Origin of the sequence: Herbihabitans rhizosphaerae (genome assembly GCF_004216555.1) — a bacterium.
In the GTDB taxonomy this organism is placed as follows: domain Bacteria; phylum Actinomycetota; class Actinomycetes; order Mycobacteriales; family Pseudonocardiaceae; genus Herbihabitans; species Herbihabitans rhizosphaerae.
Window position 1 is genome coordinate 1 of record NZ_SGWQ01000018.1, and the last position, 93,762, is coordinate 93,762.

Sequence of the window (93,762 nt, forward strand, 5' to 3'; positions counted from 1 at the left end):
TAGTCAATCCTCAAAGGAACCCACAAAGGGGTTCATAATAAGCTCTACTGGCTTACATCGGCACACTGTTGAGTTCTCAAACAACACACGCACACCCATCAACGCGTCACCGACGCAGCCTTTGGGGGCTAGTACTACTTCGTTGATTTGCGGTCCGGATGCCTCCGGGCCAAGGTCACCCACTCTACCACCTGCCGGTGGGAGCTTGGTTCGTGACCCCCGCCTTCGCGTCGTTCCCGTCTGGCCTTCCGGCTTTCCGAGCCCGTTCCGCGCTGGCAGAGAGAAAGTTACACGACCCGATCTGGGCGATCAAATCGGGGGGTCCCTTTAGATGAACCGCAGGAAAACCCCTGGTCAGAAGGCGTGCGTGACCGCCACAGCCACAGTATCGGACCCAAATCCGCGCTGGGCTGTGACGGTCGACACACGAATAAAATGATCTCGGGTCACCGAAGGACCTCAACGCCCGCCGTGTTGCGCTTGCCGCGCCGCAGCACGAGCCACTTGTCGTGCAGCAGATCGCCGGCGCCCGGCACCCAGTCTTCCGAGGTCACCTTGGTGTTGTTGACGTACGCGCCGCCCTCGTTGACCGTCCGCCGGGCCGCGCCCTTGCTCTGCGCCAGACCGCTGGCGACCAGCAAATCCACGATCGTCGGCTCGTCGGTCAGTCGCGTCGTCCCGGTCGGCGCCTCGGCCATCGCGGCATCGAGCGTGCCGGCGTCCAGCTCGCGCAGCTCTCCCCTGCCGAACAACGCCTGGCTCGCCGTGATCACCTGCGAGGTCTCCCGTTCACCGTGCACCAGCTTGGTGAACTCCTCGGCGAGCCTGCGTTGCGCCGCACGCAGGTGCGGGCGCTCCGCGGTGTCGGCCTCCAGCGCGTCGATCTCCTCGCGCGTCAGGAAGGTGAACAGCCGCAGGTACCTGATCACGTCGGCGTCGCCCACGTTCACGAAGTACTGGTACCAGGCGTACGGCGAGGTCATCTCCGGATCGAGCCACACATTGCCGCCACCGGTGGACTTGCCGAACTTGCGCCCCTCCGCGTCGGTCACCAGCGGCGCGGTCAGGGCGTGCGCCGCCCCGCCGTCCACCTTCCGCACCAGGTCCACGCCGCCGATGATGTTGCCCCACTGGTCGGACCCGCCACACTGCAGCGTGCAGCCGTACTCGCGGAAAAGCCGCAGGTAGTCGTGTGACTGCAGGAGCAGGTAGCTGAACTCGGTGTAGGACATGCCGTCACCGTCGAGCCGCCGCTTCACCGTGTCCCGGGCCAACATCACGTTGATCGAGAAGTGCTTGCCGACATCGCGCAGGAAATCCAGCACCGGCATGTTCGCCGTCCAGTCGGCGTTGTTCACGATGATCGCGCCGTTCTCGCCACCGAAATCGACGAACCGTTCGAGCTGGCCCCGGATGCGGTCGGACCACTCCCGCACCACGTCCAGCGTGTTCAGGCTGCGCTCCGCGGTGTCCCGAGGGTCGCCGATCATGCCGGTCGCACCGCCGGCCAGCACGATCGGACGATGCCCGGCCCGCTGGAACCGGGTCAGCATCAGCAGCGGAACGAGGTTGCCGGCGTGCAGGCTCGGCGCGGTCGGGTCGAAACCGACGTACAAGGTGAGCGGCCCGGCGTCGAGATCCTTGCGCAACGCGTCGAGATCGGTGGACTGCGCGATCAGGCCGCGCCAGGTCAGCTCATCGAGAATGTGCTCACTCACGGTTGCCCATCATTCCTCAGCGGCCAACCGATTACCCGGTCGCGTCGGAGGACTTCTCCTCGCGCATGGCGATCGCGCCGTACACCGCCGAGGCCACGCCACCGAAGACCATGACCCACGTTCCGACGAAGATGCCGAGGTGATCGACGTCGGAGAGCTGGCCGGCGGTGCCGGACGGGAACAACCCGACCACGAAGAACACGCCGGCGAGGATCGCGAGGACGGAAATCCAACGCCACGGCACGAACCACACGATCGCGCCCACCGCGAGGGCGATGATCAGCCCTGGTGGAACCGTCGGGTAGCCGGCGCCGCCCAGGATCTGGACCACGATTCCGATCGCCGCCACCACCATGCCGCCGGCCGCGATCGCCCGGGCACCAGTCTGGTTCACCGCTGTCGCACTGCCCATCTTCGACTCCCATCCCGCGTTGTGACGCGTGGAGTCTGCGGCCGAGGTACCCCCGCGCGCGTCCGTCCACCGGCGACACCGCGCGTGCGCGTCCTGGCGTATACGCCGGGTGCGGCTACGCCCGACGGCGTTGCCCGACGCGCAACGGCGCGGTCAGTTCGTCGTGCCAGCGACCTCGATCGCCCGGCGGACCCCAGCAGTCCTCCACCCGGGTGAGCAGCAGCGTCCGAGCCGGGATACCGAGTCGGGTGTAGGCGGTCAGCTTGTGGTGGCCGTCGAGTACGACACCGAACAGGAACCGCTCGGTGTGCTCACCCTCGACGTGCCGCTGATCGGCCCAGGACAGCGCGACGGCCGCCGGGCGGGCGCCGGCGCGGATCGCCTCGGTGTGGGTCTCGACGGTGTCCGGCGCCAGGTCGTCCAGCGGCTGGGTCGGCGCGATCACGCCGAACGACGGCACTTCGCCGGGTATCGGCGCGCGGAGCTGGAAGTGTTGCGCACCAAGCCATTGCGGTTCGTCGCGCCGGGTGAGCCAAGACGACTCGACGGCGGTCACAGGTACCAGATCGAGGTCCGTGAGCGTCACCAGATAGTGGCCGGTCCGCAGTCCGGCACACAGCGGGCGGGCCGCGTCGATCAGCTCCGGGGTGAGCGCGGGCACGTCGGCCAGCGCCTCGCGCAGGTCGCCGGCCAGCCCGCTGGCCCGGTCGGCCGGCCATCCAGCGAGGTGCAGGAACGCCTCGCAAGTGCCGCAGTCCGAGCCCAGGCCGTACACCCGCCGTTCGCGCACGAACAGCGACCGACCCCAGCGCGGCCATGACGAGCCGGGCGTCGTCGGGTCGTAGTCGATCGAGACCACGCCGCTCCCCTGGTCCACGGTGAGCCGCGCTCGGGCCCTGTCGATCAGCTCCACATCGCCGACCGCCGGCCCGCTGGCGTCCACAGTGGACCATGCGGCTCTGACATTGGCGGCGTACGTGGACTCGTTGTCGTACAACGGAACCAGCGGCTCGCGTCCGGTGAGGACGGACAGCGCGTGATGCAGTCCCCAGGCCGTCGAATCGGGCGCGTGGAGCAGCCGGGCCAGCAGTGCGGGCACCGCCGCCGGATCACCCATCCGCTCGATCGCCACAACGATCATCTCGTGCTCGCGCGGTTCCACGATGCCGAGCAGGTCGGTCAGGTCGCCGGTGCACTCGGTCGCGCCGAGCCGGCCGAGCGCCATCGCGGCGGCCGACCGAAGGGGCGGATCGGCGAGCAGCGGGCGCAGCGCGGAGGTCAGTGACCGGTCGCCGGACAGTCCGGCCGCCGCCGTCGCGGCCCGCGCCGCCTCCGCGTCGCCGAGCAGCCGCGCGATCTCGCCGGCCGGGACCGGCACACCACGCCTGGTCAGCTCGGAAAGCAGCGTCGCGGCGTGCTGACCGTCCACGTCGGACAGCAGTCGCGGCAGCAACTCGTCCGCGCCGTCCAGCCGGCGCAGCAGGTGCATCAGGAACGGCCGATCCGCCGGCTCGCGCCGGTACCGGTCGAGCACGGCCGGGACGAGATCCGGAGGCGACTCGGCGACCAGCGCGTCGAACACTCGCCAGTAGTCACCGGACATCGCCTGGCGAATCCGTTCGGCCGTGCTCACCGGCACAGTGGATCACACCAGCGCGGGTGTCAGCGACGTCGTTTGGCGCCTCGGCGGTAGGCGCTGACGCTCGGCGCGCCGTTCAGCCAGAAGCGCCACGGCACGTCCTTGGCCAGCGCCACGCCGACCCGTGGTCCACTGTGGACTGTCTCGTCGTCGACCGGATCGCCGGCGTACAGGCGCACCGTGGCGTCCGGCGCGGTGAGGTCCGCGCCGTTGTGATCACGCCGCAGGCCCAGCACCGACGTGAGTCGGGCCGGGCCCTTGGCGAGCTCGTTGACACTGCGTGCGGCCGGCCTGCGTGCCTTGGCCACGTCGAGTCCGGACACGACGTCACCGGCGCGCAGCAGCACCGCCCCCGGCACTCCGTCGGTCAGCGACACCACGTTCGCGCAGAAGTGCATGCCGTAGACGAAGTAGACGTAGAGGTGTCCGGCCGGGCCGAACATCACCTCATTGCGCGGGGTCTTGCCCCGGTAGCAGTGCGACGCGGGATCGTCCGCACCGCGATACGCCTCGACCTCGGTCAGGCGCACACCGACGGTGCCGTCGTCGGTCGACACCTCGAGCACGCAGCCGAGCAGAAGCTTGGCCGCGTCGACCGGATCGATCGCGAGTTCGTCGCGGTGCAGCTGTCTCACGGCAGCCTGATGGAGAGCGCGTGGTGGAACACGTCGCGAGGATCCCATGCCGCCTTGATCCGCTGCAGTCGCGGGTAGTTGTCCTTGAAGTAGAGCGTGTGCCACGGCACGCCGGAGGTGTTCCAGGCCGGGTCGGCGGTGTCGACGTCCGGGTAGTTGATGTAGCAGCCGTCGTTGGCGTCGTCGGGCACCGGAACACCGCCGGTCGTGGCGTACACGTCGCGGTAGAACTCGCGCACGCGGCGAATCCCGTCGGCGTCACCCTTCGCGTCGTCCCAGTTGATCAGGTAGATCGCCTTGATGATCGAGTCGCGCTGCGGCATGGCGGTCGCGTCGGGCTTCGCGGCGTTGACCGCGCCGCCGTAGGACAGCAGCCACAGCATCGGCGCCTCCTGCGCGCCGGCGGGTGCGGGGTTCTCGGTGAGGTGGCGGTAGATCGTCTTGCACTGCTCGCCGGTGTACCGCCGCTTGAGGTAGGCGGACTTCTGCTTGTAGCGGCCGGATTCGCCGTTGGTACCGGACCCCAGCGCGCTCGTCAGCCAGGGCGTGCGCTCGGCGGGGCTGACCACCGCGGCGGGCACGCCGACCTGGACGGCGTCGGTGAACTCGCGCAGCAGCCGCTCGGCGCCGGGCAGGTTCGCGTCGAGCGTGGCGGCGAGGACGAAGCCGCCCTGGTCGGCGCCGGCCGTCTTCCTCGGGATCAGCAGCGCGCTGAACAGGCTCGCGTACTTGTCGCCCGGCGCGCTGTGCTTCTCGAAGAACGCGGTGTAATTGCGCAGCAGGTTGGCGAAGCGCTCCTCGGTGACGGTGTCCCAGCTCCACAGCATCGTGGCGCCGAGCAGCTCGCCGGGCGGGCGCGGCAGCAGGCGCGACGGGTCGTTGCCCCTGGCCTTCGGGTCGCGCAGCCAGTAGCGGGTGACGACGCCGAAGTTGCCGCCGCCCGCGCCGGTGTGCGCCCACCAGAGATCGCGGTTGGGGTCGTCGGGTTCGCGGGTGGCGACGACGGCGCGGGCGCGGCCGTCCCGGTCCACGACGACGACCTCGACGGCATAGAGGTAGTCGACGACCGACCCGAACAGGCGGGACTGCGGGCCGTAGCCACCGCCGGCGAAGTGTCCGCCGACGCCGACCTCACCGCACTGTCCACCGGGGACGGTGACACCCCAGCCGAGGTAGAGCGTCTTGAACACCTCGCGAAGGGTGGCGCCGGCCTCGACGACGAACGCGTTGCGGCGGTGATCGAAGGAGATGTCGTGCAACTCGGAGAGGTCGATGATCACCTGGGCGCCGTCACCGACGAAGTTCTCGCAACTGTGCCCGCCGCCGCGAACGGTGATCCGCTTGTTCTGCCGGACGGCGGTGTGCACGACGTCGACCACCTGCTCGGTGGAGCCGACGAGGTGGAAGCGCTCCGGGTCGGTGGTGAACCTGGAGTTGACGCCCTTGATGCGCAGGTCGAGGTAGCGCGGGTCGCCCTTGGTGACGGTGACCGGGCCGAGCGACGGGTTGTCCAGTGCCGAGGCGGGCTCGGCCCCCGCGACGGTGGGCAGTGTGGTGCCGGCGACGGCGAGCGCGCCGCCCGCCGCGACGGTTCCGGTGAGAAAGCGACGACGATTGACGTCGGACATGGTGTGCCCCCGAGTTCGATTGGCCCTGTCAGCGGCAAAGCTATGGGCCGCCGCCGGCGCGCGGCATCAACCGATCTGCTGATTGGCGATCAACCGGCGCTGATCCCCGAGTCGCACTCAGCCGAGGGTGACGTCCCCGGTCGGCGTGCGCACGACGGCGACGAGCCCGGGCCGAGGCGCCTGTTCGACCGGTGTGCGGAGGCCCAGGGCGGTCAGCCGTGTGGTGATCTCGCCGGGTCGCGGATGCTGGACGGTGAAGGAGGCGAGCCGACTGCCCTTGGCGGCGGTGTCGGACGGGTGGGGTGTGTCGCCCCAGTCGATCAGGAAGGGGACGACGCGCCATTCGTCGGAGATGTCCGGAACGGTGAGCCGCCATTCGAGCAGGACGCCGTCGGTTCGCCTGCGGGACATGGGGAACGCCGGGCCAGGGTCGTAGCCGGCCTCGACGGCGTGCCGGATCACGTCGTCCACATCGGAGACCCGCACGGCCCAGGCGAGGAGCTTCGGCGCGGTCAGGTCGTCGATCCCGAACGGGCGGGGGTGCTCGGGCGCGGGTTGTTCCGGGTCCGGTCCGACCACCTCGAGGTACGCGCCGTCGCCGAGGTCGGCCAGTGCGTTCCGAGTGCCGAGGCCGACGTGTGAGCCGCCTTCGCTCAGCGTCAACCCCGCGGTGGTCAGGTCGGCGGTGCTGGTGGCGAGGTCTGGGGTGGCGTAGACCAAGTGATCGATCATGCCGGCGACCGTACGCAGGTGGGCCCCTGCGGCAGCGGCCGACACCGTCGCGGGCTAGCATTACGGACGGCGGTCCGCTCCCGGTGTCCCCCAGGCCGGTGGAGCGGACCGCCCCTTTGTGTGCGGAGCGCGGGACTCGCCGGTGCGCAGCGCGGGACTCGCGAGGTCAGGCCAGCCAGGAGCGCGCGTCGGTCACCCGTGACTCGAGCCGCCCGAGCTGCTCGGCCACCCGCACCGGCGCGGTGCCACCGTAGGCGTCCCGAGAGGCCACCGACCCGGTCACCGTCAGCACGGAGCGCACCTCGGGGCCGAGCGCCGAGTGCGCCCCGGCCAGTTCTTGATCGGTCAACTCGTCGAGGCCCACGCCACGAGCCTCGGCCAGCCGCACGCACTCGCCCGCGGCTTCGTGCGCCTCGCGGAACGGGATCCCTTGCCGCACAAGCCATTCCGCGATGTCCGTGGCCAGCGTGAACCCCGCCGGCGCCAACTCGGCCAGTCGCGAGGTGTGCACGGTCATCGACCCGAGCATCCCGGCGACCGCGGGTAGCACCAGCGAGAGTTGCTCCACGGAGTCGAACAGCGGCTCCTTGTCCTCCTGCAGATCCCGGTTGTACGCCAGCGGCTGCGCTTTCAGCGTCGCGAGCAGACCGGTGAGGTTCCCGATCAGCCGACCGGACTTGCCACGGGTCAGCTCCGCCACGTCCGGGTTCTTCTTCTGCGGCATGATCGACGACCCGGTGGCCCACGCGTCGTCCAGCGTCACGTAGCCGAACTCCGCCGTGTTCCACAGGATCACCTCCTCGGCGATCCGCGAAAGGTTCACCCCCAGCATCGCGAGCACGAACGCGATCTCCGCCGCGAAGTCCCGCGACGCGGTCCCGTCGATCGAGTTCTCCACCGGCCCGTCGAAGCCCAACTCCGCGGCGACGGCGGCCGGATCCAACCCCAGCGAGGAGCCGGCCAGCGCGCCCGACCCGTACGGCGACAGTGCCGCCCGCGCGTCCCAGTCGCGCAGCCGGTCCACGTCCCGCAGCAGCGACTGGGCGTGCGCCAGCAGGTGGTGCGCCAGCAGCACGGGCTGCGCGTGCTGCAGGTGCGTCCGGCCCGGCATCACCGCATCGGGGTGCGCCTTCGCCTGGGAGACAAGGGAATCCACCACGTCGAGCACACCCGCGGCGACCTGCCGGGCGGCGTCGCGCAGCCACATCCGGAACAGGGTCGCCACCTGGTCGTTGCGCGACCGGCCGGCCCGCAGCTTCCCGCCGAGAGCCGGGCCGGCACGCTCGATCAGCCCGCGCTCCAACGCGGTGTGCACGTCCTCGTCGGCCGGCACCGGTGTGAACGCTCCACTGTCCACATCGGACTCGAGCTTGTCCAGCGCGGCCAGCATCGCGGTCAGCTCGTCCTCGGACAGCAGTCCCGCCCGGTGCAACACCCGCGCGTGCGCCCGCGAACCCGCGATGTCGTAGCGCGCGAGCCGCCAGTCGAAGTGCGTGGACAACGACAGCGCGGCCATCGCCTCGGCCGGACCGGACGCGAACCGACCGCCCCACAGCTTGCTTGTGTGATCGCTCATCAGTCGGTTCCCGACTCCATCGCGGCCTCGTCGAGTGCCGTCTGCTCGTCGCCGGCCAACGCCGGGTTGGCCGTGATCCGCTCCCCGCCGCCCATGGGCAACTCGCCGAACAGCGTGCCGTGCTCGACGAGGACCTGGCCCTGGTCGAGCGGCTGCGCGGCGTAGAACTCGAGCTTGTCGCGCGAGTCGGCGATGTCGAGGTTGCGCATGGTGAGCTGGCCGATCCGGTCGGTCGGACCGAACGCGGCGTTGGAAACCCGCTCCATCGACAGCCGCTCCGGGTGATAAGAGAAGTTGCTGCCCCGGGTGTCCAGGATCGTGTAGTCCTCGCCGCGCCGCAGCCGCAGTGTCACCTCGCCGCTGACCAACGAGGCGATCCAGCGCTGGATCGCCTCGCGCAGCATCAGCGCCTGCGGGTCGAGCCAGCGGCCCTCGTAGAGCAGCCGTCCGAGCTTGCGTCCCTCGAGGTGGTAGTTGGCGATGGTGTCCTCGTTGTGGATCGCGTTGAGCAGCCGCTCGTAGGTAATCCAGAGCAGCGCGATGCCGGGCGCCTCGTAGATGCCGCGGGACTTGGCCTCGATGATCCGGTTCTCGATCTGGTCGGACATGCCGAGACCGTGCCGCCCGCCGATCGCGTTGGCCTCCGTCACCAGGGCCACCGGGTCGTCGTAGGTCTTGCCGTTGATCGCGACCGGGCGACCGGCCTCGAACCGGACGGTGACCTCCTCCGGCTCGATGGCCACCGACTCGTCCCAGAACCGCACGCCCATGATCGGCTCGACCGTCTCCAGCGAGACGTCGAGGTGTTCGAGGGTCTTCGCCTCGTGGGTGGCACCCCAGATGTTGGCGTCGGTGGAATACGCCTTCTCCGCCGCGTCACGGTAGGGCAGGCCGTTGGCGATCAACCACTCGCTCATCTCCTGCCGGCCGCCCAATTCGTGCACGAAATCCGGGTCCAGCCACGGCTTGTACACCCGCAGCTCGGGGTTGGCCAGCAGGCCGTAGCGGTAGAACCGCTCGATGTCGTTGCCCTTGAACGTCGAGCCGTCGCCCCAGATGTCGACGCTGTCGGAGTGCATGGCGCGCACCAGCATGGTGCCCGTGACGGCACGGCCGAGTGGCGTGGTGTTGAAGTAGACGCGGCCACCGGAGCGGATGTGGAACGCGCCACACGCCATGGCGGCGAGACCTTCCTCGACGAGTTGCTGCTTGCAGTCCAAGACGCGAGCGATGTCCGCGCCGTACTCCTGCGCTCGGCCGGGGATTCCGTCGATGTCGGACTCGTCGTACTGCCCGATGTCGGCCGTGTACGTGCACGGCACCGCGCCCTTGCTGCGCATCCAGGCCACGGCCACCGAGGTGTCGAGACCGCCGGAGAAGGCGATGCCGACCCGCTCTCCCTTCGGCAGGGAGGTGAGAACCTTGCTCAACTTTCTCTTCCTTCGCTGTGGATCGCCTCGTGCGTGTCACCGTCGGCCATCGCGGCGAACCTGGCGGCCAGATCGGCCCCGGTCATCGGCTCACGGGCGATGGCCATGAGGGTGTCGTCGCCGGCGATGGTGCCGACGACCTCGTGCAGGGCTGCCCGGTCGATCGCGCTGGCGAGAAACTGCGCGGCACCGGGCGGGGTTCGTAACACGGCGAGGTTGGCCGACGAGTCGGCCGACACCATCAGCTCGCCGAGCAGGCGGGTCAGCCGGGAAGTGCCGCCCTGCACGCCGCGCACCGGGCTGCCGTCCTCCGGAATCACGTACACCGGGGCACCGCCGTCCGCGCCGCGCAGCTTCACCGCGCCGAGTTCGTCCAGGTCGCGGGACAGTGTCGCCTGGGTGACCTCGATCCCTTCCGCCGCAAGGATTTTCGCCAGCTCGGACTGGCTGCGGATGGCCATCGTGGACACCAGCGCGACGATCCGCGCCTGCCGTCCCACACGGGTGGCCGAGGTCATGACAGCCCTCCGAACAGCCACACCAGCAACGCCTTCTGCGCGTGCAGCCGGTTCTCCGCCTCGTCCCACACGGCGCTGTGCGGCCCGTCCAGCACCTCGTCGGTGATCTCCTGGCCGCGGTGCGCCGGCAGGCAGTGCAGCACGATCGCGCCGGGCGCGGCCCTGGTCAGCAGCTCCGCGTTGACCTGCAGGCCGCGGAACGGCGTCACCCGGTCCAGCCCGTCGTTCTCCTGGCCCATCGAGGTCCACGTGTCGGTGACGATCACGTCGGCGCCGTCCACCGCGGCCTGCGCGTCGGTCAGCACGGTGACGCTGCCGCCGCTGTCGGACGCGTGGTGCTTGGCGTCCAGCATGACCTCCTGCAGCGGCTGGAACCCGTCCGGCGACACCACCCGCACGTGCATGCCGGCCAGCGCGCCGCCGAGCAGCAGCGAGTGCGCCATGTTGTTGGCGCCGTCGCCGAGATAGGTGACCGTGAGCCCGGCGAGCTTGCCGTGCCGCTCGCGGATCGTCTGCAGGTCGGCGAGCACCTGGCACGGGTGGAACTCGTCGGTCAGCGCGTTGATCACCGGAATGGCGGACGCGGAGGCCATCTTCTCCATGCGCCGCTGCGCGAAGGTCCGCCACACCACGGCGTCGACGTACCGGGACAGCACCCGCGAGGTGTCCTCGATGGTCTCCTCCCGCCCGAGCTGCATCGTCCGGCCGTCCACCACGATCGGCTGGCCGCCGAGCTGATGGATGCCGACCTCGAAGGACAGCCGGGTCCTGGTGGAGTTCTTCTCGAAGATCGTCGCCACCGACTTGCCCAGCAAAACCTTGCTGCGCAAAGGATCCGCCTTGAACTCGTCGGCGAGATCGAGCACCGCGCGCTGTTCGTCGGGTGTCAGGTCGTCGTCGCGCAGGAAGTGCCGCACCATGGTCAGTTCTCCCCTGCGTCCAGAGCGGACGGCAACGCGGCGAGGAACGCCTCGACCTGCTCGTGATCGATGATCAGCGGGGGCGCGAGTCGAATGGTGTCCGGCTGCGTGTTGTTCAGCAGATAGCCGGCATCCCGTGCGGCCGCCACCACGGCCGGCGCGACGGGCTTGGTGAGCGTGACGCCGAGCAGCAGGCCGGACCCGCGCACGCCGGCGATCAGCGGGTGGTCCAGCGCCTCGATGCCCGACGCCAACTCCTTGCCGATCACCCCGGCGTGTTCGACCAGCCCGAGGTCCGCGATCGTGTTGATCACCGCGAGGCCGGCCGCGCAGCACACCGGGTTGCCGCCGAACGTGGTGCCGTGCTGGCCCGGCCCGAACAGGTCCGCGGCCGCGCCCACGCCGACGCAGGCGCCGAGTGGCAGCCCGCCGCCGAGCCCCTTGGCCAGGGTGATCACGTCCGGCACGATGCCGGCCTGCTGGAACGCGAACCACGAGCCGAGCCGCCCGATGCCGGTCTGCACCTCGTCCAGCACCAGCAGCGCGCCGGCCTTCGCGGTGATCTCCCGCGCGGCCTGCAGGTAGCCGTCCGGCGCGGGCAGCACGCCGCCCTCGCCCATCACCGGCTCCAGGAACACCGCGGCCGTCTGATCGTCCACAGTGGACTCCAGTGCGGCGATGTCGCCGAATGGGACATGGTGCACGCCGGGTGGCAGCGGCTGGAACGGATCCCGCTTGCCCGGCTGCCCGGTGAGCGCGAGCGCGCCCATCGTGCGGCCGTGGAAGGCGTTCTCGCAGGCCACGATGTTCGGCCGGCCGGTCAGCCGAGCCAGCTTGAACGCCGCCTCGTTGGCCTCCGCACCGGAGTTGGTGAACAGCACCTTCGCTTGTGCGCCAACGAGTTCGACCAGCTTCTCGGCCAGCTCCAGGGTCGGCCGCGCGACGAAGAAGTTGGACACGTGCCCGAGGGTGCCGATCTGCTCGGTCACCGCGGCCACCACGGCGGGGTGCGCCTGGCCGAGCGCGTTCACCGCGATACCGGAGTACAGGTCCAGGTAGCGGTTGCCGTCGGCGTCCCACACGTAGGCGCCGTCGCCGCGCACCAGGCTCAGCCCGGGCGTGCCGTAGTTGTTCATCAGGGCGGCCGACCACCGAGTCTGACCGTCTACATTGGACTGGATCACTGCTCCCCCTCGGGTAGCACCATCGTTCCGACTCCACTGCTGGTGAACACCTCGAGCAGCACCGAGTGCGCGAGCCGCCCGTCGATCACGTGCGCTCGGGCGACCCCGCCGCGCACCGCGTTTCGGCACGCCTCCATCTTCGGGATCATGCCGCTGTCCAGGCTGGGCAACAGTTTCTCCAGCGCCTCGACGCCGATCCGGTGCACCAGCGAACCGCGATCCGGCCAGTCCGCGTACAGGCCCTCGACGTCGGTCAGCACCACGAGCTTCTCCGCTTGCAGGGCAACGGAAAGCGCGCCCGCGGCGGTGTCCGCGTTCACGTTGTGGGTGATCCCGTCCACGTCGGCGGCGACGGTGGAGACGACCGGGATCCGGCCGGCGCGCACGATGTCCAGCACGGCGTCCGGGTTGACCGTGACCACCTCGCCCACCTGGCCGAGGTCGAACTCCTCGCCGTCGACCACCGCGGTGCGCCGCTTCGCGGTGAACAGGTGCGCGTCCTCGCCGGAGATGCCGACCGCGTACGGGCCGTGCGCGTTGATCAAGCCGACCAGCTCGCGGGACACCTGCCCGGTGAGCACCATCCGCACGACGTCCATGGTCTCCGCGTTGGTCACCCGCAGGCCGGCCTTGAACTCGCCGGGGATGCCGAGCTTGTCGAGCATCGCGGTGATCTGCGGGCCGCCGCCGTGCACCACGACCGGGTGGATGCCGGCGAGCTTGAGGAACACCATGTCCTGGGCGAACGCGGCCTTCAGCTCGTCGTCCACCATCGCGTTGCCGCCGTACTTGATCACCACGGTCTTGCCGTGGAACCGTTGCAGCCACGGCAAAGCCTCGATCAGCACGCCGGCCTTCGCGGACGCCTCGGTGATCGTCATGACGAGTACGCGCTGTTCTCTTCGACGTAGGCGTGCGACAGGTCGGTGGTCAGTACCGTGGCCTCACCCCGGCCGGCGTGCAGGTCGATCACGACGCTGATCTCCTTGCCGGACAGGTCGACGTGCTCGCGGTCGGCGCCCTTCGTACCGGCCTTGCAGACGGTCACGCCGTTGAGCGTGATGTCGATCGCGGACCCGTCGAACTCGGCGGGCGCGTAGCCGACGGCCATGGCGATGCGCCCCCAGTTCGGGTCGGAGGCGAAGAACGCCGTCTTGCAGAGGTTGTCCTGCGCGACCGTGTGCGCCACGGCGGCGGCCTCCGCGTCGGTCGCCGCACCGCGCACAGTCACCATGACGTGTTTGGTCGCGCCCTCCGCGTCGGCCTGCAGTTGGAAGACCAGATCGCCGCACACCGCGGCGAGTGCTGCCGCGAAGTCCTCGCCCGTCGGTTGGACGCCGGAGGCGCCGGAGCTGAGCACCAGCACCGTGTCGTTGGTCGAGGTGCCACCGTCGACGTCGAGCGTGTGGAAGGTGAGGTTCGCCGCCGCGCGCAGTGCGTCGTCCAGGAACGCCTGATCGACCACCGCGTCCGTGGTGATCACCGACAACATGGTGGCCATGTCGGGCGCGCACATGCCGGCGCCCTTGGCGAACCCGCCGATGGTGAAACCGTTGTACGACAAGGAAGACTGCTTCGGCACGGTGTCGGTGGTCATCACGGCGGTGGCCGCGTCCAGGCCGGCCTCCGGCGCGTTCGCGAGCGCGGCGGCGGCAGTGTCCACACCGGACAACACGGCGTCCATCGGCAGCCGCTCACCGATCAGCCCGGTGGAGCAGACGGCCACCTCGACCGCGCCGGTGCCGAGTACGGCGGCCACCTTCTCCGCGGTGGCGTGCGTGTCCTGGAACCCCTCGGGGCCGGTGCACGCGTTCGCGCCGCCCGAGTTGAGCACCACGGCGCGCAGCCTGCCGGTGGTGAGTACCTGCTGCGACCACAGCACCGGCGCCGCCTTCACCTTGTTCGTGGTGAACACTCCGGCGGCCGCGTCGGACGGGCCGTCGTTCACCACCAGGGTGAGGTCCTTGCGCGCGTCCGGCTTGATCCCGGCGGCCACGCCGGCCGCCCGAAACCCTTGGGCGGCAATGACTCCCCGCGTCCGATCGACGGTCATGGCGCGACTCCCACGGTGGACAGGCCGGCCGTCTCCGGCAGCCCGAGTGCGATGTTCATGGACTGGATCGCCCCTCCGGCGGTGCCCTTGGTGAGGTTGTCGATCGCCGCGACGGCGACCAGCCGTCCGGCGTCCGGGTCGACGGTCACCTGCAGGTGCACGGCGTTTCCGCCGACGGTGGCGGCGGTGGCCGGCCAGGTGCCCTCGGGCAGCAGGTGCACGAACGGCTCGTCGGCGTAGGCCTTGGTGTACACCGCGCGAGCGGCCGCACTGTCCACAGTGGACTTGAGCGGCGCGGAACAGGTGGCCAGGATGCCGCGCGCCATGGGGGCCAGCACCGGGGTGAAGGACACGGTGGCGCCGTTCAGGTTCTGCGCGATCTCCGGCGTGTGCCGGTGCAGGCCGCCGACGTTGTACGCGCTCGCCGAGCCCATGACCTCCGAGCCGAGCAGGTTCGGTTTCAGGCTCTTGCCCGCGCCGGACGTCCCCGTCACCGCCACGACCACCACATCGGGTGACACCAGATCGGCGGCAAGGGCGGGCGCGAGGGCGAGTGAGGCGGCCGTCGGGTAGCAGCCGGGGACGGCGATCCGCTTCGTGCCGACGAGCTTCTCCCGCGCGCCGGGCAACTCGGGCAGGCCGTACGGCCAGGTGCCGGCGTGCTCGCCGCCGTACCAGCGGGTCCAGTCCTCGGCGCTGACGAGCCGGTGATCGGCGCCGCAGTCGATCACGAGCGTGTCGTCACCGAGGGCCGCGCCGAGTTCGGCGGAGTGACCGTGCGGCAGGGCGAGGAACACCACGTCGTGGCCGGCGAACGCGTCCGGCGTGGTGTCGCCCAGCACTCGGTCGGCGAGCGGCACGAGGTGCGGCTGGTGCTCCCCCACCGTCGTGCCGGCGTTGCCGCCGGCGGTGAGCGCACCGATCTCCACGTCGGGGTGCGCGAGCAGCAGCCGGAGGAGTTCTCCCCCGACGTATCCGCTCGCGCCCGCGACCGCCACCCGAACCATGTGCATGATTATGCACGACTACGCAAGATCACTCAAAGGGTGGGGGTGTGCCGTCGGTTACTTCGCCCCGATCCGCAGCATCACCCCGCCGGGCGTGAACGACAGGACGTCGATCACGTGCGTGGGCACGGTGACCCGGGCCCCGGCCGCCGCGGTGAAGGTCGTCCCGGAGTCGGTCGACTGCATACGGCACGGCGAGCAGCCGTACTGACCGCCCGGCCCGCCGGTGATCCGCAGGGTCACGGTGGTCGGGTCGAGCGCGGCGACGGTGACGGGAATCCCCGGTATCGGGATCCGGTCCCGCACCTTCACGATCACCTCGCAGACGCCGTCGCGGCACGCCCCCAGGTTGGTCCCGTCAGCAGCCACCGCCGGCGGAGGAAGACGTGGCGGCGACGCTGCGGGCGGCGTGTCAGACGTCGCCGGCGGAGGGACGTCCGGCAAGGGCGTGGACGTGCTCGCGCTGGACGTCGGCGGAGGTGCCGCGGGAGTCTCCGTCGAGCACCCGGCCATGGCGAGTACCGCGAGTCCGGCGAGAAGACTTGCGCGTGTACGTGTTCCGATCACGCGCCATTCGATCGCGGACTCTCCGGGACCCCTCCCGAGGTGAGGAACTCCAGTTGCTCGTCCTCGTGCCCCACGATCAGATGGCCAACGCCAGGCAGCAGGCGCACGGTCGCGTGTGGCACCAGCGCGTCCAGCCGGCGTTTGGTCGTCGCGGTGTCCAGCATGACGTCCCGCGCGCCGGCGAGCACGTGCAGCGGCATGGCGAGACGGCGCAGCGCGTCGTCGCCGAGCACCGGCAACGTGGTGCGGTAGCGGTAGTGCTTGGCCACGAGGTGCTGACGCTCGCCGATCGCCGTGACGTGCTCCGGCTTCATCGTCGAGTACTCCGAGCCGAGGATCAGCGCCATCGACCTGCGCTTGCCCCACTCGCCGAACAGGTTCAGCACGCCGACCCTCAGCAGGAACCCCCACTTCTGCCGACCGACGCCGACCGGGCAGGACAGTGCCATCCGCTCCACCCGCTCGGGCCGCCGGGAGGCGTAGTCCAGCGCCACCCAGCCACCGAGCGAGATCGCCAGGATCCGCGTCCGGTCGACGCCGAGGTGATCGAGAACGGCGTCCAGCCACACCGCGTACCGGTCGGACTCCAGCGGCGGGCGGGACGGCGCGCTCAGGCCGGGCTCGCCGATGATGTCCACCGAGTACACCCGGAAGTGCTCGGCCAGGGTCGCGATCCGCGGCATCCACTCCATCGAGTTGCTGCCCGAGCCGTGCAGCAGCACCAGCGGCGGCGCGCTCTCCCGACCCGACGCCACGACGAAGGTCTCCCCCTCGGGCGTCGGCACCCGCAGGTGCTCGCTCGGCACCGGCCAGTGCTCCAGGGTCTTCTCGTAGGTCTCGCGCAGCAGACGCTCGCCCGCCTCCGACTTGTAGATGGTGCTCATGTGTCCTCCAGTACGAAACTGATCAAGCCGAGAATGTGGGCGCTCGTGGTCAGGCCGCCGACGATCACGATCTTCAAATGGGCGCGTTCCTCGTCGTAGATCGTTTCCAGGCGCAGCCGCTGGTCGCCGTCGCGGCGCGCGGCCCCGGCGGTCAGCATCGTGCTGATCCGGCTCGCCGCCTCCGGGCTGATCGCGTCGATGTCGACGATGCTCGACGCCTCGACGTGCCGCTGCCGGCTGACGGTGTCCCGGACCGTCGGCGTGAGCGGCTGGCCGGTGAACTCCTCCAGGTCCGCGCGCGCGATCCGGTACTGCTTGCCGATGCGCGTGGCCTTGAGGCGACCGTCGCGGACATAGTTGCGCACGGTGCGCACGTGCAATCCCAGCCGCGCCGCCACCTCGTCCGCCGTGAACAACTCCTGCTGCATGAAAACTACTCTATCATTCCCTATCAACAGGTATTCGAAGGAAGTTTAAGGAGCATCAGGTGCACCAGGCTTGTGTGTTCTGCGAGATCGAAGCCGGCACCGACCTGCGCTGCGAGGGCGTGCGACTGTCCCTGGCCGACGGTGCGGCCGCCGGCCAGGACGTTTTCCACGTGCACCTGCATGTCATCCCGCGGTTTCGCGGCGACACGCGCACAGGGCGCCGAGCCACACGTGCGGCGCTGGACGAGGTGGCGGGGAAGGTGCGACGCGCGCAACCGTGATCGCGTACGGTGTGCCGCGATGATCTCGCCAGACACGCCGCCGGTGTCGGAACGGCTGCGCGCCGAACTCGGCCAGCCGTCCGATGTCGGGAAGCTCTACAGCAGCCCCGGCTCGCACGTGTGGCGTGTCCTGCTCGGCGAGACACCGGCGGTCGTGAAGCAGTTCCTCGGTGACGGTGCGGACGCCCGGTTCGACCGCGAGACCACCGCACTGCACGCCGCGGCCGCCGTCGAGCCGCCGCTCGTACCCGAACTGCTCGGCTCCGAGCCGGACGACCACGTGGTCGTGCTGGAGCACCTGGAGACCGCCAAGAACCCGCCGAGCCTGGTGACCTTCACCGACGCGCTGGCCAGGCTGCACGCGCTCGGCTCGACCGCCAAGCCGGACCTGCCCGACGCCGTCCACATCAGACAGTCCGATGTGGACGCGTTCGTCGGTCTGTGCACCAAGCTGTGGATCACCGTGCCGGACGACGCGGCCGCCGAGCTCGCCGCGCTCGTCGAACGGCTCGCCGCCGCGCCGCGCACCGCGCTGCTGCACGGCGACCCCTGCTACGGCAACGTGCTCTCGGTCGGCGGGCGCGCCTACTTCGTGGACTTCGAGCAGGCGTCCCTCGGCGACGGCGCGGCCGAGCTGTCCTACCTGCGCGCCGGGTTCCCCACCTGCGGCCTGTGCCCGACGCTGTCGGACGTGGAGATCCGCCAGGCCGAGGCGGTCTACCGGGACGGCTGGCGCGGCGCGGGCGGCAGCGGCGAGCCCGGGTCGGTGATCGACCACTGCGTCGCCTGGGCGCTGCGCGGCGACGCGCTCGTACAGCGGTCCGAACGCGGCCGGCGCGACCAGCTCGCGCGGCTGGTGACCGAAAACTGGAGCTGGGGACCGCACACCGCCCGCGAGCGGCTCACCCGACGGCTCGGCGTGGTGGCGAGCCTCGCCGGCGGCACCGCGACCGGCCGGCTCGCCGCGACCGTGCGGCAAAAGGTGTCGGCTCTCTGACGCGTCTCGTGGTAGACGTCGGTCATGCCGAGCATCCCCGGTCCGGTGATCACCCCGGGTGCCATGCGCGCCCAGCCGCAGCCCACCCTGCGCACCGAGCACCTCGTCCTGCGGCCGTGGCGGCGTGACGACGCGCCGGCCGTGCTGCGCGCCTACGCCGATCCCGACGTGCGGCACTGGCACTGCCGGTCCATGGACGACCTGGACGAGTCGCGGGCGTGGATCACCGGTCAGATCGAGGCGTGGCCGACCGAGGCCGGCGCGTCCTGGGCCGTGACCGACCCCGATGACGTGCTGCTGGGCCGGGTGTCACTGCGCACCGTGGATCTGGCCGAGGGGCACGCCGAGGTCGGCTACTGGGTGCTGCCCGAGGCACGCGGGCGCGGCGCCGCCGTCGAGTCGACCGTCGAGATCACCCGGTGGTCCTTCGACGAGTTGGGGCTGCATCGGTTGTGGCTGCGGCACTCCACCCGCAACATCGCGTCCTGCCGAGTCGCCGAGAAGGTCGGCTATGTCGCGGAGGGCACCAGCGTGAGCGCCGGCCCGCACGCCGACGGCTGGCACGACATGCACAACCACGGGATCGTGTCCGTCCACTAAGGACAGTCCACACAGGACGGTGGCCCGGTCGCGACTGCGACCGGGCCACCGTTCACGCGATCGTCAGCGACGACCCAGCAGCTGACCCAGCAGGGTCGCCCGCGAGTCGAGGCCGACCGTGCCGTGCTCCCGGGTGGCCACGTTCGCACCCTTCGGCACCGGCTGCGGCTTCGGCGTGCACTGCACGTCGGAGGCGTTGCCCGGCTTGCGTTCCGGCAACTTGCCAGTGGCCAGGTACTCCGCGATCCGGTCGTCGACGCACGCGTTGCCGCCCAGCGAGCCGGAGTGCACGGTGCCGCCCGGCAGGCTGATCAGGCTCGACTTCGGGAAGCTCTGCCGGGCCTGCAGCGCGCCCGGGTACGGCGTGGCCGCGTCCAGCTCCTCGCTGATCAGCAGCACCGGCGGCGCCTTGGCACCGTCCACCGACACCGGCTTGCTCGCCTTCGCCGCCCAGTTCAGGCACGGCGCGTTGTACCAGGCGTTGGCCCAGGTCTGGAACGGCGCGCGGAAGTGCGTGGTCCAGTTGTCGAACCGCTGCTGCTTCCACTCCGGCCACTGCACGTCGGTGCACTGAGTGCCGTTGTACATGGCGAAACCGTTGTCGTCGCCCGGCCCGTTCGCCGCGTCGTAGCGCGCCTTCAGCGGCTCCCACTCGCCGCGGTGCACCCAGCCGGAGAACGCCTTGGCGATGTCCTCCCAGCGGCGCTGGCCGTAGGCGGCCGGCAGGAACAGGTCGTTGAACTCGCTGGAGCCGATCACCCCGCCGGCCGGCTTCTTGCCCAACTTGTCGCGCTGCGCGTAGTACTGGCGCTCGACCTCGTGACCGGTCTTGCCGAGGCGGAACACGTTGTCGTAGCGGGAGATCCACTCGAAGTAGATCTTGATGTTGCGGTCGAACGCGATGTCCTGGTTGAGGTTCGCCTTGTACCAGACGTCCTTGTGGTTCACCACGCCGTCCATCACCACGCGACGCATCCGCTCCGGGTGCAGCGTGCCGTAGACCTGGCCGAGGTAGGTGCCGTAGGAGAACCCGTAGTAGTTGATCTGCTCGACACCGAGCGCCTTGCGGATGCTCTCCATGTCGTTGATCGTGTCGGTCGTCTTGACGTGGTCCAGCAGCTTGCCGCCGGCCTTGCCACACGCCTCGGCGTACCCCTTGGCCTTCTCCAGATTCACCCGTTCGATGTTCGGGTGGACCGGCACGTACTCGGGCCGGTTGTAAGTGAAGTAGTTCGGGTCGCAGGACAGCGCCGGCTTGCTCGAGCCGACGCCGCGCGGGTCGAAGCCGATCCAGTCGAAGGCCTCGCCGACCTTGTTCGGCACGTTGGCGCCCAGCGTCGCGTAGATCAGACCCGAGCCGCCGGGACCGCCCGGGTTGACCAGGATCGGGCCCTGGGACTGGGCGTCGGGGACCTTGTGCTTGACCCGCGACACGGCGATCTGGATCTTCTCGCCGTCCAGCTTGGCGTAGTCGAGCGGCACGTCCAGCATGCCGCACTCGGCGCCGGCCTTCTTCAAGGACTCGTCGGCACACGCACCCCACGCGATCGCGGGCGGAGCGTACTGCCCTGGTGCGCTCGGCGCGGCCGACGCGCCAGAAGGTGCGAGCAGCACGACGCCGGTGATGGCGACGCCGGCTGCCGCCACCGCGGCAACGATCTTCTTCACAGTGACTCTTTTCGTGGTCTCCCGCCGGGCTCACAGGCGCACCGGCAGACGTGTGCGAGAGTCTTGTCGAGCCCTCGCCGGGGCGGACCCTACTAAAGACCGAAACTGGCCGCGACCGAACGGGAACGGCGTGTCATGGAAGGCTTTCATGTCATCAGCCGCCCTGGTGGACGCCGCCCGCCGAGCCCTGGCGGAGTCGGCCGATCCCGCGCGGGCGCCCGAGATGCGGCGCTACATGAAGTCGGAGATGCCGTATCGGGGCGTGCCCAAGCCGGAGCGCGCGAAGCTGGCCAAGACGTTGTTCGCCGAGCACGCGCTGCCAGATGTAGAAAGCTGGACGAGAGCAGTGCTCTCGTTGTGGCGCGACGCTTCCTTCCGCGAAGAGCGTTACCTGGCGATCGATCTGACCGGTGATCGCCGGTATCGGCCGTGGCAGACGCCGGAGCGGCTGCCGCTGTACGAGGAGCTGATCGTCACCGGGGCGTGGTGGGACTACGTGGACGAGATCGCCAGCCGGCGGGTCGGGCCGATCCTGCGCGCGCACCCCGAGGAGATGTCCGTCCACATGAGACGGTGGGCGCGGGACGCCGATCCGTGGAAGCGCCGCACGTCGATCATCTGCCAGCTCGGGAGCAAGGCGGACACCGACACCGAGCTGCTCGCCGACTGCATCGAGCCCAGCATCGGGGACCGGGATTTCTTCCTGCGCAAGGGAATCGGCTGGGCGCTGCGGCAGCACACCCGAGTGGATCCCGGCTGGGTGGTCCACTTCGTGGACACGCACCCCGACCTCTCGCCGCTGTCCAAGCGGGAGGCGCTGCGGAATCTGTAGCGTCGGGGCCATGAGCAAAGCGATCCAGGTGTCGGAAACCGGTGGGCCAGAGGTACTCCAGCTCGTGGAGTTGGACGCGCCGCCGCCCGGGCCGGGCCAGCTGCTCATCGACGTGGCCGCGGCGGGCGTGAACTACATCGACACGTACCACCGCAGCGGCGCCTACCCACTGGAGCTGCCGTTCGTGCCCGGCCGTGAGGGTGCCGGCACGGTGCGCGCGGTCGGCGAGGGCGTCGACGGGTTCGCGCCGGGCGACCGGGTCGCCTGGGCCGACGCGGCGGGTGGCTACGCGGAAGCGGCGGTGATACCGGCCCACGCGGCGTTGCGGGTGCCGGACGGCGTGGACGACGAGACCGCCGCGGCCGTGCCGTTGCAGGGCCTGACCGCCCACTACCTGGTGACCTCGACCTACCCGATCGCCGAGGGCGACACGGTGCTCGTGCACGCGGCGGCCGGCGGAGTGGGCCTGCTGCTCGTGCAGCTCGCGAAGGCCCGCGGCGCCAGGGTCATCGGCACGGTGTCCACAGTGGACAAAGAGAAGCTGGCGCGCGAGGCGGGCGCGGACGAGGTGATCCGGTACACCGAGGTCGACTTCGCCGAGCGGACGCGCGAGCTGACCGGCGGGCGCGGGGTCGCGGCGGTGTACGACGGCGTCGGCGCCACGACGTTCGACGGCAGCCTGGCCAGCTTGCGCAAGCGCGGGACGCTCGCACTGTTCGGCGCGGCGAGCGGGCCGGTGCCGCCGGTGGACCCGCAGCGGTTGAACAAGGCCGGCTCGGTGTTCCTCACTCGCCCGACGCTCGCGCACCACATCGATGAGCCGGCGGAACTGGCGTGGCGCGCCGGCGAGCTGTTCGACGCGGTGACCTCCGGCGCGCTCACTGTGCGGATCGGCGGGCGGTATCAGTTGGCCGAAGCCCGCCGCGCGCACGAGGACCTGCAGGGGCGGCGAACGACGGGCAAGTTGCTGCTTCTTCCCCGGTCGGAATGACGTCGGATTAATCCCCCGGACATTGATCATTTCGTACGACCGCAACGCAAAGTAATCGCGGAAGGTCACCCGAATTCCTTATTTCACGGTCAGAATTCCCAGCGTAGAGTGACGCCGCGCACCTGCTTGAATACGTAGCGAATTGGTGCGTTCGGGTGTCAGATCAGGAGGTGACCCACCGTGGGCGCGGAGGCCAAGCGCGGCCGCGGCGACCCGATTCGAGAGATCTTCTGGACCCGAACCGGTTTGCTCCTCCTCATCCTGCTGATCGTCTCCGCGTCATCGATCGCGATTTCCGCCGGCATGCCGACCGGCACGGCCAAGAACATCGTCTCCGCCGTATCGATCGGCACGATGGTGTCCGCGATCGTCGGTTTCGGCCAAACACTGATCACCGCCTCCGCCGCCCAGCGCGCGACCGTCACCCCGCTGATCGAGGAGAATCGCCGGGCACTCGCCGAACTCAGCGCCGAATACCGGTCGTTGAACAGCGAGTTCTTCCCCACCCATGTATTCGAGGCGACCACCGCGCCCGACCCCGCGTTCAATCGCCGCCTCATGGAAGACCTCGCCAACACACGCCAGTACGCCTTTCGAGGGTTCTCCGGACGGCACGCCGCCGCCCGGCTGCTCACCTCCCCCGCCGCGTGGGAACTGCGCGCGGTGGTGGCCGACCCGCGGGAGCTGTCCGGCATCAGCGGCCGGGCGCGACACCTGGCCCGCCAGGCCGGGCCGGCCGCCGACTACGACGCGATCCAAGCCCTGCTGCACGACGAGATCCGCATCGGCCTTGTCGGGTTGTTCCTGGCCCGCGGCCGCTGCGAGCGCACCGACGTGTTCGTCGTGCCCGACCCGCCGCTGGACCGGCTGGAGATGTTCGACGACAGCGCGTGGATCACGCTGTACAGCGACAGCGCCGGCACCACCAAGCTCTACCCGAGGACGCTGCGCTTCTCGCACGGCTCGTTCATCTACAACATGCAGCGCGCCGAGTTCACCCGGATCACGAGCTCGCGCGACACCCGCCACCTCGCGATCACGCCGACGACCACCCGCCGCGAATTCGTGGACCAATTCGAAGAAGTCACCGGAACACGGCTGCGCGAGAAGCAGTTCACGGAGCTGGAGGACAAGTTCCACAGCTTCCGTCAGGACTTCTCCGTTGCCGCCGAGCTAGGGAGCTGATCGACGTGCCGCCTCCGGCCTGCGTGCTGGCCGACCTCGCCGAACGACTGAGTACCGAAGGACCGACGTTGCCGAGGCAGTGGGGGCTGGCCGGGAAACACTTCCGCGAGTGGGCCGATCAACCGGATCTGCGGGAGAAGCTGCGCGCGTTCCTGATCGGACTGTCGCCGGAGATCTCGACGGCGCTGATCAGCCGATCCCGCGAGACCACCACGCACTACGCCTGGTGCCTGCGGGACCGGTCGAGCGAGCCGTTCTCGTTCTGGCTGCACCAGTACAAACCGCAGCACGACTGGCGGCGCGGCTACGCCGACTCCGTGCACAACCACAGGTACCACTTCTGCACCACGCTGCTGCGCGGCGGCTACACGCACGAGCGCTACCGCGCGGCGATCGATCCGGAGACGCGGTTGATCTCCTCGGTCGAGCTGATCCGCAGCGCGAACTGCACAACGGGCAACTCGGGACACCTGTGGTGCCACGAGTTCCACCGAATCCCGCACGCCGAGGACGGCACCCTCACGTTCCTGGTGAAATCGCGCGCGATGCGGGAGTCGAGCCTGTCCTTCGACCCGGCCACGCGGGCCAGCCAGCGACACGTGCCCGTGGAGTCCCGACTCGACACGCTGGCCAGCGCCCTTTAGCCAGTTACCCTGACCCCACCAGTCCGCCGACGGCTGGAGGGGTTGGAGATGTCTACAGACGCGGCTCAGGTCGCCGTCACACCCGCGGCACGTGCGGTGCCGCGACCGGTGATCGACGGTGTCGCCAGACGGGTGCGGCGGCTGTGCCGCAAGCACGCGGCGAAGCTGCCGTTCCACGGTTGGCACCACGTGGGGTTCGTGCGCGACAAGGCGGCGTACTTCGCCGGTCGCAACGGAGCGGATCCGTCGGTCGCGGAGACCGCCGCGCTGGTGCACGACCTCAACTACATCGTCCGGCGCAACTCCTCGGCGGCGGCCGGCCGCGAGCTGCGCATGCCGCTGCTGGCCAAGGCCGGCGTAGAGGCGCTCGCCGCGGAGTGGATCGACGACGTGGTGGTGGAGGCGGAGATGTGCACCAGAACGCGCGACATCTCGCTGGAGGCGCAGGCGCTGTCCGACGCGGACACGCTGTTCAAGGCGCTGCCGACGACTCCGGTCGTGCTCGCGCACCGGTACCTGGAGGAGAACGGGATCGGCCTGGCCGAGCTGGCCGCGAAGATCGTCGGCGAGCAGGGTACACCGCACGACGACGGGTTCTACTTCTACGACGAGGAGGCCGCGCGGCGCTACGGCCGCTGGGCGACCGCGAACCTGGAGCTGTGGCGGTGCATCCAGGAGTCGCTGGACGACCAGGACGTCGACAACCTGCTCGGCGCGATCCCACGAAGTTGACAACAGTTTTCGATAAGCTCGCGGTGTGACAGTTGCGATCACCACCGCTGAGGCACTCGCGTGGCAGGACTCCTGGGACCTCCAGGCCGAGGCGTACCTCCCCGGCCGGGAGGACGCGTTCACCGTGATGTGCGAGCTCGCCGGGGAACTCCACGCCCGCGCGCCCGGCCCTCCGCGCGTACTGGACCTGGCCGGCGGAACCGGCTCGATCGCCCTGCGAGTGTCCCGCCGTCTGCCGGACGCCGACGTGACACTCGCCGACGTCGACCCCGTGCTGCTGGCCATCGCACGCGCGTCACTGCCCGCCGGCACGCGGATCGCCGAGGCCGACCTGGACAGTCCACAGTGGACAGACGCGCTGCCGCACGACCGGTACGACCTCGTCGGAGTGTCCGCCGCGCTGCACTGCCTGCCGAGCGATCGCCAGCGAGAGGTGTACGCCGAGATCCACTCGGTGCTCGCGCCCGGCGGCCTGCTCTGCCATGCCGATCAGGTCACCGACGCCGAACGACTCCCCGCCGCTCCCCCGGCTCTCACCTGGGCCCAGTGGTGGGCCGAGATCGAGCGGGATCCGGTCCTCGGCGGGCACCCGCGCACCGAGCGCCCCAGCGCGGACGCCTACCAGGAGACCGCGTGGCACCTCGACGCGATCCGCGCCGCGGGCTTCGCCCATGTCGACGTCGTCTGGCGCCACCGCACCAGCGTGATGATCACCGCGACGACCTGACCCGACTACGCGGTCAATGCCAGCCGATCAACCAGAGCATCCGGCACAACGTCACCCGGCCGCGTATCCGGGCCGACAGGTCGGCCGCCTCGTGGTAGGCGGACTGATAAGGCCAATGTCCCGACCCGAGCTTCGGATATCCGCGCTCCCCCGGCGGCAGCACGATCTGATACGGCTGGTGATTCCCAGGGTGGCCCTTCTCCTCAGACGGCGGCCACTCCCGCACCAGGGTCCCGTTGTCCACGACGGCCAGCTTCTCCAGCGCCTGGAGCATGGTGTACCCGGTCGAGATCGCCGCCGTCAGATCGCGCGAGGCCGTGCTCGGCAGGTCAGCGAGGAAGCACCGCGATGGCTGGCCGTGGGCCCAGAAGAACCGAGCCGTCTCGGCGTGATCCACGTCGAACACGCTCGGCGCGCCGCTGGGCCAATCGTCGTGCATGCCGAAGGTCAGAACGGCCAGCCGAGCACGGGCAGCGCCACCACCGCGTCCACCGCCAGCCCGAAGAACACCACCGACAGGTAGCTGTTCGACAGGTGGAAGAACCGCATGGTGTTGGCGTTCTCGCCGCGCTTGATCTTGGCCCGCAGCCGGTGCGCGGCGATCGCGAACCACAGCCCGGCAAGCCCCGCCACCGCCGGGTAGATCCAGCTCGTGACCGGGAACAGCAGCAGCGAGCAGACCACGGTCAGCCAGGTGTAGATGACCATCTGCTTGACGACCTGCTCCAGCGTCGCCACCACGGGCAGCATCGGCACGCCGGCACGCGCGTAGTCGTCCTTGAACTTGATCGCCAGCGCCCAGGTGTGCGGCGGCGTCCAGAAGAACACGATGCCGAACAGGACGAACGCCGGCCAGGCCACCCCACCGGTGATCGCGGACCAGCCGATCACCACCGGCATGCAGCCGGCGGCGCCGCCCCACACGATGTTCTGCGCGGTGCGCCGCTTCAAGATCAGCGTGTACACGAAGATGTAGAACAGGATCGTGGCCACCGCGAAGATCGCGGGCAGCAGGCCGACGGTCATCCACAGGAACGCGAACGCCGCGATTCCGAGCACCACGCCGAAGATCAGCGCGTTGCGCGGCGAGACGTCGTGCCGAGCCAGCGGGCGCGCCTTGGTCCGCTTCATCAGCTTGTCGATGTCGGCGTCCACGTAGCAGTTCAGCGCGTTCGCACTGCCCGCGGCGAGCGTCCCGCCGGCGAGCGTGCACGCGATCTGCCACAGCGGCGGGAATCCGCGCGCGGCGAGCAACATCGCCGGAATCGTGGTGACCAGCAGCAACTCGATGACTCGGGGCTTGGTCAACGCGAAGTAACTGCGCACCACCGCGGCGGGGCGCCGGGGGGCGGACGGTGCTTCGATGGTGAGGCTCACGACGCGACCACCAGGCGTTTCGTGTGCACGGCGCTCCTCGATATCAATTGCCCCACCGCGGGAATGCTAACCGCGCGCGAACACACTCCCCATATCGGGTGCCCTTCTGGGCACCCGACTAGTCTGCAGACGGGCGCGACCTGCCCGACCCCGCCATCGTCTGAAACCGGAGCCTGAGAGCTGTGTCCGTCAACTCGATCGATCAGGCGGAAGTCACCCGCCTGACCACCGCGACCCACCCTGACGACTGGACCGACCTCGACACCAGAGCAGTGGACACGATCCGCGTTCTCGCGGCGGACGCCGTGGAGAACTGCGGCAGCGGTCACCCCGGCACCGCGATGAGCCTCGCGCCCACGGCGTACACGCTGTTCCAGCGCGTCATGCGGCACGACCCGGCGGACGCCGAGTGGCCGGCCCGCGACCGGTTCATTCTCTCGTGCGGTCACTCCAGCCTCACCCTGTACATCCAGCTGTTCCTGGCCGGCTACGGCCTGGAGGTCGAGGACCTCAAGCAGCTGCGCAAGTGGGACTCCAAGACGCCGGGCCACCCGGAGTACCGGCACACCACGGGCGTGGAGACCACGACCGGCCCGCTCGGCCAGGGCCTGGCCAACGCGGTCGGCATGGCGATGGCCGCCCGGCGCGAGCGCGGCCTGCTGGACCCGGACGCCGCTCCCGGTGAGTCGATCTTCGACCACCACGTCTACGTGCTCGCCTCCGACGGCGACATCGAGGAAGGCGTCACCTCCGAGGCGTCGTCCATCGCCGGCCGCCAGGAGCTCGGCAACCTCGTGGTGATCTACGACGACAACAAGATCTCCATCGAGGACGACACGAACATCGCGCTGTCCGAGGACACCGCCAAGCGCTACGAGTCCTACGGCTGGCACGTGCAGGTCGTGGACGGCGGCGAGGACGTCGTCGCGCTGACCGAGGCGATCGAGAACGCCAAGGCGGAGACCACCAAGCCGTCGTTCATCCTGCTGCGCACGGTGATCGGCTACCCGGCGCCGAACAAGATGAACACCGGTGCCGCGCACGGCGCGAAGCTGGGCACCGACGAGGTCGCCGCGGTGAAGAAGGCGCTGGACTTCGACCCGGAGCAGACCTTCCAGGTGGACGACGAGGTGCTGGCGCACACCCGCCAGGCCGTCGACCGCGGCAAGACCGCCCGTGCCGAGTGGCAGGCCAAGTTCGACGAGTGGGCCGCGGCCAACCCGGAGCGCAAGGCGCTGGCGGACCGGCTGTCCACCCGCGCGCTGCCGGCCGGCTGGGCGGACGCGCTGCCGTCCTGGGACGCCGACGAGAAGGGCATGGCCACCCGCAAGGCCTCCGGCGCGGTGCTGAACGCGATCGGCGACGCACTGCCCGAGCTGTGGGGCGGCTCGGCCGACCTCGCCGAGAGCAACAACACGATCATCAAGAACGCCGAGTCGTTCGGGCCGGAGTCCTCCTCCACCGGGATGTTCAAGGCCAACCCGTACGGCCGGAACCTGCACTTCGGTGTCCGCGAACACGCCATGGGCTCGATCCTGAACGGGATCGCGCTGCACGGCGGCACCCGCCCGTACGGCGCCACATTCCTGATCTTCAGCGACTACATGCGCCCGGCCGTGCGCCTGGCCGCGCTGATGAAGGCGCCGGTGATCTACGTGTGGACGCACGACTCGATCGGCCTCGGCGAGGACGGCCCGACGCACCAGCCGATCGAGCAGCTGTCCACGCTGCGCGCGATCCCGGGTCTGAACGTGGTGCGCCCCGCGGACGCCAACGAGACGGCGGTCGCGTGGAAGGCGGTGCTGGAGGACATCCACGCGCCGTCCGGCCTGTGCCTCACCCGGCAGAACGTGCCGGTGTTGGAGGGCTCGAAGGAGAAGGCGCCCGAGGGTGTTGCCCGCGGCGGCTACGTGCTCGCCGACTTCGGTGACACCAACGACGACCACGTGGTGCTGATCGGCACCGGCTCCGAGGTCCAGCTCGCCGTCGAGGCGGCGAAAACCCTTGCCCAGCAAGGGATCGCGGCCCGTGTGGTGTCGATGCCGTGTGTCGAGTGGTTCGACGCGCAGGACCAGGAGTACAAGGACAGCGTGATCCCGCCGTCGGTCAAGGCGCGGGTGGCCGTGGAGGCCGGCATCGCCCAGTCCTGGTACCGGTTCGTCGGCGACGCCGGCGAGATCGTGGGCATCGAGCACTTCGGCGCCTCGGCCGACTTCCAGACGCTGTACCGCGAGTTCGGCATCACCGCCGAGGCCGTCGTGGACGCGGCGAAGCGGTCCGTCGCGAACACCAAAGCCTGAAACCGTTGAGGGGAGCGAAAACCAGTGACTGAAACTGCCTCAAGTGCCGGCAGGCACGACCGACTCAAGGCACTGTCCGACGCGGGCGTGTCCATCTGGCTGGACGACCTGTCCCGGGAGCGGCTGAACTCGGGCAACCTGGCCGAGCTGGTGCGGGACAAGAGCGTCGTCGGCGTGACCACGAACCCGACGATCTTCGCCAACGCGCTGGCCGACGGTGAGGCCTACGACGAGCAGGTGCGCGAGCTGGCCGCGCGGGGCGCCGACCTGGACGCCACCGTGCGCGAGCTGACCACCACCGACGTGCGCAACGCGTGCGACCTGTTCCGCGGCACCTGGGAGTCCACCGACGGTGTGGACGGCCGGGTGTCCATCGAGGTCGACCCGCGGCTGGCCAACCAGACCGACCCGACCGTGGCCGAGGCGCTCGACCTGTGGAAGACCGTCGACCGCCCGAACCTGCTGGTGAAGATCCCGGCCACCAAGGAGGGCCTGCCGGCGATCACCCGCACGCTCGCCGAGGGTGTCAGCGTGAACGTGACGCTGATCTTCTCGGTGGAGCGCTACCGCGAGGTGATGGAGGCTTACCTGTCCGGTCTGGAGAAGGCCAAGGAGAACGGCCACCAGCTCGCCCAGATCGAGTCGGTGGCGTCGTTCTTCGTGTCCCGTGTGGACACCGAGGTGGACAAGCGGCTGGACGCGATCGGCACCGACGACGCGAAGGCGTTGCGCGGCAAGGCGGCCGTGGCCAACGCGCGGCTGGCGTACGCGGCGTTCCAGGAGGTCTTCTCCGGTGAGCGCTGGGACGCGCTGGCCGCCGCCGGTGCGCGCGCGCAGCGTCCGCTGTGGGCGTCCACCGGCACGAAGAACCCGGACTACTCCGACACGCTGTACGTCGACGATCTCGTCGTCGCCGACACGGTGAACACGATGCCGGAGAAGACCCTGCACGCCTATGCCGATCACGGCGGCGAGCCCGCCGACCGGGTGACCGACACCGGTCCGCAGGCCAAGGGGATCTTCGAGGCGCTCACCACGGTCGGCATCGACGTCGACGACGTGTACGACGTGCTCGAGCGCGAGGGCGTGGAGAAGTTCGAGAAGTCGTGGCTCGAGCTTCTCGATACAGTTCGTGGTCAGCTGGACAAGGCCTCCAACTGATCTTCGTAGACCACCGGACGAGAGGGTCGCTCCGACGATGGCAGACCAACCCGAACAGCTCGCGGTAACGCTTGTAGATCAGCGACTGGCCGGGGAGGCGGCACCATTCGCGGAGCGGCTCGTCTCCGACCGGGTCGCCTCCAAGCTCACGTCCCAGGACCCCACGCTGTGGGGCCCGGACGCCGAGCCGGAATCGGCGATCCGCTTGTCGTGGACCACGCTGCACGACACGTCCCGCCCACTGTTGGCGGAGATCGAGGCGCTGCGCGCGGAACTGCAGGCCGACGGCGTGGACCGCGTTGTGCTCGCCGGCATGGGCGGCTCGTCGCTCGCGCCGGAGGTGATCACCAGCACGGCGGGCGTGCCGCTGACCGTGCTGGACACCACCGATCCCGGGCAGGTGGCCGACGCGCTCGCCGGCGACCTGGACAGCACGGTGCTGGTGGTGTCGTCCAAGTCGGGCTCCACGGTGGAGACCGACAGCCACCGGCGGATCTTCGAGAAAGCCTTCACCGCCAACGGAATCGACGCCGCGTCGCGCATCGTGGTGGTGACCGACCCCGGCTCCCCGCTGGAGTCGGCGTCGCTGGACGCCGGCTACCGCAAGGTGTTCACCGCGGACCCGAACGTCGGCGGGCGCTACTCGGCGCTCACCGCGTTCGGCCTCGTGCCGTCCGGGCTGGCCGGCGCCGACGTCGGCGCGCTGCTGGACGACGCGGCCGCCGCGTCCAAGGTGCTTTCCCTTGACAGCGAAGAGAATCCGGGCCTGCGGCTGGGTGCCGCGCTCGGCGCGGCGCACGCCCGCGGCGCGGAGAAGGTGGTCTTCGCCGACACCGGTTCCGGGATCACGGGCTTCGGCGACTGGGCCGAACAGCTCATCGCCGAGTCCACCGGGAAGAACGGCACCGGGCTGCTGCCGGTCGTCGCGGAGAGCCCCGACTCCCCCGGGTTCGCCGACGCCGGCACCGACGCCACGACTGTCGCGATCGGACCGTCGGCCACCGCGGCGATCGCGGTCACCGGCCCGCTCGGCGCGCAGTTCCTGCTCTGGGAGTACGCGACCGTGGTGGCCGGGCGGCTGCTCGGCATCAACCCGTTCGACCAGCCGGACGTGGAAGCGGCGAAGAAGGCCTCCCGCGCGCTGCTGGACAACCCGGACGCCGCGAACGCCGGCGAACCGTCCTTTGTGGACGGTCCGGTGGAGGTGTACGGCGTCCCGGGTACCGCCGGCCCGAGCACGCTCGCCGAGACGCTGCGGCAGTTCCTGGCGCTGGTCCCGGACGCCGGGTATATCAGCGTGCAGGCCTATCTTGACCGGCTGGACGACGCGTCGGCGATCCTGCTACGCACCGAGCTGGCCCGGCGCACCGGCACCCAGACCACGTTCGGCTGGGGCCCGCGCTTCCTGCACTCGACCGGCCAGTACCACAAGGGCGGCCACCAGAACGGCGTGTTCCTGCAGCTCACCGGCGCGGTCGAGAACGATCTCGAGGTGCCGGACCGCCCGTACACGCTGGGTGTGCTGCAGCGGGCGCAGGCACTCGGCGACGGGCAGGTGCTCGCCGAGCGCGGCCGCCCGGTGCTGCGCCTGCACCTCACCGACCGCGCCGCCGGCCTCGCCCACGTCGTCCGCGCACTCGAGGGGATTGGACATTGACCGCCACTTCCGCGCCACGCAGTTGGCGCAACCCGCTGCGGGACGAGCGGGACAAGCGGCTCCCGAGGATCGCCGGCCCGTGCGGCCTGGTGATCTTCGGCGTGACCGGTGACCTGTCCCGCAAGAAGCTGATGCCCGCGATCTACGACCTGGCCAACCGCGGCCTGCTGCCGCCGGGCTTCTCGCTGGTCGGGTTCGCCCGCCGGGACTGGGCCGACCAGGACTTCGGCCAGGTCGTCTACGACGCGGTGAAACAGCACGCGCGCACGCCGTTCCGCCAGGCCGTGTGGGATCGCCTCGCCGAGGGGATCAGGTTCGTGCAGGGCAGCTTCGACGACGACGCCGCGTTCGACCAGTTGGCCGCGACCGTCTCGGCCCTCGACCAGGAGCGCGGCACCGGCGGCAACCACGCGTTCTACCTGTCGATCCCACCGGGCGCGTTTCCCGTTGTGTGCCAACAGCTCCGGCGCTCCGGGCTGGCTGAGCCTCCCGGCGACAAAGACGGCCACTGGCGGCGCGTGGTGATCGAGAAGCCGTTCGGTCACGATCTGAAAAGCGCCCAGCAGCTCAACAAGATCGTCAACAACGTCTTCCCCGAGGAGTCGGTGTTCCGCATCGACCACTACCTCGGCAAGGAGACCGTGCAGAACATTCTGGCGCTGCGCTTCGCGAACCAGCTGTTCGAGCCGATCTGGAATGCCAACTACGTCGACCACGTGCAGATCACCATGGCCGAGGACATCGGCCTCGGCGGTCGCGCCGGCTACTACGACGGCATCGGCGCTGCCCGCGACGTGATCCAGAACCACCTGCTGCAACTGCTCGCGCTCACCGCGATGGAGGAGCCGGTCTCCTTCCACCCGAACGAGTTGCGCACCGAGAAGATCAAGGTGCTCTCGGCGACCAAGCCGGTCACGCCGTTCGCCGAGACCACCGCGCGCGGCCAGTACGCCGGCGGCTGGCAGGGCGGCCAGAAGGTGCCCGGTCTGCTGCAGGAGGAGGGCTTCTCGAAGGATTCGGTCACCGAGACCTTCGCCGCGATCACGCTCGAGGTGAACACCCGCCGCTGGGCCGGCGTGCCGTTCTACCTGCGCACCGGCAAGCGGCTCGGTCGCCGCGTCACCGAGATCGCCGTGGTGTTCAAGCGCGCGCCGCACCTGCCGTTCGACGACACCGCCACCGAGGAGCTCGGCCAGAACGCGCTCGTGGTGCGGGTGCAGCCGGACGAGGGCGTGACGATGCGGTTCGGCTCGAAGGTGCCCGGCTCGACCATGGAGGTGCGCGACGTCTCCATGGACTTCGGCTACGGGCACTCGTTCACCGAGTCCTCGCCGGAGGCCTACGAGCGGCTGATCCTGGACGTGCTGCTCGGCGAGCCGTCGCTGTTCCCGGTGAACTCCGAGGTCGAGCTGTCCTGGGAGATTCTCGACCCGGTGCTCAAGTACTGGCGGCAGACGGGCAAGCCCGAGTCGTACTCGGCGGGCACCTGGGGACCGGACTCGGCGGCCAACATGCTCGCCCGCACCGGAAGGCACTGGAGGCGGCCTTGATCATCGATCTCCCGGCGACCACCACGTCACAGGTCAACGCGAAGCTCGTGGACCTGCGCGAGAAGGGTGGCGCGGTAACCCTCGGCCGAGTGCTCACGCTGGTGATCGTCACCGACGACGGCGAGCGCACCGAGGAGGCCATCGAGGCGGCCAACGACGCCAGCCGCGAGCACCCGTGCCGCGTGATCGTGGTGGCGCGCGGCGCGAAGAAGGCGGCGGCCCGGCTGGACGCGCAGATCAGGGTCGGCGGTGACGCGGGCGCAAGTGAGGTCGTCGTGCTGCGGCTGTACGGCCCGCTGGCCGACGAGGGCGCGAGCTGTGTCGTGCCGCTGCTGCTGCCGGACGCGCCGCTGGTGGCGTGGTGGCCGTTCGAGGCACCGGCCAACCCCTCGCAGGACCCGATCGGCCAACTCGCCCAGCGGCGGATCACCGACTCGGCCGCCGAGCGCGTCCCCGCCAAGGCGTTGACCGTCCGCGCGAAGCACTACGCCGACGGTGACACCGACCTGGCCTGGACCCGGCTCACCCTCTGGCGGGCGGTGCTGGCGGCGGCGATGGACCTGCCACCGTTCGAGAAGGTCACCGAGGCGACGGTGACCGGCGCGGGCGACTCGCCGTCCACCGAGCTGCTCGCCGCCTGGCTCGCCACCTGTCTCAAGGCGCCGGTGAAGCGGGTCAAGGCGGCCGACGGCCAGGGCATCGTGGCGGTCGAGTTGAAGCGCCGCTCCGGCTCGGTCGAGCTGCACCGGCCGGACACCAAAGTCGGCACGCTCACCCAGCCCGGCCAGCCGTCCCGGCGGGTAGCGCTGCAGCGCCGGTCGATCCGCGACTGCCTCACCGAGGAACTACGCCGGCTCGACCCGGACGAGATCTACGAGAACGCGTTGAAGGGGCTGGACAAGATCGTCCGAGGGCGCGCGGGTACGAAGACGGCCGCGGCGCGCAAGGCACCGGCCAAGAAGAGCACCACCAAGACCACCGCGACGAAGAAGCCCGCGGCAAAGGCGAAGCCCCCGAAGCCCCAGTCATGAGCACGCCCCAGACGGTCGTCTACGCCAACCCGGAGCTGCTGGCCGCGGCCACCGCGGCACGGCTGATCACGCGCCTGGTCGACGCGCAGGCGGCACGCGGGCGCGCGTCGCTGGTGCTGACCGGCGGGCGCACCGGCACCGCCGTTCTCGAGCAGGTGCGGGCCACGCCGGCTCGGGACGCGGTCGACTGGACGGCGATCGACCTGTACTGGGGCGACGAGCGGTTCCTGCCCGCCGGTGACCCGGAGCGCAACGAAACCCAAGCGCGCCAAGCACTTCTGGACCACGTTCCGGTGCCGCCGGAGCGGGTGCACGCGATGGCGCCGCCGAACGGCGAGTTCGGCGACGACCCGGACGCGGTGGCCGCCGCGTACGCCGACGAGCTTGCCCGCGCGACCCGGCCGGAGGACCACGGACCGGTGCCGGTGTTCGACGTGTGCCTGCTCGGTGTCGGCGAGGAGGGGCACACCGCGTCGGTCTTCCCGTCCTCTCCCGCGGTGTACGAGACCGATCGCACCGTGGTCGCCGTGCGCAACTGCCCGAAGCCGCCGCCGACCCGGATCTCCCTGACGCTGCCGGCGATCCGGCACTCCGCCGAGGTGTGGCTGATGACCACCGGCGGCTCGAAGGCCGCCGCCGTGTCGATGGCCCTGGGCGGTGCCGGCGAGATCCAACTCCCCGCGGCCGGCGCGATCGGACAGCGGCGCACGCTGTGGCTACTGGACAAGCAGGCCGCGGCGAAAGTGCCCGGAGTGTTCAGCCCTCCGCTCGCATGAGCGCCGGGGTGTCGGTCGCGGTCCGGGGCGCGACCAACGGATTCCGCCGCCAGGTGCGCGCCAGCGGCACGAGCCCGGCCGTCACCTACGCCGTCACCGGCTGCGGTCTTGTGCTGGCGATCGGCGCGCTGGTGTTGATCGTGCTCGCGTGGACCACCGACGCGCCGTTCCTGGTGAGCCGGTTCCACGACTCCGATGACGGACCCGCGCCGATGGGGCTGCGGGTCGGCCTCACGGTCGTGCTGGGCGGATTCCTGGCGCTGTTCGCCGTGGCGTTCATGAGCGGCGCGCGAAAGCCGCGCCTCGCACTCGATGACAACGGCGTCTGGCTGACCAAGGGCAAGCGGAGCGGGCCGGGTCTGCCGTGGAGTGACATCACGGCCGTCACCGTCGCCACCACACAGGACGCCACGACCGTTCCCGCCGAGACGGCCACCGTTCCGCTGGTGGAGGTGTTCCCGGCCAAGGGCGTGCACGAGCGCGGGCAACTCGCCACGGCGTTCGAGGTCAACGCGCCGTCGCCGGGGCACGGCCTGCGCGGCAAGCGATTCGTGTTCCAGGTGGCGGGCACACCGGAGGAGCTGGCCGCGTTCGGCGCGGCCGCGGATCGCCTGTCCCCCAAGGAATCCCGCGAACCATGACCTCCCGCGTGCGGCACGTCGCCGAGCTGATCGACTACCTCGCCAAGAGGCGGCGGTACGAGCGCGAGGACGCCGATGCGTTGCGGCACTTGGAATCGGTACCGCTGGAGCTGCCGGCCGGGCTGACCGTGGACTGGCTCGGAGTCGCCGGATACCGGTTCACGTACCAGGATCACACGCTGTTCGTGGACCCGTTCGTGTCCCGCGTGCCACTGTCCGCCCTGCTGCGCCGGCGCACCGCGCTGCCCGATCCGGCGCGGGTGGCCGCCGTCGAGGCGCCCGGCACGACGGTCGGCATCCTGATCGGTCACGGGCACTGGGACCACGCGCTCGACGCGCCGGCGCTCGCCCGCCGGCTCGGCTGTCGCGTGTACGGCTCGCGGTCGGTGGAGAACCTGATGCGGCTGCACGGTCTGGACGACAGCGCGGTGGAGGTGGAGCCGTACCACCGCTACGAACTCGGCCCGTTCACCGTGTCGTTCACCCCGAGCACGCACTCCAAGCTGGTGCTCGGGCAGCGGATCCCGTTCGACGGCGACACGAGCTGCGACACGCTCGCGGAGCTGACACCCCAGGCCTACCGGTGCGGGCAGACCTGGGGCATCACGATCACGGTCGGCGATTTCACGATCTATCACCAGGGCAGCGCGGATCTGATCGACGACGCGGTGCGCGAGCACGACGTGGACCTGTTCCTCGCGGGCGTGGCCGGGCGCTCCTACACGCCGGACTACTGGCAGCGGGTCCTGTCGCTGCTGCGCCCGAAGGTGGTGGTCCCGACGCACTACGACGACTTCTTCGTCTCCGTCGACGACCCGATGGCCTTCACCACGCTGACCCGGCTGGCGAACGTGCCGGACGAGCTGCACGCGGTCAGCCGCGATCTCGGCATCGCCGCGCTGCCTCGGGTGACGCGTTAGTCGATCCGGCTGGATTCCATGATCCAGTTGTCTGCCCACGTCTCGCCGCCGTCGTGGGAGAACGCCTGCACCCACAGCAGCGAGTCGTTGCTGCGCACGGTCCACCGGAAGCGGACCTTGATCGGACGGCCGGCCAGTTCGTCGTCGCAGAGGAAGTCACCGCGACCGTCGACCAGCGTGCCCACCACGGGCGGGTCGAGCCTGCCGGGGAGCCGGGTGGACGCCCACCAGATCTTCCAGTGGCCCGTCTCCGGTTCGAACAGCCGCATCGACATCCCTTGGTAGGAGCCGATTCCGGGGTAGTCGTCGGTGACGAAGGTGTCCACGTTGCCCAGGCCGCCGAGCGTCTGCCACGCGGTGGACACGGCGTCGAACTCCACCCACTCGGTGCAGTCCGGGTCGAGTACGTCGCGAAGCTTGCGGTTGCGGATGTGCCAGCGGCCGGGCAGGAAGTCGAACGCGTGCCGGCCGTCGGTGAGTGTCTCGATGCTCATGGCGGGAACGCTATGACGGCATCACTGACACCTTCTGTCAGTGATGCCGGGCAGAATTCACCGCGTGCGCGCGAGCCGGCTGGTGTCCCTGCTGCTGTTGCTGCAGACGCGCGGGCGGATGACCGCGGCCGAGCTGGCCGACGAGTTGGAGGTCTCGGTGCGCACGGTGTACCGGGACGTCGAGTCGCTGCACGCCGCCGGGGTGCCGCTCTACGGTGACGCCGGGCCGGCCGGCGGGTACCAGCTGCTGGAGGGGTACCGCACCCGATTGACCGGGCTGACCCGGCCGGAGGCGGAGGCCTTGTTCCTGGCCGGGCTGCCGGGGCCGGCCGCCGAGCTGGGCCTCGGCTCGGTGGTCGCCGCCGCGCAGCTCAAGCTCGCCGCCGCACTGCCGCCCGAACTGCGCGACCACGCCGAGCGCGTCGCCGGCCGGTTCCACCTGGACACGTCCGGCTGGTACCGCGAGCCGGACGACACGACGCACCTGGCCGCGGTGGCGGACGCCGTGTGGCGGCAGCACCGGGTCGAGGTGGGCTATCACCGCTGGACCGAGCCGCGGGAGGTCACCCGCACGCTGTCGCCGTACGGTCTCGTGGTCAAGTCCGGCACCTGGTACCTGATCGCGCACAACGGCCGAGGGCTGTCCACCTACCGGGTGTCGGCGATCCGCTCGGTCCACGCGCTCGCCGAACCGTTCGACCGGCCGGCGGACTTCGATCTCGCCGGGCACTGGCGGTCCACAGTGGACGAATTCGAGCGGCGCCAGCAGTACCAGGGCAAGGCGGTCGTCCTGCTTTCCGCTGCCGGGCGCGCCCGCGTGCCGGGCAACCTCCCCGCCGTGATGGCCAGGGCGGTGGCGGACACCGCCACGCCCGCCGACCGTCCACAGTGGATCCGTGCGGTGATCCCGATCGAGTCGATCCCGCACGCCGCCACCGAACTACTGCGACTCGGCGCGGAGATCGAAGTGCTGGAGCCGCCCGAACTGCGCCAGCACCTCACCGACACCATCGCAGAACTCGCGCGGATGTACCGACCCCGCTAAGCCGCCACCACAACAACCTCGGCGCCGACCACGTCGGGTTCCGGCACCGGATCGCCCGCTTCGCGCAGCCCTTCGAGGTGGAACGCCACCGCCTCGCGCATCAAGGTCGCGCACTCGTCATAGGTCGACGCGGCGGCGACAACACCAGGCAGACTCGGCGAGTACGAGCTGAACCCGCCCGCCTCGTCGCCGTAGACAAGGATCGCGTACCCGGGCACCGTCGCCTCCATTCGAACTCGACTGGCGGCAGTCGGCTTCACAGTCGTCACTGGTACAACGAGATCAGAGGTGAACCACTCGACCGTGTGATTTCGTTAGCGGAGACCGTTTCGTCGGGCGACGGCGATCAGGCGATCGGGGTCGTCGGAGATGATCCCGTCGACGCCGAGGTCGATCACCCGCTGCATCGTGGCCTCGTCGTTGACCGTGTAGGGCACCACCTTCAGCCCGTGCTTCTGTTGCAGCGAACCGGTTTCCGGGCCGTGGAAGTACGCGGGGTCGGTGCGCAGGTACCAGTCCGGCGACGGCGCCTTCACCTGCCGGGGGTCGTGCACCTGCCAGTTCGCCGAGACCGTGCCGGCACCGGCCGAGCGGACCAGCCGGCCCAGGTCCCGGTGCTTCCACCAGTCCAACCCGCCGGTCCACGGGCTGCGCACCGACGGGTCGTCGTACACGGCTCGCAGGGAGCACTCGTCTTCCAGGGTGCGGCACTCGTCCGGCCCGTACTGCCACACCAGCGCCACCGTGTCGATCCTCGGGTGCAGCCGGCGTGCCAGCATGATCGTCCGCCAGTCGAAGGACTGGATCGTGGCCCGCTCGGCGAACCCGGCGTGAGCGATCGCGGACACCAGCCGCCCGGTGAACTCCTGGTACGGCGCGGTGTCGTCGACCAGTGGGCTGATCTTGGTCTCGATGTTCAGCCGCACGTCGGTTCGCCCGCTCGCGCGCACGATGTCGAACACCTCGGCCAGCGTCGGAATCCGCTCCCCCGGCGCCGGCTGCTGGTTCGGGAACTCAGGCAGCGTCTTGGAGCCGCAGTCCACGGTCTTCACCTGCACCAGCGTCAGCTCACGGACGCGCTTGCCCACGTACGGGAACTCCGGATCACCCGGCCGCGCCGGCCCGGTGTCCACGCAGTGCGACCCGTTGACCGTGCGGTCGTGGCTCACCACGAGCACGCCGTCCTCGGTCACACCGGTGTCCAGCTCCAGCGTCGACACGTCCGCGTTGGCCAGCGCGTACCGGAACGCGGCGAGCGTGTTCTCCGGGCGCACCGCACGGGCACCCCGGTGACCCTGCACGTCGAACGGCGACGCGGAGGCCCGCGGCAGCCGGTACCCACGCGAGTCGAGCAGCGCGCGCAGCCGGTCCGGGTAGTCGGTGATCAGCCCGTCCACGCCGTCGTCGATCAGCTTGCTCATCGTCGGCACGTCGTTGACCGTCCACGGGATCACCGCGATCCGGTTGCGGTGCGCGTGCTCGACCATCTCGCGTGTCACGTACGGGCGGTAGTCCGGATCGGTGACCGAGCCGCCCTGCGGGAAGCCGTGCACCGGCGAGAACGCGGTCGCGCCGAACGACTTCACCGCGGCGATCGGGTCGCCGCCGAAGTCGTCGATGTCGATCCCGCCGAGCCACGGCGAGGCACCCGGCTGCCCGGTCTGCAGGAAGTCGTAGTTGGTCAGCGCGACCACCGGCAGCCTCGGTGCCACCTCGCGCATCCGCGTCAGCGCGCCCCAGTCGAAGCTCTGGATGCTGACCCGGCGCTCGAAACCGGCCGCGCGGATCTCGGCCGCGGTGACCTGGACGAACTGCTCACGCGGCGCGGTCTGGTCCGGCGCGCCCGCCTCCACCTTGGTCTCGATGTTCAGCTTCACGTCGTCCGCGCGGTAGCGCTTCACCAGATCGAACACCTCGGCCAGGCGCGGCATCCGCGATCCGGGCGAGATCACCTGGCCCGGCTTGTCGGGCAGCGCCTTCGACCCGCAGTCCAGTGTCTTGACCTGGGCCAGCGTCAGCGTCTTGACGAACTTGCCGACGTAAGGGAACTCCGGGTCGCCGGACGTCGGGGGCGCGGTGTCCACGCACTTGCGCCCGTCGACCTTGCGATCGTGCGTCACGACGGCCTGGCCGTCCTCGGTGATCTGCACGTCCAGTTCGAGGGTGGACACACCGAGACGCAACGCGTTGCCGAACGAGCTCAGCGTGCTCTCCGACCGCAGCCCCAACCCGCCGCGGTGCGCCTGCAGGTCGAACTCGCGGTGCCGTGCCGGCTCGGCGTTCGTGTTGGGCGCCACCACGATGACAGCCGTGGCGGCCAGCGTCGCCAACAGCCCGGCGCCGACGGCGCGCCACATCCCTCGTCTGCTCATGAGCCGGATCGTGGCACCCGTAGGCGGCCGTGTCATGGACAACGAGTGACATTCGTCCCTAGGGTCACCCCATCGAGAGGTAATACGTGTGCGAATGCACACAGTTTTGTAACTTCGCGTCCCATATGAGCGACATCCATGTCTTCTCTCACAAGAGCACTACAGCGCGACTCTGTTGGAAAGGCCTGCACATGCCACAGCAACAGCAGCAGCCGGTCCAGACGAGCAACTGGCGAGGCCGTTTTCGGGACCACGTCCCCCACCAGCGGGGCGTCCACCGACGGCGGTCGACCCACGAAACCAGTGTCAACGGGTCTACCCCCGTTGAGCCTGCCGACGCAGGAGGTTCCGCCCTGGTCGCCCACAGCTTCACCCCGACGACGTTCCGCCCGGCAATGGCCACCCGCGACCGGCGGTCGCTGTCCCTCGCCAAGGTGATGGACGTCGCGCGCCGGCATCCGTTGGTGATGGACGCCGTGGCCCTCCTCGTCGCCGTGGCGGACGTGTGGCTCGTGATCCCGTCGAAGGCGACGACGTACTCGGTCTGGCTGTCCGGGATCGCGTGCGCCGCGATGCTCATCCGCCGGCGCTTCCCGTTCATCGCCGTGCTGATCACGATCCCCGGGTATCTCGCCGGCTGGGCCGCGCTCGCCGCGGTGATCGCACTGGGCACGCTCGCGCGGCGAAAGCTCCTCGGCTGGCAGACCATGGTGGGCGCCGCGCTGGTGTTCATGGCGAAGTACGTGCTCTGGCCGTTGCCCGACTTCTTCGCAATCGGCTGGCGCGAGCACATCCTGCGGGTGATCTACGGGATCATCTTCGCGGCCATGCCGGTCGCCGTTGGTCTGCTCGCACACGCGCGGCAGGAGCTGTCCGACCGGATCACCGAGCTCGCCGCGAGCCGCGAACGGGAGAACCGCCTGCACGCCGAGGCGATCAGGGGCGCGGAACGGGCGCGGCTGGCCAGGGAGATGCACGACGTGGTGTCACACCAGGTCACGCTGATCGCCATGCAGGCAGGCGCGCTGCAGGTCACCCGCAATCCGGACGAGTCGCGCGAGGTGGCGCAAACCATCCGCGACCTGAGTTCGCGCACACTGGTCGAGCTGCGTGAACTCGTCGGGGTGCTGCGATCCGGAAGCTACGACGACGCGGCACAGCCCGGCCTGGAAGAGGTGGGCGAACTGATTCGCGAGGCGGACGTGCCGATCAAGCTGGCCGTCGACACCGCGACCGAACAGCTGCCGCCGCCGGTCTCCCGCGCCGCCTACCGCACCATCCAGGAAGCGCTCACCAACGTGCGCAAGCACGCCTCGGGAGCGCCGGCCACCGTGCGCGTCCACACCGAGGGCGACGCGTTGACCGTCGAGGTGCACAACGGCCCGTCGGCCGACCACGCGTGCACGCTGCCGTCCGGAGGCCACGGCCTCATGGGGCTCCGAGAGCGCGCCGGCCTGCTTGGTGGCACCTTCCACGCCGGACCGACCCGCGAAGGCGGATTCCGAGTCCGCGCCCGCTACCCACTCGCGGTCTGACGACGAACAGAGACGAATGGATGAGCGGGCTCGTGACGAGCCCGCTCATCCATGTCTCAAGCGATGATTATAGCTCGCGACGAGCGCGCAACTTCTCGAGCGCCTCGGCCAGAATCGCCTCGCCGTCCTCGTCGGAGCGACGCTCCTTCACGTAGGCGAGATGCGTCTTGTACGGCTCGTTGCGCGGCGCGGCAGGTGGGGCCTGCTCGTCACGCCCGCCGGGCAGCCCGCAGCGTGGGCAGTCCCACGACTCCGGTTCCTCGGCGTCCAGGGCGAACGACGGCTTCGATTCGTGGCCGTTCGCACACCAGTAGGACACACGGCGCCTGGGCGCCGACTCTCCGCGCTCCGACTCCCCCATCGGACCGGCACCTACACGGGTGCCGCGAATCGCGTTACCACCAGCCATTGGGATCCTCGCAAACCGTACCTGTGTGATACCTCTGCGGCGGCGCAGTCACGCCAGCCTCCCCACCCCGGTGCGACAAGCTCAGGCGACCTTCATCAGCAGGCCGAGCCCGACGATGCAGATCGTCCACACCGCCCCGACGAACAGCGTGAGGCGGTCGAGGTTCTTTTCCGCCACGCTGGAGCCGGACAGGCTGGACTGCATTCCGCCACCGAACAGCGACGAGAGACCGCCGCCCTTGGCGCGGTGCAGCAGCACCAACAGCACCAGCAACAGGCTGGTGATTACCAGAAGAATCTGAAGGAACAGCTGCATCTCATCCTCGCTGTCGCACGACCGGGCTACAGGTTACCTGGTGACCCGCCCGCTACTTCAACCAGTGCCACGGCGAGTCACCAGGTGGACGCACGAACGTGCTCGGCCGGTGTACTCGACGGCCGGTTCACACCTCGGGGTGTTCCCCGGACGGGTTGATCACGTGCTCCTGAGAGTGACGCCCGTTGCCCGACACGAGTGCCACGGCGGATCGTCGAATCATGCGGACCACAACGAAATCCCTGGTGAGTGCACTGTTCGCGGCGCTGCTGACGATCGGCCTGTTCGCCGCCTCCGCCCAGGCCACCAGCAGGCCAGACACCCGTGCTCCCGAGATCACGGTGACCTCGGGCAAGCTGGTCAAGGGCGGTGCCGCGGTCAAGCTCACCGGCACCTACCAGTGCAACGGGGCCACGTTCGACCTGCTGGCCGACGTCGACCAGGCCGGGCACGCCAAAGGCAAGGCCAAGGTCAAGGGCCTGTCCTGCGACAAGGGCGCGACCGGCAAGAAGAAGTTCACGGTGACCGTCGCCGCCGACACGCACCGCGGATTGTTCATCTCCGCGGGCGCCTGGATCTACATCGGCCTGTGCCACCCCGGCACCCTCACGGTGTGGGCCAGCGTGAACCTCTCCGTGCACCTGCGTCCCTGACACCCGTTACGAGTAGACCCGCACGTAGTCGACGAGCATCTGCTGCGGGAACTGGGTGCTGCCGTCCGGATCGCCCGGCCAGTTCCCGCCGACCGCCACATTGAGGATCATGAAGAACGGGTGGTCGAACACCCACGGGTTGCCGTTGGTGTCGGCGGGCCGCTTGGTCTGATACGCGTTGCCGTCCACCGACCAGGTGATCGCATCGGGCGCCCAGTCCACGGCGAAGGTGTGGAAGTCGTCGGCGAACGCCCAGCCGTTGGGGTGCGGGTACGTGCCGGTCAGCCCGCCGCCACCGGAGTAGCCGGGCCCGTGCAGCGTGCCGTGCACCAGGTGTGGCTCGCGCCCGATGTTCTCCATGATGTCCAGCTCGCCGCAGCCCGGCCAGCCCACACTGCCGAAGTTGTCGCCGAGCATCCAGAACGCCGGCCAGATGCCCTGACCGCGCGGGATCTTGATGCGCGCCTCGAACCGGCCGTACGCCTGGGTGAACGTGCCGGAGGTGAGCAGTCGCGCGGAGCTGTACTGGCAGGTGCCGTACCAGCACTGGCGCCCGCCCGCGTCGTCGTTCCTGGCGGTGATCACCAGGTTGCCGCCGCCGTCGAGCGCGGAGTTGGCGCGGGTGTCGGTGTAGAACTGCCGCTCGTTGTTGCCCCAGCCCTGCCCGCCGGTGTCGTGCCGCCACTTGCCGGGATCCGGCGCGGCGCCCGACGGCCCGTCGAACTCGTCGGCCCAGGCGAGCGCCCTGGCCTGGGGCCCAGCGGGCTCTGCGCCCGGTTCCGCCGCGGCCGGCACGGCGATCGACACGGTGACGAGAGCTGCTGCCGCGAGACCGATCAGCCTGCGCGTGTGCTTCCCCGACATGAGACACCTCCAGTGTGGTCTGGACCACACTGATTGTTGCGAACCTAAACAAACTCCGTCAAGCGACGATTCGGGTGTATTCGGGCGGTCCCACTGTCGACACCACACCGACGGAGGTAGCCATGACCCCGCAACCGCTGGACCACACGTTCACCGCACCGATCGAGAAGGACGGCTCGTTCGCGACCTACGTGACCGTCCCCGAGTCGGCCGAGCTGCTCGGCACGCGGCGGGCGGTCAAGGTCACCGGCACGATCGACGGCCACCCGTTCGCGGCCACCCTCATGCCGTCCGGCACGGGACCGCACTGGCTGCCGATCCGCGCCGCGCTGTGCAAGGCGATCGGCAAGAGCCGGGCCGGCGAGCAGGTGAGCTTCCGCCTCGAACAGCGGCTCACCTGAAACGACCGCGGTCCCCGGCCCTGACCAGGACCGGGGACCGCGATAGTTCGAATCGTCAGATCAGCGGGCCGCCCGCGGCGAGCGCGCACAGCTTCGTGAACTCGTTCGAGTCCAGGCTCGCGCCGCCGACCAGCGCGCCGTCCACATCGGACTGCTCCACCAGATCGGAGATGTTGCCCGACTTCACCGAGCCGCCGTAGAGGACGCGCACCTCGTCGGACACCGCCACGCCGTACTTCTCGTACAGCGCGGCACGCAGCGCCTTGCAGACCTCCTGCGCGTCGGCCGGCGTGGCCACCCGCCCGGTGCCAATCGCCCACACCGGCTCGTAGGCGATCACGACCTGCGCCACCTGCTCGGCCTTGAGCCCCTTGAGACCGGCGATCAACTGGTCCACGCAGTGCTGAACGTGGGTGCCCTGCTCGCGCACCTCGATCTTCTCGCCGAGGCACATGATCGGGGTGATGCCGTGCTTGAGCGCAGCGCGCACCTTCTTGTTGACCAGCTCGTCGTCCTCGGCGTGGTACTCACGCCGCTCGGAGTGGCCGACGGTGACGAACGAGCAGCCGAGCTTGGCCAGCATCGGGCCGGACACGTCGCCGGTGTAGGCGCCCGACTCGTGTGCCGACAGGTCCTGCGCACCGTAGGTCAGGTTCAGCTTGTCGCCGTCCACGAGCGTCTGGACGCTGCGGATGTCGGTGAACGGCGGGAGCACCGTGACGTCCACCTTGCCGTAGTACTTCTCCGGCAGCGTGAACGCGATCTTCTGCACCAGCGCGATGGCCTCGAGGTGGTTGAGGTTCATCTTCCAGTTGCCGGCGATCAGTGGCTTGCGTGCCATCAGGCGCTCTCCTCCAGTACCGCCACGCCGGGCAACTCCTTGCCCTCCAAGAACTCCAGCGACGCGCCGCCGCCGGTGGAGATGTGCGAGAAGCGGTCCTCGCCGATGTCCAGCGCACGCACGGCAGCGGCCGAATCGCCGCCGCCGACCACGCTGAACGCGTCCGAGCCGGCGATCGCCTCGGCCACTCCCCTGGTGCCCTCGGCGAACGGCGCCATCTCGAACACGCCCATCGGCCCGTTCCAGAACACCGTCTTCGCGCCGGCCAGCACCTCGGAATACCGCTCCACCGAGATCGGGCCGATGTCCAGGCCCTTCCACTCCTCGGGAATGTCGGCGACCAGCACCGTGCGGACGTTCGCCTGCTCGGAGAAGTCGTCGGCGATCACGACGTCGGCCGGCAGCACGATCTTGTCGCCGGCGTCGGCCAGCAGCCGCTTGCAGGTGTCGATCATGTCGCCCTCGAGCAGCGAGTCACCGACGCCGAGCCCCTGCGCGGCGAGGAACGTGAAGCACATGCCGCCGCCGACCAACAGCGCGTCCACCTTGGGCAGCAGCGACTCGATCACCGCGAGCTTGTCCGACACCTTCGAACCGCCGAGCGCCACCACGTACGGGCGCGCCGGGTCGCCGGTGAGCTTGCGCAGCACCTCGACCTCACTGAGCACCAGGCCCCCGGCGTACGCGGGGAGCTTGGTCGCGACGTCGTAGACGGAAGCCTGCTTGCGGTGCACGACGCCGAATCCGTCGGACACGAACGCGCCGCCGTCCCCGACGAGCGCGGCGTACTCCGCGGCCAGCGCCTCCCGCTCGGCGGCGTCCTTGCTCGTCTCACGCGGGTCGAACCGCACGTTCTCCAGCAGCGCCGCCCCACCGACCGGCAAACCGTCCACAGTGGACTTGGCCGACTCGCCGACCACGTCGGACGCCAACGGCACGTCGATCCCGATCAGCGCCGACAAGCACTCGGCGACCGGCGCGAGGGAGAACGCCGGATCGGGCTTTCCCTTGGGGCGCCCCAGATGCGCGGCCACCACGACGCGCGCGCCGGCCGAGCCGAGACGCTGGATCGTGGGCAGCGCGGCGCGTACCCGGCCGTCGTCGGTGATCGTCGTGCCGTCCAGCGGGACGTTCAGGTCGGCGCGCACGAGCACCCGCCGACCCTCGACGCCCTCCGCGATCAGGTCGTCGAGCGTCCGCGTCATGAGAGCTTCGAACCCACGAGCGTGACCAGGTCGGCGAGGCGGTTGGAGTAGCCCCACTCGTTGTCGTACCAGCCGTAGACCTTCACCTGGTTGTCGATGACCTTGGTGATCGGCGCGTCGTAGATGCACGACGCCGGGTCGGTCACGATGTCGCCGGACACGATCGGCTCGGTGCTGTAGCGCAGGATGCCCTTGAGCGGGCCGTCGGCGGCGGTCTTGTACGCCTCGTTCACCTCGTCCACGGTGACCGTCTTGGCGAGGTCCACGGTCAGGTCGGTGATCGAGCCGGTCGGCACCGGGACGCGCAGCGAGTAGCCGTCGAGCTTGCCGTTCAGCTCCGGCAGCACCAGGCCGATGGCCTTCGCGGCGCCCGTGGAGGTCGGCACGACGTTCAGCGCGGCGGCCCGGGCGCGGCGCAGGTCCTTGTGCGGGCCGTCCTGCAGGTTCTGGTCCTGCGTGTAGGCGTGGATCGTGGTCATCAGGCCCTTTTCGATGGTGAAGGCATCGTGCAGGACCTTCGCCAGCGGGGCCAGGCAGTTCGTGGTGCAGGACGCGTTGGAGATGATCGTCTGCGAGCCGTCGTAGAGGTGCTCGTTGGCGCCGATGACCACGGTGAGGTCCTCACCCTTGGCCGGCGCGGAGATGATCACCTTCTTGGCGCCGCCCTCGTCGACGTGCTTGCGCGCGTCGTCGGCCTTGGTGAAGAAGCCGGTCGACTCGACCACCACGTCCACGCCGAGGTCGGCCCAGGGCAGCTTGCCCGGGTCGCGCTCGGCCAGCGCCTTGATCGTCTTGCCGTCGACCTGGATACCCTCGTCGGTGGTCGTGATCTCCTGCGGCAGGCGGCCGAGCACGCTGTCGTACTTCAACAGGTGCGCCATGGTGGCCACGTCACCGAGGTCGTTGAAAGCCACGATCTCGATGTCCTGCCCGCCGGCCTGGACCGCGCGCCAGAAGTTACGACCGATGCGACCGAAGCCGTTGACGCCTACCCGAACCGTCACCGCTGAATCTCCTCGTGCTCGACCCCGCGGGCGCGCGGGGAGGGCCTGCATTCGCCTGCACCCTATCGGCCCACCCCGGGTAACCGGTGACGAGCGTGACCGTTGCTACTGCTGGGACCGATTCCGAGGTGCTCTGATGCGCGCCGTCCCCCTGACTCCGATGAGTTTCCGCCGGCCGCCTGGTCTACCTGCCATGACCCGACACAAGATGAGCGCGCTGCTCGCCGCCGCCGGCGCCGTGGTGGCCGGCCTGATCGTCGTTCCATCGGCCCAGGCGGCGCCCGCGTCGCCGGGGTGGGCGCCATGCCGGGACCTCCCGGCCGGCCTGGAGTGCACCACCGTCACGGTTCCGCTGGACTACTCGCGCCCGAACGACGAGACGATCAGCGTCGCGGTGTCCCGGCTGCCGAGCAGCAAGCCGGAGCGTCGCCGTGGCGTGTTGGTGCTGAACCCGGGTGGCCAGGGCATGACGGCGCTCGATCTTCCGCTGCAACTCGTCGCGCAGGGCCTGCCGGCGAGCGTGCGCGAGAGCTACGACCTGATCGCGTTCGACCCGCGTGGCATCGGCCGCAGCGCGCCGGTGGACTGCGATCTGCCGCCCGACTTCTACGTCCCGCCGCCGTACGCGCGAGACGCCGCCGACGTGACCGCGACCGCCGAGACCGCCCGGCGCACCGCCCGGCAGTGCGCGGAATCGCCGACCGGGCGGATGCTGCCGCACATCACCATGGTGAACGTGGCCCGCGACGTCGACAAGATCAGGCAGGCGCTCGGCGAGCACCGGATCTCCTACCTCGGCTACTCCTACAGCACCTACCTTGGCGGGGTGTACGCCGAGTTGTTCGGCCAACACACCGATCGGTTCGTGCTGGACAGCGTCTACGGGCCGGATGGCGCGCACGCCTGGTCGCGCGGGATCGCCAAGGGTTTCGAGGACCGCTTCCCCGACTTCGCCGGGTGGGCCGCCGCCAGGCACGACACCTACGGGCTCGGCGCCACGCCGGACGCGGTGCGCGCCACCTACTTCGAGATCGCCGAACGCCTGGACGCCGCGCCGGTGAACGGGACGAACGGCGCGACATTCCGCGGCAACACGTTCGCCATGCTGTTCGGCGACGCGCACTTCCCCGCGCTCGCCGACATGTGGCGCGGGCTGCGCTCGGGTGTCCCAAGTGGACAGTCCACGGCGAACAGCGCACCCGTGTGGGACTTCTCCGGGCAGCTGCATCTGTTCTGCAACGACTCCCGGTGGCCGCGGGACGTGGCGACCTACCAGCGGGACGTCGAGCGGGACCGGGTCAGGTACCCGATGTTCGGGGCGGCGGCGTCCAACATCTGGCCGTGCGCGTTCTGGCCGGCGCCGCAGCCGGAGCCGGTGCGGTTCAGCGACCGGGGACGGCACAACCTCCTGCTGCTGTCCAACGTCCGCGACCCGGGCACGCCGTACGCGGACGCGCTGCGGACGCGTGCCACCCTCGGCAAGCGCGCCACGATGGTCACCGTGAACGCCGGCGGGCACCTGGCCTACCTGTACTCGAAGAACACCTGCGCCGACGGGATCGCGACGCGCTGGCTGGTCGACGGTGAGCTGCCGCGACACGACACGGTCTGCCGCTAGCGCCGGTCGACCACCACGGCGAACACCGCGCCGAACGCGGCGTTGTCGGCGAGCTGCGGCCCGAGCGGCAGGTCGCGGATCGCGGGGAACGCCCGGCCGATCAGCCCGACGTTGATCGCTCCCATGGCGAGACCGGCGAGCGCGCCCCACGCCACCGGGTGCCGGCGCGGCAGCGTCCTGGCGAGGATCTCGCCGGCCAGCATGGAGATCACGCCGTGCGCGAGCAGGCCGCGCGTGAGGCTCGGGCGGCCGGGTGGAACGAGCGTGCCGGCCGCCCTGGTCGCCGCGAGTCCGTAGCGGACCGCGGCGGCCGGGCCTCCGGTGCGCGCGGCGTGGATGACCGACGGCGCGCCGGCGAGCACGGCCGCCACCGCGGTCGCTCGCGTCACCGCACGTCGGTTCCGGCGCACACCAACAAGACTAGGCCGGCGCGGGGCCGGGAGGTGCCGCGGCGAGCACTCGTCCGAGGCCGGCGAGCAACATCCACAGCGCGCCGGCGAGTGCCGGGTACCAGGCCAGCCGCGCGAGTACCCAGCCCCAGTCGTCCGGCAGGCCGTGCAGGCCGGGCAACTCGCCGAACGCCGAGCCGATCAGCGCGACCGCGAGCAGGGCGCTCTGGTGCATCAGGAAGATCGGCAGCGCCCGCTCGTTCACCCACCCGACGAACGCGCGACCGGCCAGCCGACGCAGCGCGGGCGCGAGCAACAGGACCAGCCCGAGCTGGGCGACGGCCAGGGCCAGTGCGGCCGGCGACGGCGGCGCGATGTTGGACCGCGGCTCCCCCGTGCCGCCGACGGCGCTCACCGGAAAGCCGCCGACCGTGATCAGCAGCGCGAAGGCCGTCACGCCGCACACGAACAGCGCGCCGGCCTGGACGGCGGACGGCCGCCACCCGCGCGCCATGGCGATGCCGAGCTGCCAGGGCGCCCACCACACGGCGAGCACGCTGACCTGGCCGACCGCGGTCGGCGCACCCGCGGCGACGGCCACCTCGGCGGCCACCGCGACCGCCGCCGGCACCAGCGCCGACGCGAGCCCGAGCGCGTCGTGCAGCCGCAGCATCGGACCGGTGAACGCGAGCAGCGCGACGTACACCGCGAGGAACCACAACGGCGAGCTGACCTGGTTGAGCACGCCGTGCACGGTCGCCCAGCTCAGCCCGAACGGCGCCCACAGTCCACATGCGACGGCCCAGCCGGTGAGCACCACGACCACGGCGACGGCCAGCTTGCGCACCTTGCCGAGCCACCACGGCAGGCCGCCCGGCGCGCGGGCCCGGCTCACCGCCGCGGCGAACCCGCCGGCGAAGAAGAACAGCCCGAGCGTCTGCAGGACCCAGCTCAGCGGCAGCATGCCGGGCAGGTACCGCAGCGGGCTGTCCACGTTGAAGCCCGCCGCCACGCCACCCGGCGCGGGGAGGATCGCCGTCACGAGCCAGTGCCCGCAGACCACGCCGATGATCGCGAACGCGCGTACGGCGTCCACGAACGGGTCGCGCGTCCGCACTGTGGGCATGACCAACGAAGGTAGCGAGGTTTCCCCGCGCGCGAGGGCTAATCTCGCCGAGAACCACGAGGAGGTGGCGGAGCGCGCTGGCGGTAGCCGGCCCGCAGCCGGTGCCGCCCAGGGCCTGCCGGATCCGCGGAAGTTGGCCGCCGCCAAGGAGTTCAGCACCGACGGCGTGGTGTACCGGGACGATCGGGTGACGGTCACGGCGGCGCGCAACAACCACCCGCCCGTGCACGAGTCGTACGCGTTCCGGTTCGACACGAAGTACGGGTCGGTCGTCTTCTCCGGTGACACCACGCCGGCCGAGAGCGTGATCAAGCTGGTCCGGCAAGCTCACCGTCGCCGGCGATCTCCGGCGGTTCTCCCTGGCGTTACGGCAGCCCGTGCACGTGCGGGCCGACGGCGTTGGACCAGGCGTTGCCGCTGGAGCCGTCCCAGTTGGTCGACCAGGTCATCGCGCCGCGAATGTCCGGGTAGGTCTTCGAGGGCTTGAACGAGCCGCACTTGGTGCCGCGGGCGAGGCAGTCCAGCGCGTCGTTGACCACGGACGGGTTGACGTAGCCGCCACCCGCCGCGCTCGGCGACGCCGGCAGGCCGAGGCCGACCTGCGACGGCGCGAGGCCGTTCTCCAACTGGATGCAGGCCAGCGCGGTGAGGAAGTCCACCGAGCCCTGTGCGTACACCTTGCCGTCGCAGCCGAGCATCGTGCCGCTGTTGTAGTACTGCATGTTGACCACGGTCAGGAAGTCCTTGATGTTGAGCGCGGTCTTGAAGTACTCCGCACTCGGCGACTGCATGTCGATGGTCTGCGGCGCCATGGTGACCACCAGCCCGGCGCCGACCTTGTCCCGCAGCGAGCGCAGCGCCGAGGTCATGTGCGTCGAGTTGAGCCCGTTCTCCAGGTCGATGTCGACGCCGTCGAAGCCGTACTCCTGAATCACCGAGTGCAGTGAGTTCGCGAAGTTCGTCGCGGACGTCGGGTCGTTCACCGACACGGTGCCCTTCTCCCCGCCGACGGAGATGATCACCGACTTGCCGCCGTCCTTCTTCGCCTTGATGTCGTCCTTGAACTCCTGGACATTGCCGTACCCGACCGCGGGGTCGAGGTTGAACGTGACCTGGCCTGGTGTGCCGGTGGCATCGGCGAACGCGACCGCGATGATGTCGTAGTGGTCCGGCACGTCCTTGAGTTTCTGGACCTGCGCGCCGTTGTTGAAGTTCTGCCAGTAGCCGGTGATCGCGTGCTTGGGCACGGCCGGCGCGGCCGCGGCTTCGGTGGACAGGCCGGCGATACCGGCCGCGGTCAGCGCGCCGACCAGGAGGGTGCCGAGCGCGCGCGGGAGCAGGGAACGCTTCATCGTCTGCCTCCGGTGCAGGGTGGGAGGACTACGGATCGGACGTGACGGGTGCCACATCCACCGCTCCAAGTTGGTCCAGACCAATGCGGGTTGTCAAGACCCGAAAGTATCTCGCTTCCCGATCCGCCCCAACTCTCGCCGGCATCGACTGTCCAGAGTGGACAGTCGTGTGTGGACGATCAGACCTCGGCTTCGAGCATCTCCGCGGTGACCGCCGACTCGGTGTCCGGCAGACCCTTCTCCTTGGCCCGCTTGTCCGCCATCGCCAGCAGCCGCCGGATCCGGCCGGCCACCGCGTCCTTGGTCATCGGCGGCTCGGACAACTGGCCAAGCTCCTCCAGCGACGCCTGCTTGTTGGTCAGCCGCAACTGGCCGGCCGACAGCAGGTGGTCCGGCGCGTCCTCGCCGAGAATCTCCATCGCCCGCTGCACCCTGGCCGCCGCCGCGACCGCCGCACGCGCGGACCGGCGCAGGTTCGCGTCGTCGAAGTTGGCCAGCCGGTTCGCCGTGGCACGCACCTCGCGGCGCATCCGGCGCTCCTCCCAGGCCAGCACGCTGGAGTGCGCGCCGAGCCGGGTCAGCATCGCGCCGATCGCGTCGCCGTCGCGCACGACCACCCGGTCCGCACCGCGCACCTCACGCGATTTCGCTTGCACGCCAAGCCGTCTGGCCGCGCCGACGAGCGCGAGCGCCGCCTCCGGGCCAGGGCAGGTGATCTCCAGCGCGGACGAGCGGCCCGGCTCGGTCAGCGAACCGTGCGCGAGGAACGCGCCCCGCCACGCCGCCTCCGCGTCACACACGCCACCGGACACCACCGGCGCCGGCAGCCCGCGCACCGGCCGGCCGCGCAGGTCGAGCAGCCCAGTCTGCCGGGCCAGCCCCTCGCCGTCCTTCACCACGCGCACCACGTACCGGGTGCCCTTGCGCAACCCGCCGGACGTGATCACGTGCACGTCCGCGTGGTGCCCGTACAGCTCGTGGATCTCCTTGCGCAGCCGCCGCGCCGCCGCGCCGGTGTCCAGCTCGGCCTCCACGACGACCCGGCCGCCCACGATGTGCAGCCCGCCCGCGAACCGCAACAGGGAGGAGACCTCCGAACGACGGCAGCACGTCTTCGACACGGCAAGCCTGCTCAGCTCGTCCTTCACCGACGCTGTCATCGCCACGTCTCCTCCTCTCCCCCGGACCCGGAACCCAGGCCGCCCATCTCATCATCGATCGCACCCGCCTGCTCTGTGACGCGGGCCGTCACACGGCCGCCAGCGCCCGCGACAGGCTCGCCGCGAGCGCCTCCGGATCGTGCCGGTGGCGTGCCCCCGCGGCCGCCACCCGATCCAGCAGAGTCCGTGCCCCGAGCGCCGTCGCCGCACGTCGAAGCCGATCAGGTGTCGGCACCGAGTCGGCGTCGGCGATCACCGCGTCCATCCTCAGCCGGGGTGCGTGTTCGCAGAGTACGTCCAGATGGCGTTCCGGGGAGAATCCGGCAGTCTCCCCCGGTTGGGGGACAAGATTCAATACGACCACTCGCGCCGCCGCCGTACTCACGATCGCGTCGTGCAGTTCGGGTACCAGCAGGTGCGGCAACACGCTGGTGAACCACGATCCGGGGCCGAGAAGCACCACGTCCGCCTCCGCCACCGCGCGCACCGCCTCCGGGCACGCGCGCGGCGGATCGTCGGAGCCGTCTGCGGTGTGCAGCCGGATCCGGCGCACCCTGCCGGGTGTGGTGGCCACCGCGACCTGGCCGCGGATCCGCCGCACGGCGCTCGCATCCTCGTCCAGCCCGACCACGTCGGCCTCGATGTCCAGCGGCTCGGTGCACATCGGCAGCACCCGCCCGGACACGCCGAGCAGGCGCGCCGCCTCGTCCAGCGCGCGCACCGGATCGCCGATCACCTCGAACAGGCCGGCCAGCACCAGGTTGCCGACCGCGTGCCCGGCGAGCGCGCCGGTGCCGCCGAAGCGGTGCCCGAACACCTTGTGCCACAACAGGTTTCCGTCTTCGGGGCCGGCCAGCGCGGTGAGCGCCTTGCGCAGGTCACCCGGCGGCAGCAGGCCGATCTCGCGGCGCAGCCGGCCGGACGAGCCGCCGTCGTCGGCCACCGTCACGACGGCCGTCACATCGGGAGTGATCTCGCGAAGCGCGGTGAGCGTGGCGTGCAGTCCATGGCCGCCGCCGAGGGCGACCGCGCGAAGCGGGCGGTGCTGGTGCCTCTGGTGCCGGCTGGCACTGCTGGTCACTCGCGCCCCAGGTCGCGGTGGACCACCTTCACCGACATACCGTCCTCTGTGGACAGTCGACGGGCCAGCTCCTCGGAGATCGCGACACTGCGGTGCTTGCCGCCGGTGCAGCCGACGGCCAGCGTCAGGTACCGCTTGCCCTCGCGGCGGTAACCGGCGCCGATCAATTTCAGCAGATCGTGGTACCTGTCCAGGAACTCCTCGGCACCCTCCTGGGTGAGCACGTAGTTGCGCACGTCACTGTCCATCCCGGACTGATCGCGCAACTCCGGGATCCAGAACGGGTTCGGCAGGAACCGCACGTCCATCACGAGGTCGGAGTCCATCGGCAGGCCGTACTTGTAGCCGAACGACAGCACGGTCACCCGAGTGCGCGTCTCCGACTCCGAGCCGAACGCGTGCTCGATCTTGGCCCGCAACTGGTGCACGGACAGCGCCGTGGTGTCCAGCACCAGGTCGGCCTCGTCGCGCAGCGGCGCGAGCAGGTCCCGCTCGGCCTTGATCCCGTCGATCAGCCTGCCGTCGCCCTGCATCGGGTGACCGCGCCGGACGTGCTCGAACCGGCGGATCAGCACGTCGTCGGTCGCCTCCAGGAACAGCACCTTCGGCTTGTACCCGCGCGCGTCCAGGTCCTTGATGATCGACGCCAGGTCCTCGGTGAACGCCCGGGATCGCACGTCCATCACGACGGCGACCTTCGTGATCGCGCCGCGGGCCTGCGCGCCGAGCTCCACCATGGTGGAGATCAGCTCCGGCGGCAGGTTGTCCACCACGAACCAGCCGAGGTCCTCGAGGCACTTGGCGGCCGTGCTGCGGCCGGCTCCGGACAGCCCGGACACCACCGCCACATCGACGCCCCGCGCGCCGGATCCCTTGCCGCCCTTGGTGTCCGCACTGTCCTGAGTGGACTCTGTCACTGTCTTCCCTCATCTGTGTTTGTGTCGCCGGCGAGTGCGGCGTGCACGACCTCCGCGGTGCGCCTGCCGAACCCGGGCACCCCGCTGATCTCCTCGATGCTCGCCGACCTGAGCTTTTTCAGCGAGCCGAAATGCTTGATCAACGCCGTCTTGCGGGTCTGGCCGAGACCGGGGATCTCGTCCAGCGCCGACTTGCGCATCCGCTGCGACCGCGCCGACCGGTGGAACGTGATCGCGAACCGGTGTGCCTCGTCCCGGACCCGCTGCAGAAGGTACAGCGCCTCGCTCGTACGCGGCAGGATGACCGGCTCCGGCTCGGCGGGCAGCCACACCTCCTCCAGCCGCTTGGCGAGGCCGATCACCGCGACATCGGTGATCCCCAGGTCGGCCAGCACGTCGGCGGCCGCGTTGGCTTGCGGGCCGGCACCGTCCACCACGAGCAGGTTCGGCGGGTAGGCGAACTTCCTCGGCCGGCCGGTCTCCGGATCGATGCCGGCCTTGGGCTCGTCGGTCGACTCCTCGAGATAGCGCTGGAAACGGCGGCGCACCACCTCGGCGATCGCCGCGACGTCACCCTCACTCGCCGCCTGGCGGACCTTGAAGCGCCGGTACTCCGACTTGCGCGCGAGCCCGTCCTCGAACACCACCAGCGAGGCCACCACGTCGCTGCCCTGGATGTGGCTGACGTCGATGCACTCGATCCGCAGCGGCGCGGTGTCCAGCGCGAGCCCGTCCTGCAGCTCCTGCAGCGCCGCCGACCGTGCCGTGAGATCGCCGGCGCGCCGCAGCTTGTGCTGGGCGAACGCCTCCTTGGCGTTGCGCTCCACGGTCTCCATCAACGCGCGCTTGTCGCCGCGCTGCGGAATCCGGACCCGCACCTTCGCGCCGCGCAGTCCGCAGAGCCACTCGGTCACCGCGTCGCAATCCTCGGGCAGCTCGGGCACCAGCACCTCGCGCGGCACCGGGCTGCTGGCACCCGCGTCGGCAGCCCCGGCGAGGTCGGCCTGGTCGCCGTAGAACTGTGACAGGAACTGTGTCACCAGCGTGGACAGCGCGGCGCCCGCGTCCGCCTCAACCACCCGGTCGATCACCCAACCGCGCTGACCGCGCACCCGCCCGCCGCGCACGTGGAACACCTGGACGGCGGCTTCCAACTCGTCGTAGGCGAAGGCCACCACGTCCGCGTCGGTGCCGTCGCCCAGCACCACGGCCTGCTTCTCCATCGCACGGCGCAGCGCCGACAGATCGTCGCGCAGCCGAGCCGCCCGCTCGAACTCCAACTCCTCGGCGGACCGGGTCATCTCCTTCTCGAGCCGGCGCATCATCTTCTCGGTGCGCCCGGCGAGAAAATCACAGAAGTCGCTGACGATTTCGTAATGCTCGTCCTCGGTGACCCGACCGACGCACGGCGCCGAGCACTTGCCGATGTAGCCCAGCAGGCACGGGCGGCCGATCTGCCCGTGCCGCTTGAACACGCCGGCCGAGCAGGTGCGCGCGGGGAACACCCGCAGCAGTAGGTCGAGCGTCTCGCGGATGGCCCACGCGTGCGCGTACGGACCGAAGTAGCGCACACCCTTGCGGCGCGGACCGCGGTACACGTGCAGGCGCGGGAACTCCTCCTGCATGGTCACCGCGAGCACCGGGTAGGACTTGTCGTCCCGGTAGCGCACGTTGAACCGAGGGTCGAACTCCTTGATCCAGTTGTATTCCAGCTGGAGCGCCTCGACCTCGGTGGACACCACGGTCCACTCGACCGACGCCGCGCTGGTGACCATCTGAGCGGTGCGCGCGTGCAGGGCGGTCACGTCGGCGAAGTAGGAGTTCAGCCGGCTGCGCAGGCTCTTCGCCTTGCCGACGTAGATCACTTTGCCGTGCGTGTCACGGAACTTGTAGACACCTGGCGCCTCGGGAATGGTGCCTGGCGCCGGGCGGTAGGTGGACGGGTCGGCCACGACGTCCACCCTACGTGCGCGCCCCGACGGTTCCCCGTTCGGGAACAACCGCGCGCCGCCGGAGGGCATACTGTCCGGCGCGGAGCGGCCCCGCCCCGACGTGGGGAGAGCCGTGGGGAGAGAGGAGCCCGGGTGACGCCCGAGCAGTGGCTCTCGGACTTCGAGGCCAAGATCGCCGACGTCGAGGCGAAGGCGGCACGGTTCGAGGAGAGCATGACCGGCGCCGGCACGACCGAGGCGTCCGCGGACGGGTCGGTGACCGTCACCGTGCAGCCGAACGGCGCGCTGTCCGAGCTGCGCATCACCGACGCGGCGATGCGCCAGTCCGGCGACGCGCTGGCCGAGCGGATCATGGAGCTGACCCGGTCGGCGCGGCGCACGGCCGCCGCCAAGATCGTGTCGTCGGAGGACACCGCGACGCGAGCGCTGAACGCGATCGCGAACCCGGAGCCCGCCGCCGAGCCGCCCGCACCGCCGCCACCGCCTCGGCGCCGGCGTGAGTACGAGGAGAGCGTCGAGGCGCAGACCACGGTCACCAACGAGGACGCCTGGTGAGATTCGGTGACCGCGTGCTCGGTTCGATGCTGGCCGGCGCGGTCGGTGACGCGCTGGGCGCGCCGATCGAGTTCCTGCTGATCGACTCGATCAGGCGAGACCACGGGCCGGACGGGCTGACCGACCTCTCCGAGGAGTACGGCGGACGCGGCACGATCACCGACGACACGCAGATGACGCTGTTCACGCTGGAGGCTTTGATCCGGCTGAGCGCGGCGCAGCGGCTGGGCAGCGGGCTGGCGTTCGTGCCGGCCATGCAGCACGCGTACCAGCGCTGGTATCACACGCAGGGTCCGCCGTGGGAGCGCGCCGGCGGCGTGTTCGCGACCGGGCCGCGGCCGGACGGCTGGCTGATCACCAACCGCGGCCTGTTCAGTGCGCGCTCCCCCGGCGCGACCGTGATGACCGCGCTGAAGGGGTTCGCGGCCGGCACGCCGAGCGGCACGCCGCGGCACCGGCTCAACGATTCGAAAGGGTGCGGCGCGGTGATGCGCGCGGCACCGATCGCCTTGTGCTCCAACGATTCCGCGGTGGTCTTCGACCTGGCCGTCGACTCCGGAGCGCTCACCCACAGCCATCCGAGCGGCTACCTGTCGGCCGGCGCGTTCGCGGTGATCATGCGGTGCCTGTACGACGGCGGCGAGCTGCGCGACGCGGTGGCCGAGGCGCGCGGGCAGCTCACCCGGTGGCCGGACCACGAGGAGACCGACGCCGCGTTGGTCGCCGCGTTGAAAGTGGCCGACCGCGGCCGGCCGACCCCCGAGGTGTTGAACGAGAAGGTCGGGCGCGGCTGGGTCGGCGAGGAGGCGCTCGCCGTCGCGGTGTGCGCCGCACTGGTCGCGGAGGACCTGCGCGACGGGCTGCTGCTGTCGGTCAACCATTCCGGTGACAGCGACTCCACCGGGGCGGTCTGCGGCAACCTTCTCGGCGCGATCCACGGACCGGACGCGATCCCACCGGCGTGGCTGGCCGAGCTCGAACTGCGCGACGTGACCGAGCGGATCACCCTCGACGCGCTCGCCGAGCTCAGCACCAACCCGCCGTCCACAGTGGACTGGTACGACCGCTACCCGCCGACCTGACGCTCGACGGACTTTAGCCCGCTAAAGTACGCCACGTGCGCTACGCACAGTGAATGTCACGCGATCGCGCGCCAGCGCTCAATTGCGGCGATATCCCCTGCGGCACAACAGCTTTTGCCTCGTGAGCCACCTCTTCGGCGACTACGGTACGCTACCATTTGTGCACATCTTGACAGTCGCCGCGATTTGTGCATGCGTACTTTATCCCGCAAAAGTACGCGTCAAGCGAGCACGACGTTCTGGCCGTCGACCTTCACGGCGACCTCGCGCAGCGGACGGGTGGCCGGCCCCTTGCGGGTGGCGCCGGTCTTGCCGTCGAACTGGCTGCCGTGCTGCGGGCAGGTGATCACGCCGTTCGACGGCGGGTTGACCGGCACGCCCTGGTGCGTGCACTTCGGGTCGAACGCCTTCACCTCGTTCGCGCTGGGCCGCACGAGCAGCAGCTGAGTGCCGTCGGACTGGTCGACCAGCCTGCCGCCGCCCTCCGGGATCGCGGCGAGCGGCGAGAGCACGCCTGCCGTGCCACCGCCGGTCGGCGAGCCTCCCCCGGTCGGGCTGGGCGTGTTGCCGCCGGACGGCGTGCTGTTGTCGCTGCAGGCGGCGAGCGCACCTGGTGCGATCAGCGCGACGGCGAGACCGCACAGGACGTCACGGCGCGGGCGGTTCGTGGTGGTGGGTTCGCCAGTGGTGGGTTTGGCAGGCAAAACGGGCCTCCGCGATGGGTCACGTTCGGGTGGTTACACCCTGCACTACGTGTCCGAGGCCCGCAGGGTTCAACGAGATTCGTGCTCCCTGTGCAGCCGGCGCAGTTCACGCATGGCCAGCACGGCCCGCTCGCCGTCGATCGCCTGGATCGCCATCACCGGGACGTACTCGTCGTCCGGCAGCTCCAGCCGCGCCCAGGCCGAACCGTCCGGAAAGGACACGTGCTCCACGTCGTCCCAGTTGAAACGCTTGTCCCCCAACATGTTCCGCACGTCCACGCCGTCCGCGTCGGCGCGCACACGCGGCCGCGCGAACAGCATCGCGCCGGCACCGAGCAGCACGCCGACGGCGACCATCGCGATCTGGTCCGTCGTCCGGAAGATCACCCCGGTCGGTGAGTTGCGCAGCAGGATCGCCACGATCGTGAACGCCGCGACCAGCACCACCGCGCCGATGCCGGCCACGATCCGCACCTTCTTCGGCCGCACCTGGAACCGTGTCGCCGTACTCACGAGAAGCCCTTCTCCGTCCACGGGTGCCGCAGCCCGCGCACCACGAGCGCCGTCTCCAGCGCGGCCACGCACGCCTCGAACCCCTTGTCCTCGATCGAGTCCGGCAGCCCGCAGCGAGCCAGCGCCTGCTCCTCGGTGTCACAGGTGAGCACGCCGTTACCGACCGGCGTCGACTCGTCGAGTGCCACCCGGGTCAGACCGGCGGTGACCGCGTCGCACACGTACTCGAAGTGCGGAGTGCCGCCCCTGATCACGACGCCGAGGGCGACCACCGCGTCGTGGTGCCGGGCCAGCGCCTGGCAGGCGACCGGCAGCTCGACCGCCCCCGGCACCCGCACGACGGTCGGCTCGGCGATGCCGGCCTTGCGCGCCGCGACCAGCGCCCGCTCCAGCAGCGTCCCGGTGATCGTGTCGTGCCACCTGGTCGCCGCGATGCCGAGCCGCAGGTCCTCGCATTCGGGGACCGCGATGTCCGGCCGTCCCTCACCGCTCATGCTCGTGCCCCTCCAGTTCGGCCAGCTCGTGCCCCATCCGGTCCCGCTTGGTCCGCAGGTACCGCAGATTCTCCGGGTTCGCGTGCACCGGCAGCTTCACCCGGTCCACGATCGTCAATCCATAGCCCTCCAACCCGACCCGCTTGGCCGGGTTGTTGGTGAGCAGGCGCATCGTGCGTACGCCGAGGTCGACCAGGATCTGCGCACCGGTGCCGTAGTCGCGCGCGTCGGCCGGCACGCCGAGCGCGATGTTCGCGTCGACCGTGTCGTGCCCGTCGTCCTGCAGCTGGTAGGCCTGCAGCTTGTGCATCAGCCCGATGCCGCGCCCCTCGTGCCCGCGCACGTAGAGCACCACGCCCCGCCCCTCGGCGGCCACCGCGCCCAGCGCGGCGTCCAGCTGCGGGCCGCAGTCGCAGCGCAGCGAGCCGAACACGTCGCCGGTGAGGCACTCGGAGTGCACCCGAACGAGCACGTCCTTGCCGTCGCCGATCTCGCCGTAGACCAGCGCGATGTGCTCGATGCCGTCCAGCGTGCTGTCGAAACCGACCGCCCGGAACTCGCCGTGCGCGGTGGGGATGCGCGCCTCCGCGACTCGCACCACCTGCTTCTCGGTGCGCCTGCGGTAGGCGATCAGGTCGGCGATCGTGATCAGCTGCAGGTCGTGGTCGGCGGCGAACACCTCCAGCTCGTCGCGCCGGGCCATGTCGCCCTCGTCCTTCTGGGACACGATCTCGCACAGCACGCCGGCCGGGTGCAGGCCGGCCATCCGCGCCAGATCCACCCCGGCCTCGGTGTGGCCGGGACGCCGGAGCACCCCGCCTTCCTTGGCGCGCAACGGAACCACGTGCCCCGGACGGCGGAAGTCGTTCGCGTTGGACTTCGGGTCGGCGAGCAGCCGGATCGTGTGGCAGCGGTCGGCGGCGGAGATGCCGGTGCTGATCCCGTCCGCCGCGTCGACGGTCACGGTGTACGCGGTGCCGCGTTGATCCTGGTTGGTGTGGTACATCGGCGGCAGGTCGAGCCGGTCGCAGTCGGCCTCGGTCAGCGACACGCAGACGTATCCGGACGTGTAGCGGACCATGAACGCCAACAGTTCGGGCGTGGCCTTCTCAGCGGCGAAGATCAGGTCGCCCTCGTTCTCCCGGTCCTCGTCGTCCACCACGACCACGGGCCGGCCCGCCGCGATGTCGGCGATCGCGCGCTCGATGCCCTCGATGTCGCTCATCGGGCCTCCTCCACGCCACCATTGTCGCGCGTTCCCGTGAGGGTGAGCCGCTCGACGTACTTGGCGATCACGTCCACCTCGATGTTGACAACATCACCCGGTTGGCGCACCCCGAGCGTCGTGAGATCGAGCGTGGTCGGAATCAAACTGACGGCGAACCCGTCGTCGTCCACCGACACCACGGTCAGCGACACGCCGTCCACCGCGATCGAGCCCTTCTCCGCGACGTACCGGGACAGCTCTGGCGGTAGCGCGATCTGCACGACCTCCCAGTGGGCGGACGGCTCGCGGGACCGGATCACCCCGGTGCCGTCGACGTGGCCCTGCACGATGTGCCCGCCGAGCCGGTCGCCCACCGCCGCGGCACGCTCCAGGTTCACCGGGTCGCCCTGACCGAGCTTGCCGAGGCCGCTGCGCTTGAGGGTCTCCGCCATGACGTCCGCGGTGAACGCGCCGTCCACGACGTCCACCACGGTCAGGCACACCCCGTTGACCGCGATCGAGTCGCCGTGCTTGGCGTCCTCGGTGACCAGCGGCCCGCGCACGGTGAACCGCGCGGCGTCGGTCAGCGGCTCGACGGCCACCACCTCGCCGCGCTCCTCCACGATTCCGGTGAACACTCACGCCTCCCGAGGTGCTGTGCTTGTGCCTCCAGTGCCGGCGGGCACGGCTGAGATCCGCACGTCCGATCCGCTCATCGTGACCTCTTCGACGTCCAGACTCAGCGCCTGTGTGATCGAGGACATTCCCGTGTCCACCAGTGGCGACGATCCGTCACCGAGCAGCTTCGGCGCGATGTAGGCGAGCACCCGGTGCACCGCCCCCGCGCGCACGAACGCACCGGCCAGCCGCGGACCGCCCTCCAGCAGCACGTCGACCACACCGCACTTGCCGAGTTCGTCGAGCACCTCGTCAGGATCGTTGGTGCGCAGGTGCAGTGTTTCGGCGTCGGTGTCCAGCACCCGCGCGCCGGGCGGGATCTCGCCGCGCCCCACGATTACCCGCAGCGGCTGACGGTCGGCGAGCGATCCGTCCGCCGCCCGCGCGGTCAGCTGGGGGTCGTCGGTGGCCACCGTGCCGAGCCCGACCATGATCGCGTCCATGTGCCGGCGCAGCTCGTGCACCTCGGCGCGGGACTCCTCGCCACTGATCCACCGGCTGGTGCCGTCCGCCGCGGCCACCCGTCCGTCCACTGTGGACGCGAACTTCCAGGTGACGTGCGGCCGGCCGGTGCGCATGGAGTGCAGCCACGCCCGCAGCGGACCGCGCTTCGCTTGTGTCGCAAGCAATCCCGACTCGACCGCGATGCCGGCCTCGGTCAGCACGGCCGCACCGCCGGCGGCCTTGGGGTTCGGGTCCTCGACGCTGTAGACGACTCGGGCGACGCCGGCCTCGATCAGCGCCTCGGTGCACGGCGGCGTGCGGCCGGTGTGCGCGCACGGCTCCAGCGTCACCACGGCTGTGCCGCCGCGCGCCCGTTCGCCCGCCGCCCGCAGCGCGATCACCTCGGCGTGCGGCCCGCCCGGTGGTTCGGTCGGACCGGCGCCGACCATGACACCGTCGGCGTCCAGTACGACGCAGCCGACCGGTGGGTTCGGGCTGGTGCGGCCCCACGCCTCATGGCTGGTTTCGATCGCGGCCGCCATCGCGGCCTGGAGATCGACCAGCTCGCCGTTCACCCGCGGACCGCGTCAGCCTGCTCGCGCAGCGCCTGGACCGCCTTGCCGGGGTCGTCCGCGCCGTACACCGCGGACCCGGCGACGAAGCAGTCCACGCCGGCCTCGGCGGCCTGTTCGATCGTGTCGGCGTTGATCCCGCCGTCGATCTCCACCAGGAGCTTGAGGTGGCCGGTGTCCACGAGGTTGCGCGCGGCGCGCACCTTGTCCAGCACCTCGGCCATGAACGACTGGCCGCCGAAGCCCGGCTCGACGGACATGACCAGCAGCGTGTCGTAGTGCTTGAGGGTCTCGAGGTGCGGCTCGAGCGGGGTGCCCGGCTTGATCGACAGGCCGGCCTTGGCGCCCGCCGCGTGCAGGTTCTTCGCCAGCGCGATCGGGTCGGCGGCGGCCTCGACGTGGACGGTCACGTTGTACGCGCCGGCCTCGGCGTACCCGATAGCCCACTTGTCCGGGTTCTCGATCATGAGGTGACAGTCGAGCGGGATGTCGGTCACCTTCAGCAGGGACTTGACCACGGGCAGGCCGAGGGTCAGATTCGGGACGAAATGCGCGTCCATGACGTCGACGTGGATCCAGTCGGACCCCTCGACGGCGGCGACCTCGTCGGCGAGGCGCGCGAAGTCGGCGGACAGGATGCTGGGCGCGATCATCGGCTTGCTGGCCATGATGGCGGAGTCTAGTGAGGCCATGTGCGCTGCTTCGCGCCGCGTTGGCTACTCCTTCTTGACCGCGCCGCACGCGTAGCGGTCGCCGGCGTCACCAGTGGCCGCAGTGCCCTTTGGCGCGTTGTACCAGTCGCGCGGATCGGCGTACTTGACGTCCTCGATCGGCACGTTGGCCAGGTTGTCCGGGCCGTTGTGCAGGATGATCGCCGAGCCGTCCTGGTCGAGCATCTGGTCGAGGTTGAACCGGTGCGACTCGAAGACCACCCGGGCCGTGCCGTCGCCGGAGACGAGTACCGGCGGCATGTCCCCGGTGTGCTTGCCGTGGCGTGCTTGAGAATCGAGGCTCCAGTGCGGCCCGGCCGAGGTGAACGGGGCGACGCACTCGCCCACCTGATGGATGTGGAAGCCGTGATAGGCGTCCAGCCCCGGGGCCTGGTTGAGCAGTTCTGCCTTGGCGAGGGGCACCGCCGCGTAGCTCAGTGCGATCCGTTTCGAACTCGCGTCCACGACACAGCTCCCTTACCCGAAGCGTTCACGCCCACACACACGGTAAAGATCAGCACGCCGGGTCCGGTAGCGACCTTCGGCGGTATCCGCCTCAGCGGTAGGTGGCGAAGGCGTCGGTGATCCCGGAGCGGCTGGATGCGTTGGCCAGCAACAGTTGCAGCAGCACGCGCGCCTTGGCCGGGTCGAGGAAGCCGGCGTGGATCAGGCCCCGGTCGAGCAGGTCGAGCTCGGCGCCGGCGTACCCGTACGTCGCGCGTAGCACCGAACCCGATCCGGTCCGCGAGGCCAGTACGACCGGTACTCGATCGGCGCACTGGGCGACGATCGGCACCATGTCGGCCGGGACGTGACCCGCGCCGAGGCCGGCCAGCACCACGCCGTCGAAGATCTCGCCGGCGTGCCGCAACAGCCGCCCGTCGTCACCGATGGTCACGGTCACCAGACCTACCCGAAGGTCGGCCGTCTTCTCCCCCACCGGCACGGTCAGCGGCGCGCGCGGGGTGGGGCGGAAGCGGGGCTCACCTTCCACGAGCAGCCCGAGTGGCCCGAATCCAGGTGACACGAACGCGGCCGTGGAGCTGGTATGTGTCTTGCGCACGAACCGCGCGCCGTGCACCTCGTCGGACATCACGACCAGCGCGCCGAGCCCGCGCGCGGCCGGCTCGGCGGCCACCCGGACCGCCGCGTACAGGTTGGCCGGCCCGTCCGCACCGGCCGAGATCGGGTGCCGCATCGCGCCGGTGAGCACCACCGGAACGTCGAAATCCGTTGCCACGTCGAGGAAGTACGCGGTCTCCTCGATGGTGTCCGTACCGTGTGTGATCACCACACCGTCGGCACCACCGTCCACTTCGGACTCCACCGCATGGGCCAGCGCGACGAGATCGGCGAACGACACCGACGGGCTCGGCAACGACCTCAGCGAGCACGCGGCGATCTCCACGTCCAGCGCGTCCAGGCCCGGCACGGCGGCGATCAGGTCCTCGGCACTCAGCGCCGGCGCGACGCCCCCGCCCGGTGCCGCCGTCATCGCGATCGTGCCGCCCATGCCGATCACCGCGATCCGGGTCACCCGATTCCTCCCACCAGCGAGCCCACCACGTCCAGCGAAGACTCCCACGAATCCTCCGGCGCGCCGTCGTCGAGGTACACGCCGGCCTCACGCAGTGTCACCAGGTGCCGCCGCCACGCCGGATGACCGCGCTGGGCCGGGTCCGCCTGCGGCCGCACGACCACCGGAATTCCTTGCGCCCCAACGGCTTCCATCAACGCGGTGAGCGCCTGGTTGTCCGCGATGCCGAGCGCGAGCTTGGCCACCGAGTTCGCCGACGCCGGTGCGAACACGAACGCGTCCGGCGTGCGGTACGGCTTCGGTTCACTCGGCAGCCGAGGCTCGCTGCGCACCGGGAGATCGGTCAGCTCGGCCAGCCGGTCCAACTCACCGTTCGCGGACAGCCAGCGGGTCGCCGTGGGCGTCAGCGTGATCGCCAGCCGCCACCCGCGCGCCGCGGCGGGCTCGGCCAACTCGCGCCGCAGCCGGGTGTCGACGCCGTAGCAGGCCGACGACACCAGCCCCAGGATCAGTCGCGTACTCATCGCAGGCCCACGAACCCGGCCATCGCGCGCATCTGGTGGTCGAACCAGGCGAACCGCTGGTCGATCACGTTGTTCAGCCGACCGAAGATCTCGAAGCTGATCGCGCCGAACAGCTCCGTCCACGCGATCAGGGCTCGTGCCATCTCAGCTTCACCAACGGCCGCGTTCACGACCCGCGCGGCTTCCCTGATCTCCATCACGAGCGGCGCCGGCGTCCGCGTCGGCAGGCTCTCCTCCTCCAGCCGGCCCGCCGTCTTGGCGTCGGTGAGAATCGTGCCGATCAGCAGCACCGGACGGGTGGACGGCTCGATCGTGTCCTCCGGCGCGGCGTATCCGGGCACCGGGCTGCCGTAGATCAGCGCGTACTCGTGCGGCCGGTCCAGCGCCCAGTTGCGCAGGCCGTGCGCCACGGCGAGCCATCTGCCGACCAGGTCGGCGCGGTCCACCTCCGCCTCTGAGTCCTCCGCCGCGTCGGCAAGCGAGTCGTACGCCTCGATGATCAGCGCGGTGAGCAGGTCGTCCCGACTCGGGAAATACCGGTAGATCGCGGACGACGCCATGCCCATGTCTCTGGCGACCGCGCGCAGCGACAGGCTCGCGCCGTCGGTGGCGAGCTGCTTGCGGGCGGCCGCCTTGATCTCGTCGAGCATCTCGGCGCGAACCCGGGCGCGGATCGAGCCTGTTGTCCTTTCCGTCATGGAGAGCAGTATGACACAAACGAGAGCAGTGCTCTTGACAGCGAGCAGCGCTCGGGTGAACATGGGTACGAAACGAGAGCAGTGCTCTCTAATCGCATAAGTGCTCTCCATCCCGGAAGGAACCCCCATGGCATCACACGTCATCGTCGGAGCCGGCGCCGTCGGCTCGGCCACCGCCACCCTGCTCGCCGAGCGCGGCGAGCAGGTCACGATCGTCAGCCGGAGCGGCAGCGGACCGGACCACCAGAACGTCAAGCGGGTCGCGGCCGACGCCACCGACGCCGACCGTCTCAGCCAGATCGCCGAGGGAGCGGCAGTCCTCTACAACTGCCTCAACCCGGAGTACCACCGCTGGCTGACCGACTGGCCGCCGCTGGCCGCGGCACTGCTCACCGCCGCCGAGCGCAGCGGCGCCGTGTACGCGATCACCGGCAATCTGTACGGCTACGGTGAGGTGGACGGCCCGATCACCGACGACACTCCCCTGGCCGCCACGCACCCGAAGCTGAAGCTGCGCGCGGACATGTGGCGCGACGCGCTGGCCGCCGCCGAGTCCGGCCGCATCCGCGCGGTGACCGAGGTGCGCGGCAGCGACTACATCGAGGCGAACTCGATCTTCACGTTCATGCTGGACAAGCCGCTGCGCGCGGGCAAACGCGGGCTCGTGCCCACCCCGCTGGACGTGCCGCACAGCTTCACCGCGATCGCCGACATGGCGCGCACAATGGTGACCGTCGCCGGCGACGAGCGCGGCTTGAACAAGGCGTGGCTGGTGCCGAGCAACGAGCCGATGACCATCCGGCAGATCGCCGAGCGGTTCACCGAGGTGATCGGCGCGCCCAAGCCCAAGCTCGCCTCGATTCCCGCCCTGGTCCTGTCGGTCTACGGCCTGTTCGACCCGTTCGTGCGGGAACTGCGCACCACGCGGTACCAGTGGGCCAAGCCGTTCTCGCTGGACGCGTCGTCCACCACGAGCACGTTCGGGATCGCGCCGACCGACTTGGACATCGCGCTGAAGGCGATCAAGCCCGTAGCCTGACCGGCCGTGGACGATCAGCTGGCCGCACTGGTCTCGGTCCGGATCTTCGTTCCCGACCTGGCGAAACGATTGGCGGGCGTTCCCGCGGAGACGCTCGCAGACATCGTGCTCGACCGGTCCGAGCGGCGCTGGGTGCGGGAGAAATGCGCGTGTGCGCTGCTCGACCGGGTGCCCGCCGGCCGTCGTGCCGCACTGGCGGAGAGCGATCTCAACGGCGCGATCGCGCGCACGATCCTCGACGGTCCCGATGTGCCGGCCCTGGTCGTGTTGGCGGCCGACGCGTGGACACACCGCCGTACCGTCGGAGAACAGTTGCTCGACGCGGTCATCGACGTCCGCGGGTTGCCGGCGGTGCTCGCGCCGCTCGGCGCGTCGTCGCCCGAGGAGCTGATGACCGGCGGCGCGTCGCCGACCGAACGGCTGCTCGGCACCCGGCTGACCCACCTGTACGGCGGCGACGTCACGCCGGCGCTCGCCGACCCGGTCACGATGGTCGCGCGGGCCGCCCACGACGTCCTGGTCGACAGCGAGGGCTTCGACGACGAGCTGCGCGCGATGACGACCGGACCCGGTCGCCTCTGGGCGCTCGCCGTACTCGCCGGCCGCGGCGAGCCGGTCGACGGGCCGGCGATCCCGCTGCCGACCGTGCCGGACGACGTGCGCGCGGCCATCGTCCGCCAGTACACGCCGGGCCAGCGCGACACCGATCCGCGGTGGCTGATCGAAGCGGCGTCGAACCGGACCACCGCGCCGGACGAGGAGGAGATCCTCCGTCAGGCGATCGCGGCGCTCGTCGGCCTCAACCCGCGCGAGCCGGTGTCCGCCCACGACGAGCACCAGCAGGGCGACGGCACCTACCACACCGTGGCCACCGACGCCGGGCGCGCCACGATCAGCACGCTCGGCCCGTTCTTCGCCGCCACCGACAACCGCGTGACGAAAGCCTTGCGGGACAACGGTTTCCGGCACATCGACGCGACGATCGGCGACACCGTGTTCACCGGCCTGCACGTGTACTACTTCGGCGACCGCAATCCGCTCGCGGTCAGCACGCTGCTGTTCTACTGGCAGGACTAGGACGAGACCCGCTCATGTGAGAACGGCAGCAGCACGTGCTTCGGATCGAGGAAGTCGATCAAATCGGACAACGCATGGTCGAGGCGGCGCAGGCGCCCCTTGACGGCCGCCGGCTCGACGATCGTGCGCTTGATGTCCTCCAAGACCGGCTGCAGCCAACGGCGGAACCCGGGCTCGTCGTCCCACTTCGCGCGAAAGGCGATGTAGGTCAGACAGCGCGGCCGTCCCTCACCCGCCTCGGGGCGCTCGATCACGGTCTCCCCGATCGCCCGCTGCTCGCCACCACGCAACTGGAACACCGGGCCAAGGTCGTCGCCGTCATAGGACAACGCGACCTGCACCCCGGCGAGCAACTCGGCCAGGCGCTTGTTCCGCTTGCGGCTGCCGAGGTCCAGGAAGTGCACCTCCTGCAGCATGATCTCGACACAGCCGAGGTAGTTGGCGAACCGGAACAGGCTCTCGAAGAGCGCATAGTCCTCGCCGCGCTCTCCCAGCGGGAGAATGCTCGCGTCGCCGTCCCGCTCGGCGGCCGTCTCCTTGCCGTCGAGCCACGCCAGAAACCAGCCGACCCGGGCATGCAGAGCCGCGGCGGCGCGCAGCAACGGATCGCTGTACCGGCTGGCCAGCCCGCGCCGCTCGTACTCCCGGTCACCACGCCGCCGCCGGTGCTCGAACACCGCGCCCAGCACGGCGGTCAGCACCGCACCACTCACCGCGACGACGGCCGACACCAACGACACCGTGCTGTTCAAGCCTGCCTCCCCAGCCGTCGCGCGCCGGGGCCGGAGGTTACTCGAACGCCTCCGGCGGCGGGCAGGAGCACACGAGATTCCGGTCGCCCTTGGCACCGTCGATGCGGCGTACCGGCGGCCAGATCTTCGGCGCCGACGTGCCGGCCGGGAACACCGCCTCGTGCCGCGTGTACGGGTGCTTCCACTCCTCGGTCAGGCACATCGCCGTGTGCGGGGCGTTGCGCAGCGGGTTGTCGTCGGCCGGCCACTCCCCCGACTCCACCCGGTCGATCTCGCGCTTGACCGCGATCATGGCGTCGCAGAAGCGATCCAGTTCGGCCAGGTCCTCGGACTCGGTCGGCTCCACCATCAGCGTGCCGGCCACCGGGAAGGACATCGTCGGCGCGTGCAGGCCGTAGTCGGCGAGGCGCTTGGCCACGTCGTCCACGGTCACGCCGGTGTCCGCGGTGATCTTGCGCAGATCCAGGATGCACTCGTGCGCGACGAATCCGCCCTCGCCGGTGTACAGCACCGGGTAGTGCTCGCCCAGCCGGCGCGCCACGTAGTTCGCCGACGCGACCGCGGTCAGCGTGGCCTTGCGCAGCCCGTCGGCGCCCATCATCCGCACGTACGCCCAGGAGATCGGCAAGATCGACGCGCTGCCCCACGGCGCCGCGCTGATCGGGCCGATCCCGGTCTCCGGGCCGGCGGTCGGCTGCAGCGGGTGGTTCGGCAGGAACGGCGCAAGGTGCTCGCGCACACCGATCGGGCCGACGCCGGGGCCACCACCACCGTGCGGGATGCAGAACGTCTTGTGCAGGTTCAGGTGCGACACGTCGGAGCCGAACTCGCCGTAGCGCGCCAGCCCGATCAGCGCGTTGAGGTTCGCGCCGTCCACGTACACCTGACCGCCGGCCTGGTGCACCAGCGAGCACACCTCGCGCACCGTGTCCTCGTACACGCCGTGCGTGGACGGGTAGGTGATCATGATCGCGGCCAGGTCGTCCCTGTGATCGTCCACAGTGGACTTCAAGTGCGCCATGTCGATGTTGCCGGCCTCGTCGCACTTCACCACGACGACCCGCATGCCGGCCATCACCGCGCTGGCCGCGTTCGTGCCGTGCGCGCTGGACGGGATCAGGCACACGTCGCGCTGACCGTTGCCCTGATCGCGGTGGTACGCGCGGATCGCCAGCAGGCCGGCGAACTCGCCCTGGCTGCCGGCGTTCGGCTGCAGGCTGACCGCGTGGTAGCCGGTGATCTTCGCCAGCCAGTCCTCCAGGTCGGACACGATGCGCAGCAGGCCCGGCGCGTCCTCGACCGGCGCGAACGGGTGCAGGTTCGCGAACTCCGGCCAGGTGATCGGCTCCATCTCGGCCGTGGCGTTCAGCTTCATCGTGCACGAGCCGAGCGGGATCATGCTGCGGTCCAGTGCCACGTCCTTGTCCGACAGCGCGCGCAGGTAGCGCAGCAGCGCGGTCTCGGAGCGGTGCGTGTGGAACACCGGGTGCGTCAGGTACTCGCTGGTGCGCACCAGCCCGGCCGGCACCGCGTCCACAGTGGACTCGTCCAGACCGTCCACATCGGACACGGTGACGTCGAATGCTTGCCACACAAGGGAAAGGTGTGCGCGCGTGGTGGTCTCGTCGCAGGAGATCCCGACATGGTCGGCATCGGCCAGCCGCAGGTTCACGCCCAGCTCACGGGCCGCGGTCACCACGTCGGCGGCCCGCCCAGGCACCCGGGCGAGCACGGTATCGAAGAAGTTCTCGTGCACGATCTCCACGCCGCCGGCACGCAGACCGGCGCCGAGCACCGCCGCCATCCGGTGCGCCTTGGTCGCGATCGCGCGCAGCCCCTCCGGCCCGTGGTACACCGCGTACATCGACGCGATCACCGCCAGCAACACCTGCGCGGTGCAGATGTTGGAGGTGGCCTTCTCGCGGCGGATGTGCTGCTCACGGGTCTGCAGTGCGAGCCGGTACGCCCGCGCACCGTCCGCGTCGGTGCTCACGCCGACAAGCCGGCCGGGCAGCTGCCGCTCCAGGCCCTTGCCCACCGCGATGTAGCCGGCGTGCGGACCGCCGAAGCCCATCGGCACGCCGAACCGCTGCGTCGAGCCGACCACGATGTCCGCGCCGATCTCGCCGGGCGAGCGCAGCACGGTCAGCGCCAGCGGGTCGGCCGCCACGGCCACCTTCGCGCCGCGCTCATGAGCGGCCGCGATCAGCCGCTCGTGATCACGAACCGCGCCGGACGCGCCAGGGTAGGCCAGCAGCACGCCGAAGAACTCGCCGTCCGGCAACCCGCCGTCGAGATCGGCGACGACCACCTCGATGCCCAGCGGCTCCGCGCGCGTCTCGATCACGGCGATCGTCTGCGGCAGCGTGTCCGCGTCCACCACGAACCGGGTCGCCATGGACTTCCCAGCCCGGCCGGACCGACGAATGAGCGTCATCGCCTCGGCCGCGGCGGTGCCCTCGTCCAACATCGACGCGTTGGCTACCGGCAGGCCGGACAGATCGGCCACCATCGTCTGGAAGTTCAGCAACGCCTCGAGCCGCCCCTGCGAGATCTCCGGCTGGTACGGCGTGTAGGCCGTGTACCAGGCCGGGCTCTCCAGCACGTTGCGGCGGATCACCGGCGGCGTGACGGTGCCGTGGTAGCCCAAGCCGATCATCTGCACCAGCGGACTGTTGCTGGCGGCCAGCTCCCGCAACTCGGCGAGCGCCTCGGCCTCGGTGGCCGGCACCGGCAGCTCGACCGGGTTGCCCTCGGCGAGGATCGACGCCGGCACGGTGCGGGTGGCCAGCTCGTCGAGCGAGGCGACACCGACCGCGTCCAAGATCGTGCTCAGCTCGGCGGCCCGGGGACCGATGTGCCGGTCGACGAACGGGGTGCCGTGCTCGAGATCGTCGAGTTGAGTCATGCTGCGCCTCCGGCTCTCGGGGGTCGGGCCACGGTGATCGGTTCTCGATCATTGGGCCCTCCCCCTCTGTCCGTACCCGCGAACGGGTGCCTGAGAGCTTCGCCCGGCCACGGCCTGGCTTGCACCTTCGGCGGGATTTCCTCGCTGTGACAAGGAGATCCGCTTTCCAGAGGCATCTCGCCCGCGCGGTCCTGGGTGCCTGAGAGGTTCCGGGGAGGAATTGCTCCTTCGGCGCCGGGCCAGGCTGTGACCTGCCCGAACTCTCCCGCGTGGGGTCGGCGACTACCGGACAAGCCTACCCCGTGGCATTCGAATATCGGTTGCCAGGCCGGCCGCGAGTCGGTCGACTGTGGCCGTGCCAACACCACTGAACCCGCAGACCGTACTCGAACGGCTCGACGACCAGCTCCGCCGCAACGCCCGGACGGCCAGGCCGGAGGTGCGCATCGAGCGCGCCGACCGGGTGGTCCGCGAGATCGGCCCGAGCTGGTGCGGAATCCTCTGGTCCGATCTGGACGAGCAGAACGCGGACGGCGTGATCGCCGAGCAGGCGGCCTACTTCGCCGGGCTCGACCGCTCCTGGGAGTGGAAGCACTACGCGCACGACCGCCCGGCCGATCTTCCGGCCCGGCTGGCCGCCGCCGGGCTCACCCCCGAGGGCGAGGAGGCGCTGATGATCGCCGAGGCGAACGCGTTGCCGGAGTTCGGCGTGCCGGACGGGATCGAGCTGGTGCTGGCCAACGACGACGACGGCATTCGCGCGGCGGTCGACGTGCACGAAGAGGTGTTCGGCGGCGACCACACCGCGATCGAAGACGCGCTGCTCGCGCAGCGGGCCACCGCGCCGGACACGCTCGATCTGGTGCTCGCGCTGGCGGACGGGAAGCCGGTGTCGGCGTGCCGCAGCGAGTACGAACTGGGCACGGACTTCGTCGGGCTGTGGGGCGGCGGCACTCTGCCGGAGTGGCGCGGCCGGGGCATCTACCGCGCGATGGTCACCTTCCGCGCGAAGCGCGCCATCGAGCGCGGGTTCCGCTACCTGCGAGTGGACGCCATGCCGGACAGCCGCCCGATCCTGGCCCGCAACGGCTTCACCCGCATCGGCACCACCACGCCGTACGTGAGCTAACCGGCGTTGCGGGCGGCGCGGCGGCGGGACAGCTCGTCGTTGGTGATCGGCGCGATCGGCTCGTCCACGCCGTCGGCCCGCTCGGCCGGGAACTCGTGAATGGTGCCGCTGATCTCGCGCATCGCGCCGCTCACCGCGATGCCGAACACGCCCTGGCCGCCCTGCAGCAGGTCCACGACCTCCTCGGGCGACGTGCACTCGTACACCGTGGTGCCGTCGCTGAACAGCGTGATCTTGGCCAGGTCGCGCACCCCGCGCTGGCGCAGGTGCTCAACGGCCACGCGAATGTTCTGCAGCGACACACCCGTGTCCAACAGGCGCTTGACCACCTTGAGGACCAGCACGTCCTTGAACGAGTACAGCCGCTGCGAGCCGGACCCGTGCGCGGTGCGAATGGTCGGTTGGACGAGCGCGGTGCGGGCCCAATAGTCCAGCTGCCGGTACGTGATGCCGGCGATCTGGCAGGCGGCCGGGCCGCGGTAGCCGACGAGCTCGTCCGGCGCCGACGCGTCCGGGAACAGTTCACCCTGTTCGCCAGCGGCCTCGTCGTGCCTGTCGTGCTCAGCCCCGACCGGTCGTTCCTCGTGCACGCCTGCCTCCCCTCGCCTCGGTGCGCACCCGGTTTGGCACCGTGAATCACACCGACGCGATTCGCTTACCGATGACGGTAAGACTGGGGCGCGAGGTGGTCAACGCGACGCGCGGGCAAGCCCGTCCCGAACCTCGACTTCAGGTTGAGAGTTGGGCCACCTGGCTCAGGTGTCGGCGCCTCGGAAATCCTCCGGCGAGACCGAGTCGAGGAACTCGCGGAACTTCTCCACCTCGTCCTCCTGCTCGTCCGGGATGACCAGGCCGGCCTCCTGGAGAACGGAGTCCTCGGCGTGAATCGGCACCCCGACGCGCAGCGCCAGGGCGACGGAGTCGCTCGGCCGCGCGGACACTCGGATGTCGCCGTCGAACACCAGTTCGGCGAAGAAGGTGCCCTCGCGCAGATCGGTGATCCGCACCTGCTCGAGCTCGCGCCCGAGTGCGCCGATCACGTCTTTGAGCAGGTCATGGGTCAGCGGCCGGGCAGGCCGCACGCCCTGTTGCTCCAGGGCGATCGCGGTCGCCTCCACCGATCCGATCCAGATCGGGAGGTACCGCTCACCTTCGGTCTCACGCAGCAGCAAGATCGGCTGATTCTGAGGCAGCTCCACCCGCACGCCTACGACGCGCATCTCGCTCATCGGGCTCGCCTCCCTCCGCTCGCTCGCGCTCAGCGGTCCACTGCTTCGAGGATCGCGCATCGACAACCTCGACGCTACCCGCCACACGAATTCAATGCTGTCTCATCAGACAACGATCAACGTGACGATCCGGAAACGACGCTACCCTGCCGACCGGTCAGCAAATGATCACACCCACCATGTGGACCGGAGTTCACGTTCCGGTAACCCGGCGCAGTCCGCCCTTGACAAGTGTGGTGTGCAGCGCGACGGACAGCGAGGCCAGCTCGCGCAACACCTCGTCGGCGCGCCCGCGCGACTCCGGATCCCGCTGGCGGTACATCGGCGTCACGATCTGCTCGAGCAGCCCGACCTCCCGGTCGGCGGACGCACGGAAGGCGCGCAGGTGCCTCGGCTCGATGCCGAACTCGGTCATCCGGCGCACGGTCTTCGCCACGAGCGCCGACTCGGTGTCGTAGAAGCCCGCCGCACCCGGTCGGATCAGGCCGTACTGCTCCAACTCGCGCAGCATCGGCAGCTCGATGCCCGACTCGGCGAGCAGCTCCTCCTGGGTGAGCCGCCGGGTGGGTGTGTCGGCGAACTCGTCCGGGCTCGGCGTGCCCGCCTCGGTGCGCACCGACACCAGCGCGCGCGGCGGGCGCGGGCCGGCGGTCTCCTGCCGCTCCCCCGCCGCGGCCGCGTCGAGCTGCTCCTTGATCACCTTCAGCGGCAGGTAGTGATCGCGCTGTGCCGCGAGCACGAAACGCAGCCGCTCCACGTCGGCGGCGCTGAACTGCCGGTACCCGGCCGGTGTGCGCCCAGGCTGGATCAGGCCCTCCGACTCGAGGAACCTGATCTTGGAGATGGTGACGTCGGGGAACTCCCCGCGCAGTTGGGTGAGCACCGAACCGATGCTCAGCCCGTCACGCGCAGGGCGCCCGGCCGCCGTCACCAGGGCCGCCTAAGCGCCGGGGCCGGTCAGGAACACCAGGCGGAACTTGCCGATCTGCACCTCGTCGCCACCGGCCAGCACGGCCTGGTCGACCGGCTCCCGGTTCACGTACGTGCCGTTGAGGCTGCCCACGTCGATCACCACGAACTCGCCGCCCTCACGGCGGAACTCCGCGTGCCGGCGCGAGACGGTGACGTCGTCGAGGAAGATGTCGCTGTCCGGGTGGCGGCCCGCACTGGTGGTGTCCCGGTCGAGCAGGAACCGCGAGCCCGCGTTGGGGCCGCGCTTGACGACCAGCAGTGCCGACCCGGACGGCAGCGCGTCCACACCGGCGACACTCGGCTCCGGGGCGGGCGCCTCGGGGGCCTCCTCCGACAGGAAGTCAGCCTTGAAGACGGAGGTACGTTCCGGTGACTTCTCCGGCGGAACACCGGGCCCGTCGTTCGTACTCACCTGAGCTCTCCTCCTGGTGGTCATGAAGCGCTGAACTCTGTCAACGTACCGTGCCCCGTCCGGTGCCGGACGGGGGCTCCCCGGTTCCAGCGGTGGCCGGCCGTCGCCGACCGCGACTCGTTATTCGTTGTCCGTCAACGCTTTGTACGCCGTGGCGTCGAGCAGACCGTCGATTCCGTCGGACGGTTTGACCTCGAAGATCCACCCCTCGCCGTACGGGTCGCTGTTGATCAGCTCCGGCGAGGCGTCCAGCGCCGTGTTCACCGTGGTGATCTCACCCGCGACGGGGACGTACAGCTCCGAGACGCTCTTGGTCGACTCGATCTCGCCGACCGAGTCGCCGACCGCGAACTCCTTGCCCTCCTCGGGAAGCTGGACGAAGACGACGTCACCGAGCTGCTGCTGGGCGTAGTCGGTGATCCCGATCCGCACGGTGTCGCCCTTGACCTCGGCCCACTCGTGTTCCTCGGTGTACTTCAGCTGCTCGGGTGCCTCTGCCACTCGTGTGCCCCTTCGGGTAACCGCGCAGCGGTGCGCGGCTCGCGATCAGTTCGCGACGAGCTTACGTGCGCGCCCCGCGCAACGCCGCATGTGTCTGCACCACGTAGAGCCATCCCGACCAGAGGAACAGCGCGCCGCCCCAGATCGCGAACGCGTAGGCGATCGGGCGGGCGATCGTGGCCGCCGTCGAGCCGCCCTGGGCGAGCAGCAGCAGCGGGAAGGCGTACATCAGGTTGAAGGTGGCCGCCTTGCCGACGTAGGTGACCTCGGGCGGCGCGAAACCGGCACGGCCGAGCAGCCAGATGCACGCGCCGACGATCAGGTCACGGGCCACGAGCAGCGCGGCGACCCACCACGGCACAATGTCCCTGATCACGAACGCGATCAGCGTGGCGGCGGTGTACAGCCGATCGGCGGCCGGGTCGAGCATGGCGCCGAACTTGCTGGCCTGGTTGAGCCAGCGGGCGATCTTCCCGTCGAGCCAGTCGGTGATGCCGCTGGCGACGAGCACGGCGAGCGCCCAGCCGTCCGCCTTGGGGCCGAGCAGCAGCCACAGGAACAGCGGCACGCCGGCGAGCCGGATGATGCTGAGGACGTTCGGGACGGTCAGCAGCCGGTCGGACAACTCGGATCCGGCCGGGCCGTCGACTGGGCCCTTCTCTGGGCCGTCGGTGCGCGCTTCGGACGCCTGGGACACCGGATCAGCCTGCCACAACAGAGGGTCAGCGGGCGGGTCGGTGGCTCCAGCCGCGACGCCGCATGTCGTCGCTGGTGAGCGCCTGTGGCCGGCGACGGCTGTCCAGGCCCACCCAGCGCGGGCGCCCGTGCCCTTCGAGCACGTACGCGTGGCCCTGGCTCCACACGACGCTGAACGGCATCGTGGGCAACTGGGCCAACCTCTGGGCTGTGTCTGCCTTGGCAATCATTTTCTTCCCCTACCTCCATCAGGGGCATCGGGCACCGGGTGTGCTCCGTTAACCGCTGTCCACAGTGTGGACGCAAGCACTGACAGTTCCGTTCCAGTACGGGCGCGCGCCACGCGCGTGCGATCAACGGTCAGCGGACGTCGCCGAGAGGTGTGTCACAGAACGGCGTCACTGACCGCCGAAGGTCGGTGGGCGCCGTTCGAGGAACGCCTGCACCGCTTCACCGAGGTCCTTGCTCGGCAGGAACGCGGAGTTCCACGCCCCGACGTAGCGCAGCCCGGCGGCCACCCGCTGCTCGCGGTCCACCCCGAGCACGTCCTTGACGCCCTGCACGACCAGCGGCGGATTGCCGGCGATCTCGGCCGCCAGTTCGCTCGCGGCGACGCGCAGCGCCTCCTGGTCCGGGTACACGTCGTTGACCAGATCGATCGTCTCGGCGCGCGCCGCGTCGATGTCCTTGCCGGTGTAGGCCAGCTCGCGCAGGTGGCCCTCGCCGATGATCCCGGACAGCCGCTGCAGGCTGCCGAGGTCGGCCACGATGGCGACCTTGACCTCGCGCACGCTGAACTTCGCGGTGGCGTCGGCGAGCCGGATGTCGGCCGCGGCGATGACGTCCACACCGCCCCCGATGCACCAGCCGGACACCGCGGCGATCACCGGCTTGCGGCACTCCACGATCGAGTTCACCGCCGCCTGCATGGTGCGCAGCTCGGCGAGGAAGTGGGTGCGCGGCGCGGCCAGCCCGTCGCCGGTGAGCAGCTCGGCCCAACTCGGCATCATCGCCGGAAGGTCCAGCCCGTAGGAGAAATTGGGCCCGCTGCCCGTGATGATGATCACGCGGACGGTCTGGTCCGCGTCGAGGGCGCGGAACACCATCGGTAGTTCACGCCAGAAGTCGGGGCCCATCGCGTTGCCCTTGCCGGGGCCGAGCAACGTCACCTCGGCGACATGCTCGGTGCGCCGCACACGCAGGGAGACCAGGTTTTCCAGCTCGTCGGTCATGGGTCCCATCCTGGCCTACGACGCGGCCCGGACGGCGAACAGCCTCGGCCATGACTACTCCTAGTGGTAGCCGACCGGTTACCGGTTTCCACCTTTCGTGTGACGGACAGAAGTAACGGGGTCCTCGAAACGTCTGTCAAGCTTGGACAATAGGGTTGGACCGAGTTTTGGGGACTTCTCGGGAGGGAAGGCATGGCAACACAGAGCGTGGCGGCGACACCCATCTTCGACGAGCTGCTCCGTGAGATGGCCGTCCGCGTCGAGCCGGCCGACTCGCAGAAGGAGGCCGCGGCCGCCGACGGCGCGAACGCGGCGGACACGGACGCCGAGTCGCCGAAGCAACAAAGCAAGCACCGGGCCGACTGACAGGCGCCCGGTTCCACCGTTCCGTGGGATCCTCACCGGGATGGCAACGAACACAGCGATACCCGCGGTGACCGAGACCGGCTCGTCGTTCACGGTCGACGGACACCGCCTGGCGTACACCGAACACGGCGAAGGCGAGTCGGTCGTCGTACTTCTGCATGGCCAGCTCATGACGAGGCGCATGCACGTGCCACTGGCCAGAACCCTTGCGGCGCAAGGGTTCCGCGTCGTCACACTCGATCTGCTCGGGCACGGGGAGTCCGATCGCCCGACCTCGCCGTGGCACTACTCGATGACCGCGTGGGCGCAGCAGGTCGTCGCGCTGCTCGAACACCTCGACGTGCCGCGCGCGGTCGTCGGCGGGACCTCGCTCGGCGCGAACGTGTCGCTCGAGGTGGCGGTGGCAGCGCCCGATCGGCTGCACGGGCTGGTGGTCGAGATGCCGGTGCTGGACAACGCGGTCGTGGCCGGCCTGATCGCGTTCGCGCCGATCCTGCTCACCGCGCGGTTCGTGCCGTCGGCCGTCTCCGCGCTCGCCTGGGCCGCCGGCAAGGTCCCGCGCGGGCAGCAGTGGGTCGACGTCGTCACCGACACGCTCCAGCAGCGGCCCGAGCCCATGGTGGCGACTATGACCGGGATCTTCTTCGGACGGGTGGCGCCGCCCAAGTCGATACGACACGAGATCGAGACGCCGGCACTGGTGATCGGCCACCGGCGCGATCCGGTGCACCCGTTCGGGGACGCGGACATGCTGGCCTCGGAGATGGCCGACGCGACGTTCGTGGAGGCGGACAGCCCGTTCGAGCTGCGCTTCCGGCCGGCCCGGCTGACCGAGGTGATCAGCCGGTTCGTTGCGGAACGGTTCGCCGGTTCAGGGGCGCTTCGCCTTGGGTAACCTCGACACGATCTCGTCGTAGGAACGGTCGACCAATTCGCGCACCTCGTCGTCCGGAATTCCGCCCTCGAACCGCACGGAGTTCCAGCCGTATCGCCCGATGTAGGCGCTGATCGTGACGTCGTCCGGGTACCGTTCCCGCCATTCGGCGGCTTCTTCGGAATTCCGGCCGCATTTCAGGCTGGCGCTGCCACCGCTGAGCCCGATGAACGCGAACCCCTTGTCCCCCACCTTGGCGACGATTTCCTCCTCGCCCCATGGATACGTTTCCTGGGCACCCGGTTTGGCGAGGCAGTACGCCACGAACTCGTCGGTGTTCACTCCGCTTCCTCCGGCCGTGCGAAATAGGGCTGCTCGTGTTCCGGCCGCACGTGCGCCCACGCCTGCGGCACGAGCGACCGCCCGTCGAGCGCGGCGAACACCATGCTCTTGTGCGGGTGGTCCTTGACGCGCGCGGCGACCTCGGCTCTCGGCAGGTCGCGGAGCCCGGCCAGGTCATGCTCGACGGACACGATCAGCTCGCGCACCTGACGGGCGAGATCGGCGATCGTCGTGTCGATCCAGTCGGTGAACTCCTCCGGCGCGATCCGCCGGATCGTGGCACGCCAGTCCGGGTCGGCCATGATCCCGTCCACGTCGGCCGGGTCCAGCTTGAGCGCCTGCGCGATCCGCTTGGCCGGCACGTTCGCGTCGGCGGCGGCGATGGCGTGCACGGCCGCGCGCTGCCACAGCCGGCGCGCGGTGAACCCGGTGAGCAGGCGGTGCAGCGTGACGTAGTCGTTCTGCTTGATCTTCACGCGCAGGCCGGACGCGAAGTGCACGACCAGCCCTTCACGCCCCGGCCTCGCCGGCGCGGCCAGCGCCTCGGCGAAGGTGCGGTATCCGAACGACTCCACGATCGGTCCTGCCCAGCCGACCGAGTTCTGGCCCGACGTGCTGTCGCCGGTGTCGATGTCGACAACGCCGAGCAGCACGAGATCGTCGAAGGCGCCGTAGTCGACGACGATCCGGTTCTCCGGATAGATGATCTCGAACAGCGCCGTTCCGCCAGAGGGCGGCCGCCAGTCCGGGTAGCGCGCCCGCAGCACCGCCGTCGCGTGTCGCGCCTGGTTGCTCACGAACGACCCGCGAGTGGCCACGGCGACACCGTCCGGCGTGCCGTAGACGATTCCGAGAGAACCGTCGGCCTTGTCCGTGACGACGCATTTCTCGCCCGGATCGAATGCGACACCCGGCTCGTCATGATTGAAGAACTTCGGAAAGGGACGCGCCACCACCTCGCCCGTTCCGTGGTCGAAGATCAGCCCTCGGCACGTCCGGGTGACCGCGTTCCACACCCGTTCGTACTGTGCTTTCTCCGTGTAGTTGAGAATGGTGAGCGGCAGTGTCGGATGCGATTCCGTGCGTACATACCTGCCCGCGGTCATCTCCGCGAGCAGGTCGCCGTCGAACAGATCCTCGAGCCGCACCGGTGCCTACTTCACACCGGCCGCGTCCATGCCGCGCAGTTCCTTCTTCAGATCGTGGATCTCGTCGCGCAGCCGCGCGGCGAGCTCGAACTGCAGCTCGCGGGCGGCGTTCATCATCTGGTCGGTCAGCTGCTGCACCAGGTCGGCGAGCTGCGCGCGCGGCATGTTCGAGATGTCCTTCTCGTTGTACACACCCGAGCTCTTCGCGCCGCCCGGCTCGCCCGCGGCCCGTTTGCCGCGCGAGACGTTGCGCCCGGAACCGCCGACCGGGACGGCGCCCTCCTCGGCCTCGTTGTAGACCTGGTCGAGGATGTCGGCGATCTTCTTGCGCAGCGGCTGTGGATCGAGGCCCTTCTCGGTGTTGTACGCGATCTGCTTGGCACGCCTGCGATTCGTCTCGTCGATGGCGTGTTGCATCGAGTCGGTGATCCGGTCCGCGTACATGTGCACCTGGCCGGACACGTTGCGCGCCGCGCGGCCGATCGTCTGGATCAGCGACGTGCCACTGCGCAGGAAGCCCTCCTTGTCGGCGTCCAAAATGGACACCAGGGACACCTCCGGTAGGTCCAGCCCCTCGCGCAGCAGGTTGATGCCGACCAGCACGTCGTAGTCGCCCAACCTCAACTGCCGCAACAGTTCCACCCGCCGCAGGGTGTCGACCTCGGAGTGCAGATAGCGCACCCGGACGCCCAGTTCGAGCAGATAGTCGGTCAGGTCTTCCGACATCTTCTTGGTCAACGTGGTGACCAGGACCCGCTCGTCCTTCTCCGCGCGCGTGCGGATCTCGTGCACCAGGTCGTCGATCTGGCCCTCGGTCGGCTTGACGATCACCTCGGGGTCGATCAGCCCGGTCGGACGGATCACCTGCTCGACGAACTCGCCGCCGGCCTGCTCCATCTCGTACGGGCCCGGCGTCGCCGACAGGTACACCGTCTGGCCGATCCGATCCTGGAACTCCTCCCAGGTCAGCGGCCGGTTGTCCATGGCGCTCGGCAGCCGGAAACCGTGCTCCACGAGCGTGCGCTTGCGGGACGCGTCGCCTTCGTACATGCCGCCCACCTGCGGCACCGTCACGTGCGACTCGTCGACCACGAGGAGGAAATCCTCCGGGAAGTAGTCGAGCAGCGTGGCCGGCGCGGAACCGGCGTCACGGTGGTCGATGTGCCGCGAGTAGTTCTCGATGCCGGAGCAGAACCCGACCTGCCGCATCATCTCGACGTCGTACTGGGTGCGCATGCGAAGTCTTTGCGCCTCAAGGAGTTTGCCCTGCTTCTCCATCTTCGCGAGCTGCTGCTCCAACTCGGACTCGATGCCGCCGATCGCCCGCTCCATGCGCTCCGGCCCGGCCACGTAGTGCGTCGCCGGCGAGATCCGCAGCACCTGCTCCTGCCTGATCACGTCACCGGTGAGCGGGTGCAGGTAGTACAGCGCCTCGACCTCGTCGCCGAAGAACTCGATGCGCACGGCGAGCTCCTCGTAGGCGGGGATCACCTCGACGGTGTCGCCGCGCACCCGGAACGTGCCGCGTGCGAACGCCACGTCGTTGCGGGTGTACTGGATGTCGACCAGCGCGCGCAGCAGCGTCTCCCGCTCGACCTCCTGGCCGACCTGCAGCGCGATCGTGCGGTCGAGGTACTCCTGCGGGTTGCCGAGGCCGTAGATGCAGGACACGGACGCGACCACGATCACGTCCCTGCGGGACAGCAGGCTCCAGGTGGACGAGTGCCGCAGCCGCTCCACGTCCTCGTTGACCGACGAGTCCTTCTCGATGTAGGTGTCGGTCTGCGGGACGTAGGCCTCAGGCTGGTAGTAGTCGTAGTAGCTGACGAAGTACTCCACGGCGTTGTCCGGGAAGAACCCGCGCAGCTCGTTGGCCAACTGGGCGGCGAGCGTCTTGTTCGGCGCGATCACGAGTGTCGGCCGTTGCAGGCGCTCGACGAGCCACGCGGTGGTCGCCGACTTGCCGGTGCCGGTCGCGCCGAGCAGCACGATGTCCTGCTCGCCGGATGTGACCCGCCGTTCCAACTCGTCGATGGCCTGCGGCTGGTCGCCCGCCGGCTGGTAGTCGCTGACCATGCGGAACCGGCCCGCCCGGCGCGGAATGTCGCCAATGGGCCGGAACTCCGAGTACGCCTTGACGGTGTTGCTGACCTGGTTCTCTGGTGCCACGCAAACGAGGCTACGCGCGCCCTCCGACAGTCTCAGATCGGCGGCAGGGTGACGATCCGGCGCGGTGCGGCGTCCGTGTCCAGCTCATCGCGCGCCTCGGGGTTGCGCCAGTAGAACCGCAGCGCGGTGAGCACGACACCCGGATCGTGCCGCAACTCGCGGTGTCCCACGAACGGCGGGTTCTTCGCGCGCAGGCCCGCCATCGACTTCCGCCAGTTGGACGCACCCGCCGGGATCTCCTCGGGCGTCACGGTGAAGCCGATGCCCTCGACAGTGGTGCTGCCGGCGAGGTGGGTCCTCGGCGCGATGTCCTCGATCCGCTCCCAGGTCAGCAGCGCCGTGCCGCCGATCATGGCGATCACCACGCCGTCCTCCGCGATCGTGATCGACCGAGGGTTGCCGCGCCCGGTCAGCAGATGCCTCACGGGCACCCACACGAAGACGACGCCGAGTGTGCCGAGCAGGGCGACGCCGATCAGGGACAGCACCTCGTTGTCGACGATCACGCCCTTGAGCAGCACGGCGGCGCAGACCAGGAACAGCACGCCAAGCACGGAGACCACGACCATGAACAGCCGCCGCTGCCGCAGCGCGAACCGCACCCCGCGAAGCCGCCGGCCGTCCACGGTGACCTCGCCGATCCGGGCCGGACGGTCAGCAGTCACAGCCACAGCAGTCGCAGTCACTGCAGCAATCGCAACAGTCGCACCCGCTGCAGCAGTCGCAGTCGCAGTTGTGGCACCAGCCGGACTTCGGCTCGCCGGTCCACGGATCCATGTACGGGTCCGCGCAGCAGTACTGGCAGGTGCAGCACAGCAGCAACGCCATACCGCAGCCGGCCGCCGTGCCGCGGCGCTTGCCCCACTTGGGACCTTCGGGCTTCTCCGGCCCGCCGGGGCCTCCCGGGCCACCGGGACCGCCGGGCGGCGGCGGGCCGGGCTGCCACCCCGGCGGCGGAGGTGGCGGAGGCGGGCGCCAGCCGGGCGGCGGGGGCGGACCCGGGCGTGGCGGAGGCGGTGGGCGGTGGCCGTGTCCCTGCCCGTGTCCCTGGGGCTGACCGTGCAGGTGGCCGAAGGTCCGCGTGACGGCTTGGCGCAGTTCGTGCACGAGCAGCGCGTGCACCAGCGCGCTGTCGGCGAAGGTCGCCTCGCGCAGGGCCAGCTGCACGCCGAGCACCGCGTCCTTGCACAGCCGCAGCGCCTCGTCGTAGGCGGTCTGGGTGGCCAGCAACGGGTTCCACGCACCGGTGGCGGCGTCCTCGGTGAGGTCCTCCACCGCGTCGAGCAGGTGCGCCACCCGCCCGAACATGCGGCCGGCCTCGCGCAGCGGCGCCACGTTCTCCGGGCGGCCGGCGAGCACCGCGGTGTGCGCGAACGCCTCGGCGGTCGCCGTCTCGGTCGGCTCGGTGGCCAGCAGCACCGAGCTGCCCAGCCCCACCTCCGACTCCACCAGTTCCTGCCGGGTGACCGCGTCGAGCAGGACGGCGGTGTCGAACCCGATCCGCGAGCCGGTCTCCCCGCCTTGGCGCGCCCACCGGGTGGCGACCGTGCGCGCCATGCCGGCCACCACGGGACGGCGGAACGGGCCGTCGCCGTCGAGCACGTGGTCGCGCACCTTGGCCGAGGCGAGCACGAGCGACACGGACGCGGCGAGCCGGGCACCCTCGCCCTGTGCCACCTTCGCCACGCGCAGGCCGCGCAGCGGGCACGGCCCGGCCAGCCTGCGGTCCGACGCTCCACTCGCCGACTGGGCCTCGACGAGCGCGGAGATCACCAGGCCGTCGTAGTTGGTGACACAGCGCGCGAGTTGGCCGTGGTCGTCGCGCAGCGCGAGACACAGCCCGCAGAGGTGAGCCAGCCACGACTGCCGCAATCCGGGCGACAGCCGATGTTTGCAGGGCTTGATGATCCCGAACATGGCACCCCTCGGGTCCAGTGATCAACGCGTGAACGCGCGAGATCGTATCCACATTCACCCGTTCGGACGCGTGGAATGCACGAACAGACGTCGCGAGGGTGATCGAGGATGTGAACGATGGCGTCGATGAGTGCTATTCGCGACGCCGTGCCCCTGTCCGCCCCACGTGAGAACGTCGAGGCTGTGCGCCACATCCACCGCCCGAAGGTCGAGGTGTTCGACACCGAGGCCGGCACCAACACCGACCCGAAAGGGTTCGTGCGGGCGGTCGACGAGTACCGGATGACCGACTTCGGCCTGTACATGGCGCGCGCGATGCCCGGCCACCCGCGGATGCGCTACATGGTGTCCTGGCTGCTCCCTGACCTGGGACTACGGGTGAACGACTGGCGGTGGCACCCGGGGCACGAGGAGGAGTTGGACTTCTACGTCGACGTCGTGGACATCGAGCGGGACGGGCCGACGTGGCACACCCGTGACCTTTACCTCGACGTCACCGTGTACACAGGTAGGCGGCTGGAGGTACTCGACACCGACGAGCTCCTGGCCGCCGTGCTGGCGGGGCTGATCGACGCGGACGCCGCCCAGCGCGCACTGGAGCGTGTCAACCGGACGGTCGACGGGCTAGCGTCGCACGGGTACGACGTCGGCGAATGGCTTGCCCCGCAAGGGATCCATCTCACGTGGCCGCCCAAATAGCGGCTTGGTAACGAATCTCGGCCGGTGATCACGCGGCGCACGGTTACCGCTACGCTCTGGCGGCGTGGGAACGGTCATCACGCCTCAGCTGATCGACATCATCGATCCGGTTTCCGCGGTTCGCACCTATTCGTCCGGCACGGTGCAGAGACTGCGGACCTGCGAGATCGAGCGGTGGGGCCTGCGCGTGGAATGTCCCACGCCCGACGATCCGTTCCACGATCTCGAGGTCAGCTGGCTGCTGCCGGATCTGAACCTCCGGCTGACCCACCAGCGGCCACGCTCCCGGCACGCGCGCCGCGAGCCGAGCGTGCTGACCGCGGTGCGGATCTACCGCGCCGGCCAGGCCTGGCGCACCACCGACCTGCTGCTCGGGCTGTCGGCGATGGGCGGCCGGACCGCGCGGATCGTCCAGTGCGAGGAGTTCGCCGCGGCGGTGGCCGGGCGGGTGCTGCGGCCGGGTGACGCGAACCTGGCGCTGCACACGGTGCACAAGACGCTCGAGGAGCTCAGCCACTTCCGGCACGACGTCGGCGCGTGGCTGTCGGCCAAGCACATCTTCGAGGTCTGGCCTCCGTTCTGACGGTCTACAGTGGACATCCACAATGGACAATGAGACGCCCACCGAGTTCCGCACGGGATCGGCAAGGTCGCGCGCCGCGAGCTGGCGCTGAACGGCTACACCCGGTACGACAAGCTGACCGCCGTCAGTGCCGCCGAGCTGCTGCGGATTCACGGGATCGGGCCCAAGTCGATCCGAATCCTGCGCGCGGAGCTGGCCGAACGGGGCCTCTCGTTCGCCGGTGACTAGAGGCTGATCGCGACGCGCCGGTCGATGCCGGTGCCGTGCACCGGATGCCGGCCCGGCACGTGTACCTCGTGCTCGCTGACCCGCGCGCGATACAGCCGCAGGTCGCCCGGCGCGCGCAACTCGTCGGCGGTGAACGCGCGCAGACCGGCGAACTGTCGCCCGTTGGCCGCGTCCAGGCACGACTCCAGCTCGTCGTCGGGCACCTGCTCGGCGCTGGCGATCAGGTACACCGCCTGGCCGGCGCCGATCTCGGCAGTCGAGTCGAAGATGACGATGCTGATCTCGGGGCGCTCGGCGATGTTGCGCGAGTGGTGCGACTCGGGTGAGGAGAACCAGTACACCAGCGAGAAGCCGTCCGGGGCGAAGTACACCGGTGACACCCTGGGCCGGCCGTCCGGGTCGACGGTGCCCAGCACCATGTACCGGTTGGCGTCGATGAGCGTGCGCGCCTGCTCGGCGAGGTCGTCGGTCACCCGGCCATTGTCCCCAGTGGACGGTCCGGGTCAACCGATCGGTTGACCGGCGGTCAGTCCGAGCCGCCTGGACGTGTAGCCGCGCGGGCGATCCGGCGGACCCGTCTCGGCGGCACTCTTCTTGTCATGGCGATCATCGAAGTACGAGACCTCGTCAAGAGGTACGGGGACACCACCGCGGTGGACGGGGTGTCGTTCTCCGTCGAGGAGGGCGAGATCTTCGGAATCCTCGGCCCGAACGGCGCGGGGAAGACCACCACGGTCGAGTGCATCGAGGGGCTCAGGACCCGCGACGGCGGATCGATCTCGGTCCTGGGCCACGACCCGGCCGACGACTCGACGGAACTGCGTGAAGTGCTCGGCGCGCAGCTGCAGGAGAGCCAGCTGCCGGACAAGATCAAGGTGCGCGAGGCGCTGGAGCTGTACAGCTCCTTCTACCGCTCCCCTGCGGACTGGAACCGGCTGCTGGAGATCCTGGGGCTGACCGAGAAGAGGGAGACGCAGTTCCGCCGGTTGTCCGGCGGCCAGAAGCAGCGGCTGTCGATCGCGCTGGCGCTGATCGGCACCCCCAAGATCGCGGTGCTGGACGAACTCACCACCGGGCTGGACCCGGCCGCGCGCCGGGACACCTGGAGCCTGATCGAGAACGTCCGCGACTCCGGCGTGACGATCCTGCTCGTTACGCACTTCATGGAGGAGGCCGAGCGGCTCTGCGACCGGCTGGCCGTGATCGACTCCGGGAAGGTCGTCGCGGTGGACAGCCCGGCCGGGCTCGTGTCCACAGTGGACGACGAGCAGCGGATCAGGTTCCGGCCGTCCGCGCCGCTGGACGAGCGGCTGCTGCTGGACCTGCCGGACGTGTGCGACGTGCAGCGCGCCGGCTCGCACATCGTGGTCACCGGCAACGGCAACGCGCTCAACGCGGTGACGTCGCTGTTGGCGCGCAAGCAGATCATCGCCGCGGAGCTGCGGGTCGAACAGGCGAGCCTGGACGACGCCTTCCTCGCGCTCACCGGCCGCAAGATCGACAACTGAGGGGGAAGACGATGACCGGACTGGCCAAGCTGACCACGACCGAGGCGAAGCTGTTCTTCCGGGAACCGGCAGGAGTGTTCTTCATCCTGGTGTTCCCGGTGCTGCTGCTGTGCGTGCTCGGCGCGATCCCGGCCTTCCGCGAGCCCGACCCGAACATGGGCGGCGCGCGCACGATCGAGTTGTACGTGCCGATCGTCATCTCGATGACCATCGCGTTGTTCTCGCTGTCCGGGCTGCCGGGCGAGCTGGCCATGTACCGGGAGCGCGGCATCCTGCGGCGGATCGCCACCACGCCGGTCCGACCGTCGATGATGCTCGCCGCGCAGCTGATCGTCTTCATGATCATGGCGATCGGTGTGACCGTGGTGCTGCTCGCCATCGGTCGGCTCGTGTTCGACGTGGATCTGCCCAAGCAGCCGTTGGCCTACTTCCTGATGTACCTGCTCACCGTGGGGACCATGCTGTCGCTCGGGCTGCTGATCGCCGCCGTGGTGCGCAGCGGCAAGGCGGCCGGCGCGGTCGGCCAGGTGCTGTTCTTCCCGACGCTGTTCTTCGCCGGCCTGTGGCTGCCGAGGGCCGCGATGCCCGAGGTACTGCGGAACATCTCCGACTTCACGCCGCTCGGGGCCGGAGTGCAATCATTGACCGACGCCGCGAGCGGCAGCTGGCCGCAGCTGCTGCACGTCCTGGTCATGGTGGCCTGGACGGCGATCACCGCGACCGCGGCGGCCAAGCTGTTCAAATGGGAATGAGTGTGCGATGAAGACCCCCCACCCCGACGCCGCGGTCACCGCCGTGGATCGGGAGAACGGGTTCGACGTCTGGGAGCGCCAGGAGAACAAGCTCTTCGCGGCGCTCCCCTATCTCCTGCTGGCCACATCGGTCGTGATCACCCTGCTCCAGTTGGACAGGGTCGGCCACCTCCACAGCGTCGTGCTGGTCGCGCCGGCCGCGGCGCTGTGGACGATGTGGTGGTACACGCTGCACCCGGAATGGCCGCGTACCCGTCCCGACCTGATGGGGATCTACTACGTCGGGTTCCTGGCCTTCTGCGCGGCCCTTGTCGCCGACGCGCCCTGGTTCGCGATCTACGCCTGGGTCGGCTACGTCCACGCGTTCGACTGCCTGCGGGGCCTGTGGCGGATCCCGGGAATCGGCGCTACCGCGGTCCTGATGGCGACCGCACAGGTGGGCGGTGTGGAGAAGCTCCCGGAAGCCGGGTTGGCGACGTGGCTGGTCATCTTCGCGATGAACGCCGCGGTCGCCGGGGCGTTCGCCTACCTCGGTTACCGCACCAGCGAGCAGAACGAGAAGCGCAAGCAGGCCGTCCATGATCTGGAGGACGCGAACCGCAAGCTCGAGGACGCGCTGGAGGAGAACGCCGGCCTGCACGCGCAGTTGCTCGCCCAGGCGCGAGAGGCCGGCGCGCTGGACGAGCGGCAGCGGCTGGCCAGCGAGATCCACGACACGCTTGCGCAGGGCTTCACCGGGATCGTCACCCAGTTGCAGGCCGCCGAGCAGGCCAAACACGACCCGGTGCGCTGGCAGCGGCACCTGGATACGGCGGCGGCGCTCGCCCGGGAGAACCTGGCCGAGGCGCGACGCTCGGTGCACGCGCTGAGCCCGGAGGCGCTGGACGCCGCGCCGCTGCCCGATGCGCTGGCCGACGTCGTGCGCCGGTGGTCGGACATCCACGGCGTGCGCGCGGACTTCACCACGACCGGCACGCCCCGGCCGATGCACCCCGAGCTGGAGGCGACGCTGCTGCGGGTCACACAGGAGGCGCTGTCCAACGTCGGCAAGCACGCGCAGGCGTCGCGGGTCGGGCTGACACTGTCCTACATGGAGGATCAGATCACGCTCGACGTGCGCGACGACGGCGTGGGGTTCGACCAGAATTCGTTGCCCGGCAACGGAAAGCAGGGCGGCTTCGGGCTGACCGGGATGCGCCGGCGGTTGCAGCGGCTGGCCGGATCGCTCAGCATCGAGTCCGAAGTGGACGGTGGGACGGCGATCTCCGCGTCGCTGCCCGCGCTGGAGGCGCCGCAGGACGTGCCGCCGACGCACGCGCCGGACGGGCTGCTCACCATCGACACCTCCGCCTCCATCCAGGAAGGACAGTCCAGGTGACGATCAGGCTGCTGATCACTGATGACCACCCGATCGTTCGGGACGGGTTGCGCGGGATCTTCACGGTGGACGAAGGCTTCGAGGTCGTGGGTGAGGCGGCGGACGGCACTGAGGCGGTGACCCTGGCCGAGAAACTGCGGCCGGACGTGGTGCTGATGGATCTTCGTATGCCCGGGGCCGATGGCGTCTCGGCGATCACGGAGCTGGCGGCGCGGGGGAATCCGGCGAAAGTGCTCGTGCTGACGACGTATGACACGGACTCGGATGTGCTGCCGGCGATCGAGGCTGGTGCGACGGGGTATCTGCTGAAGGACGCGCCTCGGGAGGAGTTGTTCCGTGCGGTGCGGGCGGCGGCTCGGGGTGAGGCGGTGTTGTCGCCGGCGGTGGCGAGTCGGCTGATCGGGCAGATGCGGGCGCCGGCGAAGGAGCCGTTGTCTGCGCGTGAGTTGGAGGTGCTGGGGCTGATCGCGGATGGGCGCACGAATAAGGATGCGGCGCGGAAGTTGTTCATCAGTGAGGCGACGGTGAAGACGCATCTGCTGCATGTGTATGCGAAGTTGGGGGTGAACGATCGGGCGGCCGCGGTGGCACAGGCTTTCAAGCTTGGTCTGCTGGGTGGTGGCTCGTAGGTTCGCGAGTTCCGCGCTGTGCACTGGCGAGTTCCGCGCTATGCATCGGCGTGGGGGTGGCTCCTGGGGTGGCACTGGGGGTGTGGCGGCGCGGAATTGTGCGGGCCGATACTCACAAGTCAAGGGCGCCTACGGCGTCGCTACGCGACTCGCTTCGCTCGCCCTGGACTTGTGAGCCTCGATCGGCCCTAACGGCTGGCGCTACGGGCAGGCTCCGCCTGCCTTTTGCCCGTACCGCGCCGCCACACCTTTCTGCTTTCGATTCACCCCATAGTGGCCGGTCGAATTGGGTAGAATCGAGGTATGAGGGGACAGCAACTCATCGACGAGCTCCGGGCTCGCGAAACCCACATTCGACAACTCGAATACGAGCGACTTCAACTCGTCCACGAAATCCATGAGCAAGGCCTCGCGAAAGAAATGGGCGCCTACTCCACGGCATCGTTCCTGCGGGACACGGTGCGGATCTCACCCGCCGACGCACGACGGCGAGTAGCCGACGCCAACGCCCTGTTCGGCTCCACCACACTGACCGGCCAACCCATCGAAGCGCAGCTCCCCGTCACGGCGCAGGCACTCGCCGACGGCGTGATCAGCCGAGACCACGTACAGATCGTGCGCACCACCATCGACAAACTCCCAGCCGAGCACCACGCCGACGTCGAACAACTCCTCGTGGACGAAGCCCACCGCTTCGACCCCGTGAAACTCGGCAAGCTCGCCCTCCGGACGAGGGCTCACCTGCAGCCCGAACAGGTTGTCCTGGAAGAGCAAGCTGCCCGCAAGCGCATGGAATTCTCCATGATCGAAGACATCGACGGCACCATCCTCCTACGCGGACGACTCTCACCCGAATGCGCCGAAGTGTTGAAAGCAGCACTCTCACCACTGGCGAAACCCGCCGGAAAAGACGACAACCGATCCGCCACACGGCGATGGGCCGACGCGCTCATCGAGTTGGCGCACCGCATCCTCAACTCAGACACACTCCCCCAAGACGGCGGCCGGCGGCCGCACCTGGCGATCACGATTTCTTACGAACAACTCCGCGACCAGATCGGCCTCGGCCGAGGCGACTTCGGAGCACTCATCACCCCACAAACCATTCGGCAGTTCGCCTGCGACGCGGGCATCACACCCATCGTGTTGAACAGCGAAGGCCAACCACTCGACGTCGGACGCGAAGAACGACTCGTCACCAAGGCCATTCGAGCCGCACTCATCGCCCGCGATAAGGGCTGCTCATTTCCTGGGTGCGACCGGCCACCAGAATGGCAATACCACTAAGTTAAGCTTTGTTGGTTCCATGGAATGTTGAACACGCCGCGTTAAATTGACTGGTATGGGTGGTCTGGTTAGTATCATTCTGG

At 69.9% G+C, this 93,762-nt stretch carries 98 protein-coding genes, 2 pseudogenes and 2 riboswitches; of the genes and pseudogenes, 36 read left to right on the top strand and 64 right to left on the bottom strand.

From position 1 onward, the window contains the following. Positions 1–446: 446 nt before the first annotated feature. From tyrS to EV193_RS31705, 17 genes are all read right to left on the bottom strand, one after another. On the bottom strand, positions 447–1,718 hold the full coding sequence (gene tyrS, locus EV193_RS31625; protein WP_130348640.1) for a tyrosine--tRNA ligase: 1,272 nt from the start codon (positions 1,716–1,718) through the stop codon (positions 447–449). A gap of 31 nt (positions 1,719–1,749) precedes the next feature. Beyond that, complete coding sequence (locus EV193_RS31630) at positions 1,750–2,130, bottom strand: hypothetical protein (RefSeq protein WP_130348641.1); 381 nt, start codon at positions 2,128–2,130, stop codon at positions 1,750–1,752. Positions 2,131–2,245: 115 nt separating this feature from the next. Beyond that, positions 2,246–3,763, bottom strand: coding sequence for a HEAT repeat domain-containing protein (locus EV193_RS31635; protein WP_130348642.1), 1,518 nt, complete (start codon positions 3,761–3,763; stop codon positions 2,246–2,248). Positions 3,764–3,792: 29 nt separating this feature from the next. Continuing rightward, positions 3,793–4,452 carry a DNA-3-methyladenine glycosylase gene (locus EV193_RS31640; protein WP_130348643.1) on the bottom strand — a complete coding sequence of 220 codons (660 nt, stop codon included), beginning with the start codon at positions 4,450–4,452 and terminating at the stop codon, positions 3,793–3,795. After that, positions 4,401–6,032: an FAD-binding oxidoreductase gene (locus EV193_RS31645; protein ID WP_130348644.1), complete on the bottom strand. Its 1,632-nt coding sequence runs from the start codon at positions 6,030–6,032 to the stop codon at positions 4,401–4,403. The genes EV193_RS31640 and EV193_RS31645 overlap by 52 nt, the downstream gene beginning before the upstream one ends. 117 nt (positions 6,033–6,149) lie before the next feature. Then, positions 6,150–6,764, bottom strand: coding sequence for a VOC family protein (locus EV193_RS31650; RefSeq protein WP_130348645.1), 615 nt, complete (start codon positions 6,762–6,764; stop codon positions 6,150–6,152). Between the two features lie 166 nt (positions 6,765–6,930). Next, on the bottom strand, positions 6,931–8,340 hold the full coding sequence (gene argH / locus EV193_RS31655; RefSeq protein ID WP_130348646.1) for an argininosuccinate lyase: 1,410 nt from the start codon (positions 8,338–8,340) through the stop codon (positions 6,931–6,933). Then, entirely contained in the window at positions 8,340–9,770 is a 1,431-nt protein-coding gene (gene argG, locus EV193_RS31660; protein ID WP_130348647.1) for an argininosuccinate synthase, read from the bottom strand. The genes argH and argG overlap by 1 nt, the downstream gene beginning before the upstream one ends. After that, positions 9,767–10,288 (bottom strand): arginine repressor, encoded by a 522-nt coding sequence (locus tag EV193_RS31665; RefSeq protein ID WP_130348648.1) that lies wholly within the window; start codon positions 10,286–10,288, stop codon positions 9,767–9,769. The genes argG and EV193_RS31665 overlap by 4 nt, the downstream gene beginning before the upstream one ends. Then, positions 10,285–11,208 (bottom strand): ornithine carbamoyltransferase, encoded by a 924-nt coding sequence (gene argF / locus EV193_RS31670; RefSeq protein ID WP_130348649.1) that lies wholly within the window; start codon positions 11,206–11,208, stop codon positions 10,285–10,287. Before argF ends, EV193_RS31665 begins: the two co-directional genes overlap by 4 nt. Positions 11,209–11,210: 2 nt before the next feature. After that, positions 11,211–12,344 (bottom strand): acetylornithine transaminase, encoded by a 1,134-nt coding sequence (locus EV193_RS31675; protein WP_242613822.1) that lies wholly within the window; start codon positions 12,342–12,344, stop codon positions 11,211–11,213. A 44-nt stretch (positions 12,345–12,388) separates the two neighbouring features. Next, positions 12,389–13,273: an acetylglutamate kinase gene (argB, locus tag EV193_RS31680; RefSeq protein WP_130348651.1), complete on the bottom strand. Its 885-nt coding sequence runs from the start codon at positions 13,271–13,273 to the stop codon at positions 12,389–12,391. Beyond that, complete coding sequence (gene argJ / locus EV193_RS31685) at positions 13,270–14,445, bottom strand: bifunctional glutamate N-acetyltransferase/amino-acid acetyltransferase ArgJ (protein ID WP_130348652.1); 1,176 nt, start codon at positions 14,443–14,445, stop codon at positions 13,270–13,272. Before argJ ends, argB begins: the two co-directional genes overlap by 4 nt. Further along, the gene (argC, locus tag EV193_RS31690) at positions 14,442–15,458 is read right to left on the bottom strand and encodes an N-acetyl-gamma-glutamyl-phosphate reductase (RefSeq protein ID WP_130348653.1); all 1,017 of its coding nucleotides are present in this window, start codon (positions 15,456–15,458) and stop codon (positions 14,442–14,444) included. Before argC ends, argJ begins: the two co-directional genes overlap by 4 nt. Positions 15,459–15,509: 51 nt before the next feature. Then, positions 15,510–15,821, bottom strand: coding sequence for a hypothetical protein (locus tag EV193_RS31695; RefSeq protein WP_130348654.1), 312 nt, complete (start codon positions 15,819–15,821; stop codon positions 15,510–15,512). A 194-nt stretch (positions 15,822–16,015) separates the two neighbouring features. Then, the gene (locus EV193_RS31700) at positions 16,016–16,903 is read right to left on the bottom strand and encodes an alpha/beta fold hydrolase (protein ID WP_130348655.1); all 888 of its coding nucleotides are present in this window, start codon (positions 16,901–16,903) and stop codon (positions 16,016–16,018) included. After that, on the bottom strand, positions 16,900–17,331 hold the full coding sequence (locus EV193_RS31705) for a helix-turn-helix domain-containing protein (protein ID WP_130348656.1): 432 nt from the start codon (positions 17,329–17,331) through the stop codon (positions 16,900–16,902). Before EV193_RS31705 ends, EV193_RS31700 begins: the two co-directional genes overlap by 4 nt. A 59-nt stretch (positions 17,332–17,390) precedes the next feature. Between EV193_RS31705 and EV193_RS31710 the strand changes: the two genes are divergently transcribed. From EV193_RS31710 to EV193_RS31720, 3 genes are read left to right on the top strand one after another with little or no spacing between them, the layout of a single operon-like run. Continuing rightward, positions 17,391–17,612: an HIT family protein gene (locus EV193_RS31710; protein ID WP_242613815.1), complete on the top strand. Its 222-nt coding sequence runs from the start codon at positions 17,391–17,393 to the stop codon at positions 17,610–17,612. A gap of 19 nt (positions 17,613–17,631) precedes the next feature. Next, positions 17,632–18,609, top strand: coding sequence for a phosphotransferase family protein (locus EV193_RS31715; RefSeq protein ID WP_165401578.1), 978 nt, complete (start codon positions 17,632–17,634; stop codon positions 18,607–18,609). A gap of 24 nt (positions 18,610–18,633) precedes the next feature. Beyond that, entirely contained in the window at positions 18,634–19,209 is a 576-nt protein-coding gene (locus EV193_RS31720; protein ID WP_130348658.1) for a GNAT family N-acetyltransferase, read from the top strand. Between the two features lie 63 nt (positions 19,210–19,272). On the opposite strand, the gene EV193_RS31725 is transcribed toward EV193_RS31720, so the two are convergent. Then, entirely contained in the window at positions 19,273–20,877 is a 1,605-nt protein-coding gene (locus tag EV193_RS31725) for an alpha/beta hydrolase (protein ID WP_130348659.1), read from the bottom strand. Positions 20,878–21,025: 148 nt separating this feature from the next. Here EV193_RS31725 and EV193_RS31730 point away from each other — a divergent pair, with 148 nt between their 5' ends. From EV193_RS31730 to EV193_RS31755, 6 genes are all read left to right on the top strand, one after another. Beyond that, positions 21,026–21,709 carry a DNA alkylation repair protein gene (locus EV193_RS31730; protein WP_130348660.1) on the top strand — a complete coding sequence of 228 codons (684 nt, stop codon included), beginning with the start codon at positions 21,026–21,028 and terminating at the stop codon, positions 21,707–21,709. A gap of 10 nt (positions 21,710–21,719) precedes the next feature. Further along, complete coding sequence (locus tag EV193_RS31735) at positions 21,720–22,700, top strand: quinone oxidoreductase family protein (protein WP_130348661.1); 981 nt, start codon at positions 21,720–21,722, stop codon at positions 22,698–22,700. Between the two features lie 180 nt (positions 22,701–22,880). After that, complete coding sequence (locus EV193_RS31740; RefSeq protein WP_130348662.1) at positions 22,881–23,885, top strand: hypothetical protein; 1,005 nt, start codon at positions 22,881–22,883, stop codon at positions 23,883–23,885. Between the two features lie 5 nt (positions 23,886–23,890). Further along, positions 23,891–24,529, top strand: coding sequence for a hypothetical protein (locus EV193_RS31745; protein ID WP_130348663.1), 639 nt, complete (start codon positions 23,891–23,893; stop codon positions 24,527–24,529). A gap of 48 nt (positions 24,530–24,577) precedes the next feature. Next, a complete protein-coding gene (locus EV193_RS31750) occupies positions 24,578–25,261 on the top strand; it encodes an HD domain-containing protein (protein WP_242613816.1) in 684 nt (227 codons plus the stop codon). Positions 25,262–25,286: 25 nt separating this feature from the next. Beyond that, entirely contained in the window at positions 25,287–25,988 is a 702-nt protein-coding gene (locus tag EV193_RS31755; RefSeq protein WP_207222892.1) for a class I SAM-dependent methyltransferase, read from the top strand. Positions 25,989–26,001: 13 nt separating this feature from the next. On the opposite strand, the gene EV193_RS31760 is transcribed toward EV193_RS31755, so the two are convergent. Both EV193_RS31760 and EV193_RS31765 read right to left on the bottom strand, forming a co-directional pair. After that, positions 26,002–26,427, bottom strand: coding sequence for a hypothetical protein (locus tag EV193_RS31760; protein ID WP_130348664.1), 426 nt, complete (start codon positions 26,425–26,427; stop codon positions 26,002–26,004). Positions 26,428–26,435: 8 nt separating this feature from the next. Further along, positions 26,436–27,365, bottom strand: coding sequence for a heme o synthase (locus EV193_RS31765; RefSeq protein WP_130348665.1), 930 nt, complete (start codon positions 27,363–27,365; stop codon positions 26,436–26,438). 182 nt (positions 27,366–27,547) lie between these two features. Between EV193_RS31765 and tkt the strand changes: the two genes are divergently transcribed. From tkt to EV193_RS31805, 8 genes are read left to right on the top strand one after another with little or no spacing between them, the layout of a single operon-like run. Further along, positions 27,548–29,665 carry a transketolase gene (gene tkt / locus EV193_RS31770; RefSeq protein WP_423202258.1) on the top strand — a complete coding sequence of 706 codons (2,118 nt, stop codon included), beginning with the start codon at positions 27,548–27,550 and terminating at the stop codon, positions 29,663–29,665. Between the two features lie 24 nt (positions 29,666–29,689). After that, on the top strand, positions 29,690–30,826 hold the full coding sequence (tal, locus tag EV193_RS31775; protein WP_130348666.1) for a transaldolase: 1,137 nt from the start codon (positions 29,690–29,692) through the stop codon (positions 30,824–30,826). A 37-nt stretch (positions 30,827–30,863) separates the two neighbouring features. Further along, positions 30,864–32,483, top strand: a complete 1,620-nt coding sequence (locus EV193_RS31780) for a glucose-6-phosphate isomerase (protein WP_130348667.1) — start codon at positions 30,864–30,866, stop codon at positions 32,481–32,483. Continuing rightward, positions 32,480–34,033: a glucose-6-phosphate dehydrogenase gene (gene zwf / locus EV193_RS31785; RefSeq protein WP_130348668.1), complete on the top strand. Its 1,554-nt coding sequence runs from the start codon at positions 32,480–32,482 to the stop codon at positions 34,031–34,033. Before EV193_RS31780 ends, zwf begins: the two co-directional genes overlap by 4 nt. Beyond that, positions 34,030–35,064 carry a glucose-6-phosphate dehydrogenase assembly protein OpcA gene (gene opcA, locus EV193_RS31790; RefSeq protein WP_130348669.1) on the top strand — a complete coding sequence of 345 codons (1,035 nt, stop codon included), beginning with the start codon at positions 34,030–34,032 and terminating at the stop codon, positions 35,062–35,064. The genes zwf and opcA overlap by 4 nt, the downstream gene beginning before the upstream one ends. Then, positions 35,061–35,840 carry a 6-phosphogluconolactonase gene (pgl, locus tag EV193_RS31795; RefSeq protein WP_130348670.1) on the top strand — a complete coding sequence of 260 codons (780 nt, stop codon included), beginning with the start codon at positions 35,061–35,063 and terminating at the stop codon, positions 35,838–35,840. Before opcA ends, pgl begins: the two co-directional genes overlap by 4 nt. Next, the gene (locus EV193_RS31800; protein ID WP_130348671.1) at positions 35,837–36,481 is read left to right on the top strand and encodes a hypothetical protein; all 645 of its coding nucleotides are present in this window, start codon (positions 35,837–35,839) and stop codon (positions 36,479–36,481) included. Before pgl ends, EV193_RS31800 begins: the two co-directional genes overlap by 4 nt. After that, the gene (locus tag EV193_RS31805; protein WP_130348672.1) at positions 36,478–37,401 is read left to right on the top strand and encodes an MBL fold metallo-hydrolase; all 924 of its coding nucleotides are present in this window, start codon (positions 36,478–36,480) and stop codon (positions 37,399–37,401) included. The genes EV193_RS31800 and EV193_RS31805 overlap by 4 nt, the downstream gene beginning before the upstream one ends. On the opposite strand, the gene EV193_RS31810 is transcribed toward EV193_RS31805, so the two are convergent. Then, positions 37,398–37,895 (bottom strand): hypothetical protein, encoded by a 498-nt coding sequence (locus EV193_RS31810; protein WP_130348673.1) that lies wholly within the window; start codon positions 37,893–37,895, stop codon positions 37,398–37,400. The two genes, EV193_RS31805 and EV193_RS31810, sit on opposite strands and share 4 nt — an antisense overlap. Before the next feature lie 64 nt (positions 37,896–37,959). Here EV193_RS31810 and EV193_RS31815 point away from each other — a divergent pair, with 64 nt between their 5' ends. Further along, positions 37,960–38,940: a helix-turn-helix transcriptional regulator gene (locus EV193_RS31815; protein ID WP_130348674.1), complete on the top strand. Its 981-nt coding sequence runs from the start codon at positions 37,960–37,962 to the stop codon at positions 38,938–38,940. Here EV193_RS31815 and EV193_RS31820 read toward each other — a convergent pair. From EV193_RS31820 to EV193_RS34355, 3 genes and pseudogenes are all read right to left on the bottom strand, one after another. Beyond that, positions 38,937–39,170: a type II toxin-antitoxin system HicB family antitoxin gene (locus EV193_RS31820; protein WP_130348675.1), complete on the bottom strand. Its 234-nt coding sequence runs from the start codon at positions 39,168–39,170 to the stop codon at positions 38,937–38,939. The two genes, EV193_RS31815 and EV193_RS31820, sit on opposite strands and share 4 nt — an antisense overlap. A gap of 84 nt (positions 39,171–39,254) precedes the next feature. Then, positions 39,255–40,241 carry a glycerophosphodiester phosphodiesterase family protein gene (locus tag EV193_RS34350; RefSeq protein ID WP_242613824.1) on the bottom strand — a complete coding sequence of 329 codons (987 nt, stop codon included), beginning with the start codon at positions 40,239–40,241 and terminating at the stop codon, positions 39,255–39,257. An 18-nt stretch (positions 40,242–40,259) separates the two neighbouring features. After that, positions 40,260–41,312 (bottom strand): annotated as a pseudogene (locus EV193_RS34355) (glycerophosphodiester phosphodiesterase family protein); the annotation flags it as partial. A 395-nt stretch (positions 41,313–41,707) separates the two neighbouring features. Here EV193_RS34355 and EV193_RS31830 point away from each other — a divergent pair. After that, on the top strand, positions 41,708–42,847 hold the full coding sequence (locus EV193_RS31830; RefSeq protein ID WP_130348677.1) for a sensor histidine kinase: 1,140 nt from the start codon (positions 41,708–41,710) through the stop codon (positions 42,845–42,847). A 67-nt stretch (positions 42,848–42,914) separates the two neighbouring features. Here the strand turns inward: EV193_RS31830 and EV193_RS31835 are convergent, their stop codons facing one another. Then, the gene (locus EV193_RS31835; RefSeq protein WP_130348678.1) at positions 42,915–43,256 is read right to left on the bottom strand and encodes an RNA polymerase-binding protein RbpA; all 342 of its coding nucleotides are present in this window, start codon (positions 43,254–43,256) and stop codon (positions 42,915–42,917) included. Positions 43,257–43,337: 81 nt separating this feature from the next. Continuing rightward, positions 43,338–43,571 (bottom strand): preprotein translocase subunit SecG, encoded by a 234-nt coding sequence (gene secG / locus EV193_RS31840; protein ID WP_130348679.1) that lies wholly within the window; start codon positions 43,569–43,571, stop codon positions 43,338–43,340. A gap of 221 nt (positions 43,572–43,792) precedes the next feature. Here secG and EV193_RS31845 point away from each other — a divergent pair, with 221 nt between their 5' ends. Further along, positions 43,793–44,224 carry a hypothetical protein gene (locus EV193_RS31845; RefSeq protein ID WP_130348680.1) on the top strand — a complete coding sequence of 144 codons (432 nt, stop codon included), beginning with the start codon at positions 43,793–43,795 and terminating at the stop codon, positions 44,222–44,224. A gap of 6 nt (positions 44,225–44,230) precedes the next feature. Here EV193_RS31845 and EV193_RS31850 read toward each other — a convergent pair whose 3' ends face one another. Beyond that, the gene (locus tag EV193_RS31850) at positions 44,231–45,088 is read right to left on the bottom strand and encodes a glycoside hydrolase family 16 protein (RefSeq protein WP_130348681.1); all 858 of its coding nucleotides are present in this window, start codon (positions 45,086–45,088) and stop codon (positions 44,231–44,233) included. Positions 45,089–45,210: 122 nt separating this feature from the next. Here EV193_RS31850 and EV193_RS31855 point away from each other — a divergent pair, with 122 nt between their 5' ends. Next, the gene (locus EV193_RS31855; RefSeq protein ID WP_130348682.1) at positions 45,211–45,489 is read left to right on the top strand and encodes a DUF1905 domain-containing protein; all 279 of its coding nucleotides are present in this window, start codon (positions 45,211–45,213) and stop codon (positions 45,487–45,489) included. 55 nt (positions 45,490–45,544) lie between these two features. On the opposite strand, the gene tpiA is transcribed toward EV193_RS31855, so the two are convergent. From tpiA to gap, 3 genes are read right to left on the bottom strand one after another with little or no spacing between them, the layout of a single operon-like run. Next, positions 45,545–46,330 carry a triose-phosphate isomerase gene (gene tpiA, locus EV193_RS31860; protein ID WP_130348683.1) on the bottom strand — a complete coding sequence of 262 codons (786 nt, stop codon included), beginning with the start codon at positions 46,328–46,330 and terminating at the stop codon, positions 45,545–45,547. Next, the gene (locus EV193_RS31865) at positions 46,330–47,535 is read right to left on the bottom strand and encodes a phosphoglycerate kinase (protein WP_130348684.1); all 1,206 of its coding nucleotides are present in this window, start codon (positions 47,533–47,535) and stop codon (positions 46,330–46,332) included. The genes tpiA and EV193_RS31865 overlap by 1 nt, the downstream gene beginning before the upstream one ends. Then, positions 47,532–48,539: a type I glyceraldehyde-3-phosphate dehydrogenase gene (gap, locus tag EV193_RS31870; protein WP_130348685.1), complete on the bottom strand. Its 1,008-nt coding sequence runs from the start codon at positions 48,537–48,539 to the stop codon at positions 47,532–47,534. Before gap ends, EV193_RS31865 begins: the two co-directional genes overlap by 4 nt. A gap of 193 nt (positions 48,540–48,732) precedes the next feature. Here gap and EV193_RS31875 point away from each other — a divergent pair, with 193 nt between their 5' ends. Beyond that, positions 48,733–50,157 carry an alpha/beta hydrolase gene (locus EV193_RS31875; protein ID WP_242613817.1) on the top strand — a complete coding sequence of 475 codons (1,425 nt, stop codon included), beginning with the start codon at positions 48,733–48,735 and terminating at the stop codon, positions 50,155–50,157. On the opposite strand, the gene EV193_RS31880 is transcribed toward EV193_RS31875, so the two are convergent. From EV193_RS31880 to uvrC, 7 genes and pseudogenes are all read right to left on the bottom strand, one after another. After that, positions 50,154–50,567: a hypothetical protein gene (locus EV193_RS31880; protein ID WP_242613818.1), complete on the bottom strand. Its 414-nt coding sequence runs from the start codon at positions 50,565–50,567 to the stop codon at positions 50,154–50,156. The two genes, EV193_RS31875 and EV193_RS31880, sit on opposite strands and share 4 nt — an antisense overlap. A gap of 10 nt (positions 50,568–50,577) precedes the next feature. Continuing rightward, a complete protein-coding gene (locus EV193_RS31885) occupies positions 50,578–51,984 on the bottom strand; it encodes an acyltransferase family protein (RefSeq protein WP_130348686.1) in 1,407 nt (468 codons plus the stop codon). A 53-nt stretch (positions 51,985–52,037) separates the two neighbouring features. Next, a pseudogene (locus EV193_RS31890) lies at positions 52,038–52,919 on the bottom strand (chitinase); the annotation flags it as partial. Positions 52,920–53,203: 284 nt separating this feature from the next. Next, positions 53,204–54,190, bottom strand: coding sequence for a DNA-binding protein WhiA (gene whiA / locus EV193_RS31895; RefSeq protein ID WP_130348688.1), 987 nt, complete (start codon positions 54,188–54,190; stop codon positions 53,204–53,206). An 82-nt stretch (positions 54,191–54,272) separates the two neighbouring features. Next, positions 54,273–55,265 carry a gluconeogenesis factor YvcK family protein gene (locus EV193_RS31900; protein WP_130348689.1) on the bottom strand — a complete coding sequence of 331 codons (993 nt, stop codon included), beginning with the start codon at positions 55,263–55,265 and terminating at the stop codon, positions 54,273–54,275. Continuing rightward, positions 55,262–56,182, bottom strand: coding sequence for an RNase adapter RapZ (gene rapZ / locus EV193_RS31905; RefSeq protein WP_130348690.1), 921 nt, complete (start codon positions 56,180–56,182; stop codon positions 55,262–55,264). Before rapZ ends, EV193_RS31900 begins: the two co-directional genes overlap by 4 nt. After that, positions 56,179–58,134, bottom strand: coding sequence for an excinuclease ABC subunit UvrC (gene uvrC / locus EV193_RS31910; RefSeq protein ID WP_130348691.1), 1,956 nt, complete (start codon positions 58,132–58,134; stop codon positions 56,179–56,181). Before uvrC ends, rapZ begins: the two co-directional genes overlap by 4 nt. A gap of 132 nt (positions 58,135–58,266) precedes the next feature. On the opposite strand from uvrC, the gene EV193_RS31915 reads away from it, so the two are divergent. Continuing rightward, positions 58,267–58,689, top strand: coding sequence for a YbaB/EbfC family nucleoid-associated protein (locus tag EV193_RS31915; protein ID WP_130348692.1), 423 nt, complete (start codon positions 58,267–58,269; stop codon positions 58,687–58,689). Next, positions 58,686–59,771 (top strand): ADP-ribosylglycohydrolase family protein, encoded by a 1,086-nt coding sequence (locus EV193_RS31920; protein WP_242613819.1) that lies wholly within the window; start codon positions 58,686–58,688, stop codon positions 59,769–59,771. Before EV193_RS31915 ends, EV193_RS31920 begins: the two co-directional genes overlap by 4 nt. 221 nt (positions 59,772–59,992) lie before the next feature. Here EV193_RS31920 and EV193_RS31925 read toward each other — a convergent pair whose 3' ends face one another. From EV193_RS31925 to EV193_RS31975, 11 genes are all read right to left on the bottom strand, one after another. Continuing rightward, positions 59,993–60,475, bottom strand: a complete 483-nt coding sequence (locus tag EV193_RS31925; RefSeq protein WP_242613820.1) for a Rieske (2Fe-2S) protein — start codon at positions 60,473–60,475, stop codon at positions 59,993–59,995. A gap of 69 nt (positions 60,476–60,544) precedes the next feature. After that, positions 60,545–60,964 carry a PH domain-containing protein gene (locus EV193_RS31930; protein ID WP_423202259.1) on the bottom strand — a complete coding sequence of 140 codons (420 nt, stop codon included), beginning with the start codon at positions 60,962–60,964 and terminating at the stop codon, positions 60,545–60,547. Between the two features lie 20 nt (positions 60,965–60,984). Then, on the bottom strand, positions 60,985–61,482 hold the full coding sequence (ribH, locus tag EV193_RS31935) for a 6,7-dimethyl-8-ribityllumazine synthase (RefSeq protein WP_130348694.1): 498 nt from the start codon (positions 61,480–61,482) through the stop codon (positions 60,985–60,987). Next, complete coding sequence (locus EV193_RS31940) at positions 61,472–62,707, bottom strand: bifunctional 3,4-dihydroxy-2-butanone-4-phosphate synthase/GTP cyclohydrolase II (RefSeq protein ID WP_130348695.1); 1,236 nt, start codon at positions 62,705–62,707, stop codon at positions 61,472–61,474. Before EV193_RS31940 ends, ribH begins: the two co-directional genes overlap by 11 nt. After that, positions 62,704–63,327: a riboflavin synthase gene (locus EV193_RS31945; RefSeq protein WP_130348696.1), complete on the bottom strand. Its 624-nt coding sequence runs from the start codon at positions 63,325–63,327 to the stop codon at positions 62,704–62,706. The genes EV193_RS31940 and EV193_RS31945 overlap by 4 nt, the downstream gene beginning before the upstream one ends. Continuing rightward, on the bottom strand, positions 63,328–64,353 hold the full coding sequence (ribD, locus tag EV193_RS31950; protein WP_130348730.1) for a bifunctional diaminohydroxyphosphoribosylaminopyrimidine deaminase/5-amino-6-(5-phosphoribosylamino)uracil reductase RibD: 1,026 nt from the start codon (positions 64,351–64,353) through the stop codon (positions 63,328–63,330). A 29-nt stretch (positions 64,354–64,382) separates the two neighbouring features. Then, entirely contained in the window at positions 64,383–65,036 is a 654-nt protein-coding gene (gene rpe / locus EV193_RS31955; protein ID WP_130348729.1) for a ribulose-phosphate 3-epimerase, read from the bottom strand. A 63-nt stretch (positions 65,037–65,099) separates the two neighbouring features. Continuing rightward, positions 65,100–65,558, bottom strand: coding sequence for a superoxide dismutase family protein (locus EV193_RS31960; RefSeq protein ID WP_130348697.1), 459 nt, complete (start codon positions 65,556–65,558; stop codon positions 65,100–65,102). A gap of 91 nt (positions 65,559–65,649) precedes the next feature. Further along, positions 65,650–66,630, bottom strand: a complete 981-nt coding sequence (locus EV193_RS31965) for an asparaginase (protein ID WP_242613821.1) — start codon at positions 66,628–66,630, stop codon at positions 65,650–65,652. Next, the gene (locus tag EV193_RS31970) at positions 66,627–67,154 is read right to left on the bottom strand and encodes a flavoprotein (protein ID WP_130348698.1); all 528 of its coding nucleotides are present in this window, start codon (positions 67,152–67,154) and stop codon (positions 66,627–66,629) included. The genes EV193_RS31965 and EV193_RS31970 overlap by 4 nt, the downstream gene beginning before the upstream one ends. Beyond that, positions 67,151–67,852, bottom strand: a complete 702-nt coding sequence (locus EV193_RS31975) for a TetR/AcrR family transcriptional regulator (RefSeq protein WP_130348699.1) — start codon at positions 67,850–67,852, stop codon at positions 67,151–67,153. Before EV193_RS31975 ends, EV193_RS31970 begins: the two co-directional genes overlap by 4 nt. Positions 67,853–67,979: 127 nt before the next feature. Between EV193_RS31975 and EV193_RS31980 the strand changes: the two genes are divergently transcribed. Together EV193_RS31980 and EV193_RS31985 are read left to right on the top strand one after the other, a co-directional pair. After that, a complete protein-coding gene (locus tag EV193_RS31980) occupies positions 67,980–68,891 on the top strand; it encodes a saccharopine dehydrogenase NADP-binding domain-containing protein (protein WP_130348700.1) in 912 nt (303 codons plus the stop codon). Positions 68,892–68,897: 6 nt separating this feature from the next. Continuing rightward, on the top strand, positions 68,898–69,968 hold the full coding sequence (locus tag EV193_RS31985) for a hypothetical protein (RefSeq protein WP_130348701.1): 1,071 nt from the start codon (positions 68,898–68,900) through the stop codon (positions 69,966–69,968). Here the strand turns inward: EV193_RS31985 and EV193_RS31990 are convergent. Together EV193_RS31990 and gcvP are read right to left on the bottom strand one after the other, a co-directional pair. Continuing rightward, positions 69,965–70,720 carry a hypothetical protein gene (locus EV193_RS31990; protein WP_130348702.1) on the bottom strand — a complete coding sequence of 252 codons (756 nt, stop codon included), beginning with the start codon at positions 70,718–70,720 and terminating at the stop codon, positions 69,965–69,967. The genes EV193_RS31985 and EV193_RS31990 overlap by 4 nt on opposite strands. Before the next feature lie 37 nt (positions 70,721–70,757). Continuing rightward, positions 70,758–73,628, bottom strand: coding sequence for an aminomethyl-transferring glycine dehydrogenase (gene gcvP / locus EV193_RS31995; RefSeq protein WP_130348703.1), 2,871 nt, complete (start codon positions 73,626–73,628; stop codon positions 70,758–70,760). A gap of 56 nt (positions 73,629–73,684) precedes the next feature. Further along, positions 73,685–73,804: riboswitch (glycine riboswitch) on the bottom strand. Further along, a riboswitch (glycine riboswitch) is annotated at positions 73,805–73,906 on the bottom strand. Positions 73,907–73,983: 77 nt separating this feature from the next. Here gcvP and EV193_RS32000 point away from each other — a divergent pair. After that, positions 73,984–74,757: a GNAT family N-acetyltransferase gene (locus EV193_RS32000; protein WP_207222895.1), complete on the top strand. Its 774-nt coding sequence runs from the start codon at positions 73,984–73,986 to the stop codon at positions 74,755–74,757. Here EV193_RS32000 and EV193_RS32005 read toward each other — a convergent pair. The 8 genes from EV193_RS32005 to EV193_RS32040 all read right to left on the bottom strand — a co-directional run bounded on the left by EV193_RS32005 (position 74,754) and on the right by EV193_RS32040 (position 79,799). Then, positions 74,754–75,347 carry a MerR family transcriptional regulator gene (locus EV193_RS32005; RefSeq protein WP_130348704.1) on the bottom strand — a complete coding sequence of 198 codons (594 nt, stop codon included), beginning with the start codon at positions 75,345–75,347 and terminating at the stop codon, positions 74,754–74,756. The genes EV193_RS32000 and EV193_RS32005 overlap by 4 nt on opposite strands. Before the next feature lie 165 nt (positions 75,348–75,512). Beyond that, entirely contained in the window at positions 75,513–75,986 is a 474-nt protein-coding gene (locus EV193_RS32010; RefSeq protein ID WP_130348705.1) for a bifunctional nuclease family protein, read from the bottom strand. A gap of 193 nt (positions 75,987–76,179) precedes the next feature. After that, positions 76,180–76,917 (bottom strand): transcriptional regulator FtsR, encoded by a 738-nt coding sequence (gene ftsR / locus EV193_RS32015; protein ID WP_165401580.1) that lies wholly within the window; start codon positions 76,915–76,917, stop codon positions 76,180–76,182. Positions 76,918–76,926: 9 nt separating this feature from the next. Continuing rightward, positions 76,927–77,370 carry a glycogen accumulation regulator GarA gene (garA, locus tag EV193_RS32020; protein WP_130348706.1) on the bottom strand — a complete coding sequence of 148 codons (444 nt, stop codon included), beginning with the start codon at positions 77,368–77,370 and terminating at the stop codon, positions 76,927–76,929. Positions 77,371–77,490: 120 nt separating this feature from the next. Then, positions 77,491–77,871 (bottom strand): glycine cleavage system protein GcvH, encoded by a 381-nt coding sequence (gcvH, locus tag EV193_RS32025; RefSeq protein WP_130348707.1) that lies wholly within the window; start codon positions 77,869–77,871, stop codon positions 77,491–77,493. Between the two features lie 61 nt (positions 77,872–77,932). Continuing rightward, entirely contained in the window at positions 77,933–78,496 is a 564-nt protein-coding gene (gene clsA, locus EV193_RS32030) for a cardiolipin synthase ClsA (protein ID WP_130348734.1), read from the bottom strand. A gap of 97 nt (positions 78,497–78,593) precedes the next feature. Beyond that, the gene (locus EV193_RS32035; RefSeq protein ID WP_242613825.1) at positions 78,594–78,758 is read right to left on the bottom strand and encodes an RNA methyltransferase; all 165 of its coding nucleotides are present in this window, start codon (positions 78,756–78,758) and stop codon (positions 78,594–78,596) included. 207 nt (positions 78,759–78,965) lie between these two features. Then, the gene (locus EV193_RS32040) at positions 78,966–79,799 is read right to left on the bottom strand and encodes a crotonase/enoyl-CoA hydratase family protein (protein ID WP_130348709.1); all 834 of its coding nucleotides are present in this window, start codon (positions 79,797–79,799) and stop codon (positions 78,966–78,968) included. A 192-nt stretch (positions 79,800–79,991) separates the two neighbouring features. On the opposite strand from EV193_RS32040, the gene EV193_RS33575 reads away from it, so the two are divergent. Beyond that, positions 79,992–80,165 carry a hypothetical protein gene (locus EV193_RS33575; RefSeq protein WP_165401581.1) on the top strand — a complete coding sequence of 58 codons (174 nt, stop codon included), beginning with the start codon at positions 79,992–79,994 and terminating at the stop codon, positions 80,163–80,165. Between the two features lie 40 nt (positions 80,166–80,205). Then, complete coding sequence (locus tag EV193_RS32045; RefSeq protein ID WP_130348710.1) at positions 80,206–81,060, top strand: alpha/beta fold hydrolase; 855 nt, start codon at positions 80,206–80,208, stop codon at positions 81,058–81,060. On the opposite strand, the gene EV193_RS32050 is transcribed toward EV193_RS32045, so the two are convergent. Genes EV193_RS32050 through EV193_RS32070 form a run of 5 tightly spaced genes read right to left on the bottom strand, consistent with a single transcriptional unit; the run spans position 81,037 to position 86,615 of the window. After that, a complete protein-coding gene (locus EV193_RS32050) occupies positions 81,037–81,381 on the bottom strand; it encodes an MmcQ/YjbR family DNA-binding protein (RefSeq protein ID WP_130348711.1) in 345 nt (114 codons plus the stop codon). The genes EV193_RS32045 and EV193_RS32050 overlap by 24 nt on opposite strands. Then, positions 81,378–82,529, bottom strand: coding sequence for an RNA ligase (locus EV193_RS32055; RefSeq protein WP_207222896.1), 1,152 nt, complete (start codon positions 82,527–82,529; stop codon positions 81,378–81,380). The genes EV193_RS32050 and EV193_RS32055 overlap by 4 nt, the downstream gene beginning before the upstream one ends. Before the next feature lie 6 nt (positions 82,530–82,535). Next, the gene (gene uvrB / locus EV193_RS32060) at positions 82,536–84,698 is read right to left on the bottom strand and encodes an excinuclease ABC subunit UvrB (protein WP_278044242.1); all 2,163 of its coding nucleotides are present in this window, start codon (positions 84,696–84,698) and stop codon (positions 82,536–82,538) included. A gap of 32 nt (positions 84,699–84,730) precedes the next feature. Then, the gene (locus tag EV193_RS32065; RefSeq protein ID WP_130348713.1) at positions 84,731–85,363 is read right to left on the bottom strand and encodes a hypothetical protein; all 633 of its coding nucleotides are present in this window, start codon (positions 85,361–85,363) and stop codon (positions 84,731–84,733) included. Continuing rightward, positions 85,353–86,615 (bottom strand): DUF5685 family protein, encoded by a 1,263-nt coding sequence (locus EV193_RS32070; RefSeq protein ID WP_130348714.1) that lies wholly within the window; start codon positions 86,613–86,615, stop codon positions 85,353–85,355. The genes EV193_RS32065 and EV193_RS32070 overlap by 11 nt, the downstream gene beginning before the upstream one ends. Positions 86,616–86,741: 126 nt before the next feature. Between EV193_RS32070 and EV193_RS32075 the strand changes: the two genes are divergently transcribed. Together EV193_RS32075 and EV193_RS32080 are read left to right on the top strand one after the other, a co-directional pair. Beyond that, the gene (locus tag EV193_RS32075; protein WP_130348715.1) at positions 86,742–87,314 is read left to right on the top strand and encodes a ribonuclease FAU-1 family protein; all 573 of its coding nucleotides are present in this window, start codon (positions 86,742–86,744) and stop codon (positions 87,312–87,314) included. A gap of 64 nt (positions 87,315–87,378) precedes the next feature. Next, entirely contained in the window at positions 87,379–87,897 is a 519-nt protein-coding gene (locus EV193_RS32080) for a ribonuclease FAU-1 family protein (RefSeq protein WP_130348716.1), read from the top strand. A gap of 224 nt (positions 87,898–88,121) precedes the next feature. Here EV193_RS32080 and EV193_RS32085 read toward each other — a convergent pair whose 3' ends face one another. Further along, the gene (locus EV193_RS32085; protein ID WP_207222897.1) at positions 88,122–88,598 is read right to left on the bottom strand and encodes a pyridoxamine 5'-phosphate oxidase family protein; all 477 of its coding nucleotides are present in this window, start codon (positions 88,596–88,598) and stop codon (positions 88,122–88,124) included. A gap of 126 nt (positions 88,599–88,724) precedes the next feature. Here EV193_RS32085 and EV193_RS32090 point away from each other — a divergent pair, with 126 nt between their 5' ends. From EV193_RS32090 to EV193_RS32110, 5 genes are all read left to right on the top strand, one after another. Further along, positions 88,725–89,633 (top strand): ABC transporter ATP-binding protein, encoded by a 909-nt coding sequence (locus tag EV193_RS32090; RefSeq protein WP_130348717.1) that lies wholly within the window; start codon positions 88,725–88,727, stop codon positions 89,631–89,633. Positions 89,634–89,644: 11 nt separating this feature from the next. Then, positions 89,645–90,385: an ABC transporter permease gene (locus tag EV193_RS32095; RefSeq protein ID WP_130348718.1), complete on the top strand. Its 741-nt coding sequence runs from the start codon at positions 89,645–89,647 to the stop codon at positions 90,383–90,385. A gap of 7 nt (positions 90,386–90,392) precedes the next feature. Further along, the gene (locus EV193_RS32100; protein ID WP_130348719.1) at positions 90,393–91,763 is read left to right on the top strand and encodes a sensor histidine kinase; all 1,371 of its coding nucleotides are present in this window, start codon (positions 90,393–90,395) and stop codon (positions 91,761–91,763) included. Further along, positions 91,760–92,392, top strand: coding sequence for a response regulator (locus tag EV193_RS32105; RefSeq protein WP_130348720.1), 633 nt, complete (start codon positions 91,760–91,762; stop codon positions 92,390–92,392). Before EV193_RS32100 ends, EV193_RS32105 begins: the two co-directional genes overlap by 4 nt. A gap of 303 nt (positions 92,393–92,695) precedes the next feature. Continuing rightward, a complete protein-coding gene (locus EV193_RS32110; protein ID WP_130348721.1) occupies positions 92,696–93,679 on the top strand; it encodes a DUF222 domain-containing protein in 984 nt (327 codons plus the stop codon). Positions 93,680–93,762: the final 83 nt, after the last annotated feature.

Excerpts from the sequence above, each read along its gene's own strand:
- EV193_RS31630 (WP_130348641.1), bottom strand. The coding sequence starts at position 2,130 with ATGGGCAGTGCGACAGCGGTGAACCAGACTGGTGCCCGGGCGATCGCG.
- EV193_RS31640 (WP_130348643.1), bottom strand. The coding sequence starts at position 4,452 with ATGGGATCCTCGCGACGTGTTCCACCACGCGCTCTCCATCAGGCTGCC.
- EV193_RS31645 (WP_130348644.1), bottom strand. The coding sequence starts at position 6,032 with ATGTCCGACGTCAATCGTCGTCGCTTTCTCACCGGAACCGTCGCGGCG.
- EV193_RS31650 (WP_130348645.1), bottom strand. The coding sequence starts at position 6,764 with ATGATCGATCACTTGGTCTACGCCACCCCAGACCTCGCCACCAGCACC.
- argH (WP_130348646.1), bottom strand. The coding sequence starts at position 8,340 with ATGAGCGATCACACAAGCAAGCTGTGGGGCGGTCGGTTCGCGTCCGGT.
- EV193_RS31665 (WP_130348648.1), bottom strand. The coding sequence starts at position 10,288 with ATGACCTCGGCCACCCGTGTGGGACGGCAGGCGCGGATCGTCGCGCTG.
- argF (WP_130348649.1), bottom strand. The coding sequence starts at position 11,208 with ATGGTGCGGCACTTCCTGCGCGACGACGACCTGACACCCGACGAACAG.
- EV193_RS31675 (WP_242613822.1), bottom strand. The coding sequence starts at position 12,344 with ATGAACAACTACGGCACGCCCGGGCTGAGCCTGGTGCGCGGCGACGGC.
- argB (WP_130348651.1), bottom strand. The coding sequence starts at position 13,273 with ATGACGATCACCGAGGCGTCCGCGAAGGCCGGCGTGCTGATCGAGGCT.
- argJ (WP_130348652.1), bottom strand. The coding sequence starts at position 14,445 with ATGACCGTCGATCGGACGCGGGGAGTCATTGCCGCCCAAGGGTTTCGG.
- argC (WP_130348653.1), bottom strand. The coding sequence starts at position 15,458 with ATGCACATGGTTCGGGTGGCGGTCGCGGGCGCGAGCGGATACGTCGGG.
- EV193_RS31700 (WP_130348655.1), bottom strand. The coding sequence starts at position 16,903 with ATGAGCACCATCTACAAGTCGGAGGCGGGCGAGCGTCTGCTGCGCGAG.
- EV193_RS31705 (WP_130348656.1), bottom strand. The coding sequence starts at position 17,331 with ATGCAGCAGGAGTTGTTCACGGCGGACGAGGTGGCGGCGCGGCTGGGA.
- EV193_RS31715 (WP_165401578.1), top strand. The coding sequence starts at position 17,632 with ATGATCTCGCCAGACACGCCGCCGGTGTCGGAACGGCTGCGCGCCGAA.
- EV193_RS31720 (WP_130348658.1), top strand. The coding sequence starts at position 18,634 with ATGCCGAGCATCCCCGGTCCGGTGATCACCCCGGGTGCCATGCGCGCC.
- EV193_RS31730 (WP_130348660.1), top strand. The coding sequence starts at position 21,026 with ATGTCATCAGCCGCCCTGGTGGACGCCGCCCGCCGAGCCCTGGCGGAG.
- EV193_RS31735 (WP_130348661.1), top strand. The coding sequence starts at position 21,720 with ATGAGCAAAGCGATCCAGGTGTCGGAAACCGGTGGGCCAGAGGTACTC.
- EV193_RS31750 (WP_242613816.1), top strand. The coding sequence starts at position 24,578 with ATGTCTACAGACGCGGCTCAGGTCGCCGTCACACCCGCGGCACGTGCG.
- EV193_RS31760 (WP_130348664.1), bottom strand. The coding sequence starts at position 26,427 with ATGCACGACGATTGGCCCAGCGGCGCGCCGAGCGTGTTCGACGTGGAT.
- EV193_RS31780 (WP_130348667.1), top strand. The coding sequence starts at position 30,864 with ATGGCAGACCAACCCGAACAGCTCGCGGTAACGCTTGTAGATCAGCGA.
- pgl (WP_130348670.1), top strand. The coding sequence starts at position 35,061 with ATGAGCACGCCCCAGACGGTCGTCTACGCCAACCCGGAGCTGCTGGCC.
- EV193_RS31800 (WP_130348671.1), top strand. The coding sequence starts at position 35,837 with ATGAGCGCCGGGGTGTCGGTCGCGGTCCGGGGCGCGACCAACGGATTC.
- EV193_RS31805 (WP_130348672.1), top strand. The coding sequence starts at position 36,478 with ATGACCTCCCGCGTGCGGCACGTCGCCGAGCTGATCGACTACCTCGCC.
- EV193_RS31810 (WP_130348673.1), bottom strand. The coding sequence starts at position 37,895 with ATGAGCATCGAGACACTCACCGACGGCCGGCACGCGTTCGACTTCCTG.
- EV193_RS31820 (WP_130348675.1), bottom strand. The coding sequence starts at position 39,170 with ATGGAGGCGACGGTGCCCGGGTACGCGATCCTTGTCTACGGCGACGAG.
- EV193_RS31830 (WP_130348677.1), top strand. The coding sequence starts at position 41,708 with ATGGCCACCCGCGACCGGCGGTCGCTGTCCCTCGCCAAGGTGATGGAC.
- EV193_RS31835 (WP_130348678.1), bottom strand. The coding sequence starts at position 43,256 with ATGGCTGGTGGTAACGCGATTCGCGGCACCCGTGTAGGTGCCGGTCCG.
- secG (WP_130348679.1), bottom strand. The coding sequence starts at position 43,571 with ATGCAGCTGTTCCTTCAGATTCTTCTGGTAATCACCAGCCTGTTGCTG.
- EV193_RS31845 (WP_130348680.1), top strand. The coding sequence starts at position 43,793 with ATGCGGACCACAACGAAATCCCTGGTGAGTGCACTGTTCGCGGCGCTG.
- EV193_RS31850 (WP_130348681.1), bottom strand. The coding sequence starts at position 45,088 with ATGTCGGGGAAGCACACGCGCAGGCTGATCGGTCTCGCGGCAGCAGCT.
- EV193_RS31855 (WP_130348682.1), top strand. The coding sequence starts at position 45,211 with ATGACCCCGCAACCGCTGGACCACACGTTCACCGCACCGATCGAGAAG.
- tpiA (WP_130348683.1), bottom strand. The coding sequence starts at position 46,330 with ATGGCACGCAAGCCACTGATCGCCGGCAACTGGAAGATGAACCTCAAC.
- EV193_RS31865 (WP_130348684.1), bottom strand. The coding sequence starts at position 47,535 with ATGACGCGGACGCTCGACGACCTGATCGCGGAGGGCGTCGAGGGTCGG.
- EV193_RS31875 (WP_242613817.1), top strand. The coding sequence starts at position 48,733 with ATGACCCGACACAAGATGAGCGCGCTGCTCGCCGCCGCCGGCGCCGTG.
- ribH (WP_130348694.1), bottom strand. The coding sequence starts at position 61,482 with ATGAGCGGTGAGGGACGGCCGGACATCGCGGTCCCCGAATGCGAGGAC.
- EV193_RS31940 (WP_130348695.1), bottom strand. The coding sequence starts at position 62,707 with ATGAGCGACATCGAGGGCATCGAGCGCGCGATCGCCGACATCGCGGCG.
- ribD (WP_130348730.1), bottom strand. The coding sequence starts at position 64,353 with ATGGCGGCCGCGATCGAAACCAGCCATGAGGCGTGGGGCCGCACCAGC.
- rpe (WP_130348729.1), bottom strand. The coding sequence starts at position 65,036 with ATGATCGCGCCCAGCATCCTGTCCGCCGACTTCGCGCGCCTCGCCGAC.
- EV193_RS31970 (WP_130348698.1), bottom strand. The coding sequence starts at position 67,154 with ATGAGTACGCGACTGATCCTGGGGCTGGTGTCGTCGGCCTGCTACGGC.
- EV193_RS31975 (WP_130348699.1), bottom strand. The coding sequence starts at position 67,852 with ATGACGGAAAGGACAACAGGCTCGATCCGCGCCCGGGTTCGCGCCGAG.
- EV193_RS31980 (WP_130348700.1), top strand. The coding sequence starts at position 67,980 with ATGGCATCACACGTCATCGTCGGAGCCGGCGCCGTCGGCTCGGCCACC.
- gcvP (WP_130348703.1), bottom strand. The coding sequence starts at position 73,628 with ATGACTCAACTCGACGATCTCGAGCACGGCACCCCGTTCGTCGACCGG.
- EV193_RS32010 (WP_130348705.1), bottom strand. The coding sequence starts at position 75,986 with ATGAGCGAGATGCGCGTCGTAGGCGTGCGGGTGGAGCTGCCTCAGAAT.
- EV193_RS32040 (WP_130348709.1), bottom strand. The coding sequence starts at position 79,799 with ATGACCGACGAGCTGGAAAACCTGGTCTCCCTGCGTGTGCGGCGCACC.
- EV193_RS33575 (WP_165401581.1), top strand. The coding sequence starts at position 79,992 with ATGGCAACACAGAGCGTGGCGGCGACACCCATCTTCGACGAGCTGCTC.
- EV193_RS32045 (WP_130348710.1), top strand. The coding sequence starts at position 80,206 with ATGGCAACGAACACAGCGATACCCGCGGTGACCGAGACCGGCTCGTCG.
- EV193_RS32070 (WP_130348714.1), bottom strand. The coding sequence starts at position 86,615 with ATGTTCGGGATCATCAAGCCCTGCAAACATCGGCTGTCGCCCGGATTG.
- EV193_RS32075 (WP_130348715.1), top strand. The coding sequence starts at position 86,742 with ATGAGTGCTATTCGCGACGCCGTGCCCCTGTCCGCCCCACGTGAGAAC.
- EV193_RS32090 (WP_130348717.1), top strand. The coding sequence starts at position 88,725 with ATGGCGATCATCGAAGTACGAGACCTCGTCAAGAGGTACGGGGACACC.
- EV193_RS32095 (WP_130348718.1), top strand. The coding sequence starts at position 89,645 with ATGACCGGACTGGCCAAGCTGACCACGACCGAGGCGAAGCTGTTCTTC.
- EV193_RS32100 (WP_130348719.1), top strand. The coding sequence starts at position 90,393 with ATGAAGACCCCCCACCCCGACGCCGCGGTCACCGCCGTGGATCGGGAG.
- EV193_RS32110 (WP_130348721.1), top strand. The coding sequence starts at position 92,696 with ATGAGGGGACAGCAACTCATCGACGAGCTCCGGGCTCGCGAAACCCAC.